General features: G+C 72.9%; 78 protein-coding genes and 1 tRNA gene (1 of these 79 cut by a window edge). 54 read left to right on the top strand and 25 right to left on the bottom strand.

All coding sequences use genetic code 11. From position 1 onward, the window contains the following. The first annotated feature begins 65 nt into the window (after nucleotides 1-65). Nucleotides 66-863, top strand: a complete 798-nt coding sequence (locus tag VNF07_04515) for an ATP-binding cassette domain-containing protein (GenBank protein HVB05496.1) — start codon at nucleotides 66-68, stop codon at nucleotides 861-863. Next, nucleotides 850-2223 carry a hypothetical protein gene (locus tag VNF07_04510; GenBank protein ID HVB05495.1) on the top strand — a complete coding sequence of 458 codons (1374 nt, stop codon included), beginning with the start codon at nucleotides 850-852 and terminating at the stop codon, nucleotides 2221-2223. The genes VNF07_04515 and VNF07_04510 overlap by 14 nt, the downstream gene beginning before the upstream one ends. A 1182-nt stretch (nucleotides 2224-3405) precedes the next feature. On the opposite strand, the gene VNF07_04505 is transcribed toward VNF07_04510, so the two are convergent. Continuing rightward, nucleotides 3406-3478, bottom strand: a tRNA-Arg gene (locus VNF07_04505). Between the two features lie 212 nt (nucleotides 3479-3690). On the opposite strand from VNF07_04505, the gene VNF07_04500 reads away from it, so the two are divergent. Further along, complete coding sequence (locus VNF07_04500; GenBank protein HVB05494.1) at nucleotides 3691-4200, top strand: hypothetical protein; 510 nt, start codon at nucleotides 3691-3693, stop codon at nucleotides 4198-4200. Between the two features lie 126 nt (nucleotides 4201-4326). Here the strand turns inward: VNF07_04500 and VNF07_04495 are convergent, their stop codons facing one another. Then, nucleotides 4327-5784 (bottom strand): ATP-binding protein, encoded by a 1458-nt coding sequence (locus VNF07_04495; GenBank protein ID HVB05493.1) that lies wholly within the window; start codon nucleotides 5782-5784, stop codon nucleotides 4327-4329. 373 nt (nucleotides 5785-6157) lie between these two features. On the opposite strand from VNF07_04495, the gene VNF07_04490 reads away from it, so the two are divergent. After that, nucleotides 6158-6865 carry a hypothetical protein gene (locus VNF07_04490; GenBank protein ID HVB05492.1) on the top strand — a complete coding sequence of 236 codons (708 nt, stop codon included), beginning with the start codon at nucleotides 6158-6160 and terminating at the stop codon, nucleotides 6863-6865. Here VNF07_04490 and VNF07_04485 read toward each other — a convergent pair. From VNF07_04485 to VNF07_04465, 5 genes are all read right to left on the bottom strand, one after another. Next, nucleotides 6854-7681 (bottom strand): hypothetical protein, encoded by an 828-nt coding sequence (locus VNF07_04485; protein HVB05491.1) that lies wholly within the window; start codon nucleotides 7679-7681, stop codon nucleotides 6854-6856. The genes VNF07_04490 and VNF07_04485 overlap by 12 nt on opposite strands. After that, entirely contained in the window at nucleotides 7678-9888 is a 2211-nt protein-coding gene (locus VNF07_04480; GenBank protein HVB05490.1) for a phosphatidylglycerol lysyltransferase domain-containing protein, read from the bottom strand. Before VNF07_04480 ends, VNF07_04485 begins: the two co-directional genes overlap by 4 nt. Then, on the bottom strand, nucleotides 9881-10966 hold the full coding sequence (locus tag VNF07_04475; GenBank protein HVB05489.1) for an alpha/beta hydrolase-fold protein: 1086 nt from the start codon (nucleotides 10964-10966) through the stop codon (nucleotides 9881-9883). Before VNF07_04475 ends, VNF07_04480 begins: the two co-directional genes overlap by 8 nt. A 168-nt stretch (nucleotides 10967-11134) precedes the next feature. Continuing rightward, nucleotides 11135-12949 (bottom strand): SpoIIE family protein phosphatase, encoded by a 1815-nt coding sequence (locus VNF07_04470; GenBank protein HVB05488.1) that lies wholly within the window; start codon nucleotides 12947-12949, stop codon nucleotides 11135-11137. A 48-nt stretch (nucleotides 12950-12997) separates the two neighbouring features. Continuing rightward, nucleotides 12998-13930 carry a DMT family transporter gene (locus tag VNF07_04465; GenBank protein HVB05487.1) on the bottom strand — a complete coding sequence of 311 codons (933 nt, stop codon included), beginning with the start codon at nucleotides 13928-13930 and terminating at the stop codon, nucleotides 12998-13000. 147 nt (nucleotides 13931-14077) lie between these two features. On the opposite strand from VNF07_04465, the gene VNF07_04460 reads away from it, so the two are divergent. After that, entirely contained in the window at nucleotides 14078-15124 is a 1047-nt protein-coding gene (locus VNF07_04460) for a hypothetical protein (protein ID HVB05486.1), read from the top strand. 66 nt (nucleotides 15125-15190) lie between these two features. Here VNF07_04460 and VNF07_04455 read toward each other — a convergent pair whose 3' ends face one another. The 4 genes from VNF07_04455 to VNF07_04440 are packed head-to-tail and all read right to left on the bottom strand — an operon-like array spanning nucleotide 15191 to nucleotide 18231. Then, nucleotides 15191-15862: a phosphatase PAP2 family protein gene (locus tag VNF07_04455; protein ID HVB05485.1), complete on the bottom strand. Its 672-nt coding sequence runs from the start codon at nucleotides 15860-15862 to the stop codon at nucleotides 15191-15193. A 43-nt stretch (nucleotides 15863-15905) separates the two neighbouring features. Next, entirely contained in the window at nucleotides 15906-16316 is a 411-nt protein-coding gene (locus tag VNF07_04450) for a PPOX class F420-dependent oxidoreductase (GenBank protein ID HVB05484.1), read from the bottom strand. A gap of 25 nt (nucleotides 16317-16341) precedes the next feature. Beyond that, nucleotides 16342-17049: an MBL fold metallo-hydrolase gene (locus VNF07_04445; protein HVB05483.1), complete on the bottom strand. Its 708-nt coding sequence runs from the start codon at nucleotides 17047-17049 to the stop codon at nucleotides 16342-16344. 3 nt (nucleotides 17050-17052) lie between these two features. Beyond that, a complete protein-coding gene (locus tag VNF07_04440; GenBank protein ID HVB05482.1) occupies nucleotides 17053-18231 on the bottom strand; it encodes a DEAD/DEAH box helicase in 1179 nt (392 codons plus the stop codon). A gap of 120 nt (nucleotides 18232-18351) precedes the next feature. On the opposite strand from VNF07_04440, the gene bcp reads away from it, so the two are divergent. Both bcp and VNF07_04430 read left to right on the top strand, forming a co-directional pair. Then, on the top strand, nucleotides 18352-18819 hold the full coding sequence (bcp, locus tag VNF07_04435; protein ID HVB05481.1) for a thioredoxin-dependent thiol peroxidase: 468 nt from the start codon (nucleotides 18352-18354) through the stop codon (nucleotides 18817-18819). Nucleotides 18820-18888: 69 nt separating this feature from the next. Continuing rightward, the gene (locus tag VNF07_04430) at nucleotides 18889-19974 is read left to right on the top strand and encodes a Coenzyme F420 hydrogenase/dehydrogenase, beta subunit C-terminal domain (GenBank protein ID HVB05480.1); all 1086 of its coding nucleotides are present in this window, start codon (nucleotides 18889-18891) and stop codon (nucleotides 19972-19974) included. Nucleotides 19975-20048: 74 nt separating this feature from the next. Here the strand turns inward: VNF07_04430 and VNF07_04425 are convergent, their stop codons facing one another. After that, entirely contained in the window at nucleotides 20049-20780 is a 732-nt protein-coding gene (locus VNF07_04425) for a uracil-DNA glycosylase (protein HVB05479.1), read from the bottom strand. A 25-nt stretch (nucleotides 20781-20805) separates the two neighbouring features. Here VNF07_04425 and VNF07_04420 point away from each other — a divergent pair, with 25 nt between their 5' ends. The 10 genes from VNF07_04420 (at nucleotide 20806) to VNF07_04375 (ending at nucleotide 30344) form a co-directional block, all read left to right on the top strand. Next, the gene (locus tag VNF07_04420) at nucleotides 20806-21495 is read left to right on the top strand and encodes a histidine phosphatase family protein (GenBank protein HVB05478.1); all 690 of its coding nucleotides are present in this window, start codon (nucleotides 20806-20808) and stop codon (nucleotides 21493-21495) included. Then, nucleotides 21492-21995: a DUF3090 family protein gene (locus tag VNF07_04415; GenBank protein HVB05477.1), complete on the top strand. Its 504-nt coding sequence runs from the start codon at nucleotides 21492-21494 to the stop codon at nucleotides 21993-21995. The genes VNF07_04420 and VNF07_04415 overlap by 4 nt, the downstream gene beginning before the upstream one ends. Further along, complete coding sequence (locus tag VNF07_04410) at nucleotides 21956-22708, top strand: SCO1664 family protein (GenBank protein ID HVB05476.1); 753 nt, start codon at nucleotides 21956-21958, stop codon at nucleotides 22706-22708. Before VNF07_04415 ends, VNF07_04410 begins: the two co-directional genes overlap by 40 nt. 41 nt (nucleotides 22709-22749) lie before the next feature. Next, a complete protein-coding gene (locus VNF07_04405; GenBank protein ID HVB05475.1) occupies nucleotides 22750-23100 on the top strand; it encodes a hypothetical protein in 351 nt (116 codons plus the stop codon). Continuing rightward, complete coding sequence (gene msrB / locus VNF07_04400) at nucleotides 23097-23513, top strand: peptide-methionine (R)-S-oxide reductase MsrB (GenBank protein ID HVB05474.1); 417 nt, start codon at nucleotides 23097-23099, stop codon at nucleotides 23511-23513. Before VNF07_04405 ends, msrB begins: the two co-directional genes overlap by 4 nt. 66 nt (nucleotides 23514-23579) lie before the next feature. After that, nucleotides 23580-23966: a hypothetical protein gene (locus tag VNF07_04395; protein ID HVB05473.1), complete on the top strand. Its 387-nt coding sequence runs from the start codon at nucleotides 23580-23582 to the stop codon at nucleotides 23964-23966. A gap of 49 nt (nucleotides 23967-24015) precedes the next feature. Beyond that, nucleotides 24016-24543 carry a proteasome activator gene (locus VNF07_04390; protein ID HVB05472.1) on the top strand — a complete coding sequence of 176 codons (528 nt, stop codon included), beginning with the start codon at nucleotides 24016-24018 and terminating at the stop codon, nucleotides 24541-24543. Between the two features lie 77 nt (nucleotides 24544-24620). After that, a complete protein-coding gene (locus tag VNF07_04385; protein HVB05471.1) occupies nucleotides 24621-25787 on the top strand; it encodes an amidohydrolase family protein in 1167 nt (388 codons plus the stop codon). 123 nt (nucleotides 25788-25910) lie between these two features. Beyond that, nucleotides 25911-29519 carry a DNA polymerase III subunit alpha gene (gene dnaE, locus VNF07_04380; GenBank protein ID HVB05470.1) on the top strand — a complete coding sequence of 1203 codons (3609 nt, stop codon included), beginning with the start codon at nucleotides 25911-25913 and terminating at the stop codon, nucleotides 29517-29519. A 138-nt stretch (nucleotides 29520-29657) separates the two neighbouring features. Next, complete coding sequence (locus VNF07_04375) at nucleotides 29658-30344, top strand: hypothetical protein (protein ID HVB05469.1); 687 nt, start codon at nucleotides 29658-29660, stop codon at nucleotides 30342-30344. A gap of 16 nt (nucleotides 30345-30360) precedes the next feature. On the opposite strand, the gene VNF07_04370 is transcribed toward VNF07_04375, so the two are convergent. From VNF07_04370 to VNF07_04360, 3 genes are read right to left on the bottom strand one after another with little or no spacing between them, the layout of a single operon-like run. After that, on the bottom strand, nucleotides 30361-31008 hold the full coding sequence (locus tag VNF07_04370; GenBank protein ID HVB05468.1) for a hypothetical protein: 648 nt from the start codon (nucleotides 31006-31008) through the stop codon (nucleotides 30361-30363). A 47-nt stretch (nucleotides 31009-31055) separates the two neighbouring features. Continuing rightward, on the bottom strand, nucleotides 31056-33050 hold the full coding sequence (locus VNF07_04365; protein ID HVB05467.1) for a thioredoxin domain-containing protein: 1995 nt from the start codon (nucleotides 33048-33050) through the stop codon (nucleotides 31056-31058). Beyond that, the gene (locus VNF07_04360) at nucleotides 33047-34186 is read right to left on the bottom strand and encodes a fatty acid--CoA ligase family protein (protein HVB05466.1); all 1140 of its coding nucleotides are present in this window, start codon (nucleotides 34184-34186) and stop codon (nucleotides 33047-33049) included. Before VNF07_04360 ends, VNF07_04365 begins: the two co-directional genes overlap by 4 nt. Before the next feature lie 21 nt (nucleotides 34187-34207). Here VNF07_04360 and menB point away from each other — a divergent pair, with 21 nt between their 5' ends. Both menB and VNF07_04350 read left to right on the top strand, forming a co-directional pair. Beyond that, nucleotides 34208-35059, top strand: a complete 852-nt coding sequence (gene menB, locus VNF07_04355; protein ID HVB05465.1) for a 1,4-dihydroxy-2-naphthoyl-CoA synthase — start codon at nucleotides 34208-34210, stop codon at nucleotides 35057-35059. Beyond that, nucleotides 35059-35925, top strand: coding sequence for a 1,4-dihydroxy-2-naphthoate polyprenyltransferase (locus VNF07_04350; GenBank protein HVB05464.1), 867 nt, complete (start codon nucleotides 35059-35061; stop codon nucleotides 35923-35925). The genes menB and VNF07_04350 overlap by 1 nt, the downstream gene beginning before the upstream one ends. A 28-nt stretch (nucleotides 35926-35953) precedes the next feature. Here VNF07_04350 and VNF07_04345 read toward each other — a convergent pair whose 3' ends face one another. Next, nucleotides 35954-36730, bottom strand: coding sequence for an alpha/beta fold hydrolase (locus VNF07_04345; protein ID HVB05463.1), 777 nt, complete (start codon nucleotides 36728-36730; stop codon nucleotides 35954-35956). Nucleotides 36731-36735: 5 nt separating this feature from the next. On the opposite strand from VNF07_04345, the gene menD reads away from it, so the two are divergent. Further along, complete coding sequence (gene menD / locus VNF07_04340; GenBank protein HVB05462.1) at nucleotides 36736-38487, top strand: 2-succinyl-5-enolpyruvyl-6-hydroxy-3-cyclohexene-1-carboxylic-acid synthase; 1752 nt, start codon at nucleotides 36736-36738, stop codon at nucleotides 38485-38487. 115 nt (nucleotides 38488-38602) lie between these two features. Continuing rightward, nucleotides 38603-39286, top strand: a complete 684-nt coding sequence (locus VNF07_04335) for a maleylpyruvate isomerase family mycothiol-dependent enzyme (GenBank protein HVB05461.1) — start codon at nucleotides 38603-38605, stop codon at nucleotides 39284-39286. A gap of 12 nt (nucleotides 39287-39298) precedes the next feature. Here the strand turns inward: VNF07_04335 and VNF07_04330 are convergent, their stop codons facing one another. After that, nucleotides 39299-40027 carry a DUF169 domain-containing protein gene (locus tag VNF07_04330; GenBank protein ID HVB05460.1) on the bottom strand — a complete coding sequence of 243 codons (729 nt, stop codon included), beginning with the start codon at nucleotides 40025-40027 and terminating at the stop codon, nucleotides 39299-39301. A gap of 98 nt (nucleotides 40028-40125) precedes the next feature. Here VNF07_04330 and tyrS point away from each other — a divergent pair, with 98 nt between their 5' ends. From tyrS to VNF07_04305, 5 genes are all read left to right on the top strand, one after another. After that, the gene (gene tyrS, locus VNF07_04325; protein ID HVB05459.1) at nucleotides 40126-41409 is read left to right on the top strand and encodes a tyrosine--tRNA ligase; all 1284 of its coding nucleotides are present in this window, start codon (nucleotides 40126-40128) and stop codon (nucleotides 41407-41409) included. Then, on the top strand, nucleotides 41406-41849 hold the full coding sequence (locus tag VNF07_04320; GenBank protein ID HVB05458.1) for a hypothetical protein: 444 nt from the start codon (nucleotides 41406-41408) through the stop codon (nucleotides 41847-41849). The genes tyrS and VNF07_04320 overlap by 4 nt, the downstream gene beginning before the upstream one ends. 10 nt (nucleotides 41850-41859) lie before the next feature. Next, on the top strand, nucleotides 41860-42405 hold the full coding sequence (locus tag VNF07_04315) for a flavin reductase family protein (GenBank protein HVB05457.1): 546 nt from the start codon (nucleotides 41860-41862) through the stop codon (nucleotides 42403-42405). 1 nt (nucleotide 42406) lies between these two features. Further along, nucleotides 42407-43603: an HRDC domain-containing protein gene (locus VNF07_04310; protein ID HVB05456.1), complete on the top strand. Its 1197-nt coding sequence runs from the start codon at nucleotides 42407-42409 to the stop codon at nucleotides 43601-43603. A gap of 134 nt (nucleotides 43604-43737) precedes the next feature. After that, on the top strand, nucleotides 43738-43926 hold the full coding sequence (locus tag VNF07_04305) for a hypothetical protein (GenBank protein HVB05455.1): 189 nt from the start codon (nucleotides 43738-43740) through the stop codon (nucleotides 43924-43926). A gap of 7 nt (nucleotides 43927-43933) precedes the next feature. Here the strand turns inward: VNF07_04305 and VNF07_04300 are convergent, their stop codons facing one another. The 4 genes from VNF07_04300 to VNF07_04285 all read right to left on the bottom strand — a co-directional run bounded on the left by VNF07_04300 (nucleotide 43934) and on the right by VNF07_04285 (nucleotide 48043). Next, nucleotides 43934-44695, bottom strand: coding sequence for a hypothetical protein (locus VNF07_04300; GenBank protein HVB05454.1), 762 nt, complete (start codon nucleotides 44693-44695; stop codon nucleotides 43934-43936). 92 nt (nucleotides 44696-44787) lie between these two features. Further along, entirely contained in the window at nucleotides 44788-45345 is a 558-nt protein-coding gene (locus VNF07_04295) for a shikimate kinase (protein HVB05453.1), read from the bottom strand. Then, a complete protein-coding gene (locus tag VNF07_04290) occupies nucleotides 45345-46784 on the bottom strand; it encodes a radical SAM protein (GenBank protein ID HVB05452.1) in 1440 nt (479 codons plus the stop codon). Before VNF07_04290 ends, VNF07_04295 begins: the two co-directional genes overlap by 1 nt. Then, nucleotides 46781-48043 carry an ATP-grasp domain-containing protein gene (locus tag VNF07_04285; GenBank protein ID HVB05451.1) on the bottom strand — a complete coding sequence of 421 codons (1263 nt, stop codon included), beginning with the start codon at nucleotides 48041-48043 and terminating at the stop codon, nucleotides 46781-46783. The genes VNF07_04290 and VNF07_04285 overlap by 4 nt, the downstream gene beginning before the upstream one ends. 74 nt (nucleotides 48044-48117) lie before the next feature. Between VNF07_04285 and VNF07_04280 the strand changes: the two genes are divergently transcribed. The 17 genes from VNF07_04280 (at nucleotide 48118) to VNF07_04200 (ending at nucleotide 67300) form a co-directional block, all read left to right on the top strand. Continuing rightward, the gene (locus tag VNF07_04280) at nucleotides 48118-48762 is read left to right on the top strand and encodes a NifU family protein (protein ID HVB05450.1); all 645 of its coding nucleotides are present in this window, start codon (nucleotides 48118-48120) and stop codon (nucleotides 48760-48762) included. Between the two features lie 40 nt (nucleotides 48763-48802). After that, nucleotides 48803-50332, top strand: a complete 1530-nt coding sequence (locus VNF07_04275) for a bifunctional shikimate kinase/3-dehydroquinate synthase (protein HVB05449.1) — start codon at nucleotides 48803-48805, stop codon at nucleotides 50330-50332. Beyond that, nucleotides 50329-50781 (top strand): type II 3-dehydroquinate dehydratase, encoded by a 453-nt coding sequence (locus tag VNF07_04270; GenBank protein HVB05448.1) that lies wholly within the window; start codon nucleotides 50329-50331, stop codon nucleotides 50779-50781. Before VNF07_04275 ends, VNF07_04270 begins: the two co-directional genes overlap by 4 nt. A 48-nt stretch (nucleotides 50782-50829) precedes the next feature. After that, nucleotides 50830-51942 carry a Xaa-Pro peptidase family protein gene (locus VNF07_04265; GenBank protein HVB05447.1) on the top strand — a complete coding sequence of 371 codons (1113 nt, stop codon included), beginning with the start codon at nucleotides 50830-50832 and terminating at the stop codon, nucleotides 51940-51942. Continuing rightward, nucleotides 51943-52503 carry an elongation factor P gene (gene efp / locus VNF07_04260; GenBank protein HVB05446.1) on the top strand — a complete coding sequence of 187 codons (561 nt, stop codon included), beginning with the start codon at nucleotides 51943-51945 and terminating at the stop codon, nucleotides 52501-52503. Continuing rightward, nucleotides 52481-52924: a transcription antitermination factor NusB gene (nusB, locus tag VNF07_04255; protein HVB05445.1), complete on the top strand. Its 444-nt coding sequence runs from the start codon at nucleotides 52481-52483 to the stop codon at nucleotides 52922-52924. Before efp ends, nusB begins: the two co-directional genes overlap by 23 nt. Further along, nucleotides 52921-54015, top strand: coding sequence for an AIR synthase-related protein (locus VNF07_04250; protein ID HVB05444.1), 1095 nt, complete (start codon nucleotides 52921-52923; stop codon nucleotides 54013-54015). Before nusB ends, VNF07_04250 begins: the two co-directional genes overlap by 4 nt. Before the next feature lie 99 nt (nucleotides 54016-54114). Next, nucleotides 54115-54684 carry a bifunctional pyr operon transcriptional regulator/uracil phosphoribosyltransferase PyrR gene (gene pyrR, locus VNF07_04245; protein HVB05443.1) on the top strand — a complete coding sequence of 190 codons (570 nt, stop codon included), beginning with the start codon at nucleotides 54115-54117 and terminating at the stop codon, nucleotides 54682-54684. Continuing rightward, on the top strand, nucleotides 54684-55673 hold the full coding sequence (locus VNF07_04240) for an aspartate carbamoyltransferase catalytic subunit (protein ID HVB05442.1): 990 nt from the start codon (nucleotides 54684-54686) through the stop codon (nucleotides 55671-55673). The genes pyrR and VNF07_04240 overlap by 1 nt, the downstream gene beginning before the upstream one ends. Continuing rightward, the gene (locus tag VNF07_04235; protein HVB05441.1) at nucleotides 55666-57000 is read left to right on the top strand and encodes a dihydroorotase; all 1335 of its coding nucleotides are present in this window, start codon (nucleotides 55666-55668) and stop codon (nucleotides 56998-57000) included. The genes VNF07_04240 and VNF07_04235 overlap by 8 nt, the downstream gene beginning before the upstream one ends. Then, a complete protein-coding gene (carA, locus tag VNF07_04230) occupies nucleotides 56997-58109 on the top strand; it encodes a glutamine-hydrolyzing carbamoyl-phosphate synthase small subunit (GenBank protein ID HVB05440.1) in 1113 nt (370 codons plus the stop codon). The genes VNF07_04235 and carA overlap by 4 nt, the downstream gene beginning before the upstream one ends. After that, entirely contained in the window at nucleotides 58109-61489 is a 3381-nt protein-coding gene (gene carB / locus VNF07_04225) for a carbamoyl-phosphate synthase large subunit (GenBank protein ID HVB05439.1), read from the top strand. The genes carA and carB overlap by 1 nt, the downstream gene beginning before the upstream one ends. After that, nucleotides 61486-62397 (top strand): dihydroorotate dehydrogenase, encoded by a 912-nt coding sequence (locus VNF07_04220; protein ID HVB05438.1) that lies wholly within the window; start codon nucleotides 61486-61488, stop codon nucleotides 62395-62397. The genes carB and VNF07_04220 overlap by 4 nt, the downstream gene beginning before the upstream one ends. Beyond that, a complete protein-coding gene (gene pyrF, locus VNF07_04215) occupies nucleotides 62387-63121 on the top strand; it encodes an orotidine-5'-phosphate decarboxylase (protein HVB05437.1) in 735 nt (244 codons plus the stop codon). The genes VNF07_04220 and pyrF overlap by 11 nt, the downstream gene beginning before the upstream one ends. Nucleotides 63122-63313: 192 nt before the next feature. After that, the gene (locus VNF07_04210; GenBank protein ID HVB05436.1) at nucleotides 63314-65242 is read left to right on the top strand and encodes an ABC transporter substrate-binding protein; all 1929 of its coding nucleotides are present in this window, start codon (nucleotides 63314-63316) and stop codon (nucleotides 65240-65242) included. A 93-nt stretch (nucleotides 65243-65335) separates the two neighbouring features. Then, nucleotides 65336-66328, top strand: a complete 993-nt coding sequence (locus VNF07_04205; GenBank protein ID HVB05435.1) for an ABC transporter permease — start codon at nucleotides 65336-65338, stop codon at nucleotides 66326-66328. Between the two features lie 18 nt (nucleotides 66329-66346). Further along, nucleotides 66347-67300: an ABC transporter permease gene (locus VNF07_04200; GenBank protein HVB05434.1), complete on the top strand. Its 954-nt coding sequence runs from the start codon at nucleotides 66347-66349 to the stop codon at nucleotides 67298-67300. Between the two features lie 47 nt (nucleotides 67301-67347). On the opposite strand, the gene VNF07_04195 is transcribed toward VNF07_04200, so the two are convergent. Then, complete coding sequence (locus VNF07_04195) at nucleotides 67348-69459, bottom strand: ABC transporter ATP-binding protein (protein HVB05433.1); 2112 nt, start codon at nucleotides 69457-69459, stop codon at nucleotides 67348-67350. 80 nt (nucleotides 69460-69539) lie between these two features. Here VNF07_04195 and mihF point away from each other — a divergent pair, with 80 nt between their 5' ends. The 5 genes from mihF (at nucleotide 69540) to VNF07_04170 (ending at nucleotide 73871) form a co-directional block, all read left to right on the top strand. Further along, on the top strand, nucleotides 69540-69860 hold the full coding sequence (gene mihF / locus VNF07_04190) for an integration host factor, actinobacterial type (GenBank protein ID HVB05432.1): 321 nt from the start codon (nucleotides 69540-69542) through the stop codon (nucleotides 69858-69860). Beyond that, a complete protein-coding gene (locus tag VNF07_04185) occupies nucleotides 69857-70402 on the top strand; it encodes a guanylate kinase (GenBank protein ID HVB05431.1) in 546 nt (181 codons plus the stop codon). The genes mihF and VNF07_04185 overlap by 4 nt, the downstream gene beginning before the upstream one ends. A gap of 75 nt (nucleotides 70403-70477) precedes the next feature. Continuing rightward, complete coding sequence (gene rpoZ, locus VNF07_04180) at nucleotides 70478-70801, top strand: DNA-directed RNA polymerase subunit omega (protein HVB05430.1); 324 nt, start codon at nucleotides 70478-70480, stop codon at nucleotides 70799-70801. Between the two features lie 20 nt (nucleotides 70802-70821). Further along, on the top strand, nucleotides 70822-72048 hold the full coding sequence (gene coaBC, locus VNF07_04175; GenBank protein HVB05429.1) for a bifunctional phosphopantothenoylcysteine decarboxylase/phosphopantothenate--cysteine ligase CoaBC: 1227 nt from the start codon (nucleotides 70822-70824) through the stop codon (nucleotides 72046-72048). Further along, nucleotides 72045-73871, top strand: coding sequence for a hypothetical protein (locus VNF07_04170; protein HVB05428.1), 1827 nt, complete (start codon nucleotides 72045-72047; stop codon nucleotides 73869-73871). The genes coaBC and VNF07_04170 overlap by 4 nt, the downstream gene beginning before the upstream one ends. Nucleotides 73872-73905: 34 nt before the next feature. On the opposite strand, the gene VNF07_04165 is transcribed toward VNF07_04170, so the two are convergent. The 3 genes from VNF07_04165 to ubiG are packed head-to-tail and all read right to left on the bottom strand — an operon-like array spanning nucleotide 73906 to nucleotide 76858. After that, nucleotides 73906-74958, bottom strand: a complete 1053-nt coding sequence (locus VNF07_04165; GenBank protein HVB05427.1) for a 3-oxoacyl-[acyl-carrier-protein] synthase III C-terminal domain-containing protein — start codon at nucleotides 74956-74958, stop codon at nucleotides 73906-73908. Beyond that, entirely contained in the window at nucleotides 74955-76142 is a 1188-nt protein-coding gene (locus tag VNF07_04160; GenBank protein ID HVB05426.1) for an acyl-CoA dehydrogenase family protein, read from the bottom strand. The genes VNF07_04165 and VNF07_04160 overlap by 4 nt, the downstream gene beginning before the upstream one ends. Next, nucleotides 76139-76858, bottom strand: a complete 720-nt coding sequence (gene ubiG / locus VNF07_04155) for a bifunctional 2-polyprenyl-6-hydroxyphenol methylase/3-demethylubiquinol 3-O-methyltransferase UbiG (protein HVB05425.1) — start codon at nucleotides 76856-76858, stop codon at nucleotides 76139-76141. Before ubiG ends, VNF07_04160 begins: the two co-directional genes overlap by 4 nt. A 320-nt stretch (nucleotides 76859-77178) precedes the next feature. On the opposite strand from ubiG, the gene rpsO reads away from it, so the two are divergent. The 6 genes from rpsO to VNF07_04125 form a co-directional block, all read left to right on the top strand. Continuing rightward, the gene (gene rpsO, locus VNF07_04150) at nucleotides 77179-77436 is read left to right on the top strand and encodes a 30S ribosomal protein S15 (protein ID HVB05424.1); all 258 of its coding nucleotides are present in this window, start codon (nucleotides 77179-77181) and stop codon (nucleotides 77434-77436) included. Between the two features lie 201 nt (nucleotides 77437-77637). Further along, complete coding sequence (locus tag VNF07_04145) at nucleotides 77638-80064, top strand: polyribonucleotide nucleotidyltransferase (protein ID HVB05423.1); 2427 nt, start codon at nucleotides 77638-77640, stop codon at nucleotides 80062-80064. Nucleotides 80065-80086: 22 nt separating this feature from the next. Further along, a complete protein-coding gene (locus VNF07_04140; protein HVB05422.1) occupies nucleotides 80087-81346 on the top strand; it encodes a pitrilysin family protein in 1260 nt (419 codons plus the stop codon). After that, complete coding sequence (dapB, locus tag VNF07_04135) at nucleotides 81346-82155, top strand: 4-hydroxy-tetrahydrodipicolinate reductase (GenBank protein HVB05421.1); 810 nt, start codon at nucleotides 81346-81348, stop codon at nucleotides 82153-82155. The genes VNF07_04140 and dapB overlap by 1 nt, the downstream gene beginning before the upstream one ends. A 55-nt stretch (nucleotides 82156-82210) precedes the next feature. Further along, a complete protein-coding gene (gene dapA / locus VNF07_04130; protein HVB05420.1) occupies nucleotides 82211-83134 on the top strand; it encodes a 4-hydroxy-tetrahydrodipicolinate synthase in 924 nt (307 codons plus the stop codon). Further along, nucleotides 83127-83691, top strand: the 5' portion of a protein-coding gene (locus VNF07_04125; GenBank protein HVB05419.1) for a ribonuclease J. It continues 1097 nt past the right edge of the window; only the first 565 of its 1662 coding nucleotides appear in the window; it begins with the start codon at nucleotides 83127-83129; its stop codon lies off the right edge, out of view. The genes dapA and VNF07_04125 overlap by 8 nt, the downstream gene beginning before the upstream one ends.

Below are 83691 nucleotides of genomic sequence, written 5' to 3'. Positions count from 1 at the left end.
GCCGCCTACGGCGGCGGCCCGACGGGCCCTGTCCACACCACTCGCGCAGAAAGTGATCCCCCGTCATGCTGAACCCGGATGAACCGCTCCTCAGGGTGCGAGGCCTTTACAAGAGCTTCGGCCCCGTGCAGGCGCTGACCGACGTGAGCCTCGACCTGCCTGCCGGCACCGTGACCGCCCTGTGCGGCGATAACGGAGCCGGGAAATCGGTGCTCATCAAGTGCATCGCCGGTACCCATGAGTCCGATCGTGGCCAGATCTTCTTCGAGGGCCGCCCGGTGCGGATCCGTTCCGCCCGCGAGGCTGCGGCGCTTGGGATCGAGACCGTTTACCAGGACCTGGCGCTCGCCGACAACCTCGACATTGTCCAGAACATGTTCCTCGGACGCGAGCGGCTCCGCTTCGGCCTGCTCGACGAGAACGAGATGGAGCACCTTGCCGCGCAGACGCTCGCGGGGCTGAAGGTCACCACCGTCCAGTCGATCCGCCAGCCGGTGGGTTCCCTTTCGGGTGGACAGCGTCAGTCGGTCGCGGTCGCCAAGGCGGTGATGTGGAACTCCAAGCTCGTCATTATGGACGAGCCCACCGCGGCGCTCGGCGTGACCCAGACCGAAATGGTTCTCGATCTCGTCAGTCGGCTGCGGGACCGAGGATTGGCGGTCGCGCTGATCTCGCACAACCTGAACGATGTGTTCGAGGTCGCGGACCGTATCGCCGTCCTCTATCTCGGCCGGATGGTGCTCGAGGCGAGCATCGCCGACTTCACCCGCCAACAGGTCATCGAGTACATGACCACCGGCCGGCTCGGGACGACCGAGGCCGCGCAGCGCCGAGAGGAGGTGGCCGGCCGTGACGCACGTTGACAGCGAACCCCTGGAGCAGCGAGCCCCGTCGGGTGAGGCAGCCGCAGCGGTGGCACTGACGGAGGACCCGACCGCGGCGCCGACGAGCGCGCTCCTGCTTCCCCCTGAGATCACCGCCCAGACCCTCGGCGAATATCTGCGCGCACAGGCGGTCCGAGTGCGCAGTGGCGAGAGCGGCATGTTGCCGGTGTTCGTCGCGCTGGCCGCCATCGTGATCGTCTTCCAGACGATCAGTCCCGGCCACGTCTTCCTCTCGGCGGGCAACGTCGTCAACCTGTTCCAGCAGAGCGCTGTCTTCATGGTTCTCGCGATGGCGGAGATCTTCGCTCTGCTGCTCGGCGAGATCGACCTCTCGATCGGCTACGTCGGTCCTCTCGGAGCGACGATCGCCGTTCAGCTGGTGCAACCGAGCACCGCGAACTGGCCGTGGTACGCGGCGATTGCCGTGGCGCTGTTGTGCTGTGCAGCAATCGGGGCAATCCAGGGCCTGTTGATCGCGCGCCTTCGCCTCCCGTCGTTCATCGTGACGCTCGGTGGCCTGCTCGTCTTCAACGGCGTGCTACTGATCGTCCTTGGCTTCGGGCCCTTCTCGGGATATCCAAGCCTGACCGGAGCGAAGCCGAACCTACGAGCGCTCTACAACCTCATGTGGGGTCACATCGGCCCGACCGCGGGGTGGGCAGTGCTCGGGATCCTCGCTCTCGTGCTGGGCGCGGCCATGTACCGCCGGGATGCCCGTCGGCGGCGGAGCGGCCTCGTGGCACTGCCCGTCGCGGTCACGCTCCTAAAGATCGGCCTCCTCGCCGCGATTGGCGTCGGCGTCGTCTGGGTCTGCAATCTCAACCGCGCCGTCGTCGGGACCATCCGTGGCGTGCCGTGGGCGATCTTCATTGTCCTCGGGGTGCTCGGCCTCTGGACCTTTGTCCTCCAGCGGACCCGTTTTGGACGGTATGTCTACGCGATCGGTGGGAACCCCGAGGCGGCCCGCCGAGCGGGCATCAGCGTTGAGAACATCCGTACCCTCTCGTTCGTTCTGTGCTCGGTCACCGGGGGCATTGCGGGGCTGCTCTACGCGTCCTATCTCGGCGGCATGTCGAACAACGTGAACGGTGGCCAGCTCGTGCTGTACGCCGTGGCGGCGGCCGTCATCGGCGGCACCTCCCTGTTCGGCGGCCGCGGTAAGGCAGCACACGGCGTGCTCGGCGGCCTCGTGATCGGCGGTATCTACAACGGGATGTATCTCCTCGGCCTGAAGGTCGAGTGGGAGTTCATTGTGACGGGCCTGGTCCTCACGGCAGCCGTGACGATCGACGCGCTGTCGCGCCGTCACAGCCGGCTAAGCGCCTCGGGCCGGGGCTGACCAAGCGCTTTGGAGAGTCCCGCATGGCCACCGACCGGTCCGATCGAACTCATCTCGTGACGTTCGGCCCTACGCCCCCGACCCCTCGTCGGGAAGAGTCCCGGTGAGGAGCCGGCGGGCAGAACGCCGCGGTGGAACCGGTAGAGGAGTGCAGCGATGACGACGGGGATGACAGTGATGATCACGACCGGTGCGGTGGCTGCGGTTGTCGCCGTGCTGGCGCTTGTGGTGCCGCCTCGCGGCGTCACAGGCGTGCCGGCCGAGGGGCGCCTGGAGGCGGGGCACCGCCGTCGGGCGCGTCGATGACCGCCGCCCCGGTGAGCCGGGAGTCCGCTCGCCGGCGAAGCATGCCGCCCCGAGAGTGCGCCGGGAAGCTGCGGACGAGGGTGCTGGGTCCAGACGTCGCCTTACGCTGATGCCACGAGAATTCCTGAGCAGGCCCTCCGGCCATGTTCCGGCGGTCGTTCGCGTCTGCTCCGGTGATTGAGGGATCTTCTCGGTCCGGCCGACCGCCATTTCGCTTGCTCGTCCGTTTTTGACCCGGTTGTGGGCGTGGCGAAGCCGGGCGGTGCCGATCCTTTGATTTGGTGGCGCTCAGGTGATGAGCGCGATCCGTCTGTAGGCGGACAGCAGGGCCTCGGCGTCGGGCCAGCCGTCGAGCACGCGCACGATCTCGCGACGCGCGGATCGGACGAGGCGTCCCGGAGCGTGGAAGAAGCTCCACCGGACCGTCTTCGGTCGTGCGGCGGCGAGTGACCCATCGAGGCAGAGGAGGTCGAATCCGACGGAACAAACCCGAACAGCGAGGGCTCTCTGCGCAGGTACTCGATGTCCGCGCAGCTCTCCCCACCGCCGGCGATCACCGCCATCAGCTGGACGAGCACCTTGCCGCGATCGTGCAGCGCGAACCGTTCGGACCGTTTCGGGATCGCCGACGAGAGCACAGCTCCGAGCCGCAAACGATCGGCAAAGGCACAAAGAGCGTGGAGCCCGACGTTTGCGACGACACCGCTCCCACCGGGTTCCACGATCACGGGACGCGCGCTGGTAGTTTCCATCTCGGAAGTGGCCCTTCTTGTGGTGTAACTGGTTTCTCGACAACTCCAGTTTCCCCTGCAAGGAGGGTCTTTCCGCGGATGCGCGCCGGTCAGCTCACGAGGCCCCGTGAAAGATCACGGCTAGTGCCCCCGGCAGGACTCGAACCTGCGACACGCGGTTTAGGAAACCGCTGCTCTTTCCCCTGAGCTACGAGGGCTGGAAGCTGCAGAATTCGTTCAGGAAAACCCTGTCCAGGTGCAGCTTTAGCCTTGAACATCAGTCTACGGGTCGGGCCTTGGACGATCCGGGCCCTGGCGAGCGCCGCGATCGGGGATCGACCGATGCCGGGGCGCGCCCTAACCGCCCGTCTGGGCGTCGAAGGTCAGGCTGCTGCCAGGGTGCCCGGCGGCTGCTGGCGTCGCAGCTCCGGTGCCCGGGCCTTCGCGTTCCGAGTTCGGCAAGCAGCTCGGGAAGGGGCTGTTTGAGTTCCGCCTTCGGCACGACGAGAAGGAGATTCTGAACAGGGTCCGCCCCGACCTTGCCGAGAAGATTGAAGCTGCTACCGGCGACGACAAGATCTTGCTCAGGGTGTTCTGCTACGCCTACGGCGACAAAATCATCCTGCTGATAGCGGGGTACGACAAGGCGGCCGACGACTCGAAGCGTCGACAGGACCGTGAAATCAAGGCAGGCAAGAAGGAACTCGCACGCTTCCGTTCCCTGCACCCTGAAACGGCCTCGTGGCAGAAACGCGGTCCGCGTGGCGTTCTACTCGAGGGGAGCTTCATCACCTACTGGAAGAGCCGTAAGAAGCGGTACGGTTCGCGCGAACCCCACCCAGGACACGCTCGCGAGATTGCTCCGTCCACTCGGCCTGGTGCTCGCGGCCGTCACCCCGAGCGCCGAACCAGTCGCGGGTTAACACCTTCATGCTCTTGAGCCTGTCTGTCCAGGTCGCCCGCCGTTGCTCATCGATCTCTAGCGTCACTGGTCAGCTCGCCAATTCGGGCCATGGAGTTCGAACTCACGCGAGGATCGCCGGAGCTGGAGCCGGATCTCCCGCCGCTACGGCGCCAGTTGGGCTGGGACGTCGACGAGGATGAGGCGATCGTCCGATTCCGCTAGCCGCTCGAGGCCGGGTGCGTATCCGTTCTTCGACATGAGCACGATCTTCAGCTCGCCGGAAACCTTGAATCCGGCTTGCCGGAGCGCTGGGATCTTGAATTCATCCAGCTCCTTGACCACGTCGGCGCGCATTGCTCCTGCACGCCACTTTGCCTCTCCGACGACGTTCACTCTGGAGCGGGCAGCCCCCACGATGTCGATTTCCTCACTCGTGCGCTCTCCGCTCTTCCTGAGTGAGTCGAGCGAGCGGCCCCACCAGCGACCGACTGTCGTCGCTACCGGCCCGAGATGCATGCGCGTCCACCGACGCGCCCAGTCCTCGAAGACGATCGAGACAAGTTGCGAAAGCGCCGGCGCGACTTCGGAGTCGAACAGGTCAAATGGCGGAAGCCCGCTCTCAAGCGAATCCTGGAAGGGATAGACGAACCGGAACCAGAAGGCAAAAAACGGATCCGTCAAACGCCAGTGGCCCGACTTCGAGCCGGCGAGTGCGCCGAACGGATTCTCTCGCTCCACGAGCCCAACGTCATGAAGGGTGCTGAGATAGTTCGTGACCTCGCTGAGTTTGCTTTGCATGGCGGCGGCAATTTCTGCCGTCTCCTTGGCGCCGCCCGCCAGGATTTCGAGGATCGAGAAGTACGTCCCGGACTGGATGAGTTCCTGCTCAATGGAAGTGCGCACCTCGTTGAAGAGCGGAGCATTCTGGTCAAGAATCCGGCGGCAAATGGTCGTTCGGAGGTCACCGTCACCAAGCAGCGAGAGGTACCTCGGCATGCCGCCGCTGATGGCGTAACGCTCAAAGCGCCCGATGGGCTCGAGCGTGGTTAGAAACGCGGTCGCCTTCTCGTACTCGAGCGGGCGGAGAACGAGCGGGGTGAGGCGGCCGTACATCGGGTTCTTCTCTTGCTGGAGGGAAGTCATCACGGCGGTCGTCGATCCGCTGAGGACGAGTTTCAAGAGCGAGTGGTCGCGCTCGTCTTCCAACACTGCGGCGATGGCGCTGAGCACTCGATCCGTGTCGGTTTTTGAGCGCGGTAGGAGATATGGGAACTCGTCGATGACCGCGAGGATGCGTCGGTCTCGCGCGGAACGCAGGAGCACGCGAAACAGGGTGGGGACGTCGGGGATGTCGGGGCGGATGCCAAGGGCGCCTTCGAGCTGTTCAGCGAAGTCCTTGAGCTGCTTTCCCGCTGCCGCCTTGCGCGCGACGAGGATGATGGCGGGCTTGCCATGCGCGAAGCGTCGAAAGAGCCACGACTTCCCGGTCCGGCGGCGACCGTGCAGGTTGATGGGGAGCTCCTGTGCACCCCCCCACCACTCGTCCAGCCGGGCGAGATGCTCCTCGCGATCGATGAAGCTCGCCACGGGGGGCCACTCAAAGATCCCGACGTCGGTCATGGTGTTCCTTATATTCCGGATTATTATCAGCCGGGGTATTGCGAACTTCCCCGGCTCACTGGGAACCCGCAACCACCCCGGCACTCTATAGGCTAGATTATAATAAGTTAGAATATAAGATGGCCGCATCGGGAGCAGGTCCGATCGCTCGACGAAAATTCCTCGACCTCACGACTGGACGGCGTCGGCGGGTCGCTGCCAGGTGGCTGGCCAGAGGGCGCAGCGGGGCTCAGAAATCACCTCCGGCTCGCCGGGAGAGCAGTAACTCGAAGGTGCGAGGGCCCTACTCCGTAGTTCCTCTTCTTCGGCGCCCCTCGCGCGGCGGCCACGCCCAATGGCCGTGGGGGGGCGTGGTGGGGAAAGATCGGACCCGATGCCCGACACCGGCGAGCTCACCGCGACCAGCCCCGCGGTGGCGCGGGGGTCCCCCGGCTCGGAGCGCCCGCTGTTCGGTTGGGTCGTCCTCCTCCTCGGCCTGCTGAGCGGGCTCGCCTACTGCTCCTGGCCACTGGGCTCGGTCGTCAACCCCGCGCTCGCCTCGTCGGGCCTCGCGAGCGACCTCGGGTCGCACGGTCAGCCCTATTCCTGGCTCTTCTCGCTCCTCGACTGCGTCACCGGCGCGGCCACCGTGCTGGCGAGCGGCCTGCTCCTCGCCCGCAGACGCGACGGCGACCGCCCGCCGCCCGTCGCGCTCGCCGCCTACGCCCTGTTCGGCCTGCTCACGGCGGTCGATTCGCTGCTCCCGATCGGCTGTGGGGAGAGCGACCTCACCGGCTGCGGCGCCGACCTCTCACGGCCGAACGTGGACGACGTCCTCACCGGCCTCGCCGTGTTCGCCCTCTTCGTCGCCGCGCTCTCGGCGCTGCGGCGAGCGGCCGCAGCGGGGCCGCCGCCGACGCTGCTCATCGGGGGGGCGCTCGTCCTCGCCTGGAGCGGGACCGGCCTCGTCTTCCTCGCCAACCACTTCTCGACGCGCCCCGCGGTGACCCTGCAGCACCTCTTCCTCACGCTGTCGAGCGTCCTCAGCTTCGCCGTTCCGGCGCTGCTCGTCGCGGCGCGGCGCGCTCGCTCACCGGGCTGAGGCGACCTCGGCGGGGCGGCCGCTACCGGCGATCGCGATCGCCCCGCAGACGACCGCGGCGAAGCCCGCGCAGCGCACAGCCAGCGCAGCCGTGCCCGCCGGGGCCTCGCCGAAGAGGGCGGCGCCGGCGGCGATCGGGATCGCGTTGGTGCACAGCGCCGAGAGGCCGGCGCTCGCCAGCAGCCCGGTGCGCTGATAGCTGAGCTGCAGGGCCACGAAGCCGAGCGCCGCGCAGCCGAGGAAGAGCGGGACGAGGAGCGGCCGGCCGAGGACGGCCGCCTTGGTGGCGACGTCGCCGGCGCCGTAGCTGAGCCCCGAGCCGGCGCCGAGCACGACCCCCCGCCAGCCCTGCGGCGCGAGCGCGAGCGCGAGCGCGAATGCCACCAGGCAGCAGGCGACGAGGACGACGACGGTGGCGACGCTCGGGGCATGCTCGTTGCCCTCGCGCAACGTGGTGAGCACCATCACGAGACCGGCCGCGGCCGCGAGCGCGCCGAACCGCTCGCCGCGGCCACCGCCCGCGGCACCCCGCCGCCGCACGGCGAGCACGAGGAGGGCGATGGCCGCGGCGTTGGCGGCCTGCACGAGCGAGAGGGGCGCGAGCGCGAGCGCCGCGATGTAGAGCCCCCACCCGACCCAGCTCGCGAGGTAGCCGAGGAGCCAGAGGGGTGCCCCGAGGAGCTGGCGGGCGGCGGCGAGCGGATGGCGGAGGTGGAGCCGCTCGAGGTCGGCCGCCGCATGGTGCTGCCCGGCGTAGCTGGCGGCGAAGCAGGCGGCGGAGGCGAGGGCCAGCACGAGGCCGCCGGCGAGCCTCATCGCCGGGAGGGCTCGGGGCTCTCCGCCTCCTCGACGCGCCGCCAGTCCCTCCCCCGCAACAGGTCGGCGAAGGGCAGGTAGCGCTCGGCGGCCATCGCCGAGACGAGGACCCTCGGGAGGTGGCGCAGGCGCTCGACGACGAGGTAGCGGGGCTGCCAGCGCGGGCCGAAGTGGCGGTTGAACATCATCAGGTTGTCGAGCTGCAGGCCGAGGAGGCGCTTCGCGACGAGCACCAGGCGGCGGGCGACGCGGCGCAGCCCCGTTCGCCGGGCGTCCCGGTCGAGGAGGCGCGCCGCCGGGGAGAAGTTGAGGGAGAGCGCCTCGAAGCCGTGCTCCCCGGCCCAGGAGATAGCGCTCACGATGAGCGCCGCGTTGAGGCCGTTCGGCGCCTCCTCGGCGCGCGGCATCGAGGAGAGCGAGAGCGAGGAGCTGGCCGGGCAGACCGCGATCTCGAGGAAGCCGACGAGGACGCCGGCGCCGTCGCGTCCGATGACGAACAGGGCGTCGTCACCGTCGAGGCGGAAGAGCTCGTCGAGCTCCATCACGAAGCCCTTCCGCTTCGCGCCGCCGAGCCAGCGCTCCTCGAGCGCCGAGAGCTCGCCCCGCTCGGCCTCCCCGAGCTCGCCGGCGGTGAGGATCTCGATCCGGTAGCCCTTGCGCTCGAGGCGGTGCACGGCCTGGCGTACGCTCTTCATCTCCCCGCCCCCGAGCGAAAAGCCGGCGGTCCCGACGATTGCCTCGTCGCCGTGGTAGAGGGGCCGCAGGCCGGCGGCCCGGTAGGTGTCGAGGAGGCGGTCGCTCGCGCCGAGCAGCGCGAAGCGCCAGCCGTGCGCCGCGCACATCGCGCGGAAGGCGGCGATCGCGGCCGCCGCCTCGCTCGGCGGCCCGATCGGGTCGCCGGAGACGAGCGCCACGCCGCGCACGACCCGGTAGGCGATGAGCGTGCTCGCCGAGCCGGCGGCGTCTGGCCCCTCGGGATGCAGGTAGAGGGCCTTGTCGCGTCGCAGCGTGAAGGGGGCGAGCGTGTCGCCGCCGAAGGTGGCGACGAGCGAATGGGCGTGCTCGCGCCGCTCGGCCCCCTCGACGGGGCGGTGGTGCCAGGGGGCGAACCACGTCACCGTGCCCCAGATCACGGCGAGGGCGACGATCGCCCGCAGCGACCACGGGAACCAGGCGCCGAAGTCGTCGGGGAGCAGCGCCGAGCTCGGCGGCGCGCCGAGGACGAGGGCGTAGAGCGTGGCGTGCACCGCGGGGAGGAAGTGAACACGCAGCCCCGCGGCGGCGCGGTTGAGCATCACCGCGACGACGCCGTAGGAGAGGCCGGCGAGCGCGAGGCCCGCGGCGCGCAGCACCCCGCCGAGGCGGGTCGTGGGATCGCCGGCGAAGGGGAAGTCCTGACGACGGGTGACGAGGGCGACGAGGACGAGCGCCCCGCTCAAGAAGAAGGCGACGTTGAAGGTGTCCTTGTCGGCGGTGAGGTACGACACCACCACCGTCCCCACCCCGAGGGAGATGACGATCAGCGCCGCCGCGAAGGCAAAGGCGCGCCGGCCCCTGCGCCCGAGGCCGCGCGCCGCGAGCAGGAGCACGATGCCGATCATCACCTCGACGGTGCGCGTCACCGGGGAGGTGGAACCGGTGAGCAGGCCACCGAGGGCGTGCTCCTCGCCGCTCGAGCGCGGCAGCGTCGCCGAGAGGACTTCGATCACGCCGAGCAGGCCGACCGCGGCCGGGAGCAGGCGCGTCAGCCACTGCTCCCCGCTCGGGCGGCGCGCGATGACCGCGACGCCGAGGGCGAAGAGCACCGCGGCGACGTAGACGGGCGGCAGATCACGGGTGGTGTCGAAGGCGGCGTCGAGGGAGCTCTGGCGCACGACGAAGAGCGAGATCGCGGAGGCGATGTAGAGGAAGCCGCCGATCCCCGCCCCCACCGCGAGCGCGATCGCAAAGCCGTCGAAGCCGAGGGAGCGCGCCAGATAGCCGGCGAGGAGGCTGGCCACCGCGACCACGCCGACGAAGACGACCATCGGGACGGCGTCGTGGCCCGGGAGCTCGTCGAGGGGGAGCGCATCGGCGAACCGTGGCCCGGGCCAGCCCGCGGTGGGTGCCCGCAGCAGGTAGCACCAGCCGGCGACGGCGCCCGAGAGGGCGATGAGGCCGACCGCCATCAGCACGACGCGCGCCGGAGCGCGCAGCAGTTCAGGCATCGCGCGGCGGGAGCGGGCTCGGGGGCGGCGCACCATGCTGGAAGTAGCCCGAGGCGGCCTCGAGCGCCTCGGACATGTGCGAGCGCCACAACTTCCAGGTGTGCCGGCCGCTGTCGATCGTGAACTTCACCGAGACGTGGCGTGAGAGTAGCGACTGCGCGAAGGCGAAGCTCGACTGGTTCTTCCGGTCGTGGCCGCCGATGTAGTACCAGACGTAGGCGTCATGGGACCGCAGCCCCGCGGCGACGGCGGGCGCCTCGACCGCCGGGCTGTTGTAGGCGAGGAGCGCCCTGCGTTGGCCGAAGAACTGCGGTGCGGTGCTCGCCACGTAGTAGGGCGACCAGGCCTCGATGAGGTCGAACTCGCCGACGTGGTGGAAGCCGATGTTGAAGGCGCCGTAGCCGCCCTCGGACGGCCCGCCGAGCCCCCGCTGCGAGCCGCTGTCGATCGTGCGGTAGTGGGCCGTGACGTATGCGACGAGGTCGTGCGCGACGTAGGTCTCCCAGTCCGAGTGGGGCCGGACTGAGTTCGCCCACTCCTCGTCGGTGAAGAAGTTCGGGCTCCCGCTCGGCATCACGACGATCATCGGGCGGATCCGCCCCTCGGCGAGGAGGTCGTCGGAGGTCGTCGCGACGTCCCCGACGTTGACGAACTGCGCCGGCGAACCGGGGTCGCCGTGCAGCAGATACAGGACCGGGTAACGGGTGCCGGCGTCCGCGGCGTAGTTGGGCGGCAGGTAGAGGAGCACCTGCATGCGGCGGCCGCCGAGGGCGGGGCTCGGGACCGCGACCGTGCGCAGCGACCCCGCGTAGACCGGGACCCGCCGGTGCGCCGCCCCGCTGCCGACGGTGACGAAGCGCGCCGACACCGGAGGGGGGAAGCCTCGGTAGAGCCAGAAGGTCTGCACGTAGCGCACGAGGCCGACCGCACCGGCCGCGAGGAACACACCGCCGAGCACGATCGCCACCGAGGCGCGCACCACCTTCGGGCGGTGGCCGAGTCGCGATGAGGTGGGCGGCTCGGTCGAGTCCGCTCCCTCCTCCCCACGGTCGGCGACGAGGACAGAAGCACGCGTCACCGGCGGACCATTGTTCCTTTGCCGCCCGCGCTTTGCTGGGCGGGGTGCCCGCCAGGTCGCCGGGCGGGCTGCTCACCGGCGCGCAGATCGTACCAACGATGCCCACGCGCCCGGCCGTGTCGCGCCGGCGGGTGGGCGGGGCTCAACGGCGAAGGGGTGGCGGGGGCGTCAGCCGTGCCCGTCGCGGCGCAGCGCGATCACGCAGCAGTCGTCGCGCCGCCCTCCCGCCGGCGCGGTCGACTCGACGAGACGCCGGCAGAACTCGTCGAGGTCCTCGATGGCGCTCAGCGCGAGGGCGGCATCGGCGATGCGGCGGAAGCACTCTTCGTAGTCCTCGCCGGGCCGCTCGACGAGGCCGTCGGTGTAGGCGACGAGGAGGTCCCCGGGCTCGAGGGTGAGCGAGTACTGGGCGATGCTCGGCTCGAAGGTCGGCGCGAGGACGGTTCCACCGCCGGGGCCGAAGGTCGCCGCGCCGGCGCGCACCATGAGTGGCGGCGGGTGGCCGGCGTTCGCCACCTCGAGCGCCCCCGTCGCCGGGTCGAGCGTCGTGAGCTGCACGGTCGCGATGAGGTCGCCGTCCTCGTCGGAGTCGGGGGCGGCGAGCAGAGGGGCGAGGCGCGCGAGCGCGGTCGCCGGGTCGTGCCCCTCGCTCGTGAAGGCGAACAGGCCGTTGCGCAGCCGCGCCATCGCCGCCGCGGCCTGGACGCCGTGGCCCGAGACGTCGCCGACGACCACGGCGTAGCCGCCCCCCCGCAGTTCGAAGACGTCGTACCAGTCACCGCCCACCGAGCCCTCGCCGGAGGGCTCGAAACAGGCGCCGAAGCTGAGCCCCGGGAGGGCGGGGAAGCTGCCGGGGAGGATCGCGCGGGTGATCGTCTCCGCGAAGGCCCGGCGTTCCTGCTCGGTGCGGTGGTGGTCGAGGGCGATCGTGGCGCGCGCCGCGAGGCTGCTCGCGAGGCTGAGGTCGGCGTTGCGGTAGACGGCGCGCTCGGCGCCGCTGCCGAAGAGCATCAGCGCGTTCGCGTGCTCGTTCGCGCTGACGGGCACGCAGATGAGCGAGGAGAGGCCGAGGTGCTCGAGGAGCGCGCTCGCGCCGGGTGTCGCGTCCCCCGGTTCGGTGGTGAGGATCCATGCCTCGTTCTCGTGCGCGCCGGCGGCGAGGAGCATCTCGCGCAGCGGCCGCTCCCGGGAGTAGGCCTCCGCCTCGTCGCCGATCACCGCGCTGCGCGCCGAGGCGACGCGCTCGAAGCGCTCCCCGCGTCGGACGTAGACCATCGACCAGTCCGCGAAGCGCGGCACCGCGAGGTCGGCGAGGCGCTGCAGCAGGGCCTCGGCCGAGCTGTGCGGCGCCGACATCTCGAAGGTCGCTTCGGCGATCACCTCGCGGCGGGTCTGGGCCTCAGCGCTCACCTGGCGGAGCTCGGCACGCTCGATCGCGACCGCCGCCTGCTCGGCGACCGAGCGCAGGTAGTTCCGCTCTCCCTGGCTGAAGGGGTGGTCCTCGGTGTAACCGATCGCCATCAGCCCGTGGCGGCGGCCCTCGACGACGAGCGGGAGGCCGGCGAAGGCGTGCGTCGGCGCCGACTCGAGGATCGGCCAGCGGGCGAGCAGCTCGTCGCGGTCCTCGACGAACAGCGCCTCACCCGAGGCGAGGTTGGCCCGCGCCGGGTAGCGGTCGTCGAGGGGGATCTCCGGGAACTGCCGGGAGAGCTCGCTCCCACCGACGAGCAGCAGACGGCCGTTCTCGAGGCGCCAGATCGCGGGCTCCCCGGCGCCGCCGGTCTCGCGGAGGATGACGTCGCAGACCTCCTCGAGGTCGCGCGCGTTCGCCAGCGCGGCGGTGATCGCCTGCAGCCCGCGCAGGTACTCGGGGTCGTCGCGGTGGCCCCCCTCCGGCTTGTCGAGGCGTGTCCGCAGCGCGGACCGGACGAAGTCGTCGAGCGACTCCCCAGGCGTGAGACGGGCGCGTATCTCCTCCGTCAATCGCGGGTCCAGGTACAGCGGAAGCCGCTCCGTCACAGGAAGACCAGGTTACCGGCACTCCGCGGGGCGCTCCCGGGCGTCCCCACCGGGGAGCGCCTCGACCTCGGGGCCGAGCTCGGCGAGGAACATCGCCGTCACGACGAGCACCCCGCCGACGAGCACCGGCCAGCCGAAGGTCTCCCCGCCGAGGTAGGCGACGAGGCCGGCGAAGGCGGGCTCGAGGGTGAAGATGATCGCCGCGCGCGTCGGTGAGATGAAGGACTGCGCCCAGCTCTGCACGACGAAGGCGATCGCCGTCGCCAACAGTGCGGTGGCGACGACCCCGAACCAGGAGAGCGCGCCGCTCGGCAGCGCGAGCCCCCCGGGGAGCGCGGCGGCGGTGCAGATCACCGCGACGGTGAGGAGCTGCAGCACCGTGAGGCGGTAGAGCTCGCCGGCGCGGGCCCAGGCGCCGAGTCCGACGATCTGCAGCGCGTAGCAGAGAGCGCCGAGCACCGTGAGCAGCTCGCCGACGCCGAGCTGTGCGCCCCGGAGGGACAACACCGCGAGGCCGCTCGTCGCGACCGCCACTGCGACGAGGGTGCTCGGCGCGCAGCGGTGACCGAGCAGCGGCCAGGCGAGGAGGGGGGTGAAGACGACGGCGAGGCCGGTGACGAAGCCGGAGACCGCGGCCGAGGTGTGCTCGAGGCCGAGGGTCTGGAAGACGTAGCCACCGGCGAGGAAGCCGCCGAGGAGCATCCCCCGACCGAGGAGCGGCAGGGGGAGGGCGAAAAGCGCGCGCGGCCGCAGCACGACGAGGGCGAGCGCGGCGAGGACGAAGCGCAGCGCGAGGAAGCGCATCGCCGGCATCTCGCCGATCACGTCCTTCACGAGGAGGAAGGTCGACCCCCAGGCGGCGGTGACGAGCACGAGGAGGACGACGGCGAGGCGCGTGCGGGGCGGGCCGATGGCCCCCGCCGGCGCGTCGTCGAGCTCGCTCAAGGTTCCTGCACCGATCTTTCAAAGAGGCCCGCGACGGGGGCCGGAACTACGATGAGCTTGTCGGACGCGCCGGCATCGTGCCGTTTCGCATCTCGGGGGAGCTGCGTCCGCCTCTTTGGATCCCCCAGGTCGTCCAAGGAGGGGAAGTTGTCCAAACTTCAGCTGTCCTATGTCGGCGGGGTCAATGAACGGGTCGAGCCGCTCCTGAACGCCGAGGTCGAGGCGGAGGGCATCGACATCGTGCCCACCCACTCACACCCCTCCGAGCACTTCTGGCGGCAGTTGAGCTTCGACCAGTTCGAGTTCTTCGAGATGTCGATCTCCTCCTTCCTGATCGCCCACGACCAGGGCGCGGACATGGTCGCCATCCCCGCCTTCCCGAGCCGGATGTTCATGCACTCGAACGTCCACTACCACGTCGACTCGGGGATCACCGGTCCGACCGGCCTCGCCGGCAAGCGCATCGGGGTCGGCGAGTACCAGCAGACCTCGGCGCTGTGGACGCGCGGCATCCTCGAGCATGACTTCGGCGTCTCCCAGTTCGACCTCGAGTGGTACATGGAGCGCACCGAGGAGCTCTCGCACGGCGGCGCGACCGAGTTCGTCCCCCAGGAGGGGATCAAGTTCCACCGCGTGCCCAAGGAGAAGACGCTCCGCCAGATGCTCCTCGACCACGAGATCGACCTCGGCCCGGGCGGGCGCGGCGGCCTCGGCGTCTCGGAGGGCAAGTACACGACGGGCGCGATGAACTGGAACTTCGTCGACCGGGCGACGATGCGCCCGCCGGCCACCGGGGACGCCTCCAAGGTGAAGCCGCTCTTCCCGGACCGCATCGCGGAGGGCAAGCGCTTCTTCGAGGCGCACGGCTTCATCCCCGCCAACCACTTCTTCGCGATCCGCGGCGACATCTACGAGAAGTACCCGTGGGTCGCCTTCAACCTCTACCGCGGCCTCATCGACGCGAAGACCGTGGCGGCGCGGGACCTCGTCGGGAACGTCCCCTCGGCGATGATCTTCGGCCCCGAGTACCTCGCGATGACCCGCTCGATCGTCGGCGAGGACCCCTACCCCTACGGGATGGAGAACAACCGGCCGATGCTCGAGTTCATGATCCAGATGTCCCACGAGCAGGGCTTCATCAAGGAGCGGCCGCAGGTGGAGGACCTCTTCAAGCCTGAGTTCCACCACGTCTGAGTCGCGGGCGACGCCCCTCTGACACCTCCGCGCCGGTCCAAGGCCGGGGCGGAGGTCGTCCTCAGCTCAGACCCGCTGCAGGAAGTGCCCCTCGCTCGCCGAGCGGGCGCGGCTCTCGCGGAGCTGGGTCCGGAGGTTGCCGGGGAGGTGGAACAGCGCGTCGAGGGTGAAGACCGAGCCGGTGCCGACGCACGCGCCCCCGAAGGTGTCGGTCGCGAAGTGCCAGCGCATCGCGATCACCGCCGCCGAGACAGCGGCAATGGCGCCGAGGCCGAGCACGACGGCGAGCGGCCGGAAGAGCCTCGGCGAGGCGAGCACGAAGACGGTGGCGAGCGCAGCGGCCGCGGTCACCGTCCCCGACGGGTAGGAGTAGCCGCCGAGGTAGGCGGGGCGGCCGACGAAGGGCTTGGCCACCTGCTCGGTGATCAGCACCGCGACGAGCGGTCCGACCGCGCAGGCGGCGGTGCGGGCGAGGTCCCGCCAAATCGAGGTGGCGATCGCGATGCCGATCCCGATCACCAGCGCCTCGAGCGAGCCGAGCAGGGCGATGTCGTGGAGCACGTGCGAGCCCTGGTCGGGGGGGAGCGCGTTGTAGGCGAAGGCGTCGAGGCGGTTCAGCCCCGGACGGTGCACGAAGACGAGCCCCGCGACGGTCGCCGCGCCGAGGAGCGCCACCCCGAAGGCGAGCTCCAGGCCGAGCAGGAGCGAGGTCGGGCCGGGTCGGTCCGCATGCCGCATTACCTGAGGTTACGGGGCGGCGGCGCGGCCGCGGCGGCGCGGCTCAACCGGAGACGTTCGGGCCCACGCGGTCGACGACGATCTCGATGAGCACCCGCCGCTCGTGGGCCATCGACTCCTCGTACTCGGCCCAGTCGGGGTGCTCGCCGGCGGCGGCACGGTAGTAGGCGACGAGGCCCGGCATCGCCTCGGGGAGGGAGTGCACGGTCGCCTCCCCCTCGAGCTGGACGAACCCGCCGAAGAAGGCGTCCTGCAGGACGCAGAGCGTGGCGCGCGGCTCGCGCCGCAGGTTGGCCGTCTTCACCGCCGTCTCGCGGGTGGAGATGACCACGTGCCGCTGCTCGTTCAGGGCCACGGTGATCGGCGACAGCTGGGTGCCGCCGTCGCGTCGACGGGTGGCGAGCACGGCGTGGTGGTGGGTGGCGACGAAGTCGAGGGCGGTGTCGGTGTCCATCGGTCTCCTTTTCGGCTGGTCCGCGTCACGAGAAGCGGGCGAGCCAGCGCTCCTTCTCGGTCGGGAAGAGGACGGGATTGCTACGACGGAGCTCGCCGAGGGTCGCGGAGGGGGCGTCGACGTAGGCGTGGCCGCAGAGGACCACGGTCTCGTCGCCGAGCGGCGCGAGGCGAGCGAGCAGGCTCTCGTAGAGCGCCTCGGGGTCGCCGCCCGGCAGATCGGTGCGGCCGCAGCCGCGGAGGAAAAGGGTGTCCCCGGTGACGAGGTCGTCCCCGACGAGCAGGCACTGGCTGCCGGGGGTGTGGCCGGGGGTGTGCAGGAGGTGGAAGGTCACGTCCCCGACGGCGAGCTCGTCGCCGCTGTCGTGGTCGACGAGGCTCTCGCCGCCGAGGCCGGCGCCGCGCTCCACCCACGGGCGCTCCGCGCGCTGGATGTGGACGGGCACGTCGACCACTTCGAGGAGCGCGGCGGTGCCGTTGATCGCCGTCTCGCCGATGGTGCCGCCCGCGTGGTCGGCGTGGTAGTGCGTGAGCACCACCCCGTCGAGGGTGAGCTCCTCGGCGCGCAACGCGGCAAGGAGCTCGAGCGGCTCGTACGCGGGGTCGACGAGCAGGGCGCGGCGGCTGTCGGCGTCGCCGACGACGTAGATGTAGTTGCGCATCGCGGCGGCGACGCGGTCGCCGGTGGCGAAGTCCCTTCCGGAGAGGAGCTGGCGGACGAAGGGCGCCGCCATCGGTTAGCTGGCGCCGGCGCCGAGGGCGCTCTCGCCCGAGGGCTCGCCGAGCTGGGCGAGGCGCGGGTCGTTCGAGAAGATCTCGACGATCGGCTCGCTGAGGCCGACGCGTCGCTGCAGCCGCTGCACGAGCATCTCCTCGTTCCACAACAGCAGCGTGACGACCGCGCCCCGGCCGCCGGCGCGGGCGGTGCGTCCCGAGCGGTGGAGGTAGGCCTTCTGGTCCTCGGGGATGTCGTAGTGCACGACCACGTCGATGCCGTCGATGTCGAGGCCACGCGCCGCGACGTCGGTGGCGACGAGGCCGTGCAGCTTGCCGGAGGTGAAGTCCGCGAGGGCCGCCTCGCGCGCCCCCTGGCGCAGGTCACCGTGGATCGCGGCGACCTTCACCCCCGCGGCGAGGAGCCGCGTCGTCAGCCGGTCGACGCCGCGCTTGGTGCGCAGGAAGATGATGACCTTCTCGGCGCCGCGCACGATCGCCGCCACGACGTCGACCTTGTCGAGCTCGTGCACCTTGAAGAAGAAGTGCTCCATCTCCTCGACGGTCACCTGCTCGGAGGCGACCTCGTGGAAGACGGGATCGGAGAGGTAGCGGCGGACCAGCTGGTCGACGGCCGAGTCGAGGGTCGCCGAGAACAACAGGGTCTGGCTGCGGCCGGTCATCTTGCGCAGCAGCCACTCGACCTGGGGGAGGAAGCCCATGTCGGCCATGCGGTCGGCCTCGTCGACGACGAGCGTGCCGATCGCGTCGAGGCGCACCGCCCCACGGTCGGAGAGGTCGATCAGTCGGCCGGGGGTGGCGACGACGACGTCGAGACCCTTCGCGAGCTGGCCGACCTGGCGGTCGAGGTCGGCGCCCCCGTAGACGGCGCCGACCCGGCGGTCGACCGCGGCGCCGAGCGGGGCGAGCACCTCGGTGACCTGCAGGGCGAGCTCGCGGGTGGGCACGAGGACGAGCGAAGCGGGCTGGCGGGCGTCTGCGCGCGGCGTGCGCATCAGCATCGGCAGGCCGAAGGCGAGCGTCTTGCCGCTCCCGGTCTTCGCCTTGCCGCACACGTCGCGCCCGGCGAGCGCGTCGGCGATCGTCAGCGCCTGGATGGGGAAGGGGGCGGCGATGCCGTCCTTGGCGAGCGCCTCGACCAGCGTCGGGTCGACGCCGAGCGAGCCGAAGTCAGAAGCCACGGTCGAGGAGTCTGCCACCCCCAGCGCCGTCGCCGTTCCGCCCCCTTCGCCGCGCCGGCGGCCGGTGGCCCCCGCGACGCCGCTGTGTATCCTGCTCAGCGGGCACGAGAGGAGGTCGCGATGACGGTGCATCTCGAGGTTGGTGACAGCGCTCCAGGGTTCAGCCTCCCCGACGAGGACGGCGCGACCGTCTCCCTCTCGGACTTCGCCGGCAAGCGGGTCGTCCTCTACTTCTATCCCGCCGACGACACCCCCGGCTGCACCAAAGAGGCCTGCCAGTTCAACGATCTGCTCCCCGACTTCTCCGGTGTCGGCGCCGAGGTCCTCGGCATCTCCAAGGACGGTGCCACCTCGCATCAGAAGTTCCGCGCGAAGTACGGCCTCAACTTCCACCTCCTCTCGGACCCCGACCGCTCGGTGATGGAGGCCTACGGGGCCTTCGGCGAGAAGGTCTCCTACGGCAAGACGACGATGGGGACGATCCGCTCGACCTTCGTCGTCGGCGCCGACGGCACGATCGAGGCCGCTTGGTACAACGTGAAGGCCGACGGCCACGCGCCGAAGGTCCTCGCGACCCTCGGCGCCTAGTCGGCTCCGGGGACAGGGTCGGCCTTGCCGCCGGAGAAGCCGCATTGGTTTGAGCTCTACCGGGAGGTCGTGACCTCCGGGCTGTGCACAGGTTGTGCGGCCTGCGTGGTCGTCTGCCCTTACGACGTCCTCGGCTACGACGACGAGAACGGCCGCTACAAGCCCTTCCACGTCGAGGCGGACGGTGGCACCGACAACTGCACCCACGGCGAGCGGGGCTGCACGCTCTGCACCCGCGCTTGCCCGCGCTTTCGCGACTGGGAGCCCGAGATCGACAACTTCCTCTTCGGGCGGCCGCGCGAGGCCACCGAGATCCACGGCGTCGCCGAGGAGGTGCTGCTCGCGCGCGCGGCCGACCCGGCGCTCGTCGAGAACGGCCAGGACGGCGGCCTCGTCTCGGCGATGCTCATCTGGGCGCTCGAGAACGACGTCATCGACGCCGCCCTCGTGAACTACCTGGAGGGCGACGGCAAGAGCTGGAAGGCCGTGCCCGGCGTCGCCCGCACCCGCGAGGAGGTGCTCGCCTCGGCGGGCTCGCGCTACACCTACTCGGCGAACCCGCTCGGCTACGCGGAGGCGGTGGGGGGCGGCGCCGAGCGCCTCGCCCTCGTCGGGATGAGCTGTCAGGCCTCGGCGCCGGCGGTGATGTCGGCCCGCCGCGCCGGCAAGGTCGCCCGCCGCTTCACGCTCACCATCGGCCTCATGTGCTCGAAGACCTTCGACGACTCGATCTTCGAGGGGCTCTTCGAGGCGAACTACGGGATCGCGCGCGCCTCGATCAAGAAGATGAACATCAAAGGCGTCTTCCAGCTGTGGACCGAGGGCGGCGGCTACCACGAGGTGCCGCTCAAGGAGGCGCACGCCTTCACCCGCGAGGGCTGCCTGCAGTGCCCGGACTTCGCCGCCGAGCACGCCGACATCTCGACGGGCGGCATCGGTGCCTTCGCGGACTACACCCTCACCGTGGTGCGCACGGCGCGCGGCCGGGAGGTGATGGACGGGCTCGTCGCCGCCGGGGTGATCGAGACGCGCCCGATCGAGGATGACCCGGCCGTGCTCAGCCTCCTCGACCGCCTCTCGCGGGCCTCGCGCCGCCGCTGGCCAGAGGAGGCCGGGGTCGCCCCGGGCCTCGTCCCGCCGCGCGACGCCGGCTAGCGCCGCAGCAACCCTTCCCTCCGCCGGCACGGTCCGGCGCCGTCGGAGGGACCGAGAGGCCGGGGTCGCGGCGGCTACGCCGGCCCAGCGAGCCCCACGAGCCCGCAGGCACGGGCGAGCACGCCGTCGAACATCTCGGGGGTGAGCAGCCCGGTGAAGACGTTGCGCTGGCTCGGGTGGTACGAGCAGAGCAGCGTCCGCGGCTCGCCTTCCGGCGAGGGGGTGAGCTCCGCCTCCACGCCGTGGCCGAACTTCGGGCGGCGCCCGGCGGCGAGGCCGGGGAGGCGCCAGAGCGCCTCGTAGCCGTAGGCGCCGAGCGCGAGGAACAGGCGCGCCCGCGTGAGGAGCGTGACCTCGCGGGCGAGGAAGGGGGCGCAGCGGTCGCGCTCCTCGATGGTCGGGCGGTTGTCCGGCGGCGCGCAGCGCACCGGCGCAGTGACGTACACACCGGTGAGCGCCAGACCGTCGTCGAGTGCGGTGCTCGTCGGCTGGTTGGCGAGGCCGGCGCGATGCAGGGCGGCGAAGAGGAAGTCCCCCGAGCGGTCGCCGGTGAACATCCGCCCGGTCCGGTTGCCGCCGTGCGCCGCGGGGGCGAGGCCGACGAGCACGATCCGTGCCCGCCGGTCGCCGAAGCCGGGCAGCGGGCGCGCCCAGTAGCTCTCGCCGAGGTGACCGCCGCGCCGGTCGGTGGCCGCCTGCTCGCGCCAAGCGACGAGGCGCTGGCAGGCACGGCAGCCGGTCACCTCCGCACCGAGGGAGGCGAAGGCATCGTCGTCGGGCGGGCGGGGCGCGGGAAAGGGGGGCACTGGGGCACGACGCTACGGTTGCGCCATGCCGCCGCGTCGCCACCGCGCCGAGCCGCGGACCGTGATCTGCTTCGTCCGTCACGGCACCACGCCGACGACGGGCAAGGTCCTACCCGGCAGGGCAAAGGGGCTGCACCTCTCCGAGCGGGGCCTCGAGGAGGCGGCGCGCACCGCCGAGCGGCTCGTGGCGCTCGGATCGGTGAAGGCCCTCTATTCGTCGCCGCTCGAGCGCGCGCGCGAGACGGCGGGAGCGATCTCGCGCTCGCTCGGCATCGCCACCCGCATCGACCGCGGCCTGCTCGAGTGCGACTTCGGCGAGTGGACGGGCGGCCTGCTCGCCGACCTCGTCAAGCTGCCGGAGTGGCAGACCGTGCAGCGCCACCCCTCGGGCTTCCGCTTCCCGAACGGTGAGTCCTTCGCTGAGCTCGCCTCGCGGATGTCGACGACCGTCGAACGCCTCGCCGCCGCCCACCGCGGAGAGGTCGTCGTCGCGGTGAGCCACGCCGACCCGATCAAGGTCGCCGTCGCCGACGCGCTCGGCCAACCACTCGACCTCATGCAGCGGACCGTGATCTCCCCCTGCTCGGTGAGCGTCGTCTCCTACGGGAGCGGGCCGCCGACGGTGCTGGCCGTCAACTCGACGGGCGAGCTCGCGAACCTCGGCATCGGCCCCGCCCCCGCCGCGGCCGCCAGGCGACGGCGGGCGGCGAATTGAGCGAGATCTACGAGCTCGCCTCACCCGAGCGTGTCACCGTCGGCACCGTCGGTGAGCCCGGCCAGCGCGCCTTTTTCCTGCAGGCCCGCGAGGACCGCCTGCTCGTCACGGTGAGGGCCGAGAAGCAGCAGATCGCGGCGCTCGCCGTGCACGTCGGCAAGCTCCTCGAGGAGGCGCCGCGCCCGGGCGAGCTCCCCTCGGAGGAGGGCCTCGAGCTCGAGGAGTTCGCCGAGGAGCACTTCCGCGCGGGCGCGCTGGCGATCGCCTACGACGAGGACGCCGACCGGATCGTCCTCGTCATCCAGGCGCGCGTCCCCGACGACGAGGAGGGCGACGAGCTGCGCGTCTCGATGACGCGCGAGCAGGCCGGTGCGCTCGCCATCCGCGGCGCCCGCCTCGTCGAGTCGGGGCGCCCCCCCTGTCCGCTCTGCGGCTATCCGCTCGATCCGAGAGGTCACTCGTGCCCGAGGACGAACGGCCACCACGCGCCGCTGCTCTGAGCGCGCCCGGCCTGGCTGGGGAGGGATGGCTCGAGCTGCTCGCCCTCGGCGAGGTCGAGGTCCTCGGCCGCATGCCCTACAGCTCCAACGCCACCTTCCTCGTCGAGCTGACCCTCGGTGAGGTCACCGGGGGCGCGATCTACAAGCCGCTCGGGGGTGAGCGGCCGCTGTGGGACTTCCCCGACGGCCTGTTCCGCCGTGAGGTGGCCGCCTACGCGCTCGCCGAGGGGCTCGGCATCGGGATGATCCCCGAAACCGTCGGCAGGAGGGACGCGCCCTTCGGCCTCGGCTCGCTGCAGCGCTTCATCGACGCCGACCCCGAGCGTCACTACTTCGCCCTTCACGACGAAGGCGGCCACGAGGAGCCGCTGCGCCGGCTCGCCGGCTTGGACCTGCTGCTCAACAACGCCGACCGCAAGGGCGGCCACGTGCTCGTCGATGCCGACGGTGCGCTGTGGGGGATCGACAACGGCCTCTCGTTCCACGTCGAGCCGAAGCTGCGCACCGTGATGTGGGACTTCGCCGGCGAGGAGGTCCCCGAGGAGATCCTCGGTGCCTGCCGGCAGCTGCGCGACGCGCTGCCCCCGGCGCTCGAGGGCCTCCTCGACGAAGAGGAGCTCGCCGCGCTCGTGGAACGCGCCGAGGCGGTGCTCCGCTGGCCGGCCTTCCCCGCCCCGACCCACCGACGCGCCTATCCCTGGCCGCTCCTGTGAGCGGTAGGCGCCACGGGAGCGCGGCCCGCGACCCTCGGCCGATGGACTCCCCACGAGCGCCCGAGGACGAGGGCGGGGGGGCACCCGCGGCGCGGCTGCGCTTCGCGCCCGAGGTCGTCTTCGGCCACCGCGAGACGGCGCGCCTGCGCGACGCGCTGCGAAAGCTCCTCAGCGACGCCCCGCCGGCGCCGCTCGACCGGCTGCTGGCAGAGGGCGGCCCCGAGGTGCTGGTGCTCGAGCGCGCCGCCGCCCTCGACTGCGCGGCAGCCCTGCTGCACGCCGCCGACGGCGCCGCCCTGTCGGGGGAATGCGTCGCCGCCTACGCGTTGTTGGGGATGGAGAGCCGGCTCCTCGAGGAGCTGGTCGGAGAAGGAGCGGGAGGGGTGCGATGACCACCGAAGGGACGAGCGAGCCAATGGAGCTCACCGATCAGGAGTGGCGCCAGCGCCTCTCAGCCGAGGAGTTCCACGTGCTCCGGGAGAAGGGGACCGACCGCCCGTTCAGTGGCGAGTACACCCACCCCGTCTACGAGGGGACCTTCCGCTGCGCCGCCTGCGGGCAGGAGCTCTTCGCCGCCGACGACCAGTTCGACTCGGGCTCGGGCTGGCCGAGCTTCGTGCGCCCCTTCGACCCCGCGGCCGTGGAGATGACCGTCGACAACAGCCTCGGCATGCGCCGCGTCGAGGTCACCTGCCGGCGCTGCGGCGGTCATCTCGGCCACGTCTTCGACGACGGCCCGGGGCCGAGCGGTGAGCGCTGGTGCATCAACTCGACGAGTCTGAAGCTCGACGGGAAGGCCGTCTGAGGCCCGCGCGGCGGGGACCTTGAGGCCCCGCGGCACATCGTCACGGCACTGCAATACTGCCGCGGCATGGCCGACGCCCGCAGCCGACAAGATCGCGGCGTGGAGTTCTTGCCGTTCCCCCAAGACGACCTCCGCGCCGAGAGCGGCGAGCTGCCCGACAGCCGTTTCCTGGCGCTCGAGTCCTGTCACAGCACGTGGCTCTTCGACCTCGAGGACCGGCGCTTCTGCAGGGTGCTGAAGAACTCGGCGCTCCCGAGCGCGGTGGCCACGGAATGGCGGCCGTACGACCGCCTGGTGGTGCACCCGAGCTCGGACGCCTTCGTGATCTTCCTCGACGAGAGCGGGACCAAGCTGCTCCGCTCGTGGCGGCACACGAGCCGCTGCGAGCGCTGCGCCGGCGAGGTGACCACCCAACTCTCCCTCGACGAGCTCCGGCGGGTCACCCGGGCGTGACCGCTGCGGGCGATTCGACGCCCGTGCTCGCGACAGAGAGAATCGGAAGATGAGCGATCAGGGGCCCCTCCGCGAGGGTGATGACGGCGCGCAGTACCTGGTGATCCCGGGGCCTCCCGGCGGCGCGCCCGGCGAGGCCACCCCGGGCGGCGAGACCGAGGCGATGTCCGCCGAGGCCGTCCAGCGCCCGGCGAAGGTGATGCGCATCGGCTCGATGATCAAGCAGCTCCTCGAGGAGGTGCGCGGCGTCGAGCTCGACTCGGCGGCACGCATCCGCCTCCGCGAGATCTACGAGAGCTCGGTCCGCGAGCTCGCCGACACGCTCTCCCCGGACCTCGCCGCGGAGCTCGATCGGATGACTCTCTCCTTCGACAGCGAGGAGCCGAGCGACGCCGAGCTGCGCGTCGCACAGGCGCAGCTCGTGGGCTGGCTCGAGGGGCTCTTCCACGGCATCCAGGCGACGCTCTTCGCACAGCAGATGGCGGCCCAGGCACAGCTCGAGGACATGCGCCGCCGCAGCCTGCCGGCCGGCGCGCGTGAGGCGGGCGGCTCCCCGCCGGGCGGCCAGTACCTGTAGCAGCGCCCGCCGCGGCGACCCGTGGCGGGGGTGAGGACTCCGAGACGAACGAGGCGCGCGGCGCGGGAGGGGAAGCTGTGGGCGGTACCGGCCAGAAGGTGGTCTCCGGGGACACGCACCTCGAGCTCGACTCGAAGTGGTGGATCGAGCGCGTGCCCGCCGAGCACCGGGCGCGCGCGCCGCGCGTCATCCGTCTCCCCGACGGCGGCGACGCCTGGGTCGTCGAGGGGGCGGCGCTGCGCGAGACGCCGCAGGACCTCTACGGGGGCAAGGGGCGCACGACCTGGACGCCCTTCGGGCAGAGCTACGAGACGACCGCCGGCACCGGCCCCGCCACGCAGCGCCTCGGTGAGCAGGACAAGGACGGCGTCGACGCCGAGGTCCTCTTCCCGGGGGTCTCCGGGCCGGGGCTGTGGCGAAACATCCGCGACGACGACGCCTACCTCGCCGTCGTCCGCGCCTACAACAGCTTCCTCGCCGAGGAGTACTGCGCGACCGCACCCGATCGCCTCTTCGGCGTCGGCGTGATCCCCCAGAGCGGGATCGACGACGCGCTCGCCGAGCTCGCCTACTGCAAGGAGGCGGGGCTGCGGGCGGTGCTCCTCAGCCGCTTCCCGAACGGGAGCGGTGTCCCGAAGCCCTCCGACGACGCCTTCTGGCGCTCTTCGCTCGAGCTCGGGATGGCGCTCACCGCCCACGTCGAGATCAGCACCGCCGGGGTGACCTCGCTCCTCGAGTACCCCGACGCGAAGCCCGGCGTGCTGTCGCGCATCCGCGGCACGGCGCAATTCGCCGAGCAGACGACGAAGATGGCCCGCCCCGGTGGCGTGAACGCGCTGCAGCTCGTCCTCTCGGGGGTCTTCGACCGCTTCCCCGAGCTCGAGTTCCTCTTCGCCGAGACCCAGATCGGCTGGATCCCGCTCTTCCTCGAAGTCGCCGAGCAGCGCTTCTCCCGCCATCGGGGCTGGGCCGAGGAGTTCCTCGGGTGGAGGCCGCTGCGGGCGGGGACCCCGTCGGAGTACATCCGCCGGCACTTCCTGTGGGGCTTCCAGCAGGACCGCATCGGCGTGCTGCAGCGCGACGCGATCGGGGTCACCCAGCTCGTCTGGGGCTCGGACTTCCCGCACCAGGAGTCGGACTGGCCGTTCTCAATGGAGGTGCTCGCCGTGAACTTCGAAGGGGTCCCCGACGCCGAGCGCCAGCTCATGGTCGAGGGAAACATCACGCGTTTCCTGCACCTCTGAGCCCCCGGGCACCGGAGCGCGCGGGAGGGCTCCGCGCTATTGTCGGTGAGTCCGAAATGACAGCCCTGTAGTTCGTCCACAGCCCGTGGATGAGGGGTGTGGACGAGCTGTGGAGGCACGCCGATGGCGTCGTCCGGGGCGGGCAGGTCCTTCGCCCACCTGCATCAGCACACCGAGTACTCGATGCTCGACGGTGCCGCCCGCGTCAGCGAGGTGGTCGCGACCGCGGCCGCCGACGGCCAGCCCGCGATCGCGATCACCGACCACGGCAACATGTACGGGGTCCTCGACTTCTACCGCGAGTGCCGCGAGCACGACATCACCCCGATCATCGGCACCGAGGCCTACATGGCCGCCAACTCGCGCACCGACCGACCGGTCCGCCGGGGCCGCGTCGACGACACCGGTGGCGACGCGGGGGAGCGGGGCGAGAAGCTCTACTACCACCTGACCCTGCTCGCGGAGTCGGGGGCTGGCTACGCGAACCTCATGAAGCTCTCCTCGATGGCCTACCTCGAGGGCTACTTCTACAAGCCGCGCACGGACTGGGAGCTGCTCGAGCGCCACCACGAGGGGCTGATCGCGACGACCGGCTGCCTCGGTGGCGTCGTGCTGCAGGCACTGCTGAACGAGCAGTTCGACGAGGCCAAGCGCCTCGCCGCCCGCCTGCAGGACATCTTCGGGCGCGACAGCCTCTTCATCGAGCTGCAGGACCACGGCCTCGACGAGCAGCGCCGCACCAACCCCGGCCTCCTCGAGATCGCGAAGGCGATCAAGGCGCCGGTCGTCGCGACCAACGACAGCCACTACTGCCGGCGCGTCGACGCCGTCGCCCACGACGCCCTTCTCTGCGTGCAGACCGGGGCGATGATGGACGACCCGAAGCGCTTCAAGTTCCACGGCAACGAGCACTACCTGAAGACCGCAGCCGAGATGCGCGAGCTCTTCGGCGAGGTCCCCGAGGCCTGTGACAACACGCTGTGGATCGCCGAGCGCGCCAAGGTGGAGATCGAGCTCGGCAACCCGAAGCTCCCCGAGTTCGAGGTGCCGGAGGAGTTCCGGGCAGCCGATTACGAGACCTCGGCGGCGAACTACCTCCGCCACCTCGTCGCCGAGGGGGCGCGCCAGCGCTACGGGGACCCGCTCCCACCGCAGGTCTCCGAGCGGCTCGAGTACGAGCTCGGGGTGATCTCCTCGATGGGCTTCCCCGCCTACTTCCTCGTCGTCTGGGACCTCATCCGCCACGCCCGCGAGCACGGGATCCGCGTCGGTCCGGGGAGAGGCTCGGCGGCGGGCTGCTGCGTCGCCTACTGCCTGCGGATCGTGGACATCGACCCGATCGCCTACGACCTGCTCTTCGAGCGCTTCCTCAACCCCGGCCGCAAGCAGATGCCGGACATCGACATGGACTTCGACGAGCGCTACCGCTCGGAGATGATCCGTTACGCCTCGGAGCGCTACGGCTGGGATCACGTCGCGCAGATCGTCACCTTCTCGACGATCAAGGCGCGCGCCGCGGTGCGCGACGCGGCGCGCGTCCTCGGCTTCCCCTACGCGCTCGGCGACCGCATCGCGAAGGCGATGCCCCCGCTCGTGATGGGGCGGGACACGCCCCTGTGGGCCTGCCTCGACCGGAGCGAGGGCTTCGAGGACGGCTATGTCGCGGCGCAGAACCTGCGCGAGATCTACGAGGCCGACCCCGACGCGCAGAAGGTGATCGACGTCGCCCGCGGCCTCGAGGGGCTGCGCCGCCAGGACGGCATCCACGCCGCCGCGGTGGTGATCACCAACGAGCCGCTCACCGAGTACCTGCCCATCCAGCGCAAGCCCGAGCCCGGCGCCGACCCTTCGGACGCGCCGATCGTCACCCAGTACGAGATGCACGGCGTCGAAGAGCTCGGGCTGTTGAAGATGGACTTCCTCGGCCTGCGCAACCTCTCGGTGATCGAGACGGCCCTCGACCTCATCGAGGGGGCGACCGGTGAGCGCCCCGACATCGACGGCGTCGCGCTCGACGACGAGAAGACCTTCGAGCTCCTCTGCAAGGGGGACTCGATCGGCGTCTTCCAGCTGGAGGGCGGGCCGATGCGCTCGCTGATGCGCTCGCTCGCGCCGACGAGCTTCCACGACGTCGCCGCGCTCGTCGCCCTCTACCGGCCGGGGCCGATGGCGGCGAACATGCACCGCGACTACGCCGACCGCAAGAACGGCCGCCAGCCGGTCTCCTACGCCCACGAGGACCTCGAGCCGATCCTGCGCGACACCTACGGCCTGATGATCTACCAGGAGTCGGTGATGCGCGTCGCGCAGAAGTTCGCCGGCTACAGCCTGGAGGACGCGGATTCGCTCCGCCGCGCCGCCGGGAAGAAGTCCCGGTCGATCATGCAGGCCGAGCGTGAGAAGTTCGTCGCCGGCTGCGTCCAGGAGGGCTACGGGGAGCGCCTCGGCACCGAGCTCTTCGACGTCATCGAGCCCTTCGCCGACTACGCCTTCAACAAGTCCCACTCCTACGGCTACGGCCTCGTCGCCTACCAGACCGCCTGGCTGAAGGCGAACCACCCCGTCGAGTACCTCGCCGCGCTGCTCTCCTCGGTGAAAGACGACAAGGACAAGAGCGCCGTCTACCTCGCGGAGTGCCGGGCGCTCGGCATCGAGGTGCACGTCCCGGACGTGAACGCCTCACTCAGCAACTTCACCCCCCGCCACGCGGCCGAGGACGGCGAGGGGGCGATCATCTTCGGCCTCTCGGCGGTGCGCAACGTCGGGGAGGGGCTCGTCGCCCTCATCGAGCAGGAGCGGGAGAAGAACGGCCCCTTCGCCGACTACCACGACTTCTGCTGCCGGGTCGACCCCTCGGTGCTCAACAAGCGCTCGGTCGAGTCCCTCATCAAGGCGGGCGCCTTCGACTCCCTCGACCATCCCCGCAAGGGCCTCGGCCTCGTCTTCGAGGAGATCATCGACCACGTCCTCATGCTGCGGCGCGAGGAAGAGCTCGGCATCTCGACGCTGTTCAGCCTGCTCGTCGAGGAGGCCCCGACGGGCTCGAGCGGCTTCGGCGAGGCGCGCCGCGAGATCCCCGACCTCGAGTTCTCCAAGAGCGAGCGCCTCGCCTTCGAGAAGGAGATGCTCGGCCTCTACGTCTCGGACCACCCGCTCGCCGGCTACGAGGCGGCGCTCCGGCGGCTCTCGGACCTCTCGATCGCCGAGCTCGTCGACCAGGCCTCCTCAGGTGGCGCGGGTCCCTTCCAGAGCGACTTCCTCACCCTCGGCGGCGTCGTCACCAACCTCTCCCGTCGCTACACCAAGGCCGGCGAGCTGATGGCGACCTTCACGCTCGAGGACCTCGAGTCCTCGATCGAGGTCTTCTGCTTCCCCCGCACGATGCAGGAGTACGGGATGCGCCTCGAGAGCGACGCGATCGTCTGCGTGCGCGGCCGCCCCGACGTCCGCGACGACGTCCCGAAGCTGATCGCGCGCGAGATCACCCGCCCCGAGTTCGCCCTCGACGACGCCAACCTGCCGATCGAGGTCGCCGTCCCGGTGCTCGCGCTCACCGAGACACTCGTCACGGCGCTACGCGAGCTCGTCGTCGAGCACCCCGGCCCCGTGCCCATCCACCTGCGCCTCGGCGACAAGGTGCTGCGCCTGCCCCCCCAGTTCAACGTCGATCCGGGGGGCGGATTCGTCGGCGCGCTGAAGGAGCTCTTCGGGCCGCAGGCGCTCGGCGCCTGAGCCGGAAAGGTTCCGCTTGGCGGGGCCATTCATCTGTCCCGTAGAATGTTCCCAGGCGGCCGATCCGGCACCGAGACGCTTCTCCAGCCGGGCAGGTCGACGTCAGGTGGCGTCAAGGCTGCCGGACGCGCGAAGAAGATGAGGGGCCGGACTGTGATCGACGTCGCGACTAAGGACACCACGGCACTCGCCGACGGCGAGCTCGTGGAGATGGCGGACCTCTGTATTGACGGTCCGTCCGGCTATGACGTGGGCTTTCTGTCCAAGCAGCGGGAGGAATGGGTGCTCGTCACCGCCGCCCGCGAGGACAACAAGCTGCGCGGCTTCGCCTTCTCGACCCTCGAGCGCATCGGCGGCACGCCGTCGCTGCTGATCGGGGTCGCCTCCTTCAGCCGCACGACGGCCGGGGAGCCGGCGCTGAAGGCCGTGATGCGCGACCTCTACCGGCGCGCGCTGCTCGCCTTCCCCGACGAGGACGTGCTCGTCGGCACGCGGCTCTTCGACCCTTCCGCCTACCGCGCCTACAAGGGCCTCACCGACGTGGTGCCCCTCCCGGACCACAAGTCGACGGGTGAGGAGCGGGCCTGGGGACGTCGCCTCGCGAAGCGCTTCGGCGCCGACGGCCAGCTCGACGACCGCACCTTCATCCTCGCCGGTGCCGGTGAGGTCTCCGGGGGCCTCGACTTCGCGCCGAAGAAGCCGGTCTCCCAGCCGGCCGAGGTGGCTGCGCTCTTCGAGGGCCTCGACCTCTCCCGCCGCGACAGCCTCGTCGCCTTCGGCTGGGCGATGGCCGAGGACCTCGCGGCGAACAACCTGCCGAAGTAGCACCCGGGCGGGCGCTTCAGCGCTCGAGGACGGCGAGCACGACCTTCTTCACGTGGCCCCCCTCGACGGCGTCGAGGCCGATCAGCAGGTAGCCGGGTCGGTGGCCGAGCGCGGTCGCCAGGGCCGCGCCCGACAGCGGTCGCGGCCAGGCGGTCGCCGCCGCCCGCCGCAGCGGCGGGTCGAGTACCGGGAGCTGCTGGGTCGTGCCGCCGAAGGTCACCGAGGCGAGCGCCTCTCCCTGCTCGTCGGCGAGCACCTCGAGGGCCTTGCCGGCGCGCACGAGGACGAGGGAGCTCTCGTCGGGGTCGAGGTCGACGTAGGCGATCGAGGGGCCGTGGCTGCCGAGGAGGGTCGCGCCGCGGCGCTCGGTCTGGGTGAGGGCGTCGAGGAGGCGTCGCGTCGGGCGGCGCCGCGGCGGGGGCAGCACCACGAACTCGCCGTCGGAGGTGACCGCCTCGGGGCGCGCCGGGTCGGGCGGCTCGGGCGCGCCGAGGGAGAGCCGCAGCGCGCTGCGGCCGGGGCGCACGCCCGCGGGGGCCTCCGCGCCGGGGTGGGCGAAGCGGATGTAGGCGCCGGAGGCGAGGTCCACCCCCACCCACTCGCGCGGCCCGCGGGCGAGCAGCAGCAGGTCGAGCTCGCCGCCGGCGTGCGCGACGCGTCGCATGCCGGCCGCCAGCCTCCGCGGGAGGCGGGTCGAGCGCCGCGCCCGCGTCACGGGGCGAGCGCCCCGATCCGCTCGAGCTCGGAGAGGAGCGCCGCGCCGTCGCCGACGGGGGCGAGGCAGGCGTGGTCGACGCAGACGTAGGCGAGGCCATCGGGGCGGTCGGCGAACAGCGGCGAGGCGGTCCGCTCCCCCCAGGCGAGGACCGCTCCCGGCAGGTAGCGGGACTGGCAGAGGGCGGCGAGGTCCTCGCGGCCGGGCGCGACGATCTCGACGAGGCCCTCCTCGAGGCCGAGCAGGGCGCCGAGGAGGTGGGGGAAGGCCATCGGGGCGCTCGTCATCGCGGCACCGGCGCTGTCGACGATCTCGGCGGCGCGCGCGAGGTAGCGCTCCTCGCCGGTGAGGGTGCCGAGGCGCAGCAGCGCGAGCGCGGCCACCGAGGTCGCCGCGGGGGTGACGCCGTCGTAGCTGTCGCGGGGGCGGACGATGAGCGCCGGGGCGTCCGCACCGCTTTGGAAGAGCCCGCCGTCGGGGGCGCCGAAGAGTTCGATGAGGTCGTCGGCGACGCGCCCCGCCTCCGCGAGCCAGCGGGCGGCGCCGGTGGCCTCGGCGAGGCGGACGAAGGCCTCGACGAGCCACGCGTAGTCGGCGGCGACGGCGAGGTGCGCGGCCCGGCCGGCGGTGTAGCTGCGCAGCCACCGCCCGTCGTCACGGCGGAGGCGGGCGAGGAGGAAGTCGGCCGTGGCCTCGGCGGCCCGCAGGTAGTCGCTGCGGCCGAGCGCCGCTCCCGCCTCGGCGAGGGCGGCGAGGGTCATCGCGTTCCACTCCGTGAGGGCCTTGTCGTCGAGGGAGGGGCGCACCCGCTCGGCGCGCGCCGCGAGGAGGGCCCGGCGCCCCGCTTCGATGGCCTCGTCGCGGGCGATGCCGCTGCCGCGGGGACGGTGGAGGATGTAGCGCCCCTCGAAGTTGGCTGCCCCGTCGGCGCCGTAGTGGCGGCGCACCTCGGGAGCGGCCGCACCCAAGAGCTGGTCGAGCTCGCCCGCGCTCCACAGGTAGAAGCGCCCCTCCTCGCCCTCGGAGTCGGCGTCCTCGGCGGAGGAGAAGCCCCCGTCGGCGCCGGCGAGCCCGCCGAGGACGTAGTCGAGGGTTTCGGTGGCGACCTGGCGCCACCGCTCCTCCCCGGTCGCGAGGTGGGCGTGCAGGTAGAGGCGGGCGAGGGCGGCCTGGTCGTAGAGCATCTTCTCGAAGTGCGGGACGAGCCACTCCCGGTCGACCGAGTAGCGGTGGAAGCCCCCGCCGAGGTGGTCGTAGAGGCCACCCTCCGCCATCGCCGCGAGGCTGCGCTCGAGCATCGCCGCCGCCCGCGCGGCCGAGGCTCCGGGACGCCGCGAGACGCGCAGCAGCAGCTCGAGCGTCGGCGCCTGCGGGAACTTGGGGGCGCGCCCGATGCCGCCCCACTCCGGGTCGTGGAGGTCGGAAAAGCGCGCCACGGCAGCCTCGACGAGCACCGCCGCGGCCGGCCGCTGGTCGCCGCTGCGGGGTGGCTCGAGGCGCTCGGTGATCGAGGCGGTGAGCGCCTCGGCGTGCTCCAGGAGCTCGCCCCGGCGCGCTCCCCACGCCTCGTGGATCGCGCCGAGGACCTGGGTGAAGGCGGGGAGGTTGGGGTGCGGGCGGCTCGGGAAGTAGGTGCCGGCGTAGAAGGGTCGGCCGTCGGGGGTGCAGAAGACGCTCATCGGCCAGCCGCCGTTGCCGTTCTGCGCCTGCACCGCCTCCATGTAGATCGCGTCGAGGTCGGGGCGCTCCTCCCGGTCGATCTTCACCGGGACGAAGTGGGCGTTCAGCAACTGCGCCACCCGTTCGTCCTCGAAGGACTCGTGCGCCATCACGTGACACCAGTGACAGGCCGAGTAGCCGATCGAGACGAACAGCGGGCGGTCGGTCGCGGCGGCGAGCTCCAGGGCCTCCTCGCCCCAGGGGTACCAGTCGACGGGGTTGTCGGCGTGCTGGCGGAGGTAGGGGCTCGTCTCCTTCGCGAGGCGGTTCACCGCGCCGCCGCGGCGGCGAGCTTGGCGAGCTCGCCGCGGGCGATCTTGCCGATCGCCGTGCGTGGCAGGGCCTCGACGAGGAAGAGCTCCTTCGGGGCCTGCGTCGGCCCGAGCTCCTCGCGCACGAGGTCGCGGAGTTCGCCGAGGCGCACGCTGGCGCCGGGGGAGAGGACCGCGAGCGCGACGAGGCGCTCCCCCCACTCGGCGTCGGGGAGGCCCGCCACCGCGACCTCCCGCAGGGCGGGGTGACGGGCGAGCACCGCCTCGACGGCCTGCGGCCAGATCTTCTCGCCGCCCGAGTTCACGCACTCGTCGAGGCGGCCGTACACCTCGAGGCGGCCGTCGGCGGTGAGGCCTCCGGCGTCGCGGGTGTGCAGCCAGCCGTCGTGGTCGCGGGGGTCCGCGCCGTCGCGGTAGGCGCGCAGCAGCATCGGGCCGCGGAGCGCGATCTCCCCCTCGGCGCCGATCGCGACCTCGACCCCGTCGAGGGGAAGGCCGTCGTAGACGAGGCCGCTGCCGGTCTCGGTGAGGCCGTAGGTGACGTGCGCGTTCGGCGGCAGCGCCGCCGGCGGCGCGGAGCCGCCGAGGACGACCGAGCGGAAGCCCTCGGCCGCCCGGCCGAGACGGCCGAGAGCCGTCGGGACGAGGGAGACGAGGGTCGCGCCGCGCCGGCAGGCGTCGAGCACCCGCTCGGGCGAGAAGCCGTCGTGCACCTCGAGCGCGGTGCCCGTGGCGAGCGCGCGCGTGATCACCGAGAGGCCGCCGACGTGCGCGAGCGGCAGGCAGGCGAGCCAGCGGTCGTGCGCGGGGTCGACACGAAGGCGTGCCGAGGTCGCCCGCGCCGAGGCCTGCACCGCGTCGTGGGTGAGGACGACCCCCTTCGGCTCACCGGTCGTCCCCGAGGTCGCGACGACGAGCGCGTCGCCCTCCTCGACCGGGAGGCCGCCCTCGAGGGGGTGGCTCCCCTCCTCGTCGACGAGCGCCGCAGGGGCCATCGCGCGCAGCAGGCGGGCGCGCGCCGGCGCGGCCAACCGCCGGTCGATCGGGAAGACGGCGTCACCCTCGTCGTGGGCGCCGCGCAGCGCGTCCACAAAGGCCGCACCCGCCGGCAGGTCGAGGGCGACGAGCCGACGCACGGGGGTAGCGTAACGGCCGCCATGGCGAGCGAAGAGTTCGAGCCGATCTCCTGGAAGGCGGCCGGCGACTACAACGACATCTCCTACGAGTTCGGTGAGGGGATCGCGAAGATCACCATCTGCCGCCCCGAGGTGCGCAACGCCTTCCGCCCGCAGACACTGTTCGAGCTGGCGGCGGCCTTCGACCGGGCGCGCGACGACCCGAAGGTCGGGGTGGTGGTCCTCACCGGTGAGGGGCCGGACGCCTTCTGCTCCGGCGGTGACCAGCGCATCCGGGGCGAGGACGGCTACCTGGGCGACGACGACGTCGGCTCGGCCGGGATCGGGCGACTCAACGTCTTGGACCTGCAGATCCAGATCCGCCGCCTCCCCAAGCCCGTGGTGGCGATGGTCGCCGGCTACGCGATCGGTGGCGGCCACGTGCTGCACCTCGTCTGTGACCTCACCATCGCCGCCGACAACGCCCGCTTCGGCCAGACCGGCCCGCGCGTCGGCAGCTTCGACGCCGGCTTCGGAGCCGGGCTGCTCGCGAAGACGATCGGCGCCAAGCGGGCCAAGGAGATCTGGTTCCTCTGCCGTCAGTACGACGCCCAGCGGGCCTACGAGATGGGCCTCGTGAACGTCGTCGTCCCCCTCGCCGAGCTCGAGGTCGAGACCGTGCGCTGGTGCCGCGAGATGCTCGCGCTCTCGCCGATCGCGCTGCGCATGCTGAAGGCGGGCTTCAACGCCGCCGACGACGGCCTCGCCGGCGTCCAGCAGCTCGCCGGGGACGCGACGATGCTCTTCTACATGACCGAGGAAGCGCGCGAGGGGCGCGACGCCTACCTCGAGAAGCGCCGCCCCGACTTCTCCCGCTTCCCGCGCCGCCCCTGATGGCCTCGGCGGCGGAGTGGGTCGCCGCGGCGCGTCCGCGCACTCTCCCCGCCTCGATCTCCCCGGTCGCCGTCGGCGTCGGGGTGGCGGCCGCCGCCGGCCCGGTGAGCTGGTGGCGCGCCCTGCTCACGCTCCTCGTCTCGCTGTCGGTGCAGGTCGGCACCAACTACGCGAACGACTACTCCGACGGCGTGCGCGGCACCGACGCGGTGCGCTCCGGCCCGGCCCGCCTCGTCGCCTCCGGCCGGGCGACGCCCGCCGCGGTGAAGCGCGCCGCCTTCGCGACTTTCGGCTTCGGGGCGCTCTGCGGCCTCGCCGTCGCACTCTCGCGTTCGCCGTGGCTCGTCCTCGTCGGCGCGGCCTGCATCGCCGCGGGCTGGTTCTACACCGGGGGCTCCCACCCCTACGGCTACGCAGGCCTCGGCGAGCTCTTCGTCTTCGTCTTCTTCGGCCTCGTGGGCGTGGTGGGGAGCACCTACGCGGCGAGCGGCCACCTCTACGCGCTCGCCTTCCTCGCCTCGCTGCCCGTCGGGCTGCTCACGGTCGCGATCCTCGTCGTCAACAACCTGCGCGACATCCCGACCGACGCCGACGTCGGGAAGCGCACCCTCGCGGTGCGCATCGGGGCGCCGGCGACGCGTGCCCTCTACCTGGCGCTCATCGCCTGCTCGTTCGCCCTGCTCGCGACGATCGCCCCCCGCCGCCCGGCATCGCTGATCGCGCTCGCCGCGGTCCTCACCGCGGTGGCGCCGACCCGCGCCGTCCGCTCCGGCGCGACGGGGAGGGCGCTCATCCCCGCGCTCGGCGAGACCGGGCGTCTCGAGCTCCTCTTCTCGGCGCTGCTCGCGATCGGGATCGCGCTGTGAGGCTGCGGTGAACGCGCCCCTCGCCGGCTCAGGGGGCGAGGAAGCGGCGCACCTCGGCGGCGACCTCGTCGGGGCGCTCGAAGGGCGCGGCGTGGCCGGCGTCCTCGATCAGCCGCCGCGTCGCGTTGTCGCCGATCGCGGCGCGCATCTCGTCCGCGATCGCGGAGAACTTCTCGTCGCGCGCCCCGGCGAGGAGCAGCACCGGCATCGTGAGCTCGCCGAGGCGGTCATGGCTTGGCTGCTGGCTCCCCGTCCCGAGGAAGCGCAGCGCCGAGGCGAGCCCCGCGGCGCTGTTCGCGCGGCGCGCCGCGAGGTCGGCCTGCTCTGCGTCGAGGTGGGCGAAGAGGGGGCCGGCCAGCCAGTCGGCGAGGAAGACCTCGAGGCGCTCGCTTTCGCCGATCCCGCCGTCACCTTCGAGGCGCCGCGCCAGCACCTCGTCGGCGGCACGCCGCTCGCGCCGCTCCTCCTCGCTCTTCAGGCCGGCGGTCGCACCGACGACGACGAGCGCCTCGACGAGCTCGGGGTGTGCGAGGGCGAGGGTGAGGCAGAGGCGGCCGCCGAGCGAGTAGCCGAGATAGGCGGCGCGTCCCGTCGTCGCGCCGAGCAGCTCGGCGGCCTCCTCGAGCGAGGAGACGGGGAGGGGGGCGGCCCCATGGAAGGGGAGGTCGACCGTCACTACCTCGAAGGCGTCGTCGAGGCGCGAGGCGAGCTTGCGCATCGAGGCCCCCGTCTGGGTGAAGCCGTGCACGAGCACGAGGCGTGGCCCGCTGCCGCGGCGCTCGTGGTGCAGGTGTTCGGGGGGCATCGCCGGTGACGCTACAGGCGACCTTCGCGGCGACGCTCGTCGACGAGCTGGTCCGCGGGGGCGTGCGCCACGCCGTCGTGTCGCCGGGCTCCCGCTCGGGGCCGCTCGCGCTCGCGCTCGCGGCGCGCGACGACCTCACGCTGCACGTCCGTCTCGACGAGCGCTCGGCGGCGTTCTTCGCGATCGGCACCGCCCTCTACAGCGGCCGCCCCGCGGTGATGCTCACCACGAGCGGGACCGCCTCGGCGGAGGTGCACGCGGCGGTCCTCGAGGCGGACCTTGCCCGCGTCCCGCTCATCGTCCTCACCGCCGACCGCCCCCCCGAGCTCCACCAGATCGGCGCGCCGCAGACCCTCGAGCAGGTCGGCCTCTACGGCGCCGCGGTGCGCTTCGCCCTCGCCGCGGCGCCACCCGACGAGTCCTCCCGCACGAGCTGGCGCTCGCTCGGCGCCCGCCTCGTCGCCGAGGCGAGCGCCTCGGTCGCCGGCCCCGGCCCGGTGCACGCCAACCTCCCCTTTCGCGAGCCGCTCGCGGGCGAGCCCGACGACCTGCCGGCGGGCGCGGCGGGGGGTGCCCCCTGGCACCGCGTCGCCGCAGGTCCCGGAGTGAGCGCCGCCGCCCTCGAGACACTGCTCGAGGCGGTGCAGGGACGCTCGGGTGTGCTGCTCGCCGGCGGCGGCGCCGCCGGCGCCGCGCCCGAGGAGCTCCTCGCCTTCGCCGACGCGCTCGGCTGGCCGGTGCTCGCCGAGCCGCGGGCGCTCGCCCGTGAGCCCCGCCCCGGCCTCATCAGCCACGCCGACGGCATCGTGCGCTCGACGGTGGCGCGCCGGGCGCTCCGCCCCGAGGTCGTCGTGCGCGTCGGCGCGCCGCACGCCTCCAAGGCCCTCGGCGGCTGGTGCGCGGCCCTCGGCGAGGAGGGGGTCCCCGAGCTCCTCCTCGACCCCTTCGGCAGCTTCGAGGACCCCGAGCGGCGCGCCGGCGCGGTGCTGCGCTCGGATCCGACCTCGCTCCTCGGCGCGGCGGCGATGCACCTCGGCCCCGGGGGCGACCTCGGCTGGGGATGGCGCGAGCGCTGGGAGATGGCCGACGCGATCGTCGAGGAGGTGATCGCGAGCACGCTCGGCGCCGAGCCGGGGCCGACGGAGCCGGGCATCGCCCGCGCCCTGTTCGCCGGCCTGCCCGCGGGCGCGACCCTCGTCTGCTCCTCCTCGATGCCGGTGCGCGACGTCGAGTGGTTCGCCGCCGCCCGATCCGGTGCTCCCCGCGTGCTCGCGAACCGCGGCGCGAACGGCATCGACGGCGTCGTCTCGACCGTGCTCGGGGCGGCGGCCGCCGCGACCGCCGCCGGCGAGGGGCCGGTCGTCGGCCTCACCGGCGACCTCGCCTTCCTGCATGACGTCTCGGCGCTCGTCTGGGGGGGCCTCGAGGAGCGCCCCCCCGCGGTGCTCGTCGTCGTCGACAACGGCGGGGGCGGCATCTTCGACTTCCTCGACTACCCCGGCACCGTCGAGCAGGCCCGCTACGAGCGGCTCTTCGGCACCCCCCAGGCGGCGGACATCGGCGAGATCGCCGCCGCCTTCGGCCTCGCGGTCCTCGAGGCCGCCGACGAGCAGGCGCTGCTCGGCCGCCTCGACGAGGCCCTCTCCGCGAAGCGCCTCAGCGTGATCCGGCTGCGCACCGGGCGTCCGGCGAACGTCGCGCTGCACGGGCGGCTGGCGGCGGCGATCGCCGCCGCCCTCGACGAGCGCCTCGGTTGAGCCGACCGCAGCAGCTCCCCCTCGGCGAGGGGGAGCTCCGTGCGGCGCTGCGCGGCGCGGGCCGGCGGCTGTCGGCGGCGGCGGGGAGCGCAGGCCTCGACGCGCCGGTGCCGAGCTGTCCGGGCTGGGACGTGCGTGCGCTCCTCCGGCACACCTCGGGGGTGCACCGCTGGGCGACCGCCACGTCGCCGAGGCGATCACCGAGCACCTGCCCGAGAGCGAGGACCTCGAGTCCTTCCACGGCGGCTGGCCGCCCGACGCGGCGCTCCTCGACTGGTTCGACGAGGGTCTCGCCGCCCTGCTCGTCGCGCTCGAGGAGGCGCCGGAGGACCTCCGCTGCTTCGCCTTCCTCCCCGCGCCGAGCGCGAGCGCCTTTTGGGCGCGGCGCCAGGCGCACGAGACGGCGGTGCACGCGCTCGACGCCGAGCTCGCCGCCGGGAGCGGCGGCGCGCTCGCCCCGCTCTTCAGCGCCGACGGCCTCGACGAGCTGCTCGGCGGCTTCGTGCCGCGGCTCGGCCGTCGCCTCTCCTCAGCGGCGGGGGAGCACCTCGTGGTGCGCACCACCGACACAGGCCACGCCTTCTCGCTCGCGATCGGCGCGACGGGGACGACGACCGAAGGGGCCGGCGCCGTCGGCGAGGAGGTGATCGCCGACGCCCCCGGCGACGCCGCGCTCGCCGGCGCGGCCGCCGACCTCTACCGGTGGGGCTGGGCGCGGGGCGGGCGCGAGGGGCTCGTCCTCACCGGCGACGCCGCGGTGGTCGAGCACTTCGAGGAGGCCGTCCACATCCGCTGGTGAGGCGGCGCGCCGCTACGCGAAGCGGCGGGCGTCCTGCGCGGCGTAGCGGGCGACGACCGTGTCCACCTCGGCGGTCGCCTCGATGGCGCGCACGCTCTCGGCGAGCTGGCCGGCGGGGAGGGCGACGGTCATCTCGTCGGGGGTCATCCCCGTGCGCGCCCGGCTCAGCGCGCAGCCGACGCTCGCCGCGGGGTGGCCGCGCTCGGCGGCGAGGGCGACGATGTGGCACTGCGGCTTGCCCTCGATCGACAGCCACGGGAGGGCGTCGGAGAGCACCATCATCTGCCGGCCGTTCACCCGCAGGAGGACGACGCTCGGGTCGACGCTCTCGGGGGTCTCGGCGAGCGGGCCGTAGGTGACCGCGCCGGGCCGCTCGCTCACCGTCGGGATGCCACCGACGGCCTCCTCGCTCACCCAACCCGACGCGAGCAGCGCGGCGACGTCGTCGTTGCCGGCGACCTCGGCCAGGGTGGCGAGGCCGTGCGTCACCCGTCCGACGGAGCAGTTCCCGTGGTCCTCGGGGGCGGTCGTGAAGGTCTCGGTCGCGCCGTGCACCCAGAAGACGCAGCCGGCGGGCACCCGCCCGCGGCGGCCGTCGGGCGCCGCCTCGCTCATCGGAGCGCCGAAGGGGGCCACGCCCGCGGGCGCGGCCGCGGAGAGCGTGATCGCGACCGGTGACGTCGCGAGGTGCAGCGCCGAGGTCAGTCGGAGCGAGAGCTCCTGCCAGTTCGTCGTCTCCATCAGGCTCCTCCTTGTCCGCCGCGAGGCTGGCACAGCCGCCGCGCGCCGTCCATTTGCCACCGCCCGAGGGCCGCGGCGCGTTGTGGCACGCTGAAAAGGTGCCGCGCCTCTCCGAAGACCTCGCCTTCCGGGGCCTCGTCCAGCAGGTGAGCGACCCCGAGCTGCTCCCGCTTCTCGACAAGGGCGGGGTCACCGCCTACATCGGCTTCGACCCTACGGCGGACAGCCTGCACATCGGCAACCTCCTGCAGCTCTGCAACCTCCGCCGCCTGCAGCTCGCCGGCAACCGGCCGATCGTGCTCGCCGGCGGGGCGACGGGGATGATCGGCGATCCCGGGGGCAAGTCCGAGGAGCGTCAGCTCCGCACCCGTGAGGAGATCGAGGCCAACCTCGTCGGCATCCGCACCGAGCTCGAGCGTTTCCTCGACTTCTCCGAGGCCGCCGGGCCGACGCGTGCCGTGCTCGAGGACAACGCGGACTGGCTCTATGACTACCCGCTCGTCGAGTTCCTGCGCGACGTCGGCAAGCACTTCACCGTCAATCAGATGGTCGCCAAGGAGATGGTGCGCAACCGCCTCGAGAACCCCGAGGAGAGCATCTCGTTCACCGAGTTCAGCTACATGCTGCTGCAGGCGACGGACTTCCTCCGTCTCTTCGACGAGCACGACTGCCGCCTGCAGATGGGGGCGAGCGACCAGTGGGGGAACATCACGATGGGCATCGACCTCATCCGGCGCAGCCGCAACGCCAAGGCCTACGCCCTCACCTGCCCGCTCGTCCTGAAGGCCGACGGTACCAAGTTCGGGAAGTCGGAGTCGGGGGCGGTCTTCCTCTCCCCCCGCCGCACGAGCCCCTACGCGCTCTACCAGTTCTTCCTCCGCACCGAGGACGAGATGGTCGGCACCCACCTCCGCTACTTCACCTTCTTGGAGCACGAGGAGATCCTCGCCCTCGACGTGGAGAGCCGGGAAAGGCCGGGCGCGCGCGCCGCCCAGCGGCGCCTCGCCGAGGAGGTCGTCCTCCTCGTGCACGGCCCCGCCGAGCTGCACCGCGCCGTCGCCGCCTCGGAGGCCCTCTACTCCGAGGACCTCGCCGCCCTCGACGAGGAGACGCTCCTCATGGCGCTCGCCGACGCTCCCTCCTCCGAGGTGGCGCGCAGCATCCTCGACGCCGGTTGGCCGGTGGTCGACGCCCTCGTGCAAAGCGGCCTCGTCGCCTCCAAGGCACAGGCGCGCACCACCGTCGCCCAGGGAGGCGCCTACCTCAACAACCGCCGCGTCCGCGAGCCCGAGCAGCAGGTGGCGGCGGAGGACCTGATCGCCGGCCGCTACCTGGTGCTCCGCCGCGGCCGGCGCGAGCTCCACCTCGTCCGCTTCACGTGAGGCGTGGCCGCCCCGTCCTGCTCCTCCTCGTCGGCGCGCTCCTCCTCGCCGGCTGCTCCAACTACTCGGGCGATGCCACCCAGCGCGTCCGCGAGTGGGCGACCAGCGCCCCCTGGGACGCGAACGACCAGCAGCTCGTCTCGGACCTGGGCGATCTCGCGAACGGCCTCCGCCTCCGCCGGCTGCTCCCGCTGCGCACCGCCTGCGAGGCCTTCGCCGCCGACGCGGCAGTCCTCTACGACACGCTCCCGACCCCCGACAAACGCCTCACCGACGAGCTCAACACCGCGCTCGGCGGCTTCGACCGGGCGGCACGCGACTGCTACGCCTCGAGCGCCTTCTCCTCGGCGACCTTCCGGCGCTACCAGCGTGAGCTCGCGAGCGCGACCGCCACCTACCACCAGGCCGAACGACGGCTCGCGGGCTTCGGAGTCCATTAGCGTCCCGCTCGTGCCCCACGCCGAGCTGGTCGGACCCTTCCCCGAGGGCGCCGACCCGGTTGCCTACGACCAGCAGCGACGGCGCCTGTTGTGGAGCCTGCCGAGCGGCCTCTACCTGCTCTCGAGCCGGGCCGGCGAGGAGCGCAACCTGATGGCGGTGAGCCTCGTCAGCCAGCTCGCCACCGACCCGAAACTCCTCGGCGTCGCGGTCGAACGGGAGGCGGCGACCGCGGCGCTCATCCGCGGCGGCGGCGCCTTCGGCCTCGCCGTCCTCGCCCGTGGCGAGCGCGACGCGGTCCGCCACTTCGTGAAGCCCGCCGCCCACGACCCTGCGGCACGCACCCTCGCCGGCACCCCGTACACCGACGCGCCGGTGACCGGCCTCCCCGTGCCCGCCCTCGCCGGTGCCTTCCTCGACTGCCGCGTCACCGCCGAGCACGACCTCGGCTCGCACCTCCTGTTCGTCGGTGAGGTCGTCGACGCCCTCGTCTCCGACGAGAAGGCGCTCGTCGAGCCGCTGCGGATGGAGGACACCCGGATGAGCTACGGCGGCTGAGATGGGCGCCCGCATCGACCCCGAGGTCGCCCGCCTGGTGAACACCGACGCCGCCTTCGCCGAGCTCGTCGAGGAGCTCGCCTCCGAGGAGCTCTACGGCTTCGACACCGAGTTCCACCGCGAGCGCACCTACTACCCCCGGCTCGCCCTGCTGCAGGTCTGCTGGCCCGGGCGGATCGCGCTCGTCGACCCGCTGGCGATCGACGTCGCCGACTTCGCGAAGGTCCTCGACGGTCCCGGCCTCGCCGTGGTGCACGCCTGTGACCAGGACCTCGAGGTGCTGCGGCGCGCCTGCGGGACGCTGCCGGGGAAGATGTTCGACACCCAGCTGACCGCCGGCTTCGTCGGCATGTCGGCGCCCTCGCTGGGCAGCCTCACCGAGCGCCTCCTCTCGGTGCACCTCGAGAAGGGCGACCAGCTCACCGACTGGACGCGCCGCCCCCTGGCCGCCGAGCAGCTGCGCTACGCGGCGAACGACGTCGCCTACCTGCTCGAGCTGTACGAGGTGCTGAGCGGCCAGCTCGAGCGACGCGGGCGGCGCGCCTGGGCGGAGGCCGAGTGCGAGCTCGCGCTCTCGCGCGGCCGCGGCGAGGTCGTCCCCGAGGAGGTCTGGTGGAAGCTCCGCCAGGCCCGCCAGCTGCGCGGCAAGTCGCGGGGCGTCGCCCAGGAGGTGGCGGCCTGGCGCGAGCGCCGCGCCCAGGAGCTCGACGTCCCGGTGCGCTCGGTGCTGCCGGACCTCGCCCTCGTCTCGATCGCGCAGCGACCCCCGAAGGGCCGCCGCGACCTCGAGCAGGTGCGCACCATCGACTCCCGCCACCTCGGGGGCGGTGCCGCCGAAGCCTTGCTGCGGGCGGTCGAGGCGGGCGCGGCACTCTCCCCCGACCGCCTCCACCTGCCCCCGCTCTCGGAGGGCGAGACGGCCGCCCGCCCCGCTGCCGCCCTCGCCGCGGCGTGGGTGCAAGAGCGCGCCCGCCAGCTCGAGATCGACCCCGCGATCCTCGCGACCCGCGCCGACGTCGTCGCCTACCTGAAGAGCCCGCCGTCGGGGCGGCTGCTCGACTCCTGGCGCCACGAGCTCGTCGGCGAGCCGCTTCGCCGCCTCGTCGCCGGCGAGCTGGCGGTCGCCTTCGAGGGGACCTCGCTCGTCCTCGAGGAGCGCACGCGGCGCCCCGTGGCGAAGGAGCCGGCGACGGGCTAGCGGGCGGAGCCCGCCTGTTCCCCGCTCGGGAAGCGGCGTTAGGCTGTCTGCCACTCCGCAGGCTGGGGCGGTGGCTCGAGATCCAGTGAGCAGGCCTCGGTTGCGGCTTCATTTCTTCGGGAGTTCGGGGAGCGATGAAAAAGGGACGCCACCGGCGCTTCGAGGAGGCGCGCAGCATGAAGCGGGCCGTCGAGGTCGTCGTCGAACCGTGCCCGGAGTGCGGCGCCGATCCCGAGGACGACCACGCGAGCTGGTGCATGTACGAGGCGCCGGAGGAGGACGAGCTTACGGGCCTCGGCGCGGCGAGCGAGGAGGAGGGCTGAGGGCCCTTCAGCGCTCGCGGGCGCGCGTCGCGCGGCGCACCGTCGGGTGCGCGAGCGCCGCGCCCTTCGGCCGCGACGCGAGGTGCGCGACGAGGCGCCGGTAGACGGCGGCGCCGACGAGCTCGGTGAGTTCCTCGCGCATCTCGAGGTAGACCGGGCGCGCGCCGCTGAAGGCCTCGGGTGCGTCGGTGCACCACCACGCGAAGTCCTGTCCCGCCTCGCCCCAGTGGCGGCGGTCCCAGCCGGCGACCACCGAGGTGATGTGGCCGCCGGTCGTCTCGAGGTCCTCGCGGCGCAGCGGCAGCTGCCAGCAGACGTCGGGCTTCAGCCGCATTGGTGAGCGGCGCCGCTTGAGCGCCGCCTGGTGGAGGGCACAGCCGGGGCCGGCCGGGAAGCCGGGGCGGTTCAAGAAGATGCAGGAGCCGTCGACGAGGCGCGTCGTGCCGTGCGCGCCGCGCCGGGCGACGACTCCCTGGGCGCGGCCGCGCGCCGCGAACTGCCACTCCGTCTCGTCGAGCTCGGCGGCGGCTGCCTCGACGCGGGCGATGTCCTCCGGCCCCGAGAAGTGCGCGCCGTAGCTGCAGCAGCCCTCGGCGCGCTCGGGAGCCCGCTCGGAGAGCACCCCCTGGCAGCCGCAGCCGTACAGGCAGCGCCAGTTGGAGGCGAGGAAGGTGACGTCGAGGAGCCAGGTGCGCTCCTCGTCGGGATCCTCGAAGGAGACCCACTCGTGCGCGTCGGGGTCCCCGGACGGACGCGGGGTGGACGCCACGCCGAGAGGCTACCGGGAGCGGCGAGCGGCGCGGGGAGGCAGGGGCAGGTGAACGGGGGGGGACTCGCGGCCGGCGGGCAGTGTCCGGCGGGTCAGCGGGGCGCAGGGTCCGTCGGGGTGGGCCTCGTGGCGCCGATCGCGGCGAGGACCTGCTCGGCCGCCACCACCACCCCCCGCCGCCGGAGCGTCACCTGCACCGGTGCCACCGCGTAGAGGCTGCGGCGGGCCTCGAACAGCGCCCGCACCTCCTCCTCGGTCGCCTCGGCGAGGAGCGGACGGCCACGGCGCAGCGCCGGCAGCGCCGACCGCAGCTCGGAGAAGGGCTGGTCGAGGTGGACGAGGAGGGCCTCCTCGAGGAGGAGCGCCCGCGTCCCCTCGTCGCCGAGCGCCCCACCGCCGAGGGCGAGCACGACCGGAGGCCGCCGACCGAGCGCGCTCGCGATCGTCTCCGCCTCGATCTGGCGGAAGCGCGCCTCGCCCTCGGCTGCGAAGAAGTCGGCGATGCTCATCCCGATCTCGGCGACGATCAGCGCGTCGGAGTCGACGAAGGCGCGCCCGAGCGCGGCGGCGACCCGCCGGCCGATCGAGGTCTTGCCGACGCCCATGAAGCCGCAGAGCGCGACCGGCAGGTCCCCGCGGAGGGCGCCCATCACCCCGCGGGGTGGCCGGTCGGGATCCCGAGGCCGAGGAAGATCGGCTCGGCGGCGTGCAGCCGGGAGAGCTGCTCGAGCGTCGGCTCGGCGCAGCAGAACCAGGACTCGTCGAGGCGGCCGCGGCGCTCGACGGGGGGGCCGGCGGGGACCTCGAGCGGCGGGAGGCCGGGGTCCTCCTCGGAGAGGGCGCCGTAGACGAGGGCGCGGACGGCGCCGTAGGTCGCGGCCTGTGCCTCGCCTGCGGTGGCGGCGAGCTCGACGCGCGCCGCGATCGCCCCGGCGAGCTCGTCGAGGAGGGGGTCCGCCGCGTGCCAGGCGATCCCGATCGCCCCCGGCGCCGCCCCCTCGAGCGCGGCATCGAGGGTCGCGTCGTCGCGGCCGAGCAAAAGCGAGCCCGGCGGAAGGAGCAGGCGGATCGAGTACTGCACCGGATCGACGTTGTCGACGAGGTCGTGGCTCGCCACGAAGTCGAGCAGCTCGGTGAGGTCACGCCGCTCCGTCCAGGGCGTGAAGGGCAAGAGCGAGGGCCGCGGCTCGATGCCGACTTGCCGGAGGAGCTCCACACAGCGGTGCAGGTCGGCGGCGCAGTGGCCCTTGTCGAGGCGCTCGAGGACGCGGTCGCTCGTCGACTCGAAGGCGGAGGTGACGGTGACGAGCCCCGCCGCCGCCAGCTCGCCGAGCAGTCCCCCGAAGCGCAGGATGTGCGAGACCTTCACCGTCGCGTCGAAGGTCAGCGCGGGGTGCTCGGCGTGGATCGCGCCGACCACGCGGGCCGCGTGGCGGGGGCGGTTGAGGAAGTCGGGGTCGGCGAAGTGGACGTGGCGGGCGCCCTCGTCGACGAGCAGGCCGACCTCCTCGACGAGCGGCGCGAGCGCGAGCGGCTGCGAGCGGCCGCGGTGGACGAGGGGCACGGGGCAGTGACGGCAGTGGTGGTTGCAGCCCGTCGTCGACGCCACCGTTGCGACGAGGCGCTCCTCGTCGCCGGTCACGAAGCGGGCGTAGCGCGCGAGTGGCGGGAGGCCGCGGTGGTCGGCCGGGGCGGGCGGTGCCGGCGCGCGCACGGTCGCGCCGGCGAGCGCGTCGCACAGCCCGACGAGCGCGGCCGCCTCGTCGGCCTCGACCGCCGCGTCACCTGGCTCGAGGAGGCCGGCCGCCTCGGCGACCTTCGCGTAGAGGCCGAAGAAGTAGACGGGCAGCGCCGGGCGCTCGGCGCGGGCGCGGCGCGCCGCCTCCGCGCCGAGGCGGAGCGCGGTGTGCATCGGCACCGAGCAGCAGAGGCAGTCGGCCCGGGCGAGCGCCTCCTCGGGCCACTCCTCGACGGAGAGGTCGCAGGTGAGCACGGTGTGGCCGGCGGCGCGCAGCGCGCCGGCGACGGTGGTGATCCCGAGAGGGCGGGCGCCGAGCTCGTAGGTCGAGACGACGAGGGCGGTGGTCATCGCCGCGGAGCCGCGAAGGCCTCCTCGGCGGCGATCTCGACGTCGAGGAGGGCGTGCGCGGCGCGCAGCGACGCCTCGACGTGCGCGGGGTCGGCACCGGCGGCGAAGAGGAAGCCGAGGTAGCGGTCTCCTTCGGGGAGGGCGACGACGCGCCCGCCGCGGGGGATCGCGATCTCGAGGCCGACGATCCCCTCGACGAGGAGCGCGTCGCGCCGGCCGTGCACCTCGACGAGGCGCCCCGAGGAGGCGATCGGGAGCATCATCACCCCCGCCGCCCCGGCGAGGTCGGCGGGGCATCCCCCGCCGAGGGCGTTCGCGAGCACGAGCTCCTCGAGGCGCTCGCCGGTCGCGAAGCGCAGCGCCTTCGCGCAGCGGCCGCCGATGGTGCGCGCCGCGACCTCGATGAGCGTGGGGGAGAGGGCGCCCCCGACCTCGGGGAGGCGGACCTCGGCGTGCACGGGCCCCTCGGTGAGGCCGAGCGCCCGGCAACCGGCGGCCACGAGAACAGAGACGCGCGCCTGCTCGTCGGCGGCGAGGCGCGAGGGCGTCACGTAGATGGTCTCCTCGAAGAAGGGCCCCTCGAGGGGGTCCGGCTTGTCGAAGAGGCAGAGCGTCTCGAGGGCACCCCCGGCGAGCAGGCCCTCGAGTGCCACCTCGCGGCCCGGGACGTAGGCCTCGGCGAGCAGCGCCTCGCCGGAAAGGCCGCACTCCTCGAGGATCCGCTCGATGCGGGCGACCGCCGCCTGTGCCTCGCCGGCGTCGTCCGCACGGATCACGCCGCGGCTCGCCGCCAGCGAGAGGGGCTTCAGGACCATCGGATAGCCGAGCTCGTGTCCGGCGCGGCGGAGCGCCTCGGGGCGTGCGGCTCCCCCCGGCAGCGGCAGCGACGCGGGCTGGTTGACGCCGGCGGCGGCGAGCTTGGCGCGCAGGAGGGACTTGTCGGTGGTGGCGCGCACCGCGTCGAGGGGGTTGTGGCGAAGGCCGAGGCGCGCCGCGCCGAGCGCCCCGGCGAGCGCGCCGCGGTCGTCGACGGCGAGCACCGCGTCGAGCGGGACGCGTCGACCGAAGTCCTCGATCACCCCCGCGGCGGCGAGCGGGTCGTCGACGGGCAGACGGAGGAAGTGGTCACCCATGATCGCGGCGAGCGCCTGTGCCTCCTCGCTGGCGGTGACGACCTCCACCCCGAGGCGGGCCGCGGCGGCGAGGAACTCGGGCGCCCGGTAGGTGCTCGTCGGCAGGATGAGCAGGACGCGGGCCACGCCACATCATGCCGGTTCCGTGCCACTGCTCCGCCCGGTGGGGGGTCCTTCGCGCCAGGCCGTAGCATGGGCGCATGGCTGCCGACGACGTCATCGAGCCGGTGCTGCAGGTCACCGATGCCGCCCGCGCCCTTATCTCCGAGGCGCGCGCCGGCGAGCCCGAGCCGGAGCACCTCGCGCTCTTCCTCGAGGTGAGCGGTGCCGCAGACGGCGCGTACACCTACGACATGTGGTTCGAGAAGGCCACCGACGCTGGCCCGCGCGACGCCGTCCACCCCCACGACGACCTCACGGTGGTGGTCGCCGCGGCGAGCATTGCGCAGGTGCGCGGCGCGACCCTCGACGTGAACGACGGCGGGCTGGCGATGCTCAACCCGAACACGCCGCCCGAGGCGCAGCACCACGACCACGAGCACCTCGAGGTGCCGACGAGCGACCTCTCGAGCCCGCTCGAGCTGGCCGTGCTCGAGGTGCTCGAGCAGGAGATCAACCCGCAGATCGCCTCGCACGGCGGCCGCGCCGACCTCGTCGCCGTCGACGACGGCGTCGCCTACCTCCGCCTCTCCGGCGGCTGCCAGGGCTGCGGGATGGCGGAGGTCACCCTCACCCAGGGGATCTCGGTGGCGATCAAAGAGGCCGTCCCCGAGATCGTCGAGATCGTCGACGTCACCCAGCACGAGTCGGGCGAGAACCCCTACTTCGCCAGCGCCAAGAAGTAGCCCGGTCGAAGATGAGCCCGGCCCGCGCCGGGGCGCCCCGGTGAGCGCCCGCGGCGAGCACCTCCTCCTCGTCGGGACGATGGGGAGCGGCAAGACGACGGTCGGGCGCGCCCTCGCCGAGGCGATCGGCCGCCCCTTCCTCGACAGCGACGAGGCGCTCACCGCCGCGGGGCGCAGCGCGCCCGAGCGCCTGCGCGACGAGGGCCTCGCGGCGCTGCACCGCGCCGAACGCGAGGTCTTGAGCGACCAGCTCGCCGGGCCGCCGGCGGTGATCGCGGTGGCCGCGAGCGTGATCGAGGACCCCGCGAGCGCGGCGCGCCTCGTGTCGGCCGGAGAGGTCGTCTACCTGCGCGCCGAGGTCGCGGTGCTGGTGGGGCGCGTCGAGAAGGACCCGCCCCGGCCGCTCCCGGGCCCGGCGTCCGAGGTCCTCCCCGCACTCGACGGCGCGCGCCGTGCGGCCTACGCGGCGATCGCCACGCTCACCGTCGACGTCGACCATGCGAGCCCCGCGGCGATCGTCAGCGCGATCATCGACGGACTCGCCCGCAGCGTGCAGGTGCCCCTAGGGGAGCGCGCCTACGAGGTCGTCATCGGACCCGGCGTCCGCCGCCGGCTCGCCCGCCACCTCCCCGCCGGCGCGCGGCGGGCGGCGATCGTCACCCAGGGCGGGATCCCCGTCGCCGCCGAGCCGGGCATCGAGTCGGCGCGCTTCGAGATCGGCGACGGGGAGGGGGCGAAGTCCCTTTCGACGGTCGAGGAGCTGTGCCGCGGCTTCTCGCGCTTCGGCCTCACCCGCAGCGACGTGGTCGTCGGCGTCGGCGGCGGCGTGGTCACCGACGTCGCCGGCTTCGCCGCCTCCTGCTACCACCGCGGCGTCGCGGTGGTGCACCTCTCGACCACCCTTCTCGGCCAGGTGGACGCGGCGATCGGCGGCAAGACGGGCGTCAACCTCCCCGAGGGGAAGAACCTCGTCGGCGCCTTCTGGCAGCCGCACGCGGTCCTCTGCGACACGGCCACCCTCGACACCCTCCCCGAGCGGGAGCGGCGCTCGGGCTCGGGGGAGATGGCGAAGTACGCCTTCCTCGGCGTCGACGACCTCGACGAGCTGCCCCTCGCCGAGCAGGTGCGGGCCTGTGTCGAGCTGAAGGCCGAGGTCGTCGCGGCCGACGAGCGCGAGGGCGACCGCCGCATGCTCCTCAACTACGGCCACACGCTTGCGCACGCCCTCGAGGCGGCGGGCTTCGCCGACGGCCCGGGCCGGGACGGCATCGACCTCCGCCACGGCGAGGCGGTCGCGATCGGCCTCGTCTTCGCGGCGCGCCTCGCGCGTCGCCTCGGCCGCATCGACGACCGCCGCGTCGACCGCCACCTCGAGGTGGTGCACGCCTACGGCCTCTCCGACGAGCTGCCGCACGGCGTCGACCACGACGAGCTGCTCGTCCTCATGGGACGGGACAAAAAGGCAACGGCCGGACTCACCTTCGTCCTCGACGGGGACAAGGGGGTGGAGGTCGTCCGCGACGTCCCCGCGGAGGCCGTCGCCGCGACCCTGGCCGAGGCCTCGGCGTGAGCGGCACCAGCGGGATCCTGCTCCTCCTCTCGGGGCCCAACCTGGCGCTCCTCGGCGAGCGCCAGCCGCACATCTACGGCAAGACCACCCTCGCCGAGCACGCGGCGAGCGCCGAGGCCACCGCCCTCGCGGCGGGGCTCACCTTCGAGCACCTGCAGGCCGAGTCAGAGGGGGCACTCGTCGACGCGGTGCACGGCGCGCGCGGCCGGGTGGCGGCGATCGTCATCAACGCCGGCGCGCTCACCCACTACGGCTGGTCGCTGCACGACGCCCTCGCCGCCTTCGAGGGGCCCGTCGTCGAGCTCCACCTCTCCAACCCCGACGCCCGCGAGCCCTGGCGCCGCCATTCGGTGCTGGCGCCGGTGGTCGACGGCTCGATCGCCGGCTTCGGGGGCCTCGGCTACCTCCTCGCCGTCGAGGCCGCGGCCGCCCTGCTCGCGGCGCGCTGAGCGGCGCGCGACGGTCATCGTCGCGACGCGAGGCCGTAGATTCGGAGGGTGACCCCCGCGCTGAACCTCGCCGAGATGCCCGACGCCGCGGTCGCCAGCCGCCTCGGGAGGCTGCGCCCCCTCCTCGCCGGCTCGGGCTGTGACGCCCTGCTCGTCACCAAGCTCGAGAACGTCCGCTACCTCACCGGCTTCAGCGGCTCGTCGGCGATGCTCCTCGTCACCGCGAAGGGCGCACTGCTCACCACCGACGGCCGCTACCAGGAGCAGTCGGCCGAGCAGCTCGCCGCGGCGGGCGTCGAGGCCGAGATCACGATCGGCCGCCCCGAGGTGCAGCTCGACGCGCTCGAGCGCTTCGCCGCCGACGCGCCGCGCCTCGGCCTCGAGGCCGCCTCGCTCTCCTGGGCGCAGCAGCGGCGCCTCGCCGAGCGCCTGAGCGCCGAGCTCGTGCCGACGAGCGGCCTCGTCGAGCAGCTCCGGCTGGTGAAGGACGAGGGCGAGCTGGCGCGCATCGAGGCGGCCTGCGACATCGCCGACGCCGCGCTCGCGCACGTGAAGGAGCGCCTCGCCGAGGAGCCGACCGAGTCCGAGTTCGCCGCCGAGCTCGAGTTCGAGATGCGCCGCCGCGGCGCGCAGGGGCCGGCCTTCGAGACGATCGTCGCCGCCGGCCCGAACTCGGCGATGCCGCACCACCGCCCCTCGGACCGCAGGGTCGTCGAGCGGGAGCTCGTGGTCGTCGACTTCGGCGCCACCTTCGACGGCTACCGCTCCGACATGACGCGCACCTTCGTCGTCGGCAGGCCCGACAGCGAGCTCGTCGACCTCCTCGACGCCGTCCTCACCTCCCAGCGCGCCGGCGTGCGCGCGCTGGGTCCCGGGGTGCCGAGCGCGGCCATCGACGAGGCCTGCCGCAGCTCGCTCACCGAGGCCGGCTACGGGGCCGCCTTCCTGCACTCGACCGGCCACGGGGTGGGCCTCGAGATCCACGAGGCCCCGGCGGTGGCGCAGGGGGCTGCTGATATCCTCGCCGCCGGCTCGGTGGTCACCGTCGAGCCCGGCGCGTACCTCGCGGGCAAGGGCGGCGTCAGGATCGAGGACAGTCTCGTCATCACCGATGACGGCGCCCGCGTGCTCACCAAGTCGACCAAGGACCATCTCCTGTAAATGGCGCTCTCCACGAATGACCTGAAGAACGGCATGGCGCTCGACCTCTCCGACGGGCTCTTCCAGGTCGTCGAGTTCCAGCACGTGAAGCCCGGCAAGGGCGGCGCGTTCGTCCGCACCAAGCTCCGCAACGTGCGCACCAAGGCCGTCGTCGAGCGCACCTTCCGCGCCGACGAGAAGGTCGAGCAGGCGATGATCGACAAGCGCGAGATGCAGTACCTCTACAAGGACGTCGACGCCTACGTCTTCATGGACAACGTCTCCTACGAGCAGATGAACGTCTCGGGGAGCTCGCTCGGCAGCGCCGCCTCCTACCTGAAGGAGGGCGACAGCGCGGTGCTCGAGCTCTACAACGACGAGATCGTCGACGTCGACATGCCCGCCGCGGTCGAGCTCGCGATCACCGAGACCGAGCCGGGCATCCAGGGCGACCGCGTCTCGGGCGCCCGCAAGCCGGCGACCACCGAGACCGGCCTCGTCGTGCAGGTCCCGCTCTTCGTCAACCCCGGTGACCGGATCAAGGTGGACACCCGGTCCGGTGAGTACCTCACCCGCGCCTGATCCTCCCCCTGCGGCTGTCGGCGCGCGGCGGCGCTCTCGCGAGCGGGCCCTCGGGCTGCTCTACGAGGCGGAGGCGAAGGCCATCACCCCTGCCGAGCTCCTGAAGGAGCTCCCCGTCGCCCCCGAGCACTTCGCCGCGGCGCTCGTTAGCGGGGTCTCCGGTCGCCTCCCCGAGATCGACGGGCTCATCTCGCGCTTCGCGCGCGACTGGGGCCTCGACCGCCTCCCCGCCGTCGACCGCCAGCTGCTGCGCCTCTCGATCTACGAGCTCCTCGACCAGGCGGAGGTGCCCGTGGCGGTCGTCATCGACGAGGCCGTGGAGCTCGCCAAGCAGTACTCGACCGAGGAGTCGAGCCGCTTCGTGAACGGGGTGCTGTCGGCCGTCGCCAGCGAGGTCCGCCCCACCAAGGCCGCCTCGTGAGCGAGGCCTACGCCGCCTCGGGGGTCGACTACGAGACCCTCGACGCGGCCAAGCGCTTCGCGCTCACCGCGGCGCGCGCGACGGCCGAGCTCGGCGCGGCGCGCGGCGCCCGCCTCGACGCGGGCTTCTTCGGGGAGCCCGCGGCGCTCGTCGAGGTCGGCTCGCTGCGCCTCGGCTTCGTCCTCGAGTGCCTCGGGACGAAGTCGCTCATCGCCGCGGCGCTGGAGGAGGCGACCGGCGCCGACCACTACTCGGCGATCGGCTTCGACACCGTGGCCGCGGCGGTCAACGACTGCTGCTGCGTCGGCGCGCTGCCGGTCGTCGTGAACGCCTACTTCGCGACCGGCGCCGCCGATTTCTACGGCGGCAGCCGACACCGCTCGCTCGTCGAGGGCTTCGCGCGCGGCTGCGCCGCGGCCGGGGCGAGCTGGGGTGGGGGCGAGTCGCCGACCCTCTCCGGGATCGTCAGCCCGCAGGCGATCGACCTCGCCGCCGCCGCGATCGGCATCGTCCCCCCCGGCGCCGAGCCGCTCGCCGCGCCGCGCCTCGAGGTCGGGGACGAGATCGTCCTCGTCGCTTCCTCGGGGCTCCACCAGAACGGGGCGTCGCTGGTGCGCAGCGTCGCGGAGCGGCTCGACGGCGGCCTGCTCGCGCCCCTCCCCTCGGGGCGCCTTTTCGGCGAGGCCGTCCTCGACGAGAGCGTCATCTATGCACCGCTCGTCGAGGCGCTGCTGCGCAGCGAGGGGCGCCTTCACTACGCGAGCAACATCACCGGCCACGGCCTGCGCAAGCTGATGCGCGCCGACCGCGAGCTCCGCTACCGCGTCGACGAGCTGCCCGAGGTGCCCGAAGTGCTCACCTTCCTCGCCGGCGCCGCCGGCCTCGACGACCGCGAGGCCTACGGCACCCTCAACATGGGCGCGGGCTACGCGCTGTTCGTCGCCGCCGGCGAAGGCGCGGCGACCTGTGCTCAGGCGACCGCCCTCGGCCTGCGGGCCCTCGTCGCCGGTGAGGTCGAGGAGGGCCGCCGCTCGGTGCTGCTCGCGCCGCTCGGCGTCACCTACGCCGCGGACGAGCTCGAGCTGCGGTAGCGGCGCCTCCCCGGGAGGACGCGCGCCGACGGCTGCTCCGTTACCATTGGGGCGGACGTGAAACGGGTCCCGTGAGGCCCGTACGGACGAGGAGTGGACGTGGCAGAGCGCGAGCGACGGTTGGCGCGCCCAACCGGGAAGGTCTTCGCGGCGCGTTCCCTCGTGATGGGACCCGACGACGTGCGCCGCGCCCTCGTCCGCATCGCGCACGAGATCCTCGAGCGCAACCACGGTACCGAGGACCTCGTCGTCATCGGACTGCAGACCGGTGGTGTCCCCCTCGCGGAGAAGCTCGTCGCCCAGCTCTCCGAGATCGGCGAGACGACCGTCCCCCTCGGCACCCTCGACGTCGCCTTCTACCGCGACGACATCGGTCTGCGCCCGGTGCACGCCGAGGCGACCGACATCGGCGGCGACCTCACCGACAAGGTGGTGGTCCTCGTCGACGACGTGCTCTTCACCGGGCGCACGGTGCGCGCTGCCCTCGACGCGCTGCGCGACCACGGGCGGGCGCGGGCCACCCAGCTGGCGGTGATGGTCGACCGCGGGCACCGGGAGCTCCCGATCCGCCCGGACTACGTCGGGAAGAACCTCCCGACCCGCATGGACGAGGTCGTGGACGTCTCCGAGGCGGGCGTGGCGATCGGCGAGATGGTGGAGGGCGAGTGATGGGGTCGACCAACCTGCTCGAGATCGGCGACCTCGGACGCGAGGGGATCCTCCGCATCCTGCACGACGCCGAGGCCTTCACCGAGGTCTCCTCCCGCCCGATCCCGATGGTCCCGGCGCTGCGCGGCAAGACCGTCGCGACCCTGTTCTTCGAGGCCTCGACGCGCACCCGCCTGTCCTTTGAGACCGCGGCGCGGCGCCTCTCGGCCTCGACGATGAGCTTCAGCGCCCAGGGCTCGTCGCTGCAGAAGGGCGAGTCGCTGCGCGACACCGTCGAGACCCTCGACGCGATGGGCGTCGACGCGATGGTCGTCCGCCATTCCTCCTCGGGCGCCCCCGCCCTCGTCGCCAACTGGGTCGAGGCGGCGGTGGTGAACGCCGGCGACGGCCAGCACGAGCACCCCACGCAGGCCCTCCTCGACTGCTACACGATCCGCCACGCCCTCGGCCTCGCCAGTGACGCGGACCTCGCCGGGCTGCGGGTCGCGATCGTCGGCGACGCCCGCCACTCGCGCGTCTGCCGCTCGAACGTCGCGGCGATGACCGCCCTCGGCGCCAGGGTGGTGCTCGTCGCGCCGCGCACCCTGCTGCCCCCCTCGCTCGAGGGCTGGCCGGTCGAGGTGACGACGGACCTCGACGGTCTGCTCGGTGAGCTCGACGTCTGCTACCTGCTGCGGCTGCAGAGCGAGCGGATGGAGGGCGAGCTCCTGCCCTCCCTCGCCGAGTACCACGACCGCTTCGGCCTCACCGTCGAGCGGGCGGCGCGCCTCTCCGAGGGGGCGGTCGTGATGCACCCCGGCCCGATGAACCGCGGCATCGAGATCGACCCCGAGGTCGCCGACGCCCCGAACTCGCTCATCACCGCCCAGGTGCGCAACGGCGTCGCCGTGCGCATGGCGGTGCTCTTCTCGCTGCTCGCCGAGGTCCCCGGCGACCAGGCGATCGACGTCCCCGGGATCACGATCGAGGAAGGGGCACTGCGTGGCTGAGGCACCGGGACTCCCGGGCGGCGCGGCGGTCGCGCTGCGCGGCGGGCGGGTCGTCGACGAGCACGGGGAGCGGCGCGCCGACCTCCTCGTCGTCGACGGAGCGATCGCCGCGGTCGGGGAGCGCCTCGAGCTGCCGGGCGGCACCGTCGAGGTCGACTGCGGTGGCGCGGTCGTCGCACCCGGCCTCGTGGACCTGCACACCCACCTCCGCGAGCCGGGGGGCGAGCGTGCCGAGACGGTCGAGAGCGGGAGCCGGGCGGCGGCCCTCGGCGGCTACGCGGCGGTCGTCGCGATGCCGAACACCGAGCCGACGATCGACTGCGCGGCGATCGTGCGCGACGTGCGCGGCCTCGCCAAGGAGGCGCTCTGCCACGTCGCGGTCGCGGGGGCGATCACCGAGGGGCGCCGCGGCGAGCGCCTGGCGGCGATCGGCGAGATGGCCGCGCTCGGGGTGGTGCTCTTCACCGACGACGGGAGCGGCGTCCAGGACAACGGCCTCATGCGCCGCGCCCTCGAGTACGCGAGCGACCTCGGGGTCGTGCTCGCCGAGCACTGCGAGGACTCCTCGCTCGCGGCCGGGGGGCACATGCACGAGGGCGCCGTCTCGGCGCGCCTCGGGATCCCCGGTCAACCCGCGCTCGCCGAGGAGCAGATGCTCGCCCGCGACCTCGCCCTCGTGCGGGTGACGGGCGCGCCGATGCACTTCCTCCACCTCTCGACGGCCGGCTCGGTCGCGCTCGTCGCCGCCGCCAAGTCCGAGGGCCTCCCGGTCACGGCCGAGGCGACCCCGCACCACCTCACCCTCACCGACGAGCTGGTCTCGAGCTACGACGCCCGCTTCAAGGTCAACCCTCCGCTGCGCACCGCCCCCGACACCGAGGCGGTGCGGGCAGGGCTGCGCTCGGGGGTGATCGACGCGATCGCGACCGACCACGCCCCCCATCCCGCCGAGCGCAAGGAGGAGCCCTTCGACCTCGCGCCGCCGGGGATGACGGGCCTCGAGACGGCGCTCGCGGTCGCGCACAGCGTCCTCGTCGCCGAAGCGGGCGAGGAGGCGCTCACCCTCGCCGACCTCTTCGCCCTTCTCAGCTGGCAGCCGGCCGAGATCGCCCGCCTGCGCGACGCCGGCTTCGGCGGGCCGCTCACCCCCGGCAGCCCGGCGCACGTCGTCGTCTTCGACCCCGCACAGCGCTGGACGGTCGTCCCCGAGCAGAGCGCCTCGCGCAGCCGCAACACCCCCTTCGGCGGGCGCGAGCTCACCGGGCGCGTGCGCCACCAGCTCTTGGGGGGCGAGGTGGTCGTCCTCGCCGGGGCGGCGACCCGATGAGCCGCCTCGACCGCCCCGAGGGGCTGCTCGTCCTCGCCGACGGCACGACCTTCGAGGGGGAGGCGATCGGCGCGCTCGCCGACGGCGGCGCCAACGCCTTCTCCGGCGAGGTCGTCTTCAACACCTCGATGTCGGGCTACCAGGAGATCATCACCGACCCCTCCTACGCCGGGCAGGTGCTCTGCTTCACCTACCCGCACATCGGGAGCTACGGGGTGACGCACCTCGACACGGAGTCGCGCCGCCCCTTCTGCAGGGGCGTGATCGTCCGCGACCTCGTGGAGACCCCGAGCAGCTGGCGGAGCGAGGGGGGCCTCGAGCAGCTGCTCAGCGCGGCGGGCGTCGGCGGCCTCACCGGGGTCGACACCCGGCGCCTCACCCGCCACGTCCGCGAGGCGGGGTCGATGCCCGGCGCCTTCGGCATCCTCCCCGAGGCCGAGCTGCTCGCGCTCGCGCAGCGCGAGCCGGGGACGGCGGGGCGGGACCTCGTCGCCGAGGTCACCACCGAGCGCGCCTACCGCTCGGGCGGGGGGCGCTTCTCGGTCGTCGCCTACGACTACGGCATCAAGTCGACGATCCTGCAGCACCTCGGCGCGCTCGCGACCGTCGAAGTGGTGCCGGCGACGACGCCCGCGGCCGAGGTGCTCGCCCGCTGCCCCGACGGGGTCTTCCTCTCCAACGGCCCCGGCGACCCCGCCGCGCTCGGCCACCTCACGGACGAGCTCAAGAAGCTCCTCGGCGAGGTCCCCATCTTCGGGATCTGCCTCGGCCACCAGCTGCTCGCGTCGGCCCTCGGGGCCGAGACCTTCAAGCTCCCCTTCGGCCACCACGGCGCCAACCACCCGGTGCGGCGCCTCTCCAGCGGGCAGGTGGAGGTCACCTCCCAGAACCACGGCTACGCGGTGACCGAGGGCTCGATCGAGGGCGCGGAGGTCACGCACGTGAGCCTCAACGACGGGGTGATCGAGGGGATCGCCGTCCCCGGCGCAGAGGCCTTCTCGGTGCAGTACCACCCCGAGGCGGGCCCCGGGCCGCACGACGCGCACTACCTCTTCGAGAGCTTCGTCGCCCTCATGGAGCGGCACGACGCGAAGGCGGGGGCCCGCTGATGGGGCGGCGCGAGGACCTCTCCTCGATCCTCGTCGTCGGTTCCGGGCCGATCGTCATCGGCCAGGCGTGCGAGTTCGACTACTCCGGCACCCAGGCCTGCCGGGTGCTCGTCGAGGAGGGCTACCGGGTCATCCTCGCCAACTCCAACCCGGCGACGATCATGACCGACCCCGGCATCGCCGACCGCACCTACATCGAGCCGCTCGCGCACGACGTGCTCGCGCAGATCATCGAGCGGGAGCGCCCCGACGCCCTCCTCCCGACGATGGGCGGCCAGACGGCCCTCAACCTCGCGATGGCCCTCACCGAGTCGGGGGTGCTCGAGGCGCACGGCGTGCAGCTGATCGGGGCCAACGCTGAGGCGATCCGCACCGCCGAGGACCGCGACGCCTTCAAGCGGGCGATGACCGAGGTCGGCCTCGCCTCACCGGAGTCGGGCTTCGCCCACGACCTTGAGGAGGCGCTCGAGATCGGCGAGACGATCGGCTTCCCGATCATGGTGCGCCCGAGCTTCATCCTCGGCGGCGCGGGCACCGGGATCGCGAAGGACCGCGACGAGCTCGTCGGCCTCGCCGCCTTCGGCCTCGCCGCCTCGCCGATCCACGAGATCCTCGTCGAGCGTTCGATCGCCGGCTGGAAGGAGTACGAGCTCGAGCTGATGCGCGACCGCGTCGACAACTGCGTCGTCGTCTGCTCGATCGAGAACTTCGACCCGATGGGGGTGCACACCGGCGACTCGATCACCGTCGCCCCCGCGCAGACTCTCTCCGACGTCGAGTACCAGGAGATGCGCGACGACGCCTTCACCTGCATCCGCCGGGTCGGGGTCGAGACCGGCGGCTCCAACATCCAGTTCGCCGTCGACCCCCGCTCGGGGGACCGCCTCGTGATCGAGATGAACCCCCGCGTCAGCCGTTCCTCGGCGCTCGCCTCCAAGGCGACGGGCTTCCCGATCGCGAAGATCGCCGCCCGCCTCGCCGTCGGCTACACGCTCGACGAGATCCAGAACGACATCACCGGGGCGACGCCCGCGAGCTTCGAGCCGACGATCGACTACGTCGTCACCAAGGTCCCCCGCTGGGCCTTCGAGAAGCTGCCCGGCGCCCCTGACCGGCTGGGGACGCGGATGCAGTCCGTCGGCGAGGTGATGGCGATCGGCCGCACCTTCGCCGAGTCCTTCCAGAAGGCGCTGCGCGGCCTCGAGCAGGGGCGCTACGGGCTGAACGCCGACCCCGCGGAGGTCGTCTACGCCTCCCGCAGTGACGACGAGCTCGTCGCCCTCGCCTCGGTGGCCACGCCGGCTCGCCCCTTCGAGCTCGCCGCCGCGCTGCAGCGCGGGGTGAGCGTCGAGCGCCTCGCCGAGGCGACGGGCATCGACCGCTGGTTCCTCGACCGCATCGCCGAGATCACCGAGGCGCGCAACGCCCTGCAGGCGCGGGCGGGGCACGAGGGGGGGAGCGCACTGCTGGCGGCGCTCACCCGCGGCGAGCTCCGGCGGCTGAAGCGGCTCGGCTTCGCCGACGCGCAGCTCGGCTACCTCCTCGGCACCGAAGAGGAGGCGGTGCGCGAGCGGCGCGCGGCGCTCGGGGTGCACCCGACCTACAAGACGGTCGACACCTGCGGCGCCGAGTTCGCGGCCGCCACGCCGTACTACTACTCGACCTTCGAGGACGAGAGCGAGGTCGCCCCGAGCACGAAGGAGACGGTGATCATCCTCGGCTCGGGGCCGAACCGCATCGGCCAGGGCATCGAGTTCGACTACTGCTGCGTGCACGCCTCGATGGCGCTGCGCGAGGCGGGCTACGAGACGGTGATGGTCAACTGCAACCCCGAGACCGTCTCCACCGACTACGACACCTCGGACCGCCTCTACTTCGAGCCGATCACCGAGGAGGACGTGCGCGGCGTGATCGCCGCCGAGCGCGCCGCGGGGGGGAGCCTCGCCGGGGTGATCGTCGGCCTCGGGGGGCAGACCCCGCTGAAGCTCGCCGCCGCCCTCAGCGACCTCGTCCTCGGCACCGCCGCGGGGGCGATCGACCTCGCCGAGGACCGGGAGCGCTGGAACGTCCTCTGCGCCCAGCTGGAGATCCCCCAGCCGGCGGGGGGGACGGCACGCAGCCTCGACGAGGCGCTCGCGGTCACCGAGCGCATCGGCTACCCGGCCCTCGTCCGCCCGAGCTACGTCCTCGGCGGGCGGGCGATGGAGATCGTCTACGACGGGGACGACCTCGCGCAGGCGATGGCGAGCATCGCCGGCTTCGCCGAGGGCCAGACCGCGGGCTCGCTCGGGCGAGAGGGCGGCCTCGCCGCCACCCGCCCGGTGCTCGTCGACCGCTTCTTGGAGGACGCCACCGAGGTCGACGTCGACGCGGTGCGCGACCGCACCGGAAAGGTGCTGATCGGCGGGATCATGGAGCACGTCGAGGAGGCAGGCGTGCACTCCGGCGACTCGGCCTGCGCGATCCCGCCGCCGACGCTCTCGGTCGAGACGACGGCGGTCCTCGAGCAGTACACGGCGCGCATCGCCGAGGCGCTCTCGGTCGTCGGCCCGATCAACGTCCAGTACGCGGTGCAGCAGGGGCAGGTCTTCGTGATCGAGGCCAACCCGCGCGCGAGCCGCACCGTCCCCTTCGTCGCCAAGGCGACGGGGGTCCCGCTCGCGAAGATCGCGGCCCGCACGATGCTCGGCGCGACGCTCGCGGAGCTGCGCGCCGAGGGCCTCCTCCCCCCACCCGCGGCGCCCCGGCGGGTTGCGGTCAAAGAGGCGGTGCTGCCCTTCTCCCGCTTCCCCGAGGTGGACGCCCTGCTCGGTCCCGAGATGCGCTCCACCGGCGAGGTGATGGGGCTCGCCGCCACCTTCGGCCTCGCCTTCGCGAAGAGCCAGATCGCGGCGGGCAACCGCCTCCCCGAGGAGGGGGGGATCTTCTTCTCCCTCGCCGACCGCGACAAGCCGCAGGGGCTGGTGGCGGCGCGCGCCTTCGCCGAGCTCGGCTTCACCATCGCCGCCACGGAGGGCACCGCCAGCTACCTCGAGGCCAATGGGGTCGCGGTCGAGACGCGCGTCGCCAAGCTCTCCGAGGTGCGCGCCCCCGGCGCGCCGAGCGAGGACGGGTTGGTCGACGCCACGGCGCTCATCGCCTCGGGGCGCCTGCAGCTCGTCGTGAACACCCCCCGCGGCCGCGGCCCACGCGCCGACGGCGCGTACATCCGCCACGCCGCCGGCGCGGCCGACATCCCGATCCTCACCACCGCGGCGGCGGCGCGCGCCGCCGCCGCGGGGATCGCCGACTGGAAGCGGCACGGCCTCTCGGTGCTCAGCCTGCAGGAGCACCACGCCGAGCTCCGCCCGGCAGTCGGGGAGCAGGTGGGCCAAGGGTGAGGGCGACCAAGGTCGGCTCGCTGCTGTTGAAGAACGCGGTGATGACCGCCGCCGGCACCGCCGGCCACGGCGCCGAGCTCGGCGACTACCTCGACCTCTCGGCCCTCGGCGCGCACGTGGTGAAGTCCCTCGCCCCCTATCCCTGGGACGGCAACCCCTCCCCCCGCGTCGCGCCGGTGCCGGGGGGGATGCTGAACAGCGTCGGGCTGCAGGGCCCGGGGGTCGCCGCCTGGCTGGAGGAGGAGCTGCCCTCCCTCGAGGCGAGCGGCGCGGCGGTCGTCGCGAGCATCTGGGGGCGACGCGTCGAGGACTACGCCGAGGCCGCCGGGGCCCTCGCCGCGGCGCCGGCCTGCGTGGTCGCGGTCGAGGTCAACGTCTCCTGCCCGAACGTCGAGGACCGGCTGAGGATGTTCGCCCACTCGCCCTCGGCGACGGCGGAGGTGGTGGCCGCCACCGCGGGCTGTCGCCGTCCCCGCTGGGCGAAGCTCTCCCCGAACGTCACCGACATCACCGAGATCGCCGCCGCCGCCCTCTCCGCCGGGGCGGAGGCGGTGACGCTCACCAACACCCTGATCGGCCTCGACCTCGACCTCGAGCGCCGCCGCCCCGTGCTCGGGGCGGGCGGGGGCGGCCTCTCCGGGCCGCCACTCCGCCCGGTCGCGCTGCGCGCCGTCTATGACACGCGCGCCGCCCTCCCGGAGGCGGCGATCATCGGGGTGGGGGGCGTCTCGAGCGGCGCCGACGCGCTGAAGTTCCTGCTCGCCGGGGCGAACGCGGTGCAGGTGGGCACCGCGACCCTCGCCGAGCCGCGCGCCGCAGCGCGGGTCCTCGCCGAGCTCGAGGGGCTCCTCGACCGCGCTGGGGTGGAGAGCATCGACGAGCTGATCGGAGCGGCCCATGGCGACTGAACCCACGGCCGCGAAGCCACCGCCGCCGGCCTTCCCGCACCGCGAGCGCCTCGCCCTCGCCCTCGACGTCGAGTCCCTCGAGCGCGCCGTCGAGCTCGCCGCCGCGCTCGCCCCCTACCTCGGCGTCGCGAAGGTCGGCCTCGAGCTCTACAGCGCGGCCGGCCCCGCCGCCGTCGAGGCTTTGCGCGAGCTCGGCCTCTCGGTCTTTGTCGACCTGAAGCTGCACGACATCCCGACGACCGTCGAGCGCGCCGCCGCGGTCCTCGGTTCCCTCGGCGTCGCCTACGCCACCGTCCACACCGCCGGGGGGGCGCCGATGTGCGCGGCGGCCGCGGCCGGCCTCGCGGCGGGTGCCGCGCGCGCCGGCCTGCCGGCGCCGGTCGGCCTCGGCGTCACCGTCCTCACGAGCGAGGCCGCCGCCTCCCCCGAGCTGCTCACGGCGCGCGCCGCCCTCGCCGCCGCGGCCGGCCTGCGCGGCCTCGTCTGCGGCGCGCCCGACCTCCCCGCCGTGCGCGCCGCGGCGCCCGGCCTCCTCACCGTCGTCCCCGGCACCCGCCCGCCCGGCGCCGCCCTCGACGACCAGGCCCGCACCGCCACCCCCGCCGAGGCGCTCGCGGCCGGCGCCGACCTCCTCGTCATCGGGCGGGCGGTCACGCACGCGCCGGACCCGGTGGCGGCCGCGTTGACGCTCCATGAACATCTCGCGACCGCCGCGACATGGTGAGGCACCCCCGACCCCACTAGCTGGGGCGTTGCAGCGATGCCCAGCTTGCTCGCAGATACAATCCCCACCCAGCAGTGCACGCCTGGGGGTTCCGTGACCCAACCGACCGGCCGCAGCGGCAGGGTGGGGGTCCGGTTGCGGGGGCCCTGAAACGTCCGCGCGAACGTCGCGGACCTATGTCAAGGAGGAGCAATGGTGGGTGCCAAGAGGCGCCGCACGCTCATCTCATCCGGGGTGACGATCCTCGCGACCGGTTGTGTCGCGTTGATGCTCACCGCGTGTGGAGCGGGGGCGGCGCAGAAGCCGGCAGCGAGCTCGGGGGGCGTCGTCAACTGGGCCGAACAGCCCCAGGGGACGCCGAACTTCATCTTCCCGTTCATGCCGATCAACTACTTCAGCGTCGCGAACATCAGCCAGTTCCAGTACATGATGTTCCGCCCGCTCTACTTCTTCGGCACCGGCTCGCAGCCGACGCTCAACTCCTCGCTGTCGCTCGCGAGCGCGCCGAAGTACTCCAACGGGAACAAGACGGTCACCATCAACATGAAGACCAACTACAAATGGTCCAACGGTGAGGCCGTCGACGCGCAGGACGCGCTGTTCTTCTTCAACATGCTGAAGACGGACAAGTCGCACTGGGCGGCGTACGCGCCGGGGACCATCCCCGACGACATCGCCTCGATCACGACGCCGTCGAAGTACAAGCTGGTGGTCAACCTCACCGGCTCGGTGAACCCCTACTGGTTCACCTACAACGAGCTGAGCCAGATCACGCCGATGCCGCTCGCCTGGGACGTCACCTCGACGAGCGCCAAGGCCGGCTCCGCGGCCTGCGCCACCTCGACGTACGCGGCGCTCGTCGTCGACGCCAAGGGCGCGCCGACCAACGCCGCCGCGAAGGCCTGTGACGCGGTCTACACCTTCCTGTCGAGCCAGTCCGGCTACGACCCGGCCAACCCGAGCGCGGCGAACAACTCGCTCGCCACCTACGCGACGAACCCGCTCTGGCAGGTCGTCGACGGCCCGTGGCACCTCACCGCGTTCAGCTCGACCGGTGCCGCCTCGTTCAAGCCCAACGCGAAGTACGACGGGCCGATCAAGGCGAAGATCAGCCAGTTCAACGAGCTGCCCTTCACCTCCACGTCGTCTGAGTACTCCGCCCTGCTCGGCGGCAAGCTGCAGTACGGCTACCTGCCCCCCGAGGACGTGACCAAGGCGACGAAGAACCCGACCAAGCCGGCGGGCAACCCGCCCTCGCTGAAGGGTTTCCAGATGAACCCCGTCTACGTCTGGGGCATCAACTACTTCCCCTACAACTTCAACTCCTCCGGTGACGGCGGGCAGGCGGGCAAGATCTTCAGCCAGCTCTACTTCCGCCAGGCCTTCCAGATGCTGGTCGACCAGCCGCTGTTCATCGACAAGTTCTTCAAGGGCTACGCCGTGCCGACCTACGGCCCGGTGCCGGTCCTCCCGAAGAACCCCTTCGCCTCGAGCTACGAGAAGAGCAACCCCTACCCCTTCTCCTCGAGCAAGGCGGTGAAGCTGCTGAAGGACCACGGCTGGAAGGTCGTCCCCGGCGGCGTCTCGACCTGCAGCGTCGCCGCGAAGTGCGGCGTCCCGGTCGGAACCAAGCTCTCCTTCACCGAGCAGTACGTGAACCAGGGCCCGATCGCGCAGGAGGAGGCGAACGCCGAGGTCTCCTCGTGGGAGTCGGCCGGCATCAAGGTGAGCCTCAGCACCGGCACCTTCAACACCGTGATCGGCAACGCGATCCCCTGCAAGGCGGGGGCCGCCTCGTGCACCTGGGAGCTCGAGAACTGGGAGGGTGGCTGGCTCTACGCGCCGGACTACTACCCGACCGGTGAGGAGATCTTCCAGACCGGCGCCGGCTCGAACGTCGGGAACTACGACGTGCCGGCGAACGACGCGCTGATCAAGGCGACGGACTTCACCTCGGCCAACCTCACCAACTGGGAGAACTACATCACCAAGAACCTCCCCTTCGTGTGGCAGCCGAACCAGGCCTACGACCTCTACGAGATCTCGAGCAAGGTCCACAACGCCACGCCGATCAATCCGCTGCTCAACCTCACGCCGGAGACCTGGACGCTCTCCAGCTGATCAGCAGCTGACCGAGGGCGCTCCGGCGCCCACGCCGCTCGTCCCCCACCCCCGACGCCCCGCGCCGGGGGTGGGGGACCCGGCGTTGTGGGGTTGCGCGGGGAGCGCCCCGTCGAGAAGAGGTCCGTCACGCTCGCCTACATCATCAGAAGGACCCTGCAGGCGCTCGTCGTGCTGCTTGGCGTGAGCCTGCTGACCTTCGTCCTCTCGCACGTGATCCCCGGGGGGGCGGCGCGCGCCGCCCTCGGTCCGCGCGCCCTTCCGCCCCAGATCGCCCAGTTCAACCGGGTGAACGGCTACAACCTGCCGATCTGGGACCAGTTCTACCGCTACCTGCGCGGCCTCGTCCTGCACGTCAACCTCGGCTACTCGTACCGCAACAACCAGCCCGTGCGCGCGCTCATCGGCTCCCGCCTCCCGAAGACCCTCCTCCTCGTCGGGATCTCGACGGTCTTCGCCCTCGTCGTCGCGATCCCGCTCGGGATCCTGCAGGTCGTGCGGCGCAACAAGCCGGTCGACTACCTGCTCACGAGCATCTCGTTCCTGCTCTACGCGATGCCCGCCTTCCTCATCGGCACGCTGCTGATCATCTACTTCGCGATCGACCTCCCCTGGCTCTCGGTGGAGGCGCCGCAGGCGAGCACGGTGGCGGGGATCCTCGCCGACCCGCGCGGCCTCGTGCTCCCGGTGCTCACGCTCTCCGCGATCACCATCGCCTCGTTCAGCCGCTACATGCGCTCCTCGATGATGGACGCGCTCACCGAGGACTACATCCGCACCGCCCGCGCCAAGGGGGCGAGCCCGCGGCGGGTGCTCTTCCTCCACGCGCTGCGCAACGCGATGATCCCGATCATCACCCTCCTCGGCCTCTCGATCCCGACGATCTTCGGCGGCGCGGTGATCACCGAGACGGTCTACAACTATCCCGGCATGGGCCTCCTCGCCTTCAACGCTGCGACCCAGACCGACGTGCCGCTGCTTTTGGGCACGACCTTCGTCGCCACCGTCGCGACCGTCGTCGGCAGCTTCGTCGCCGACCTCCTCTACGCGGTGGTCGACCCGCGGGTGCGCTATGTCGCGCGCTGATGACGGGGAGGGGGGGCGATGAGCCTTCCCGGCGGCCTCGGCGAGACGCCGCTCGCGCCCGTCGGCGAGGAAGGCCCCGACGCCCTCCCCGAGGGGGGCGAGGGGCGCTCGAGCGGCGGTCTCACCCGCCAGATCGCCCGCGTCTTCATCGAGAACAAGCTCGCCGTCATCGGCGCGGTGATCATCGTCTCGATGGTGCTCTTCTGCTTCCTCGGGCCGGTCTTCTACCACACCAACCAGACCAACTCCCAGGAAATCCTGCTGAACTCGACGCAGAACTCGCCACCGTCGGCGACCAACCCGCTCGGCACCGACTCGGCGGGCTTCGACATCCTCGGCCGCATCATGTTCGGCGGGCAGACCTCGCTCATCGTCGGCTTCGCGGCAGCCGCGATCGCGGTCGTCGTCGGCGTCCTTTGGGGCGCGATCTCCGGCTACTTCGGCGGCTGGGTCGACTCGCTGATGATGCGCATCGTCGACGTCCTGCTCTCGATCCCGCTGATCTTCCTCTTGATCGTGCTGGCGGTGATCTTCACGCCCTCGGTGGAGCTGCTCATCCTCGTGATCGGGATGACCTCCTGGCTGCAACCGGCGCGCCTCGTGCGCGGCGAGACCCTCGTGCTCCGCACCCGTGAGTACGTGCAGGCGGTGCGGGTGATGGGCGGCAACGGCCGGCGCATCGTGCTGCGCCACATCATCCCGAACGCGATCGGCACGATCGTCGTGAACGCCACCTTCCAGGTCGCCGACGCGATCCTCCTCCTCGGCGCGCTCGGCTTCCTCGGCCTCGGCGTCCCCGCGCCGCAGACCGACTGGGGCTCGATGCTCTCCAACGCGGTGAGCTTCGCGACCCTCGGCTACTGGTGGGAGATCTACCCGACGGCGATCGCCTTCGTCCTCGTGGTGATCGCCTTCAACTTCGTCGGCGACGCCCTCCGCGACGCCCTCGAGGTCCGCCTGCAGCGTCGCTGAGCCGCGCCGCCGGCGGGGCGCCCGCCCTATTGGTTGCGCGCCGGCCCTCAGACGCGCTGCGGTGCGAGGAGGGCGGCCTCCTCGGTGAGCGGCGTCTCGAGGGGGAAGTGGCAGGCCGCGACGTGCCCCACCCCGAAGGGGCGCAGCGGCGGCTCCTCCTCGGCGCAGAGCGCCTGCGCGAAGGGGCAGCGTGTTCGGAAGCGGCAGCCCGAGGGGGGGTCGATCGCGGAGGGCAGCTCGCCGCGGATCGTCTGGCCGCGCTTCACCTCGGCGAGCTCGGGCGAGGGGACCGGGATCGCGTCGATCAGCCCCTTGGTGTAGGGGTGGGCGGGCCGCGCGTAGAGCTCCTCCGCGGGGGCGAGCTCGACGAGCTTGCCGAGGTACATCACGCCGATCGTGTCGGCGACGTACTTCACCACCGCGAGGTCGTGCGAGATCACGATGTAGGTGAGGCCGTGGCGGTCCTGCAAAGAGCGCATGAGGTTGAGGATCTGCGCCTGGATCGAGACATCGAGGGCGGAGACCGGCTCGTCGGCGACGATCAGCTTCGGCTGCAGCGCGAGGGCGCGGGCGAGGCCGATCCGCTGGCGCTGGCCGCCGGAGAACTCGTGCGGATAGAGCTCGATCGCGCGCCGCGAGAGGCCGACCTCGGTGAGCAGCTCGGCGACGCGGGCGTCGCGGCTCGCGTGGTCGCCGATCCCCTGCACCGCGAGGGGCTCGCGCAGGATCGTGCCGACGCGCATCCGCGGGTCGAGCGAGGCGTAGGGGTCCTGGAACATGAGCTGCAGGTCCCTGCGCTTGTCGCGCATCGCGCCGCCGCGCAGGTGGGCGAGGTCCTCGCCCTGGAAGTGGATCGCGCCCGCCGTCGGGCGCTCGAGCGCGACCACGAGGCGGCCGATCGTCGTCTTGCCGCAGCCCGACTCGCCGACAAGGCCGAAGGTCTCCCCCTCGCGGACCTGGAAGCTCACCTGCGAGACGGCCTTCACCGTGCCGACGGCGCGCTGGATGATCGCCCCCGCGCTCACCCGGTACTCCTTCACGAGGCCGTCCACCTCGAGGAGCGGGGGCTTGCCGGCGAAGAGCTCGGCGCGCTGCTCGGAGGAGCGGGTGTCGAGCGGGGTGGCGACGTTGCCCTCGGCGGCGCGGGTGCGCTCCGAATGGCCGACGGGGTGGAAGCAGGCGAAGGCGTGGTCGATGGAGACCCCGAGGCCGCCGGGGCTGGTGAGGGGCGGCTCCTCGGCGCGGCACTGCTCGGTGACGTAGCGGCAGCGGTCGGCGAAGCGGCAGCCCTTCGGCGGGTTGGAGAGGTCCGGCGGCAGGCCGGGGATCGAGTACAGCGGACGGGTGCGGTCCTGGTCGAGGCGGGGGATCGAGTCGAGGAGCGCCTCGGAGTAGGGGTGGCGCATCGCGGAGAAGAGCTCGCGGGTCGCGCTCTTCTCGACGATCTTGCCGGCGTACATCACCATCACCCGGCTGGCGCGCGCCGCGATCGCCCCCATGTCGTGGGTGATCAGCACGACCGCCATGTGCAGCTGCTCGCGCAGGTCGTCGATGAGGTCGAGGATCTGCGCCTGGATCGTGACGTCGAGGGCGGTCGTCGGCTCGTCGGCGATCAGCAGCTTCGGTTCGCAGGCGAGCGCGATGGCGATCATCACCCGCTGGCGCAGCCCGCCGGAGAGCTCGTGCGGGTAGCGGGCGAGGCGCTCCTCGGGGTGGGGCATGCCGACGAGGCGCAGGACCTCGAGGGCGCGCTCCATCGCCTCGGCCTTGGAGACCTTGCGGTGCAGCCGCACGGGCTCGGCGATCTGCCGCCCGATCGTCCAGGTCGGGTTCAGCGAGGTCATCGGGTCCTGGAAGATCATCGCCAGGTCGTTGCCGCGGACGTCCTGCATCTCCTTCTCCGAGAGGGGGAGGAGCTCCCGGCCGTCGAGGCGCACCGAGCCGGCGGTGACGTGGCCGACGGTTGGGAGGAGCTTCATGATCGACAGGCCCGTCGTCGACTTGCCGCAGCCCGACTCGCCGACCAGGCCGACGCACTCGCCGGGGGCGACGCTGAAGCTCGCGCCGTCGACCGCGCCGACGGTCTGGTGGCGGAGGTGGAACTCGGTGCGGAGCCCTTCCACCTCGAGGATGGGGCGTCGTGTGTCGGCCGCTGTCAACGGTCCGCCTCCGTGGCGCTCAACGCCCCTCCCTGCTCAATCGTGGTGCGGGAGGCACCGAGGCGCTATGGTACCGGTCCATGCCTCAACCTCCTACCCTCACACCGGAGCAGCGGACCGCCGCGCTGGCGAAGGCTGCTCAGGCGAGAAAAGCGCGCGCCGAGCTGAAGGATCACCTGAAGACGGGGCGCACCACGCTGAAGGATCTCCTCGGCAAAGCCGACAAGGACGAGATCGTCGGGAAGATGAAGGTCCTGGCGGTGCTCGAGTCGCTCCCCGGTACGGGCAAAGTGAAGGCCCGTCGCCTCATGGAGCAGGTCGGCATCTCGGAGACCCGCCGCCTGCAGGGACTCGGCGCGAAGCAGCGCGACTCCCTGCTCGAGGCCATCGAGCGGCCCTGAACCTTGTCGTCTGCGGCCCCGGTGGGGTCGGCAAGGGCACGGTCATCAGGCAACTCATCGAGCGTGACCCGCGCTTGTGGTTGTCGCGCTCCTGGACGACCCGGGCACCCCGCCCGGGGGAGAGTCCGGACGCCTACACCTATGTCGACAAGGCGGCCTTCCGGGCACGCGTCGCGGCCGGCGGCTTCCTCGAGTGGGCGACGGTCCTTGACGAGTACTACGGGACCCCCCTCCCCGATCCCCCTCCCGGGCGCGACGTCGTCCTCGAGATCGAGGTGCAGGGGGCCAAGCAGGTCCTCGAGCGCTGCGAACAGGTCGTCTGCATCCTGCTCGTCGCCCCCTCGCGGGCCGAGCAGGAGGCGCGGCTGCGCGAGCGCGGCGACGACGAGGCGCACGTGCAAAAGCGTCTCGTGCTCGGTGACGAGGAGATCGCCGCCGCCTCGCCGATCGCCGACGCGGTCGTGGTGAACGACGACCTCGGGCGGGCCGTCGCCGAGATCGAGGCTATAATTGCTGCTTCACGCAGGTGCTTCGCGCCCTGACCCCACCCGGGCAGGTGAAACGCCCGGCGCGGCCGCCAGCCGACGCGTGAGGATGCAGACCGACGAAGGAGCCTGATGGCCGAGCCCCGCAGCACGATGATCGACCCGCCGATCGAGGACCTCCTCGACAAGGTCGACTCGAAGTTCACCCTCGTCACCCTGTCCTCCAAGCGCGCCCGGCAGATCAACTCCTACTTCAACCAGCTCGGCGAGGGCCTCGGCGCGATCGTCCCGCCGCAGGTCACCTCGGTCGCCCGCAAGCCGCTCTCGATCGCCTTCGAGGAGATCGCGGCGAGCAAGGTGCGCGCCGGCGACCCGGTCCCCGAGGCCGAGGAGCTCTCCGAAGAGGACGCCGCCGCGCTCGCCGCCCTCGCAGAGGACGCGGGCGAGACCGAGTAGCAGACGGCGCGGGGTCGACCGTGGGCGCGACCGACGACGACCTCGCCTGTTTCCGGGGGCGCTTCGTCGTCCTCGGCGTCACCGGCGGCATCGCCGCCTACAAGGCAGTCGAGCTCTGCCGCCGCCTCGTCGATGCTGGCGCGCACGTCGCCCCGGTGCTCACTAAGGCCGCGACGCGCTTCATCGGTACGGCGACCTTCGACGCCCTCGCCTCCGAGCCGGCGAGCACCGCGCTCCTCGGCGGTGCGGAGCCGATCCCGCACACCCGCCTCGGCCAGTCGGCCGACCTCGTCCTCGTCGCGCCGGCGACGGCCCGCCTGATCGGCGCCTACGCGGCGGGGATCTCCTCGGACCTGCTCGGCGCGACGCTGCTCGCGACGACGGCCCCGGTCGTCGTCGCGCCGGCGATGCACACCGAGATGTGGCGCCACCCTGCCGTCCAGGAGAACCTCGCGACGCTGCGCCGGCGGGGGGTGTCGGTGGTCGAGCCGGAGCAGGGCCGCCTCGCCGGCGGTGACGTCGGCGAGGGACGCCTCGCGCCGCCCGAGGTCATCCTCGCCTCCGCCGCGGCGGCGCTCGGCGGCGGCCCGTTCCACGGCCTGAAGGTCGTCGTCAGCGCCGGCGGGACCCGCGAGGCGATCGACCCCGTGCGCTACCTCTCCAACCGCTCCTCGGGCAAGCAGGGCTACGCCCTCGCCGAGGCGGCGCGCCGCGGGGGCGCGGCCGTCGTGCTCGTCACCACCGTCGAGCGGGCCGCCCCGCCCGGGGTGGAGGTCGTCGCCGTCGAGAGCGCGGAGGAGCTGCGCGCCGCGATGCTCGCCGCCGCGGCCGACGCGGACATCGTCGTGATGGCGGCCGCCGTCGCCGACTTCCGCCCGAAGGCGCCGGCGGAGACGAAGCTGAAGCGCGCCGACGGCCTCCCCGAGCTCGTCCTCGAGCCGACTCCCGACGTCCTCTCCGAGCTCGTCGAGCGGCGGCCCGTCGGCCAGGTCGTCGTCGGCTTCGCCGCGGAGACCGACGACCCGCTCGGCAACGGCGCCCGCAAGCTCGCCGCGAAGGGCGTCGACCTGCTGGTGGTGAACGACGTCTCGCGTCGCGACGCCGGCTTCGCGGCCGACGACAACGAGGTCACGATCCTCTCCGCGGAGGGCGCCCGCGCCGTCCCCCTCGCGCCCAAGCTCGCGGTCGCCGAGGCGGTGCTTGCCGCCGCGCTCGAGCGCCGCACCCGCCTCGCCGGGCGGGGATGAGCGGCCCCACCGCCCCCTCGCCCGACGCGTCCGCAACCGGCGGCCCCGACGAGGGCCCCGCCGTCTCGGTGCTGCCCGACGTGAGCGGCATCGACCGCACCTTCGACTACACCGTCCCGGGGCCGACCCCCGCCGCCGGCACCCTGGTGCGCGTCCCGCTCGGCGGCCGCCGCGTGCGGGGCTGGGTGGTCGAGGCCCTCGGCCGCCGCCCGACCGAGGGGCTGCGCCCGCTCGAGCGCGTGCTCTCGATCGGCCCGGCGCCCGAGCTCGTCGGCCTCGCCCGTTACGGCGCCTGGCGCTACGCGGGCCGCCTCCGCCCCTTCCTCCTCGCCGGCAGCCCACTCCGCCAGGTCGCCGCCGCGGCGCCCCCGCCGCCCCCCGCCGCGGCGCTCCGGCGCGGGCCGATCGGCGACGCGCTGCGCGAGCTCGTCGAGAGCGCCCTCGAGCGCCCGAGCGCGGTGCTCCGCCTCCCGCCCTCGGGCTCGCGCCTCGCCGTGGTCGAGGAGGTGATCGCGCGCGTCGGCCCGGAGGTCCTCGTGCTCTGCCCGTCGCTCGCCGACGTCGCGGTGCTGCGCGGGCACCTCGAGCGCGCCGGCCACCGGGTCGCCGCGCACCCCGAGGACTTCGCCCTCGCGGCCGGCGGCGGGCGCGTCGTGCTCGGCAGCCGCGCCGCGGTCTTCGCCCCCGCGCCGCGCCTCGCGGCGATCGTCGTCCTCGACGCCCACGCCGAGGCCTACCGCGAGGAGCGCGCCCCGACCTGGGACGCGACGGTGCTCGCCGTGGAGCGGGCGCGGCGCGCAGAGGTCCCCTGCCTGCTCGTCACGCCGGCGCCGACGGCCACCCTCCTCTCCGGCTCGCCGCCGCTCACCCTCCCGCCGCACGAGGAGCGGGCCGAGTGGCCGCGCGTCGAGGTCGTCGACCGCCGCGGCGACGACCCGCGCGCCGGACTGTTCTCAGGAGCGCTCTCGGGAACCGTCCGCCGCGCGCTCGAGACCGACCCCGGGCGCCCCGTCGTCGCGGTGCTGAACCGCACCGGCCGGGCGCGGCTGCTCTCCTGTGCCACCTGCGGCGAGCTCGCCAGGTGCGAGCACTGCGGCGCCGCGCTCGCGCAGCGCCGCCTGCCCGACCCCGGCACCGCCGCCGAGCTCTCCTGCCCGCGCTGCGGCGCGAGCCGCCCCGTCGTCTGCGCCGAGTGCGGCGCCCGCCGCATGCGGCTGCTGCGCGTCGGCGCGGCGCGCGCCGCCGAGGAGCTCGCGGCGCTCGTGCGCCTTCCCGTCGGCGAGGTCTCCGGGCCGAGGTCCCCCCTCCCCGAGGCCCCGGTGCTGGTCGGCACCGAGGCGGTGCTGCACCGCGTGCGCCGCGCCGCCCTCGTCGTCTTCCTCGACTTCGACCAGGAGCTGCTTGCGGCGCGCTACCGCGCCGCCGAGCAGGCGATGGCGCTCCTCGTCCTCGCCGGGCGGCTCGTCGGCCCGAGGAGCGCGACGGGGGCGCCGGGGCGGAGAGTCGTCGTGCAGACCCGTCTCCCCGAGGACGAGGTGCTCGCCGCCGCGGTGAACGGCACGCCGGGGGCCCTCGCCGAGGCCGAGCTCGCCCGCCGCCGCCAGCTCGCCCTCCCCCCTTTCGGCGCCCTGGCTCTGCTCTCCGGCGAGCGGGCGCCGGCCCTCGCGGCCGAGCTCGTCGCGGCGGGCCTCGAGGTCTCCGAGCGCGAGCCGGCGACGCTGCTCGTGCGCGGCCCGGACCCCGCGCACCTCGCCGACGCGCTGCGCGCCGTCGTCCCCCTCGAGGCCGGGCTGCGCGTCGAGGTCGACCCGATCTCGGTGTAGCGAGCGGCCGCGCCGCTCCGCCTTGGCGCCCCGCTCAGTGCACCTGCAGGAGCGCCCCGTAGAGGGTGAGGCCCGGCCCGAAGGCGAGCAGCACGAGGTTGCTCCCGGCGGCGGGCGCGGTGGATCTGACGAGCTCGTCGAGGACGACGAGCACGGTCGGCGACGAGCAGTTGCCGTGCTCGCGGAGCACCGTCCGCGAGGGTGCGAGCGCCTCTCGGCCGAGGCCGAGCCGCTCACCGGCGATGTCGACGATGCGCGGGCCGCCCGGGTGGATCGCCCAACCGCTGACGTCGCCGAGGGCGAGCGCGTTGCGGGCGAGGAGGCGCTCGACGAGGGGGGCGATATGGCTGGCGAGGACGTCGGGGACCTGCGGGGAGAGCGCCATCGTGAAGCCCTGGTCACCGATCTCCCAGCCCATATAGCTGGCGGTCGCGGTGTCGCTCATCGCCACAACGTCGAGGACGGCGAGGCCGCGGCGGCCGGCGCGCGCCGGCTCGAGGACGAGCGCCGCGGCGGCGTCGGAGAACAGGGCGTGCACGACCGCCTGCTCGGGCGCGGCGGTGACGTCCTGCAGGTGCAGGCTCGGGAGCTCGAGGCAGAGCACGGCGGCGGCGCGCTCCTCGGTCCGGACGTAGGCGCGCGCCGCGTCGAGGGCCGGGAGGGCGGCGTGGCAGCCGACGTGTCCGACGAAGAGGCGCTTCAGCTCGGGTGCCATCCCGAGGTCGCGCGCCAGCAGCGCGTCCACCCCCGGCGTCGTGTAGCCGGTGCAGGAGGCGACGACGAGGAGGCCGATCTCGGTGGCGTCGGTCCCCGAGCCCTCGAAGGCGCGGGCGAGCGCCTCCTTGCCGAGCGGCATCGCCTCGGCCGCGTAGCGGGTCATGCGGGCGCCCGTCGACCAGGAGGAGAGGTCCTCGAGGAGGGGGTTGGCGACGGCGTGGCGGTACTCGATCCCCGATGCGGAGAAGGCGTGACGGGCGCGGCGGCTCGCGCCGAAGCGCTCTGAGAAGAAGCCCTCCCAGAGGTCGTCCTGGCGCACCGCCGGCGGGAAGGCGAAGCCCGACGAGGTGAGGAGGGGGGCGTCGCTCACCACCGCGGCGTCTCCGCGTCGTCTGGGTCGAGCCCGAGGGCGACGAGGCCGAGCCAGTCGGCGCAGACGTCGGAGGTCGCCGGCTGCAGCGCGCCGCAGCGGGCGTCGCGGTAGAGGCGCTCGAGGGGGTGGCCGCGGCGCGTCGCCGAGGCCCCCGCCGCCTCGAGCATCGACGAGGCGACCTCGTTGGCGGTGTCGCCGGCGAGCAGCTTCGCCCGGTAGACGGCGCGGTTCGTCTCGCGCGCACCGGGTGCCTCGTCGACGTGGCGGGCCGCCTCCTCGACGACGAGGCCGGCGGCGGCGACCGCGGCGTCGGCGCGCCCGAGGCGCGCCCGGATCGCCGGCAGCCGGGAGAGCCCCCGCTCGTTGACGTGCGCCACGCAGGCGTCGAGACAGGCGCGGGCGACCCCGACGTAGACCGCGGCATAGCTGGCCACGAGCCACTGCGGCATGAGACGGGCGATGAGCAGCCCGAGCCCCTCGACACCGCCGACGAGCGCCTCGCGGCCGACGGTGACGTCGAGGTGGAGGTCGTTGCTCCCCGTGGCGCGCATGCCGAGCGCGTCCCAGCTCTGCTCGACCTTGGTGCCCGCCCCCGCGGGGACGAGGAAGAACGAGACCCGCGCCGCGTCCTCGGCGGCGCGCGCCGCGACGAGGAAGGCGTCGGCGAGGTCGGCGCCGGAGACGAAGGTCTTCGCCCCGGTGAGGTGGAAGTCGCCCCCGACCGGCTCGTAGCTGGTGGTGAGCGAGGAGAGGCGGGCGCCGCTGCCGCGTTCGCTCATCGCCACCGCGTAGAAGGCGCCCTCGCGCGCCGCCACGAGGGCGGCGTCGCGCGCCGCGAACCACCCGTCGCCGGCGCCGAGGTTGCGGGTGAGGTCGTCGGGGGCGAGCGCGAGGGCGCCCGTCACCGAGGCGTGCATGTTGAACACGAGCGCCGGCGCGCCGTTCCCGCGTGCGAGCGCGCCGGCGACGCGCGCGTAGTCCGAGAAGGAGGCGCCGCTGCCGCCGAGGCGGGAGGGGACCATCAGCGCGAGGAGGCCGCTGTTGCGCAGCGCGGCGAGGTCCTCCTCGAGGAAGCGCCCCTCCTCGTCGCCGCGGCGCGCGTGGGCGGCGAGCGCCCCGGCGACGGCATCCGCCGCAGCGAGCGCCGCAGCGGGGTCGGCGGGGGAGGCGAGCGCGCTCATCGCGCCTTCATCCCGACCCCCTGGAAGAGGATCGCGGTGGAGCGGCTGCGGACCATCTCGACGGCGGCGCGCCTGCCGGCGAGCCACTGCAGCATCTGCAGGGCGGCGGGGCGGAGGCCGGTGAGCTCGAGCGCCACGCCGTGGCGGGCGCAGCGCGCGACCAGGGCGTCGCGGTCGACGAAGAGGCGGGGGTCGTGGATGCCTTTCGGCGCGCCGCCGGGGATGCGTTCGGCGATCTCGACGGCGACGAGGCGCGCCCGCCAGGTGGCGGCGATCGTGTCGAGGATGAGGAGGCCGCCCGGGCGGAGCAGCCGGCAGGCCTCGTCGAGGGTGGCGTCGAGGTCGCTCACGTGCTCGAGGATCTCACCGGCGCTCACGACGTCGGCGACCCCGTCGGCGACGGGCAGCGCGGTGACGTCGCCGCGCACCGCGGCGAGGCCGTGCGCGGCGGCGTGACGGAGCGCGGACTCGGTGAGGTCGACGCCGACGACGCGGTAGCCCTTGCCGGCGAGGTGCGGCGCGAGCAGCCCCGCGCCGCAGCCGAGGTCGGCGAGCACGGCACCCTTGCGCCGGGCGTCGGGGATGCGCGCCGCGCGCGCGGCCGCGATCCAGTGCAGCATCGAGAGCGGCCCGCGGGGATCCCACCACGTCGCCGCGAGGTCGTCGTACTGGGCGGGGTCGTTGCGCGCTCTTCTCGTCGCGACCGCAGGGCTCACCGGCGCATCCTTACCATTCGACGCCCCACTCGCTCGCCAACGCGGCCGACGGCCACTCCGGACTGTACGGAGGCACGCCGCCAATGGATGAGGGCGGGAGCGGCCTTCGGGGAGGCCACCCGCTCCTCCCGGTGGCCCCGCCTCACCGCCGCAGCCACCACCGGCAGAGCCGCAGCAGGGCGGTGGTCCCACCTGAGCTGCTACTCTTTCGGGGTCGGCGTCCGCCGACCCGGAGGGGCAGCAGCCCAACCGGCCCCGCCCCGTGGTTGGGAGGTTCGCCTCCCGGCCGGCGCACGAGTTCACGAAGGTCTGCGTCAAGCATGCCCGATAAGACGGCCACGATCGCCGAGTACCGCCTCCACGAGACGGACACCGGCTCCCCCGAAGTGCAGGTCGCGATCCTCACTGAGCGGATCAACCACCTCACCGAGCACCTCCGGGTGCACAAGGGCGACCATCACACCCGTCGCGGGCTGATGAAGCTCATCGGGCACCGTCGCCGTCTTCTCGACTACGTGCGGGACAACGACGTGAACCGCTACCGCAACCTCATCGCGAGGCTCGGCATCCGCCGATAGGGGCATGCCACCGGGAGTTCCGGTGGTGTCCGGGCCGATGTGGAAAGGCCCGGCAGCAAGAGGGTCAGCCCGCCAAAGTGGCGGCGCCCACATCGAACCGGCGAGCGCAGGTGTCAGCTGCCAGTGGCCGTGTACCGGGCTCGTCCTGGTGCCCGCCCACTGGGAACTGGCCGGAGCGCCCGCCAGAACACGAGGATTGACATGGCCGAGGCCATTTCCGTTTCAACCCCGATCAGCGGGTCCGACCGCACGCTCACCTTCGAGACCAACCGTCTCGCCCCGCAGGCCGACGGCGCCGTCACCGTGCGCATCGGCGACACGATCGTGCTCTGCACCGCGACCGCGGCCCGCAAGGTGCGCGAGGGGATCGACTTCTTCCCCCTCACCGTCGACATCGAGGAGCGGATGTACGCCGCGGGCAAGATCCCCGGCTCGTTCTTCCGCCGTGAGGGCCGGGCCACCGACCAGGCGACGCTCACCGCCCGCCTGATCGACCGACCGCTCCGCCCGAGCTTCGCCGAGGGCTTCCGCAACGAGATCCACGTCGTCGGCACCGTGCTCGCCGCCGACATGAGCAACCCCCACGACGTCCCGGCGATCAACGGCTGCTCGGCCGCGCTGATGCTCTCGGGCATCCCCTTCGAAGGACCGATCGGCGCGGTGCGGGTCGCGTACTCGACCGACGGCCAGTGGATCCCGCACTGCACCTACGCCGAGGGTGACGCCTCCACCTTCGAGCTCGTCGTCGCCGGCCGTGCGCTGTCAGAGGAGCCGAACGCCGAGATCGCGATCATGATGGTCGAGGCCGGCGGCACCGAGAAGGCCTGGGACTACTACGAGGCGGGCGCGCCGAAGGTCACCGAGGCGGTCGTCGCCGAGGGCCTCGAGGCCGCGAAGACCTGGATCCGCGAGTCGATCGAGCTGCAGCGCGAGCTCGTGAAGCAGGCCGGCGGCAAGAAGGAGATCATCCCCTTCGAGCTCTTCGTCGACTACGGCGACGACGTGAAGGCCCGCGTCGCAGCGGTCGGTGAGGAGTCCCTCGCGAAGGCCAACCTGCTCACCGACAAGCCCGAGCGCGCCGCCGCCTTCGACGCCGCCGGCGACCAGATCCTCGCTGCGCTTGCTGAGGAGTTCTCCGGGCGCGAGCGCGAGGTGCGCTCGGCGATCCGCTCGCTCACCAAGTCGCTCGTCCGCCGCCGCGTCGTCGAGGAGGGCGTGCGCATCGACGGCCGCAGCCCTGGCGACCTCCGCAAGGTCTCCGCAGAGGTGGCGGTGCTGCCGACGGCGCACGGCTCGGCGCTGTTCCAGCGCGGCCTCACCCAGGTGCTCAACGTCACGACGCTCGGCATGCCGCGCATGAACCAGCTGCTCGACACGATCGGCACCGACGAGCACAAGCGCTACATGCACCACTACAACATGCCGCCCTTCGCCTCCGGCGAGGCCTACGCGATGCGTGGCCCCCGCCGCCGCGAGATCGGCCACGGTCTGCTCGCCGAGCGGGCGCTGCTGCCGGTGGTGCCGAGCGAGGAGGAGTTCCCCTACACGCTCCGCCTCGTCTCGGACGTCCTCTCCTCGGACGGCTCGACCTCGATGGGCTCGGTCTGCGGATCGACGCTCTCGCTGATGGACGCCGGCGTGCCGATCAAGGCGCCGATCGCCGGCATCGCGATGGGCCTCATCTTCGCCGAGGGCAAGTACACGACACTGACGGACATCTCCGGCGCCGAGGACGCCTTCGGCGACATGGACTTCAAGGTCGCCGGCTCGCGGGACTTCGTCACCGCCCTGCAGCTCGACACCAAGATCGACGGCCTCCCTGCCGACGTCCTCGCCCAGGCGCTGCAGCAGGCCTACCAGGCCCGCACCGCGATCCTCGACGTGATGCTCGGGGCGATCGCCCAGCCGAACGCCGACGTGAAGGGCCACGCCCCGAAGATCATCAGCTTCGAGATCCCGCTCGACAAGATCGGTGAGGTCATCGGCCCGAAGGGCAAGGTCATCAACGGCCTGCAGCAGGAGACCGGCGCGGACATCGCCGTCGACGACGACGGCATCTACGGGCGGGTGACCATCGGCGGCAAGGAGAGCGACGCGGTCGAGGAGGCCCGCCGCCGCATCGCCCTCATCCTCGACCCGCCGGTCGCCGACGTCGGCGCCACCTACGAGGGCAAGGTCGTGAACATCACGAAGTTCGGTGCCTTCGTGAACATTCTCCCCGGCCGCGACGGTCTGCTTCACATCTCCCGCCTCGGCGGCGGCCGCCGCATCGAGCGCGTCGAGGACGTGCTCGAGCTCGGCCAGCCGGTGACGGTGATCGTGGACGACATCGACCCGCAAGGGAAGATCTCCCTCTCGCTGATCGGCGAGGACGGCCAGCCCGTCGGCCGCCGCGAGTCCGAGCCCGCGAGCAGCGCCCCGCACGGCAGCGGGAACGGCGCAGCCGCCGCGCCCGAGGCCCCGGCCGCGGCCCCGGCGAGCGCCCCCGGTGGCGTGAAGCGGGTCTCCTTCGAGGACACCTTCAACGCCGAGCTCGAGCAGGAGTTCGGCAACCTCGGCCCCGCGAATACCGGCGGGGCGCCGCGCGAGGACCGGGGTCCGCGTCGCCGCTCGGGGCCACGCCGCTGAGCGCGGCGGGGGCACCCCGCCGATGATCGACATCTCCACGCTGCCGTGCGGAATCCGGCTCGTCACCGAGGCGATGCCGGTCCGCTCGGCGTGCGTCGGCTTCTGGGTCGGCACCGGCTCGCGTGACGAGAGCGACCGCCAGGCGGGGATCTCGCACTTCCTCGAGCACCTGCTCTTCAAGGGGACGCCGCGGCGCAGCGCGCGCGAGATCGCGGAGGCGATCGACGCCGTCGGCGGCGACATGAACGCCTACACGACCAAGGAGTACACGGCCTTCTACGTGCGCCTCCTCGCGGACGACCTGCACCTCGGCCTCGACGTCCTCACCGACATCATGAGCGACCCGGCGCTGCGCCCCGACGAGGTCGACGCCGAGCGGCAGGTGATCCTCGAGGAGGTGCTGATGCACCTCGACGAGCCCGCCGACGTCGTGCAGGAGCGCTTCGCCGAGGCGATCTTCCCCGGCCACCCGCTCGGGCGCGAGGTGCTCGGCCTCCCCGACGTGATCACCTCCGTCGGCGTCGCGGAGATCCGCGACTTCTTCGAGCTGCACTACCGACCTGGCAACGTCGTCGTCGCCGCGGCCGGCGACGTCGACCACGCGGCGCTCGCCGAGACGCTGGAGGCGCGCTTCGGCGGCTTCCCGCTCGGCGGCCCACCCGGGCGCGAAGCCCCCGCCGCGCAGGTCCGCCTCCTCGACGCGACCAAGCGCGACAGCGAGCAGGCCCAGCTCGTCCTCGGGATGCGCGCCCCCGCCCGCCGCTCGCCGCGGCGCTTCGCGCTCTCGCTGCTCAACCACAGCCTCGGCGGCGGCCTCTCCTCGCGGCTGTTCCAGAAGGTCCGCGAGGAGCGGGGCCTTTGCTACTCGATCATCTCGGACCGTGTCGCCTACGCCGACGCCGGGGCGCTCGCCGTCTCGGTGGGCACCGCCCCCGAGCACGTCCAGGAGGTGCTCGGCATCGTCGCCGCCGAGCTCGACGACCTCGCCGCGCGGGGGGTGACCGCGGCCGAGCTCGCCCTCGCCAAGGGCCACGTGAAGGCCGACACCCTCTTGAGCCTCGAGGACTCGGGCTCGCGGATGAGCCGCATCGGCGCCTCGTTGCTGCTGCACGGAGAGGTGCTGTCGACCGACGAGCTGGCGGCGCGCATCGACGCGGTGACGGTCGAGGAGGTCGCCGAGGTCGCCGCCGAGGTGCTCGCCGGCCCCCGTTCGCTCGCCGTCGTGGGCCCCTTCGACGAGGGCGACTTCGCCGCCTTCGCGGCCCCGTCCGGAGCCGGCTGATGCGCGTCGCGGTCGCCGGCGCAGCCGGGAAGATGGGGCGCACGGTCCTCGCCGCGGTCTCGGCGGAGCCCGACCTCGACCTCGTCGCGGCCTGTGACCCGGCCGCCGCGGGCGCGACGCTGCGCGAGCTCGCCGGTCTCGACGAGGCGGTCACCGTGACAGCCGGCCCCGAGGGTTTCGCGCCAGGGTCGGTCGACGCCCTCGTCGACTTCACCGTCGCCCCCGCCGCCCTCGCCGACCTCCGGTGGTGCGCGTCCAACGGCGTGCACGGGGTCTGCGGGACGACCGGCCTCGGCGCCGCCGCGCTCACCGAGCTCGCCGCCGCGTTTGGCCCCGAGGGGGCGCCGAACTGCGTCCTCGCCCCGAACTTCGCGATCTCGGCGGTGCTGATGATGCGCCTCGCCGCGCTCGCCGCGCCCTACTTCTCCTCCGCGGAGATCATCGAGCTGCACCACGACCAAAAGCGCGACGCCCCCTCTGGCACGGCGCTCGAGACGGCGCGCCGGATCGCCGAGGCGCGCGCCGGGGCGGGGCCCTTCGGTGCCGACCCGACCGAGGTGACGGTGCTCGAGGGGGCGCGCGGCGGCGTCGCGGAGGCGGGGGTCCACCTCCACTCGGTGCGCCTCGCCGGCCTCGTCGCCCACCAGGAGGTCCTCTTCGGGACGACGGGGCAGTCGCTCACCCTCCGCCAGGACTCCTACGACCGGACCTCGTTCATGCCCGGCGTGCTGCTCGCGCTGCGCAAGGTCGCGACGACGCCCGGCTTCACCGTCGGCCTCGACGCGCTCCTCGATCGAGCGCCGCGATGACCTTCCCGCACCACTCCCACAGAGGCCTGCGGCGGCCCGCTGGTAGCGTCGGGGCGTGACGACCGCCCTGCGCCCGGCGCGCTTCGGCCGGGTGCTCACCGCGATGGCGACGCCCTTTGACCGCGACGGCGCCCTCGACGTCGAGGGGGCGGTGAAGCTCGCCGCCCACCTCGCCGAGAACGGCTCGGACGGCCTCGTCCTCACCGGCTCGACCGGCGAGTCGACGGCGCTGTCCGACGAGGAGCGCGAGCTCGTCTGGCGGGAGGTCGCCGCCGCCGTCTCGGTGCCGGTGCTCGCCGGCTCGACCTCGGCCGACACGGAGAACTCGGTCGAGCTGACCCGCGCCGCCAGCCGCGCCGGCGTGAGCGGGATCCTCGCCGTCACCCCCTACTACTCCCGCCCCGGCCAGTCGGGCCTCGCGGCGCACTTCCGTGCGGTCGCGGCGGCGACCGAGCTTCCTGTCGTGCTCTACGACATCGCCATCCGCACCGGGCGGCGGATCGCCGCCGAGACCCTGCTCGCGCTGGCCGAGGTGGAGAACATCGTCGGCCTGAAGGACGCCTCGGGAGACCCCGCCGGCACCGCCCGCCTGCTCGCCGAGGCGCCCGATGACTTCGAGTGCTACTCCGGTGACGACCTCCTCACCCTCCCCCTCCTCTCGGTCGGCGCCACGGGGCTGATCAGCGTGGCCGCCCACTGGTGCGGCGCGGAGTGCCGGGAGATGGTGGAGAGCTTCCTGCGTGGCGAGGTCGAGGAGGCGCTCACGCTGCTGCGGGCGCTCGTGCCGAGCTTCACCTACGAGACGGGCGACGAGACACCGAACCCGATGCCCACCAAGGCGATGCTGCGCGTCCTCGGCCTCCCCGCCGGCGAGTGCCGCCTCCCCCTCGGCGAGGCGCCGCACTGGCTCGAGGAGCGGGCGCGCGACGTCCTCGCCGACCTCGACACCTTCCGCTCGTCACGGGGTGTGCGTGGCTGACGCCGTGCGCGTCGTCTTCCTCGGCGGCCTCGGGGAGATCGGCCGCAACTGTGCCGTGATCGAGGTCGACGGCCGCCTCGCCGTCCTTGACTGCGGGGTGATGTTCCCCGACGCCGAGATGCCCGGCGTCGACCTCGTCCTCCCCGACTTCACCTATCTCCGGGAGAACGCGGAGCGCATCGACGCGATCTTCCTCACCCACGGCCACGAGGACCACGTCGGCGGCCTCGGCTACCTGCTCGCCGAGCTCTCCGCCCCGATCTACGGCTCGGCGCTCACCCTCGGCCTCGCCCGCGGCCGCGTCGAGGAGGCGGGGCTGCTCGCCAAGGCGGACTTCGTCGAGGTGCACGACGGGGAGCGGCGGCGCGTCGGTGCCTTCGACGTCGAGTTCATCCCCGTGACCCACTCCGTGCCGAACGGCTTTGCCACCGCCTTCCACACGCCGGCGGGGGTGATCCTGCACTCGGGGGACTTCAAGCTCGACCTCACCCCCGTCGACGACCGCCGCACCGACCTGGCGCGCATCGGCGCGATCGCCTCGGAGGAGGGGATCCGCC

It is taken from the genome of Acidimicrobiales bacterium, from assembly GCA_035533595.1.
GTDB lineage: Bacteria > Actinomycetota > Acidimicrobiia > Acidimicrobiales > Bog-793 > DATLTN01.
The sequence above is the reverse complement of the archived record's forward strand: the minus strand, read 5'-3'. Positions and strand labels throughout refer to the sequence as shown.

What these genes read in the sequence shown, in the direction of transcription:
- VNF07_04160 (HVB05426.1), bottom strand. Translation starts at nt 76,142, where the DNA reads ATGAGCGCGCTCGCCTCCCCCGCCGACCCCGCTGCGGCGCTCGCTGCG.
- VNF07_04395 (HVB05473.1), top strand. Translation starts at nt 23,580, where the DNA reads ATGGCCGACGCCCGCAGCCGACAAGATCGCGGCGTGGAGTTCTTGCCG.
- rpoZ (HVB05430.1), top strand. Translation starts at nt 70,478, where the DNA reads ATGGCCGAGCCCCGCAGCACGATGATCGACCCGCCGATCGAGGACCTC.
- VNF07_04450 (HVB05484.1), bottom strand. Translation starts at nt 16,316, where the DNA reads ATGGACACCGACACCGCCCTCGACTTCGTCGCCACCCACCACCACGCC.
- VNF07_04495 (HVB05493.1), bottom strand. Translation starts at nt 5,784, where the DNA reads ATGACCGACGTCGGGATCTTTGAGTGGCCCCCCGTGGCGAGCTTCATC.
- VNF07_04145 (HVB05423.1), top strand. Translation starts at nt 77,638, where the DNA reads ATGGCCGAGGCCATTTCCGTTTCAACCCCGATCAGCGGGTCCGACCGC.
- VNF07_04405 (HVB05475.1), top strand. Translation starts at nt 22,750, where the DNA reads ATGGACTCCCCACGAGCGCCCGAGGACGAGGGCGGGGGGGCACCCGCG.
- VNF07_04330 (HVB05460.1), bottom strand. Translation starts at nt 40,027, where the DNA reads ATGGAGACGACGAACTGGCAGGAGCTCTCGCTCCGACTGACCTCGGCG.
- menB (HVB05465.1), top strand. Translation starts at nt 34,208, where the DNA reads ATGGCGAGCGAAGAGTTCGAGCCGATCTCCTGGAAGGCGGCCGGCGAC.
- VNF07_04515 (HVB05496.1), top strand. Translation starts at nt 66, where the DNA reads ATGCTGAACCCGGATGAACCGCTCCTCAGGGTGCGAGGCCTTTACAAG.
- VNF07_04420 (HVB05478.1), top strand. Translation starts at nt 20,806, where the DNA reads ATGCCGCCGCGTCGCCACCGCGCCGAGCCGCGGACCGTGATCTGCTTC.
- dapB (HVB05421.1), top strand. Translation starts at nt 81,346, where the DNA reads ATGCGCGTCGCGGTCGCCGGCGCAGCCGGGAAGATGGGGCGCACGGTC.
- VNF07_04375 (HVB05469.1), top strand. Translation starts at nt 29,658, where the DNA reads ATGAGGGGCCGGACTGTGATCGACGTCGCGACTAAGGACACCACGGCA.
- VNF07_04310 (HVB05456.1), top strand. Translation starts at nt 42,407, where the DNA reads ATGGGCGCCCGCATCGACCCCGAGGTCGCCCGCCTGGTGAACACCGAC.
- VNF07_04140 (HVB05422.1), top strand. Translation starts at nt 80,087, where the DNA reads ATGATCGACATCTCCACGCTGCCGTGCGGAATCCGGCTCGTCACCGAG.
- VNF07_04445 (HVB05483.1), bottom strand. Translation starts at nt 17,049, where the DNA reads ATGGCGGCGCCCTTCGTCCGCCAGCTCCTCTCCGGAAGGGACTTCGCC.
- VNF07_04345 (HVB05463.1), bottom strand. Translation starts at nt 36,730, where the DNA reads ATGCCCCCCGAACACCTGCACCACGAGCGCCGCGGCAGCGGGCCACGC.
- msrB (HVB05474.1), top strand. Translation starts at nt 23,097, where the DNA reads ATGACCACCGAAGGGACGAGCGAGCCAATGGAGCTCACCGATCAGGAG.
- pyrF (HVB05437.1), top strand. Translation starts at nt 62,387, where the DNA reads ATGGCGACTGAACCCACGGCCGCGAAGCCACCGCCGCCGGCCTTCCCG.
- VNF07_04305 (HVB05455.1), top strand. Translation starts at nt 43,738, where the DNA reads ATGAAAAAGGGACGCCACCGGCGCTTCGAGGAGGCGCGCAGCATGAAG.
- VNF07_04490 (HVB05492.1), top strand. Translation starts at nt 6,158, where the DNA reads ATGCCCGACACCGGCGAGCTCACCGCGACCAGCCCCGCGGTGGCGCGG.
- VNF07_04485 (HVB05491.1), bottom strand. Translation starts at nt 7,681, where the DNA reads ATGAGGCTCGCCGGCGGCCTCGTGCTGGCCCTCGCCTCCGCCGCCTGC.
- dnaE (HVB05470.1), top strand. Translation starts at nt 25,911, where the DNA reads ATGGCGTCGTCCGGGGCGGGCAGGTCCTTCGCCCACCTGCATCAGCAC.
- VNF07_04290 (HVB05452.1), bottom strand. Translation starts at nt 46,784, where the DNA reads ATGACCACCGCCCTCGTCGTCTCGACCTACGAGCTCGGCGCCCGCCCT.
- mihF (HVB05432.1), top strand. Translation starts at nt 69,540, where the DNA reads ATGCCTCAACCTCCTACCCTCACACCGGAGCAGCGGACCGCCGCGCTG.
- VNF07_04295 (HVB05453.1), bottom strand. Translation starts at nt 45,345, where the DNA reads ATGGGCGCCCTCCGCGGGGACCTGCCGGTCGCGCTCTGCGGCTTCATG.
- VNF07_04370 (HVB05468.1), bottom strand. Translation starts at nt 31,008, where the DNA reads ATGCGACGCGTCGCGCACGCCGGCGGCGAGCTCGACCTGCTGCTGCTC.
- VNF07_04200 (HVB05434.1), top strand. Translation starts at nt 66,347, where the DNA reads ATGAGCCTTCCCGGCGGCCTCGGCGAGACGCCGCTCGCGCCCGTCGGC.
- bcp (HVB05481.1), top strand. Translation starts at nt 18,352, where the DNA reads ATGACGGTGCATCTCGAGGTTGGTGACAGCGCTCCAGGGTTCAGCCTC.
- VNF07_04390 (HVB05472.1), top strand. Translation starts at nt 24,016, where the DNA reads ATGAGCGATCAGGGGCCCCTCCGCGAGGGTGATGACGGCGCGCAGTAC.
- carA (HVB05440.1), top strand. Translation starts at nt 56,997, where the DNA reads ATGAGCCGCCTCGACCGCCCCGAGGGGCTGCTCGTCCTCGCCGACGGC.
- VNF07_04455 (HVB05485.1), bottom strand. Translation starts at nt 15,862, where the DNA reads ATGCGGCATGCGGACCGACCCGGCCCGACCTCGCTCCTGCTCGGCCTG.
- VNF07_04480 (HVB05490.1), bottom strand. Translation starts at nt 9,888, where the DNA reads ATGCCTGAACTGCTGCGCGCTCCGGCGCGCGTCGTGCTGATGGCGGTC.
- VNF07_04240 (HVB05442.1), top strand. Translation starts at nt 54,684, where the DNA reads ATGGGGTCGACCAACCTGCTCGAGATCGGCGACCTCGGACGCGAGGGG.
- carB (HVB05439.1), top strand. Translation starts at nt 58,109, where the DNA reads ATGGGGCGGCGCGAGGACCTCTCCTCGATCCTCGTCGTCGGTTCCGGG.
- VNF07_04210 (HVB05436.1), top strand. Translation starts at nt 63,314, where the DNA reads ATGGTGGGTGCCAAGAGGCGCCGCACGCTCATCTCATCCGGGGTGACG.
- VNF07_04350 (HVB05464.1), top strand. Translation starts at nt 35,059, where the DNA reads ATGGCCTCGGCGGCGGAGTGGGTCGCCGCGGCGCGTCCGCGCACTCTC.
- VNF07_04170 (HVB05428.1), top strand. Translation starts at nt 72,045, where the DNA reads ATGAGCGGCCCCACCGCCCCCTCGCCCGACGCGTCCGCAACCGGCGGC.
- efp (HVB05446.1), top strand. Translation starts at nt 51,943, where the DNA reads ATGGCGCTCTCCACGAATGACCTGAAGAACGGCATGGCGCTCGACCTC.
- rpsO (HVB05424.1), top strand. Translation starts at nt 77,179, where the DNA reads ATGCCCGATAAGACGGCCACGATCGCCGAGTACCGCCTCCACGAGACG.
- VNF07_04280 (HVB05450.1), top strand. Translation starts at nt 48,118, where the DNA reads ATGGCTGCCGACGACGTCATCGAGCCGGTGCTGCAGGTCACCGATGCC.